The 115,343-nt window shown below is 36.6% G+C and carries 99 protein-coding genes, 1 tRNA gene and 3 pseudogenes; 41 read left to right on the top strand and 62 right to left on the bottom strand.

Features of this window, described 5'->3' with window-relative positions; genetic code table 11:
* Positions 1-21: 21 nt before the first annotated feature.
* The gene (locus IPM14_02105; GenBank protein ID MBK9096914.1) at positions 22-375 is read left to right on the top strand and encodes a hypothetical protein; all 354 of its coding nucleotides are present in this window, start codon (positions 22-24) and stop codon (positions 373-375) included.
* Positions 372-806 carry a hypothetical protein gene (locus IPM14_02100; GenBank protein ID MBK9096913.1) on the top strand — a complete coding sequence of 145 codons (435 nt, stop codon included), beginning with the start codon at positions 372-374 and terminating at the stop codon, positions 804-806. Before IPM14_02105 ends, IPM14_02100 begins: the two co-directional genes overlap by 4 nt.
* A 5-nt stretch (positions 807-811) precedes the next feature.
* On the opposite strand, the gene IPM14_02095 is transcribed toward IPM14_02100, so the two are convergent.
* The 3 genes from IPM14_02095 to IPM14_02085 all read right to left on the bottom strand — a co-directional run bounded on the left by IPM14_02095 (position 812) and on the right by IPM14_02085 (position 4,513).
* Positions 812-1,021 (bottom strand): helix-turn-helix domain-containing protein, encoded by a 210-nt coding sequence (locus IPM14_02095; protein MBK9096912.1) that lies wholly within the window; start codon positions 1,019-1,021, stop codon positions 812-814.
* 274 nt (positions 1,022-1,295) lie between these two features.
* The gene (locus IPM14_02090; protein ID MBK9096911.1) at positions 1,296-4,121 is read right to left on the bottom strand and encodes an insulinase family protein; all 2,826 of its coding nucleotides are present in this window, start codon (positions 4,119-4,121) and stop codon (positions 1,296-1,298) included.
* Positions 4,122-4,276: 155 nt separating this feature from the next.
* Positions 4,277-4,513, bottom strand: a complete 237-nt coding sequence (locus tag IPM14_02085; GenBank protein ID MBK9096910.1) for a hypothetical protein — start codon at positions 4,511-4,513, stop codon at positions 4,277-4,279.
* 203 nt (positions 4,514-4,716) lie between these two features.
* Between IPM14_02085 and IPM14_02080 the strand changes: the two genes are divergently transcribed.
* The 4 genes from IPM14_02080 (at position 4,717) to IPM14_02065 (ending at position 8,727) form a co-directional block, all read left to right on the top strand.
* Complete coding sequence (locus IPM14_02080) at positions 4,717-5,151, top strand: HEAT repeat domain-containing protein (GenBank protein ID MBK9096909.1); 435 nt, start codon at positions 4,717-4,719, stop codon at positions 5,149-5,151.
* Between the two features lie 566 nt (positions 5,152-5,717).
* Complete coding sequence (locus IPM14_02075; GenBank protein MBK9096908.1) at positions 5,718-7,019, top strand: site-specific DNA-methyltransferase; 1,302 nt, start codon at positions 5,718-5,720, stop codon at positions 7,017-7,019.
* A 374-nt stretch (positions 7,020-7,393) separates the two neighbouring features.
* On the top strand, positions 7,394-7,918 hold the full coding sequence (locus tag IPM14_02070; GenBank protein ID MBK9096907.1) for a hypothetical protein: 525 nt from the start codon (positions 7,394-7,396) through the stop codon (positions 7,916-7,918).
* Between the two features lie 8 nt (positions 7,919-7,926).
* Positions 7,927-8,727, top strand: a complete 801-nt coding sequence (locus IPM14_02065; GenBank protein MBK9096906.1) for a hypothetical protein — start codon at positions 7,927-7,929, stop codon at positions 8,725-8,727.
* A 310-nt stretch (positions 8,728-9,037) separates the two neighbouring features.
* Here the strand turns inward: IPM14_02065 and IPM14_02060 are convergent, their stop codons facing one another.
* From IPM14_02060 to IPM14_02025, 8 genes and pseudogenes are all read right to left on the bottom strand, one after another.
* The gene (locus IPM14_02060) at positions 9,038-9,289 is read right to left on the bottom strand and encodes a GIY-YIG nuclease family protein (protein ID MBK9096905.1); all 252 of its coding nucleotides are present in this window, start codon (positions 9,287-9,289) and stop codon (positions 9,038-9,040) included.
* Positions 9,290-9,484: 195 nt separating this feature from the next.
* The gene (locus tag IPM14_02055; protein ID MBK9096904.1) at positions 9,485-9,682 is read right to left on the bottom strand and encodes a hypothetical protein; all 198 of its coding nucleotides are present in this window, start codon (positions 9,680-9,682) and stop codon (positions 9,485-9,487) included.
* Positions 9,683-9,755: 73 nt separating this feature from the next.
* Positions 9,756-10,796 (bottom strand): macro domain-containing protein, encoded by a 1,041-nt coding sequence (locus tag IPM14_02050; GenBank protein MBK9096903.1) that lies wholly within the window; start codon positions 10,794-10,796, stop codon positions 9,756-9,758.
* Between the two features lies 1 nt (position 10,797).
* A complete protein-coding gene (locus IPM14_02045; GenBank protein MBK9096902.1) occupies positions 10,798-11,376 on the bottom strand; it encodes a DUF4433 domain-containing protein in 579 nt (192 codons plus the stop codon).
* Between the two features lie 63 nt (positions 11,377-11,439).
* The gene (locus IPM14_02040) at positions 11,440-12,954 is read right to left on the bottom strand and encodes a restriction endonuclease subunit S (GenBank protein MBK9096901.1); all 1,515 of its coding nucleotides are present in this window, start codon (positions 12,952-12,954) and stop codon (positions 11,440-11,442) included.
* Positions 12,955-12,956: 2 nt separating this feature from the next.
* A pseudogene (locus IPM14_02035) lies at positions 12,957-15,137 on the bottom strand (N-6 DNA methylase).
* Positions 15,138-15,157: 20 nt separating this feature from the next.
* Positions 15,158-16,897, bottom strand: coding sequence for a DUF262 domain-containing protein (locus tag IPM14_02030; GenBank protein MBK9096900.1), 1,740 nt, complete (start codon positions 16,895-16,897; stop codon positions 15,158-15,160).
* A gap of 258 nt (positions 16,898-17,155) precedes the next feature.
* Positions 17,156-17,491 carry a hypothetical protein gene (locus IPM14_02025; GenBank protein ID MBK9096899.1) on the bottom strand — a complete coding sequence of 112 codons (336 nt, stop codon included), beginning with the start codon at positions 17,489-17,491 and terminating at the stop codon, positions 17,156-17,158.
* 298 nt (positions 17,492-17,789) lie between these two features.
* Between IPM14_02025 and IPM14_02020 the strand changes: the two genes are divergently transcribed.
* From IPM14_02020 to IPM14_02010, 3 genes are all read left to right on the top strand, one after another.
* Positions 17,790-18,350, top strand: a complete 561-nt coding sequence (locus IPM14_02020; protein MBK9096898.1) for a sigma-70 family RNA polymerase sigma factor — start codon at positions 17,790-17,792, stop codon at positions 18,348-18,350.
* A gap of 56 nt (positions 18,351-18,406) precedes the next feature.
* Positions 18,407-18,553 (top strand): hypothetical protein, encoded by a 147-nt coding sequence (locus tag IPM14_02015; GenBank protein MBK9096897.1) that lies wholly within the window; start codon positions 18,407-18,409, stop codon positions 18,551-18,553.
* A gap of 277 nt (positions 18,554-18,830) precedes the next feature.
* Positions 18,831-19,235, top strand: a complete 405-nt coding sequence (locus IPM14_02010) for a hypothetical protein (protein MBK9096896.1) — start codon at positions 18,831-18,833, stop codon at positions 19,233-19,235.
* 41 nt (positions 19,236-19,276) lie between these two features.
* Here IPM14_02010 and IPM14_02005 read toward each other — a convergent pair whose 3' ends face one another.
* The 5 genes from IPM14_02005 to IPM14_01985 all read right to left on the bottom strand — a co-directional run bounded on the left by IPM14_02005 (position 19,277) and on the right by IPM14_01985 (position 23,582).
* A complete protein-coding gene (locus IPM14_02005) occupies positions 19,277-19,615 on the bottom strand; it encodes a hypothetical protein (GenBank protein ID MBK9096895.1) in 339 nt (112 codons plus the stop codon).
* A gap of 118 nt (positions 19,616-19,733) precedes the next feature.
* The gene (locus IPM14_02000) at positions 19,734-20,174 is read right to left on the bottom strand and encodes a hypothetical protein (GenBank protein MBK9096894.1); all 441 of its coding nucleotides are present in this window, start codon (positions 20,172-20,174) and stop codon (positions 19,734-19,736) included.
* 192 nt (positions 20,175-20,366) lie between these two features.
* Positions 20,367-21,467, bottom strand: a complete 1,101-nt coding sequence (locus IPM14_01995; GenBank protein ID MBK9096893.1) for a hypothetical protein — start codon at positions 21,465-21,467, stop codon at positions 20,367-20,369.
* A complete protein-coding gene (locus IPM14_01990; protein MBK9096892.1) occupies positions 21,464-23,332 on the bottom strand; it encodes a hypothetical protein in 1,869 nt (622 codons plus the stop codon). The genes IPM14_01995 and IPM14_01990 overlap by 4 nt, the downstream gene beginning before the upstream one ends.
* A complete protein-coding gene (locus IPM14_01985) occupies positions 23,301-23,582 on the bottom strand; it encodes a hypothetical protein (protein ID MBK9096891.1) in 282 nt (93 codons plus the stop codon). Before IPM14_01985 ends, IPM14_01990 begins: the two co-directional genes overlap by 32 nt.
* A gap of 432 nt (positions 23,583-24,014) precedes the next feature.
* Between IPM14_01985 and IPM14_01980 the strand changes: the two genes are divergently transcribed.
* On the top strand, positions 24,015-24,326 hold the full coding sequence (locus tag IPM14_01980; GenBank protein MBK9096890.1) for a DUF2703 domain-containing protein: 312 nt from the start codon (positions 24,015-24,017) through the stop codon (positions 24,324-24,326).
* Here IPM14_01980 and IPM14_01975 read toward each other — a convergent pair.
* From IPM14_01975 to IPM14_01910, 14 genes and pseudogenes are all read right to left on the bottom strand, one after another.
* The gene (locus IPM14_01975) at positions 24,321-25,334 is read right to left on the bottom strand and encodes a site-specific integrase (protein MBK9096889.1); all 1,014 of its coding nucleotides are present in this window, start codon (positions 25,332-25,334) and stop codon (positions 24,321-24,323) included. The two genes, IPM14_01980 and IPM14_01975, sit on opposite strands and share 6 nt — an antisense overlap.
* 165 nt (positions 25,335-25,499) lie before the next feature.
* A tRNA-Met gene (locus IPM14_01970) sits at positions 25,500-25,572 on the bottom strand.
* 241 nt (positions 25,573-25,813) lie between these two features.
* Positions 25,814-26,083 (bottom strand): hypothetical protein, encoded by a 270-nt coding sequence (locus IPM14_01965; protein ID MBK9096888.1) that lies wholly within the window; start codon positions 26,081-26,083, stop codon positions 25,814-25,816.
* A 19-nt stretch (positions 26,084-26,102) separates the two neighbouring features.
* Positions 26,103-26,666 carry a 2-oxoacid:acceptor oxidoreductase family protein gene (locus IPM14_01960; GenBank protein MBK9096887.1) on the bottom strand — a complete coding sequence of 188 codons (564 nt, stop codon included), beginning with the start codon at positions 26,664-26,666 and terminating at the stop codon, positions 26,103-26,105.
* Between the two features lie 34 nt (positions 26,667-26,700).
* On the bottom strand, positions 26,701-27,444 hold the full coding sequence (locus IPM14_01955; protein MBK9096886.1) for a 2-oxoglutarate oxidoreductase: 744 nt from the start codon (positions 27,442-27,444) through the stop codon (positions 26,701-26,703).
* Positions 27,445-27,520: 76 nt separating this feature from the next.
* Positions 27,521-28,618 (bottom strand): 3-methyl-2-oxobutanoate dehydrogenase subunit VorB, encoded by a 1,098-nt coding sequence (locus tag IPM14_01950; protein ID MBK9096885.1) that lies wholly within the window; start codon positions 28,616-28,618, stop codon positions 27,521-27,523.
* A 36-nt stretch (positions 28,619-28,654) separates the two neighbouring features.
* A complete protein-coding gene (locus IPM14_01945) occupies positions 28,655-28,897 on the bottom strand; it encodes a 4Fe-4S dicluster domain-containing protein (protein MBK9096884.1) in 243 nt (80 codons plus the stop codon).
* A gap of 340 nt (positions 28,898-29,237) precedes the next feature.
* A complete protein-coding gene (locus tag IPM14_01940; protein MBK9096883.1) occupies positions 29,238-30,194 on the bottom strand; it encodes a fatty acid desaturase in 957 nt (318 codons plus the stop codon).
* A gap of 184 nt (positions 30,195-30,378) precedes the next feature.
* Positions 30,379-32,301 (bottom strand): DEAD/DEAH box helicase, encoded by a 1,923-nt coding sequence (locus IPM14_01935; GenBank protein MBK9096882.1) that lies wholly within the window; start codon positions 32,299-32,301, stop codon positions 30,379-30,381.
* Positions 32,302-32,427: 126 nt separating this feature from the next.
* Positions 32,428-32,718: a type II toxin-antitoxin system Phd/YefM family antitoxin gene (locus IPM14_01930; GenBank protein ID MBK9096881.1), complete on the bottom strand. Its 291-nt coding sequence runs from the start codon at positions 32,716-32,718 to the stop codon at positions 32,428-32,430.
* Between the two features lie 73 nt (positions 32,719-32,791).
* On the bottom strand, positions 32,792-33,967 hold the full coding sequence (locus IPM14_01925) for a hypothetical protein (GenBank protein MBK9096880.1): 1,176 nt from the start codon (positions 33,965-33,967) through the stop codon (positions 32,792-32,794).
* Between the two features lie 121 nt (positions 33,968-34,088).
* On the bottom strand, positions 34,089-35,447 hold the full coding sequence (locus IPM14_01920; GenBank protein MBK9096879.1) for a NapC/NirT family cytochrome c: 1,359 nt from the start codon (positions 35,445-35,447) through the stop codon (positions 34,089-34,091).
* Positions 35,448-35,612: 165 nt separating this feature from the next.
* Entirely contained in the window at positions 35,613-36,215 is a 603-nt protein-coding gene (locus IPM14_01915; protein ID MBK9096878.1) for a DUF2202 domain-containing protein, read from the bottom strand.
* A gap of 79 nt (positions 36,216-36,294) precedes the next feature.
* Positions 36,295-36,849 (bottom strand): annotated as a pseudogene (locus IPM14_01910) (hypothetical protein).
* Between the two features lie 398 nt (positions 36,850-37,247).
* On the opposite strand from IPM14_01910, the gene IPM14_01905 reads away from it, so the two are divergent.
* Positions 37,248-39,272 (top strand): PAS domain-containing protein, encoded by a 2,025-nt coding sequence (locus IPM14_01905; protein MBK9096877.1) that lies wholly within the window; start codon positions 37,248-37,250, stop codon positions 39,270-39,272.
* Positions 39,269-40,633: a sigma-54-dependent Fis family transcriptional regulator gene (locus IPM14_01900; GenBank protein MBK9096876.1), complete on the top strand. Its 1,365-nt coding sequence runs from the start codon at positions 39,269-39,271 to the stop codon at positions 40,631-40,633. The genes IPM14_01905 and IPM14_01900 overlap by 4 nt, the downstream gene beginning before the upstream one ends.
* Positions 40,634-40,763: 130 nt before the next feature.
* On the opposite strand, the gene IPM14_01895 is transcribed toward IPM14_01900, so the two are convergent.
* Together IPM14_01895 and IPM14_01890 are read right to left on the bottom strand one after the other, a co-directional pair.
* On the bottom strand, positions 40,764-41,864 hold the full coding sequence (locus tag IPM14_01895) for a DUF560 domain-containing protein (protein ID MBK9096875.1): 1,101 nt from the start codon (positions 41,862-41,864) through the stop codon (positions 40,764-40,766).
* Positions 41,865-41,879: 15 nt separating this feature from the next.
* On the bottom strand, positions 41,880-42,251 hold the full coding sequence (locus tag IPM14_01890) for a hypothetical protein (GenBank protein MBK9096874.1): 372 nt from the start codon (positions 42,249-42,251) through the stop codon (positions 41,880-41,882).
* 205 nt (positions 42,252-42,456) lie between these two features.
* Here IPM14_01890 and IPM14_01885 point away from each other — a divergent pair, with 205 nt between their 5' ends.
* Positions 42,457-42,717, top strand: a complete 261-nt coding sequence (locus tag IPM14_01885; protein MBK9096873.1) for a hypothetical protein — start codon at positions 42,457-42,459, stop codon at positions 42,715-42,717.
* 27 nt (positions 42,718-42,744) lie between these two features.
* Here the strand turns inward: IPM14_01885 and IPM14_01880 are convergent, their stop codons facing one another.
* From IPM14_01880 to IPM14_01865, 4 genes and pseudogenes are all read right to left on the bottom strand, one after another.
* Entirely contained in the window at positions 42,745-44,181 is a 1,437-nt protein-coding gene (locus tag IPM14_01880) for a HAMP domain-containing histidine kinase (protein ID MBK9096872.1), read from the bottom strand.
* Positions 44,182-44,246: 65 nt separating this feature from the next.
* A complete protein-coding gene (locus tag IPM14_01875; protein ID MBK9096871.1) occupies positions 44,247-46,160 on the bottom strand; it encodes an iron hydrogenase small subunit in 1,914 nt (637 codons plus the stop codon).
* Positions 46,150-47,834 (bottom strand): annotated as a pseudogene (locus IPM14_01870) (NAD(P)H-dependent oxidoreductase subunit E). The gene IPM14_01875 and the pseudogene IPM14_01870 overlap by 11 nt, the downstream one beginning before the upstream one ends.
* Positions 47,835-47,838: 4 nt before the next feature.
* On the bottom strand, positions 47,839-48,219 hold the full coding sequence (locus IPM14_01865; protein ID MBK9096870.1) for a response regulator: 381 nt from the start codon (positions 48,217-48,219) through the stop codon (positions 47,839-47,841).
* Positions 48,220-48,528: 309 nt separating this feature from the next.
* On the opposite strand from IPM14_01865, the gene IPM14_01860 reads away from it, so the two are divergent.
* The gene (locus IPM14_01860; GenBank protein ID MBK9096869.1) at positions 48,529-49,656 is read left to right on the top strand and encodes a DUF1624 domain-containing protein; all 1,128 of its coding nucleotides are present in this window, start codon (positions 48,529-48,531) and stop codon (positions 49,654-49,656) included.
* Positions 49,657-49,719: 63 nt separating this feature from the next.
* Here IPM14_01860 and IPM14_01855 read toward each other — a convergent pair whose 3' ends face one another.
* From IPM14_01855 to IPM14_01835, 5 genes are all read right to left on the bottom strand, one after another.
* A complete protein-coding gene (locus IPM14_01855; GenBank protein MBK9096868.1) occupies positions 49,720-51,585 on the bottom strand; it encodes a right-handed parallel beta-helix repeat-containing protein in 1,866 nt (621 codons plus the stop codon).
* Positions 51,586-51,751: 166 nt separating this feature from the next.
* Complete coding sequence (locus IPM14_01850; GenBank protein ID MBK9096867.1) at positions 51,752-53,845, bottom strand: T9SS type A sorting domain-containing protein; 2,094 nt, start codon at positions 53,843-53,845, stop codon at positions 51,752-51,754.
* A 210-nt stretch (positions 53,846-54,055) separates the two neighbouring features.
* Positions 54,056-57,391: a T9SS type A sorting domain-containing protein gene (locus IPM14_01845; protein MBK9096866.1), complete on the bottom strand. Its 3,336-nt coding sequence runs from the start codon at positions 57,389-57,391 to the stop codon at positions 54,056-54,058.
* 478 nt (positions 57,392-57,869) lie between these two features.
* The gene (locus IPM14_01840; GenBank protein ID MBK9096865.1) at positions 57,870-60,866 is read right to left on the bottom strand and encodes a T9SS type A sorting domain-containing protein; all 2,997 of its coding nucleotides are present in this window, start codon (positions 60,864-60,866) and stop codon (positions 57,870-57,872) included.
* A gap of 340 nt (positions 60,867-61,206) precedes the next feature.
* Positions 61,207-63,009: a C69 family dipeptidase gene (locus tag IPM14_01835; GenBank protein MBK9096864.1), complete on the bottom strand. Its 1,803-nt coding sequence runs from the start codon at positions 63,007-63,009 to the stop codon at positions 61,207-61,209.
* A 200-nt stretch (positions 63,010-63,209) separates the two neighbouring features.
* On the opposite strand from IPM14_01835, the gene IPM14_01830 reads away from it, so the two are divergent.
* The 3 genes from IPM14_01830 to IPM14_01820 all read left to right on the top strand — a co-directional run bounded on the left by IPM14_01830 (position 63,210) and on the right by IPM14_01820 (position 66,820).
* Positions 63,210-63,641, top strand: coding sequence for a hypothetical protein (locus tag IPM14_01830; protein ID MBK9096863.1), 432 nt, complete (start codon positions 63,210-63,212; stop codon positions 63,639-63,641).
* A gap of 121 nt (positions 63,642-63,762) precedes the next feature.
* On the top strand, positions 63,763-65,484 hold the full coding sequence (ggt, locus tag IPM14_01825; GenBank protein MBK9096862.1) for a gamma-glutamyltransferase: 1,722 nt from the start codon (positions 63,763-63,765) through the stop codon (positions 65,482-65,484).
* Between the two features lie 178 nt (positions 65,485-65,662).
* Positions 65,663-66,820 (top strand): AraC family transcriptional regulator, encoded by a 1,158-nt coding sequence (locus tag IPM14_01820; GenBank protein MBK9096861.1) that lies wholly within the window; start codon positions 65,663-65,665, stop codon positions 66,818-66,820.
* A 135-nt stretch (positions 66,821-66,955) separates the two neighbouring features.
* Here IPM14_01820 and IPM14_01815 read toward each other — a convergent pair whose 3' ends face one another.
* A complete protein-coding gene (locus IPM14_01815; protein MBK9096860.1) occupies positions 66,956-67,531 on the bottom strand; it encodes a hypothetical protein in 576 nt (191 codons plus the stop codon).
* Between the two features lie 52 nt (positions 67,532-67,583).
* Here IPM14_01815 and IPM14_01810 point away from each other — a divergent pair, with 52 nt between their 5' ends.
* The 9 genes from IPM14_01810 (at position 67,584) to IPM14_01770 (ending at position 75,392) form a co-directional block, all read left to right on the top strand.
* Positions 67,584-67,730 (top strand): hypothetical protein, encoded by a 147-nt coding sequence (locus tag IPM14_01810; GenBank protein MBK9096859.1) that lies wholly within the window; start codon positions 67,584-67,586, stop codon positions 67,728-67,730.
* Between the two features lie 183 nt (positions 67,731-67,913).
* Positions 67,914-68,120, top strand: coding sequence for a hypothetical protein (locus IPM14_01805; protein MBK9096858.1), 207 nt, complete (start codon positions 67,914-67,916; stop codon positions 68,118-68,120).
* Between the two features lie 196 nt (positions 68,121-68,316).
* Entirely contained in the window at positions 68,317-69,243 is a 927-nt protein-coding gene (locus IPM14_01800) for an aspartyl protease family protein (GenBank protein ID MBK9096857.1), read from the top strand.
* 96 nt (positions 69,244-69,339) lie between these two features.
* Positions 69,340-70,839, top strand: a complete 1,500-nt coding sequence (locus IPM14_01795) for an SUMF1/EgtB/PvdO family nonheme iron enzyme (GenBank protein ID MBK9096856.1) — start codon at positions 69,340-69,342, stop codon at positions 70,837-70,839.
* 81 nt (positions 70,840-70,920) lie between these two features.
* The gene (locus tag IPM14_01790; GenBank protein ID MBK9096855.1) at positions 70,921-71,358 is read left to right on the top strand and encodes a T9SS type A sorting domain-containing protein; all 438 of its coding nucleotides are present in this window, start codon (positions 70,921-70,923) and stop codon (positions 71,356-71,358) included.
* Between the two features lie 1,014 nt (positions 71,359-72,372).
* A complete protein-coding gene (locus IPM14_01785; GenBank protein MBK9096854.1) occupies positions 72,373-72,948 on the top strand; it encodes a T9SS type A sorting domain-containing protein in 576 nt (191 codons plus the stop codon).
* A 162-nt stretch (positions 72,949-73,110) separates the two neighbouring features.
* Complete coding sequence (locus tag IPM14_01780; protein MBK9096853.1) at positions 73,111-73,293, top strand: hypothetical protein; 183 nt, start codon at positions 73,111-73,113, stop codon at positions 73,291-73,293.
* 55 nt (positions 73,294-73,348) lie between these two features.
* Positions 73,349-73,537 carry a glycine zipper family protein gene (locus IPM14_01775; protein MBK9096852.1) on the top strand — a complete coding sequence of 63 codons (189 nt, stop codon included), beginning with the start codon at positions 73,349-73,351 and terminating at the stop codon, positions 73,535-73,537.
* 220 nt (positions 73,538-73,757) lie between these two features.
* Positions 73,758-75,392 (top strand): T9SS type A sorting domain-containing protein, encoded by a 1,635-nt coding sequence (locus IPM14_01770; GenBank protein MBK9096851.1) that lies wholly within the window; start codon positions 73,758-73,760, stop codon positions 75,390-75,392.
* A gap of 55 nt (positions 75,393-75,447) precedes the next feature.
* On the opposite strand, the gene IPM14_01765 is transcribed toward IPM14_01770, so the two are convergent.
* On the bottom strand, positions 75,448-76,026 hold the full coding sequence (locus IPM14_01765) for a transposase (protein ID MBK9096850.1): 579 nt from the start codon (positions 76,024-76,026) through the stop codon (positions 75,448-75,450).
* A gap of 215 nt (positions 76,027-76,241) precedes the next feature.
* Positions 76,242-76,760 carry an ester cyclase gene (locus IPM14_01760; GenBank protein ID MBK9096849.1) on the bottom strand — a complete coding sequence of 173 codons (519 nt, stop codon included), beginning with the start codon at positions 76,758-76,760 and terminating at the stop codon, positions 76,242-76,244.
* A gap of 374 nt (positions 76,761-77,134) precedes the next feature.
* Between IPM14_01760 and IPM14_01755 the strand changes: the two genes are divergently transcribed.
* On the top strand, positions 77,135-77,866 hold the full coding sequence (locus IPM14_01755) for a DUF3667 domain-containing protein (GenBank protein MBK9096848.1): 732 nt from the start codon (positions 77,135-77,137) through the stop codon (positions 77,864-77,866).
* 310 nt (positions 77,867-78,176) lie between these two features.
* Positions 78,177-78,833, top strand: coding sequence for a hypothetical protein (locus IPM14_01750; protein ID MBK9096847.1), 657 nt, complete (start codon positions 78,177-78,179; stop codon positions 78,831-78,833).
* A 170-nt stretch (positions 78,834-79,003) separates the two neighbouring features.
* Here IPM14_01750 and IPM14_01745 read toward each other — a convergent pair whose 3' ends face one another.
* The 4 genes from IPM14_01745 to IPM14_01730 all read right to left on the bottom strand — a co-directional run bounded on the left by IPM14_01745 (position 79,004) and on the right by IPM14_01730 (position 83,041).
* On the bottom strand, positions 79,004-79,234 hold the full coding sequence (locus IPM14_01745) for a hypothetical protein (GenBank protein MBK9096846.1): 231 nt from the start codon (positions 79,232-79,234) through the stop codon (positions 79,004-79,006).
* Between the two features lie 16 nt (positions 79,235-79,250).
* The gene (locus IPM14_01740; GenBank protein ID MBK9096845.1) at positions 79,251-80,045 is read right to left on the bottom strand and encodes an isoprenylcysteine carboxylmethyltransferase family protein; all 795 of its coding nucleotides are present in this window, start codon (positions 80,043-80,045) and stop codon (positions 79,251-79,253) included.
* 42 nt (positions 80,046-80,087) lie between these two features.
* Complete coding sequence (locus tag IPM14_01735) at positions 80,088-80,354, bottom strand: DUF4242 domain-containing protein (GenBank protein MBK9096844.1); 267 nt, start codon at positions 80,352-80,354, stop codon at positions 80,088-80,090.
* A 101-nt stretch (positions 80,355-80,455) separates the two neighbouring features.
* Entirely contained in the window at positions 80,456-83,041 is a 2,586-nt protein-coding gene (locus IPM14_01730) for an AAA family ATPase (GenBank protein MBK9096843.1), read from the bottom strand.
* A 624-nt stretch (positions 83,042-83,665) separates the two neighbouring features.
* Between IPM14_01730 and IPM14_01725 the strand changes: the two genes are divergently transcribed.
* The 6 genes from IPM14_01725 (at position 83,666) to IPM14_01700 (ending at position 90,651) form a co-directional block, all read left to right on the top strand.
* Entirely contained in the window at positions 83,666-85,834 is a 2,169-nt protein-coding gene (locus tag IPM14_01725) for a DUF87 domain-containing protein (protein MBK9096842.1), read from the top strand.
* A complete protein-coding gene (locus IPM14_01720) occupies positions 85,834-87,195 on the top strand; it encodes a DNA double-strand break repair nuclease NurA (GenBank protein MBK9096841.1) in 1,362 nt (453 codons plus the stop codon). Before IPM14_01725 ends, IPM14_01720 begins: the two co-directional genes overlap by 1 nt.
* The gene (locus tag IPM14_01715; protein ID MBK9096840.1) at positions 87,196-88,293 is read left to right on the top strand and encodes a site-specific DNA-methyltransferase; all 1,098 of its coding nucleotides are present in this window, start codon (positions 87,196-87,198) and stop codon (positions 88,291-88,293) included.
* Between the two features lie 116 nt (positions 88,294-88,409).
* Positions 88,410-88,964: a hypothetical protein gene (locus tag IPM14_01710; protein ID MBK9096839.1), complete on the top strand. Its 555-nt coding sequence runs from the start codon at positions 88,410-88,412 to the stop codon at positions 88,962-88,964.
* Entirely contained in the window at positions 88,961-89,911 is a 951-nt protein-coding gene (locus IPM14_01705) for a DUF4868 domain-containing protein (protein ID MBK9096838.1), read from the top strand. Before IPM14_01710 ends, IPM14_01705 begins: the two co-directional genes overlap by 4 nt.
* A 5-nt stretch (positions 89,912-89,916) precedes the next feature.
* Positions 89,917-90,651: an HNH endonuclease gene (locus IPM14_01700; GenBank protein MBK9096837.1), complete on the top strand. Its 735-nt coding sequence runs from the start codon at positions 89,917-89,919 to the stop codon at positions 90,649-90,651.
* A gap of 21 nt (positions 90,652-90,672) precedes the next feature.
* Here the strand turns inward: IPM14_01700 and IPM14_01695 are convergent, their stop codons facing one another.
* Positions 90,673-91,362: a hypothetical protein gene (locus tag IPM14_01695; GenBank protein ID MBK9096836.1), complete on the bottom strand. Its 690-nt coding sequence runs from the start codon at positions 91,360-91,362 to the stop codon at positions 90,673-90,675.
* A 425-nt stretch (positions 91,363-91,787) separates the two neighbouring features.
* Positions 91,788-92,516, bottom strand: a complete 729-nt coding sequence (locus IPM14_01690; protein ID MBK9096835.1) for a hypothetical protein — start codon at positions 92,514-92,516, stop codon at positions 91,788-91,790.
* Positions 92,517-92,921: 405 nt separating this feature from the next.
* Between IPM14_01690 and IPM14_01685 the strand changes: the two genes are divergently transcribed.
* Both IPM14_01685 and IPM14_01680 read left to right on the top strand, forming a co-directional pair.
* A complete protein-coding gene (locus IPM14_01685) occupies positions 92,922-93,482 on the top strand; it encodes a hypothetical protein (protein ID MBK9096834.1) in 561 nt (186 codons plus the stop codon).
* Positions 93,483-93,496: 14 nt separating this feature from the next.
* Positions 93,497-93,889, top strand: coding sequence for an energy transducer TonB (locus tag IPM14_01680; protein ID MBK9096833.1), 393 nt, complete (start codon positions 93,497-93,499; stop codon positions 93,887-93,889).
* A gap of 166 nt (positions 93,890-94,055) precedes the next feature.
* Here the strand turns inward: IPM14_01680 and amrB are convergent, their stop codons facing one another.
* The 4 genes from amrB to IPM14_01660 form a co-directional block, all read right to left on the bottom strand.
* Positions 94,056-95,120, bottom strand: a complete 1,065-nt coding sequence (gene amrB / locus IPM14_01675) for an AmmeMemoRadiSam system protein B (protein MBK9096832.1) — start codon at positions 95,118-95,120, stop codon at positions 94,056-94,058.
* Between the two features lie 201 nt (positions 95,121-95,321).
* Positions 95,322-95,645 carry a cupin domain-containing protein gene (locus IPM14_01670; GenBank protein ID MBK9096831.1) on the bottom strand — a complete coding sequence of 108 codons (324 nt, stop codon included), beginning with the start codon at positions 95,643-95,645 and terminating at the stop codon, positions 95,322-95,324.
* A gap of 184 nt (positions 95,646-95,829) precedes the next feature.
* Positions 95,830-97,215, bottom strand: a complete 1,386-nt coding sequence (locus tag IPM14_01665; GenBank protein ID MBK9096830.1) for a tetratricopeptide repeat protein — start codon at positions 97,213-97,215, stop codon at positions 95,830-95,832.
* Positions 97,216-97,500: 285 nt separating this feature from the next.
* A complete protein-coding gene (locus IPM14_01660; GenBank protein ID MBK9096829.1) occupies positions 97,501-98,613 on the bottom strand; it encodes a hypothetical protein in 1,113 nt (370 codons plus the stop codon).
* Positions 98,614-98,877: 264 nt separating this feature from the next.
* Between IPM14_01660 and IPM14_01655 the strand changes: the two genes are divergently transcribed.
* The 3 genes from IPM14_01655 to IPM14_01645 all read left to right on the top strand — a co-directional run bounded on the left by IPM14_01655 (position 98,878) and on the right by IPM14_01645 (position 105,309).
* The gene (locus IPM14_01655) at positions 98,878-100,161 is read left to right on the top strand and encodes a T9SS type A sorting domain-containing protein (protein MBK9096828.1); all 1,284 of its coding nucleotides are present in this window, start codon (positions 98,878-98,880) and stop codon (positions 100,159-100,161) included.
* A 1,259-nt stretch (positions 100,162-101,420) separates the two neighbouring features.
* Positions 101,421-101,888, top strand: coding sequence for a T9SS type A sorting domain-containing protein (locus tag IPM14_01650; protein ID MBK9096827.1), 468 nt, complete (start codon positions 101,421-101,423; stop codon positions 101,886-101,888).
* A 145-nt stretch (positions 101,889-102,033) separates the two neighbouring features.
* Positions 102,034-105,309 carry a T9SS type A sorting domain-containing protein gene (locus IPM14_01645; GenBank protein MBK9096826.1) on the top strand — a complete coding sequence of 1,092 codons (3,276 nt, stop codon included), beginning with the start codon at positions 102,034-102,036 and terminating at the stop codon, positions 105,307-105,309.
* Here the strand turns inward: IPM14_01645 and IPM14_01640 are convergent.
* Positions 105,298-106,308: an aminopeptidase gene (locus IPM14_01640; GenBank protein ID MBK9096825.1), complete on the bottom strand. Its 1,011-nt coding sequence runs from the start codon at positions 106,306-106,308 to the stop codon at positions 105,298-105,300. The two genes, IPM14_01645 and IPM14_01640, sit on opposite strands and share 12 nt — an antisense overlap.
* Positions 106,309-106,586: 278 nt before the next feature.
* Between IPM14_01640 and IPM14_01635 the strand changes: the two genes are divergently transcribed.
* Positions 106,587-107,852, top strand: a complete 1,266-nt coding sequence (locus IPM14_01635; protein MBK9096824.1) for a DEAD/DEAH box helicase — start codon at positions 106,587-106,589, stop codon at positions 107,850-107,852.
* Positions 107,853-108,240: 388 nt separating this feature from the next.
* On the opposite strand, the gene IPM14_01630 is transcribed toward IPM14_01635, so the two are convergent.
* The 6 genes from IPM14_01630 to IPM14_01605 form a co-directional block, all read right to left on the bottom strand.
* Positions 108,241-108,903 carry a hypothetical protein gene (locus IPM14_01630; protein ID MBK9096823.1) on the bottom strand — a complete coding sequence of 221 codons (663 nt, stop codon included), beginning with the start codon at positions 108,901-108,903 and terminating at the stop codon, positions 108,241-108,243.
* A gap of 88 nt (positions 108,904-108,991) precedes the next feature.
* The gene (locus tag IPM14_01625) at positions 108,992-110,632 is read right to left on the bottom strand and encodes a B12-binding domain-containing radical SAM protein (GenBank protein ID MBK9096822.1); all 1,641 of its coding nucleotides are present in this window, start codon (positions 110,630-110,632) and stop codon (positions 108,992-108,994) included.
* A gap of 157 nt (positions 110,633-110,789) precedes the next feature.
* Positions 110,790-111,479 carry a response regulator transcription factor gene (locus tag IPM14_01620; protein ID MBK9096821.1) on the bottom strand — a complete coding sequence of 230 codons (690 nt, stop codon included), beginning with the start codon at positions 111,477-111,479 and terminating at the stop codon, positions 110,790-110,792.
* Between the two features lie 68 nt (positions 111,480-111,547).
* Positions 111,548-111,916: a hypothetical protein gene (locus IPM14_01615; protein MBK9096820.1), complete on the bottom strand. Its 369-nt coding sequence runs from the start codon at positions 111,914-111,916 to the stop codon at positions 111,548-111,550.
* A 103-nt stretch (positions 111,917-112,019) separates the two neighbouring features.
* A complete protein-coding gene (locus IPM14_01610; GenBank protein MBK9096819.1) occupies positions 112,020-112,712 on the bottom strand; it encodes a response regulator transcription factor in 693 nt (230 codons plus the stop codon).
* Between the two features lie 180 nt (positions 112,713-112,892).
* Positions 112,893-113,264, bottom strand: a complete 372-nt coding sequence (locus IPM14_01605) for a hypothetical protein (protein MBK9096818.1) — start codon at positions 113,262-113,264, stop codon at positions 112,893-112,895.
* Positions 113,265-113,512: 248 nt separating this feature from the next.
* Between IPM14_01605 and IPM14_01600 the strand changes: the two genes are divergently transcribed.
* Positions 113,513-114,430, top strand: a complete 918-nt coding sequence (locus IPM14_01600) for a fatty acid desaturase (GenBank protein ID MBK9096817.1) — start codon at positions 113,513-113,515, stop codon at positions 114,428-114,430.
* A gap of 45 nt (positions 114,431-114,475) precedes the next feature.
* On the opposite strand, the gene IPM14_01595 is transcribed toward IPM14_01600, so the two are convergent.
* Positions 114,476-115,336, bottom strand: a complete 861-nt coding sequence (locus IPM14_01595; GenBank protein ID MBK9096816.1) for a sigma-70 family RNA polymerase sigma factor — start codon at positions 115,334-115,336, stop codon at positions 114,476-114,478.
* Positions 115,337-115,343: the final 7 nt, after the last annotated feature.

The following is a 115,343-nucleotide window of genomic DNA, read 5'->3' as shown; positions in this document are numbered from 1 at the left end:
ATCAACTTTTACAAGAATCATATGAAAAAGAAAATAGAATTAAGCGGAAGCCTTAAAGAAATGGTTACTTATTGCACTGCAATCTACGAGCTCGACAGTGACGTCGATGCCGCAATGCTGAATGATGTAATCAATAACAGCCCGATCTTTGAAAACAAAGGATTTAATACGAGCGTACTGGGAACGGTGCAAAGAACAACCGTCAACAGAAATAGTAAAGTATTCATCAAAGGCAACAGGGTCACGCTGCAGATCAGGTATGAAATACTCCGCGTTGTTGATATTGAACCAACTCAGAAAGATGAAGACTGGATTCAAAGCGATATCAAACATCTGCTTAAACATTTTGAACTTTTACTCGCTCCGATTGAATGATGAAATCATTTATCATTTTAACAATAATCTCTGCGATAAATATTTTCTCTCAGTCAGAACGTTTAACAAAGGATCTGGAAAACGGTTACACCTGGATTAGAATGGAAGCACCCGCACAGTATTACAGCACTTCAAAGGACACCTATTTAAGTTCGATTCTTGAACGTATTCGTCTAACAGGAGAAAAGTATCCGGAGATCGCATCATTGGGCTGTAAGGAAGAGATTAAAAAACTATATGAAGATGGGAAATCCGGCGAGATATCAATGAGTGACATTGTTAGGAAAATAGATGACTATTATTCAGACGAAAATAAAATGACTGTGCCAATAATTTTCGCTTATTGTTATACAATTAAAAAATTATCCGGAGCGAGCAAAGCAGAGTTAGCTGAGTATGAAAAACAGGTGATGGAGTTTTGTAAAGAGTGAGCCGACTATAAATCAAGCTTTGTTTGAATAACTTTTTGTTTTTTCTTCGGTTCACGATGGCGTTTCAGAAAATCCCCAAAATCTTCTTTAGAGATAATATAAATTTTCCCGACCTGCTGAGCTTTAAGTTTTCCTGAACGAATGTGATATAACACTGCAGAGTGACTTACGTTCAACAGCTTTGATACTTCCTGAACACTAAAAAATTCTTTCATTGCGGCACTTTTATTGTTTCCTACAAAGCTTTTAAAGAATCTGAAATTAAATTAAGTAGCAAATCCTTCATATTCAATCATTTTTATCAATAAAAAAGGCTGTCTCATAAGGTTTTCTCGATATATTTCTTTACTCGAGAACCTTTTATTCTAATAGGTTTTCGAGCTTGCCTGCTGCAAGCAGGTTTTTTCTGTCCCAATCTATTGGGACAGAAAAATTATCGAGAAAACATTTCTTGTGAGACAGCCTTATTTCAGAAATATCTTTTAATAATTACAATAGATTTCCATCTCTATCCAACAAAATAGGTTCACCAAGTCCGAGAGTCTTTAACGGTTGAAGCTGGGTTTTTGCATCACCTACAATCAGATAAGTCATTGTGTTTGGCTCAATATATTTTTGAGCGAGTTCTTTTAGCTGATCCTGGTTGAACTTCCTGACATATTCTTCTCTCTGTTTAATATAGTCGAATGCAAGATTGTAAGTCGCGATACTGTTCAGCATTCCGCGCAGAGCACCAAGTGTTTCAAATGATCTTGCATTTGAACGGACAAGAGAATTTTTTGTGAACTCCAGATCTGATTCAGGAATACCGTCGCGGTATTTGTTCATTTCATCCACAAAGATTTGAACAGACTCAAGTGTTGAATTTGAACCGACACTTGCCGTTGCGACAAAGTAACCCGGATATAGCGAGCCGTTGAAAGAGGTTCTGGCTCCGTAAGTGTAACCTTTTTCTTCTCTTAATATCAGATTAACATTTCCTGTGAAACTTCCGCCAAGCTTGTAATTCATCACCGTCGCAGGATAATAATCCGGGTCGTTGTACTTCATAGAAAGGTTTCCAATTCTTATAACTGATTGCTTTGCATCCGGGAAATCAACAAAATAAATTTTTGCTTTTTCCTGCTTTTCTGGAAGAGGATATTCTTTCAACTCAACATCTTTCTTTTTCCACTTTAGCTCAAGTGATTGGAACGTTGAGACTGCTTTATCATTACTTATATCACCGACAATTGTAATTGCTGTAAGATTAGGTACAAAGAAATTTTTGTAAAATGCTTTTAAATCATCCATTGAAATAGCGCTGACAGACTCTTCTGTCCCGGAAATATTCTTCGCTAAAATATTTTGATTGCCGTATATCAGTTTGTTAAATACGTCCGAAGCTACTGCCGAAGGATCAGCTTTGCTGCGATTGATTCTTTCAATTGTTTCTCTCTTTATTCGTTCAAATTCAGTTTCATCCCATCGGGGTTCAAAAAGAATTTCTTCTATGAGGGAATAAACATCATAAAATTTTGTTGAGAGACAATTTGCATCAATTACAATAGATTCTTTTGTAGTGTACATATTAATGTTTGCGCCAAGCTCGTCGATTGCTTCCTCCAGCTCAATTGGAGTTTTATTCTTTGTTCCTTCCATCATTATGTCTGACATCAAATTGGCTACGCCTACTTTATTAATATCATCAAGCAGCAGTCCGCCTTTCATTGTTATTGAAAAGTTGATAAGCGGAAGTTCATTCTGTTCGATACCGTATATTTTCACTCCGTTTGATAGTTCGTCTTTCCATATTGCAGGGAGATTTAACAAGGGATCGGGACCGGCCGGAGGTTCAATTGTTCTGTCAAAAGATGATTCTATCTTGTCAACTTTAATTTCCTCCGAGCCTGCAGTCGAAGTGCTTATTACACTTTGTTCTTCAAGTTTTTCTTCTACTACAGGATATTGCTCAGAGTTTGATGCAATCAGATTAACGCTTCCTTTTGGTACAAAGCTCGTAGCAACGTACGGTTTTCCTTTGATGTACTTTTCGTAAGCATTCATTATATCTTCCTTCGTCACACCAAGCAGATTTTGAAGGTCGGTTGTAACGAAATCAGGTGAACCGGCAAAGGTATTGTAGCTTGCCAGCTGAAAAGATTTGCCAAGCACACTTGAAATCTGGTTATAGAATTGTGTTTCAATTTTTGCTTTCACACGACTAAGATCCTTTTCGGTGAATCCTTCTTTGTCAAATCTTTCAAATGCTTCCATCACGGTTTTTTCAACATCATCAAGACTTTTATCCGGGAAGGCTCTGATTGTAATTGTAAATTCTCCTGCAAGTTCCTGAGAATTCTGGTTAGCAATTACAGACGGAGCCAGTTTCTTTTCCTCAACTACAACTTTATAAAGTGGAGATTTTTTACTTTGAGCAAATAGTTCTCCGAAAAATTTAAGTGCATAATCATCTTTCGTGAATTGCTGCGGCGTTGGAAAGACAATGTTCAATTCAGGAGATTTGGCAAAATTGTCTTCGTGAAAAGCTTTTTTCGTGTTATCAATCTGAACCGGCATTGGATCGAGTGGTTTGACTTCTTCTCTTTCTTTGATCTCTCCAAAATATTTTTCAATTAAATTTTTTGTTTGTTCTTTATTAAAATCTCCGGCAATTACTAAAGTTGCATTATTTGGTCCATACCATTTTTTAAAGAACTCGTGTACATCCGCCAAGGTTGCGTTTCTCAAGTCCTCCATTTCACCGATTGTCTGCCAGTTATATGGATGATTTTCAGGATACAACAGCTTGTTAATTACATAACTTGTATGACCATAAGGCTCGTTATCAACTCTCTGCCGTTTTTCATTTTGAACAACAGATTGCTGATTCATAAATGCTTCCTGTGTAACTGTGCTTAGCAGAAATCCCATTCTGTCCGATTCCATCCAAAGCACCATTTCAAGTGAGTTGTTAGGGACAACCTGAAAATAAATTGTTCCGTCATTCCACGTGCCGCCGTTTAAAGTTCCTCCTGCGTTTTGAATTTTCTTGAAAAACTGATCCTGAGGAACGTGCTGGGATTCCTGGAACATAATATGTTCAAAGAGATGAGCGAATCCTGTTCTTCCCCTCACTTCCCTGTTTGAACCAACGTGATAAAGAACTGCTACAGCAACTATCGGATCAGATTTATCTTCGTGAAGAATAACCTGCAATCCATTTTCGAGTGTGTATTTTTCATTTTCTATTTTCAATTCAGACGACTGGGGGCCACAACTAATGAATAAAATAGAAATCAGAAAGGTTAAAAAAAGAATTAATTTGTATTTCATTTTTCCTCCGAAAAAACCATAAAAAATTTTTAAAATGCATATGAAAACATCAGATAAATCCGATAAAATTCAAGTAATTATTGATGAATGGTCGGTGAAAAATTCGGTATTAAATGGGGAAAATCTCTCAAAATAGACGAAAAGAAGCGTTTCGGCTAGATCAAATCTGAAAAGGAATTTTCCCGGATGTTATTTTGATGTTTGTCTTTTTTTCTTGCAATTAAAAATGCTGTCAGAAATAGTACTAATGCAATTAGAACTAGCGAGAGCCCGCTGTAAAAAGCATCAAAATTGCCAATTACAAATCTGATCAGCTGGATGATCAGAAATATTCCGATAACTTCTAGAATAAACCAAAATGAACCTGAAATTGTTTTTTTACTGATATTCATAAACAATGAAACATTTACAACTCAAACTTAATTAATAAATATAAATGTAAACTTGATTCCTTTGTTAAATAATCTTTAAATCTGCAAACGTGTGATTTGCACCGTTTATAACATCAATCCGCCACTCTACCTAAATGGTTAACCCGTCGGCAAACAATCAGTCTATATTTCATACAAGAAATTAATAATCTAAGGAGAACGAAATGAAATTTACAATTACTATACTACTTTTAGTATTTCTTACTTTCGAAGCAAATTTTGCTCACTCTCGACCAAAAACAATTACCCATGTAAAGCAAAACACTGTTGAGAGTTTATTAGAAGGACTAAATTCAGATAACATTGGTCTAAAAAGCAGCTGTGCTTATATGATCGGTGAATTGCAAATCACTAAAGCCGTAATACCACTAATGAAAATGCTTCGTACAAGTGAAAATGAGGATTTAAGAATTTCCGCCGCATTAGCATTGTATAAAATAGGAACACCCCTTGCAATAAATGCTGTAAAGCAGGCAATAACATTTGATGAAAGCGAAAGAGTAAGCAAACATTGTGCAAGTTTTTATAATGATTTTTCAAAAAACAGAATTACAGATGAAGAAATAAGTCTAGTTGCTGCAAAAACAGCACTTAAATAAAAATTATTCTTCATCTCTTCTCCACGGTCCGGGATTTTTATCCCGGCTTTTTATTTTAAATAAAAATTTTTTTTCATTTAATTTGATTAAGTGAATTTTTATATCCACTTTTGTAGTAGAAATTTTAATTACTAATTCTGCTAACCAAAAATTTTTACTCCTCGATTTTTTGCTTGATGAAGAAGAAAAGAAAAAGAAACCCGGTCACGATAGAATCTAACCAATTAAGTTTCGATTTTAGCACAAGCATTCCCATTGAAATACACACACCTAAATCTGATATATCTTCTCTTCGGAAAGAACTTGCATGGGAACGCCGCCCGATAATTGAAATCGTGAAAAGCTAAAAGACACTCTTAATATATTTTCATTCAATAAATTTTTCTTCTTATCACTTAATTATAACTCCCGCAATATTTGATTTGCTCTTGCATTAACACTTCGTCACCTTAGCAATTATTTGTGGTTCTAAACAGATCACATAGATTGATGAGAAAGCTGTGTTTTTAGATTAAAAACCAACAATTTCCCCATTCCCTCTGCTTCTCTTGAGCTAAACGTATCCGATGTTCTCTAATAATTCCAAGTTTAACTATGTTAAAAATAATTTTAGTACTATCTTATCATTAATGAATAATAATGATCTTCAAAAGTATCTGGAAGATTTTAAATCTGAACATTCTCTGCGTAGTCCAAATAAAACTAATGTGGATATTGTTGAAATAAACGGCGAGAGAGTAATAAGATTTACAAATGAATTCTGGACATCAAAACAAAGACAGAATAATTCTCTTCACGAAATTTCATACCGGGCTTGCTTTAAAGCTGAATTGCCGCGTTTCTTCATCTCATTATTAACGAGAGAAAAGGATTTTGTTTACGATCCGTTTGCAGGAAGAGGAACAACAATTGTTGAAGCGGCATTACTGAACAGAAATGTTATTGCTAACGATATCAATCCATTAAGCACAATACTTTCAAAACCACGATTATCAGTTCCATCATTCGGTGATGTCGAAAACAGATTAAAGAAAATAAGATTCAATAGCGGATTGAAAGCAGATTTTGATCTTTCGATGTTCTATCACGAAGACACTGAATCGGAAATCGTATCTCTTCGAAATTATTTAATTAAAAGAAGGGAAAACGGTGATGAAGATTTTATTGATGAATGGATCCGGATGGTTGCAACCAACCGGTTGACAGGTCACTCGAAAAACTTTTTCTCTGTATACACTCTCCCACCAAATCAGGCGGTAACGCCGGAAAGACAGAAAAGAATTAATAAGCAGAGAAATCAAATGCCTGTTTATAAAGATGTTAAATTTATAATACTTAAAAAGACCAGCGATTTAACTTCGCGCACAAATGAAAATCTTGTCAACCAGCTAAAACAAATCAGCAAAAAGGCAAAATTTTTTAATGAAGATGCGCGCCAAACTTCTGCAATTAAAAACAATTCGATTCACTTAACCATTACTTCGCCTCCATTTTTAGACATAGTAAATTATGCAGAAGATAATTGGCTGCGTTGCTGGTTCAATAATATTGATGCTTTACAAGTTGCGCAGAACATTACTGCCACAAAAAAACTGTACGATTGGGAAAATGTTATGCTTGATGTTTTCAAAGAACTTTACCGGATTACAAAACGTGGTGGTCACATTGCATTCGAAGTTGGCGAAGTAAGACGTGGCAAGATAAAGCTTGATGAACACATTGTCCCGCTTGGTATCAAAGCTGGATTCAAATGTCTTGGTATTGTTATCAATCAGCAGAAATTTACGAAGACTGCAAATATTTGGGGAATAAATAATAATGAAGTCGGAACTAATACGAACAGGATTGTGGTGTTCAGGAAGTTTTAAATAAAAGGGATTAACTTCCTTTGAATATCTTCTTAATAAAATGAATGGAAACGAATATTAATACTCCAAAAGTGATATACACTTAACAGTCTTGCACCAACTGACTATAATTTTGAAGATACTACTATAATTTACATAAATGAGACTGAAGAAAAAGGACAATCATTTGATATAGTAAGCAACTTAATGATTGATTTGGAATGTTCTTCTTTGCGAAAGTGATGTGTATAATGTTGTATTACACATAAGGAATCGAATCGTTGATATATGGTATTTGGGAATTTATGTTTTATAAATAATTAGTCTGTATTCTTTAAAAACATTATTTTTCTAAAAATAAAAAAATAATTAACCTCACATTGGGGAATTTTTATATGGCCAATTATAAATTATTTGATGTTTTCACTCCTGCACAGCCTGCTAGCCTTACTTACATAGAAAGAATTTCTGTCTCACAAAAGCTAACAAGAGCTTTAGAAACCCCTGGAAAACAAATAATTCTGTACGGTCATTCGGGTTCAGGCAAGACTACTCTACTGAAACAACAGCTCGAAGAATTAAAATCAAATAAAATAACTACTCGTTGCATGAAAGGAATGACACTTAATGAAATTATTGTTGATGCATTCGATCAACTTGACATATACTATGAAAACAGCTCTGAATCGACACGTGGAAATAAAATAGGTGGCGGTCTTTCTGCTAGCTACTTAGGTATTAAAGCAAGTTTGAGTGCAGGAAAAGATAGTGGAGTTAAAAGCCATAATAAAAGAGCTGTTGAATTGCCGATTACCCCACAAACATTAGCTAAATTTTTTGGAGAAGCTAAGAGTATATGGATAATAGAAGATTTTCATAAGATTGATCAAGATGAAAAGTTAAGCTATCCCAAATTATGAAAGTATTTATGGATATGGCTGACAAGTATAAATCCTTAAAAATTATCGCCATTGGTGCAGTAAATAAGGCTCGAGATGTTGTTCATTACGATCAAGAAATGAGAAATCGTGTTTCTGAAATAGAAGTGCCATTAATGCAAGTGAGCGAACTAGAAGAAATTATAAGAAAAGGATGTTCACTTCTTAACTTCGTCCTACCTGTGGATGTAATTGAAAAAATTGCAATTTATTCGAGCGGTTTGGCTTCGGTAACTCATCAATTAGCACTTCTAATATGTGAGGAAGAAGATATAAAGCACACTTTAAAATCAAAACGAATCTTAGATAAAAAAGTTTTGAAAAAAGCTATTGAAGACTATGTGGGTGAGAACTCTGACACTCTTAAATCAATTTATGATAATGCCACCAAAGTTGTTAAAGTTCGCAAGCATGAATCCCCAACTGAAATTTTAACAGCAATGTTGAAAAATAAAAAAGACAGTCAAACCGTTAGAGATATTGCTACAACTATGAAACAAAAGTTCAAAGGGTATAAGGAAACGAATTTAAGAAAATATCTAGAAGAATTAACAACTTCAGAACGAGGAGAGATTTTAAGATATGACGATGCTTCGGATACATTCTTTTTCTCAACACCCTTCATTAAAGCATATGCATACTGTATACTTTACAGTGAATCTGAGGACGCAATTGTTACAAAAACAAAATTACTAAAAGAACTAAAAGACACACTTAAGTCAGAACTTGAAGCTGCCAGAGAACAATTTATAAAGGATATAAGCGAGGATGATTTTTTGCTTACTAACTAAATTATAAATTACGTTTAAGTTTCTGAAATAATTTGACTCACTGATTAATTTTTACTACTTGAAATAAGGAATTATTAATATTTACGTTTTCTTAACTCTTTTTTTAAAAATCCCTTTAAAACAAAAAAGGTTGAAAACATTTCATTTTCAACCTTATCAAGTGGCGGGGGCTGATCCCGACTTTCGTCGGGATTTCGCTTCGCTCAACTTACTGACAAATCCTTTCCTGTTACTATTTAAAACAAAAATGCCAGTCTTTGACTGGCTTTTTGTTTTAGTAGCGGGGGCAGTCCGCCGCGGCGGATTGAACCTACAACCTTTCGTCGATCAGCTTTTTCAAAAATTCTCTGCCAACTCCCGTTTTTAACCACTTTTCCCTTTTAAGTGCTTCGGTCTTACTTTCAAACTCTTCTGTATAAACTAACTTCCAATTTGTTCCTCTCTTCGTCCAAAAGGATAGAGTCTTATCATTATGTTCAACTAATCTCCTCTCAAGATTATCTGTCATTCCCGTATAGATAAAACCTTCGCCGCTTTTTATAACATACACGAAATATTTCATAGGATTAAAATAAAAAATCCTCAACTAAGTGAGGATTTTTCTTTGTAGCGGGGGCAGGACTTGAACCTACAACCTTCGGGTTATGAGCTATTATTTTAACTATACCTGCCAATTACTTAACTCACACTTCTGACTTAATTTCTGAATGAATTTAATGTTTAATGGATATTTTATATTAAAATTCTTATACCCTCTCTAAGGATTCTTTAATTTATCATCTTCAACATTTTGCTTCCCTTTTTCTTTTTGCTCTTTCTCTTTTTTCTCATCTTTTTCAACTGCTTCATTTCCGAATCGTTCAAAATACATTCGCCTAAGTGTGGGTGCTAATATTCTCGCGGCTTCTTTCATTACTTCTTCTTTGGTCATTTCATCGGAATAAAGTGGACTCATGGTTATACTACCTTTCTTTAATATTAGATGAAGAAGTTTTTAGATAAGAAAATGAATAGAAGAGCAAAGATTATCAATTGTAATTGAAGTAGTTTAATAATCTGTCTTTGGCAACATCAATATGATACTTCTTAAATAACTTTTCTTTACGCTCAGTCCAGTCTTTAAGTTCCTTAAGAACGCTTTGCGAATCAATTTGCTTCTTCTTTTGATCAAATATATAATCTATTGTCCCTAATAATTCCAGCCCAAATGGAGTTTCAAAATCTCGAATTAAATCTAAAGTTCTTTCAACTCTACTTTTTTGATCTTCATCAAGAAACATATTATAATATTCGTTAATTTCTTTAATTTTGTTCTGATTCTGATATATAACTGTCGATGGTTTTGCATCATCCAATGATTTGTATGAGATATAATCATTGCTCAGTGCTTTCAGAACGGGGATAAGATTATATGCGAAGGGTCCGTAATATCCTTTTTCAAATCTGAGTCTTAATGGTTCTCCCATTCGTTGTAAGAAATAAGCAATCTTCTGAACAACTAATAAATTAATTCCATAACCCATTACTTGATATCTGCTTAAGATATAAAGTAACATTGCTCTTGAAGGTGTTAATTTTGACTCTTTCTTAACTGTTTGTTTGTATTGAGTAAATTGGTTAGAGGGTTCTAATACAATGATGTCAATGGAATTCTCGAATTCTGATAATTCACTTACAATCATTTTTTTTACAACTGCCCATTCGAGTTTACCATTGCCACTTCCAAGTGGAGGAATTGCAATTGAACTTACTTTATTTTCATTCAACCAGTTTTTTAAGGATTTCAGCCCAGCTTGTATCCATTCATATTTTGATGGATGTCGCCAGTGCTTTTTGGTGGGAAAATTTACAATATACCTGGGAAAAAATTGGCCGGTTTGTGTAACAAATATTTTACCGATATCAATTTCTTTATCTTCACAAGCTTTTTTATATAATTTATAATTTTCTGGGAATGCTTGTTTCATAGCTAGAGCTATCCCTTTACCCATAACACCAAACAAATTAACAGAGTTTACCAATACTTCTGCTTTTACATTTAAGATATTATTTGTTTCAAATGACAGCATATCAGTAATACCAATCGGGTCTTATTTCAAGTGGGATTTTTATTTTATTTTTTTCGAGTACGCTTGAAATATAATCATAAGCCTCCTGATTGTAAACAACTATCGCAATGATAGCACCAAATTTCAACTCTTTATGAACTAAACATTCCGCTGATTTTCTTCTTTTTCTGTCAGGATCTTCGGCAGTGTCTTTCCATTGTTGAAGTCTTACAGTTCTCCAATCAACCTGTTCAAGATATTTTTTATCCTTAAAGAATTGAGTAAACTCAGCAAATGAATGACCATCGGTAAAAACGTAATTGGCTCCTAATTCCTCCAATCTCTCAACTGAACTAACCAAATAAATTATATCCTTCTGAGGTTGTTGTTTAACATCATATCCGCGCCAGATACAATATAACATCGGAGATCTTACCCCAAAATAAAATGAAATATAATCTTTCATGGTTCCGAAAGGCTCTACTTTTATAGATTTGTCTCCTCTTTGTCTAATTAGATTTGTTTCACTAATTGATATGTATTTTGGATTAGCTGCAAAATTTGGAGCAAGTAGTTTATTTTCCTCAATTAGAATTTGCAAATTTTCTCTATGGATAATTCTGAAAATATATGTCGGTTTTGGAACCTTCATAGTTATTGATTATTAATCTTCCATAAAATCAAAATTTGTTTTGATAATATCATCACTCATAACTTGGTCTAATACTTTTTCTAATTGTTTATTTATTTTTCTTGCCATTTTATCTAGTTCTACTATACCAGCTTGATTATCAAACTCCTTATCGAGTTGTGTAAAAGTATTAATGGAGTTCTCTGATTTTGGAAACATTGCTTTAGGATTGCGAAAAAGGGCTACAATTTCTTCTCTTACGCTATCAGGGAAATTAGGAAATGGAATATTTAGAAATTGGTTCGATTTAATTTCTTTCATTTTAGATCCAACCGAAAGACAAGCACAATATTCGCGCATTATTTTAGAATTCAAAAATGCAGTCATTAAAATTAATTCCTCTTGGGAATAATTAAATACTTGGTAAATTCCTTGATTGTGATGTCCCAACCCGTATTCCTCGACATCATAAAAGACAGAGATACCTACATACTCCCCTCTTCCACCTCTTGAAGTTCTATTAATGATTAGCAGGCAATCTTGATTGATATTATTATTACCTTTTAAGTTAATTCTTTCTTCATCCGTTAGAAATCCAAAATCCGAACATGTCGTAGGTGTTACCCATCTATATTTTAATTCTTTATTTTTTCCTATAAAGCGAACATCCGGTGTATTACCACTTTTAATTTTAGAACTATCAATGCAGTAATATCCGTTTCGATAATTTTTAATCAGAAAATCAATTTCCTTAAATGATAATGAGTAAATTCCTGTATCAATTCTATTCATTTTTTTTACTTCACTATATTTAGGATAATTGTATTCGAAAATATTTCTCTTCTGATTTAATTTTAATTCATTAAATATAAGGTTAGAGATTGAATGATATTTAAGGCGTATAGTTTTTTCTTTGTTGATTAATGATTCTACAAGTGCGGCAATATATCTTACAACAACTTGAGAATTAACTAGTGGCAAGTAAATTTTTTTTCTTTCATCTGCAACAGTATTTTTTTGGACACCTCCTCTCCCTAACCATTGATAGCGAAATGCATGATGTTTTGTAAGTGCATAAAAATATAATAATAGATTTCTTTCATCTGGTTTTTTAGTAGTAATTGCACTTACTCTTTGATTTAAAAAGGCAGCAAAATCATTAGCATAAAAAGTTGAGATATTTTTTGCTGACTCTGCACCGCCCGTAAGTGACACAAGAACATATTCATTATTCAATAGAAACTTCGGTCTAGATATTCTTTCAATATCAGGTAAATATTCATACTGTATCTTATCTGTTATTACCCACCCACTATCATTAACATTTCCAATTTGAATTAATGGAATTTTCCTTTTTAAATCTTTATATCTAGTAACATAAGTAGAAGATGGAAATGCGAAACCATCAATACTCTTTAAGGAATTAAAAACATTTTCATATTTGTTTGACAGCTTATTTACAAATGATTCGATGACCAACCACTTATATGAAGATGGGGCTAGAAAAAAGTTGTCTTTACAAATATCTTTATATTTCACAACACCCATTTTTACTTCTGCTTTATAAATAATTCTTGTAATGTTTTTTCTTGACGTTTACACCACTCTTTAAATTCTTGAAGCGTTTCCGTAAACTCTTCATCCAGTAATGGATTGCCTTCTTTATCAATTTCAATTTCAAAGGTCTCAAAATTCATTTTATAGATATTTTCGAATTTTTTAACTCGCTTTACGGTTTTTATTTCGTAGCCTACCCGATTTATATCTTTAAAGAAGATTTCATAATCATTAGCTTTTAACTTTTCAAGTTCCTTTTTACTGGCTTTGTAGGCAATAATTAGAGTTGTGTTTACTCCTGTTTCTGCAAACACATTCGCCGGTAGATCAAATAAAGCAACAATCCTCATTTTATCCATAAGCCACTCTCTAGCAACCTACCAACGATCGATAGAAGCAATTGAATTTGATAATACTATACCAACTCTCCCATTGTCATTGAGAATTCGATATGCATTTTCAAGAAATACTACTCCTAGGTCAATCCATTTTGGTCCTTCAGCATTCTTCCCTTTACCTTTTGTTACATCCTTATCTTTATCAAATCCTCTTTGCTTAATTTTTTCCCACAACTCAAAGCATTCTATCACTTCAAAATCCTGCTGACTTTCGGGCCTGTATGCTCTGTCTTCACCAAAAGGTGGATTAGTCAATACAACATCAAATTTCATCATTTTTTTTCCGTCTGCCCTTTTGTCCCAGTTACCACCTTTGTTTAAATGTGGAATCAATTCAATCAGATTCCCCTGAATATCAAATTTAGTATTAATTGAGCCATAACCTGGTTTAGCTTCAAGTGTCGCATTCCCATCTCCATTTAATAGCATATTGAGAGTCGCTAACATTATCATTTGTGGATCTATTTCTAATCCATAAATATTTTTATCATCAAGTTTGCTTTGAGAATTTACATAGGCAACTGAAAGAAAATCTGCGATTCCAACTGTTGGATCAATTATAGTCTCGCCATTTCGTGGATTAATTATATTGACAAGAAAATCAATAATTGGAAGTGGAGTAACAAACTGTGCATTTTGCTGCTTTGAAAACTCAGCAGCAAAACGATGAAAAACTAATTGATAAAGATCCGTTTTACTAGAAAGGACAAAAGAATAATCTTGAAACTGATAAACCACTTCCACTAATACACGAACATGATTTTCATTCATTACATTCAGTGGGTTGTCTTGTAAAATTCTAGTGTATTTACTTTCTGACTCCTCGCGAAGTTTTAAAATTCTCTTGATAAACTCCTGGGCATTTTTATCATTAAGAGATTTATAATTTCTTTCTTCATTGGATATGTAAAAAGTAAGCAGTTTGTTTGGATATCTTTCGTTTCGTTTTTCATCAAATATTTTTAGTGCTAAAATCTGTATGAGAATTTCATATCCCTTTTGATTCACTAAACCATGTTTATCCATTCTTCGCAATACATTTGACATTACGTCATTTACCTGCTTTGAATAAATACCAGACACAATGTCCAAATCATAAATTGTTCTGTTAGAGCGGTCAATTGTTTTAGGACTTATCCAATTTTCTAATTCTTCAAAAGTAGGGATGTTGCGATAAGGATCAGGAAGATGTAATGAGAGATCCTTTGTCCCGCTACTTTCTCCCTTTAGATTATACTCATCACTCAGTCTTAAAAATTTGTTATTCTGTTTTCTAAATAGAAAAAGTCGCCCAGTGTCATATAAGACTCCAAGACAGAAATCTCTTTCACTTTCTTTTATTGCAGGTTTTAACTGTTGGTTGTAAACTGTTTCAATATCTTTTCCATCCTCCTTCTTAAACTCCATAACAACAATTAAATGTGATCGAAGCCAATCTAGATCTTTCTGGTCCTTCTTAGTTCTCCAACTTTGATAGTAATCAAACCATTCTTTATCATCAAAGATGGCTCCATCAAATTTTATAGGTGCTGAGTTTTTATTACCTTTAGGAAAGTATACTTCAGTGCCTATAAAATCTTTAATAAACATTCCAGAATTCACTAGTGCAGATAGGAATTGCCATTTATAGTATTCTTCATTTGGTTTACCATTAACTCCTTTTATAATTACCTTTTTGTTTAGTGAGATATCCACTGGTAAAAAACAATCAAAATCTTTGCTATTACCGAATTTTTTATCGAACTCGTCTTTATAGTTTGCAAATGAATTCACAATAATATTTTCCTTAATTTTATTTATTCATCAAGGTCATAGGATGAGGGTATCATCCCACAATAGTTTAGAAGTTCTTTCGACCACCTAATACATTTTTCTTGAGGCCAATTTTTATCCAAGTAAAGATTATTCAACAACTTTTCTCCACCCTTGTGAAACTTTCTTCCATCGCCGTGATATGGTGTAGTATTTATCAAATAACCCTGTCCTTTAGTCCAGAATCTTATGGGACACATTGAAGGTTTTAATTTTCCTTTTCTTATTAACCAGTTAGCAGTTTCAACAAGAACACCTAATGAATTTTTACAATGAATTCTGTCACCATCAATTGTAATTATTCGTTCAACGTGCCTTCTTGTTCGCCTAACTACTGTCCCGCCTGTGGGATGCACACCAGTTGGTATTTCCTGTCCACGCTCTCTCGCATTATTACAAAATCTATGAGTTAATCTCGCATTCTCTGGAATAGTTTGCCCACCTTTCCAATACTGTTGAATATGATCTACCGCAGCATCATCTAACGAACTAATTTTATTATTACATAAGGCACAATATGGATTAGCCTTAAATAATTTTTCTTTAAGTTTTAATGAAAATAAGCGAGGCTCCCTCTCAGAAATGTTTACAATCTCATCAAGTACCATATTCCATTTTGAAAACCTTGCAGTTATTGCTTGCTTTGAGCTTGTTGATAATTCAATCGAATCTACAAACCCCTGGTCGGAAGTCATTAAATTTATATATGCTTCTCTGATAGCATCCAGATTCTGATATACTTTATTTTTATCCCTTCTTGCAAATGAATCCATAAGAATATCATATAGCGATGCATTAAATTTCTTTGGTTCCCAATATCCGTTAATCGAACGAGAGTCTCCCGGATAAAATCTTTTGAAAGCGTGCTCACCCAGCATTGATTTTATAGTTGTTATTGCATTCTTAAAAACAATTCTCAACTCAGCGGCCTCTTTATCAGAGATGTTTCTATTCTTCTCCATCTCAGTGTTTAGAAACTTTTTAATAGGAGATTTGTAATTAAAGTAAGTGTTATGATAAAAAGAAGCAAAACGTAGGACTAGTTCAACATCCCTCATTCTTTTTTCTGGCTTTTTTATTCCCAACAATTCCTGAAATATTTTTTCCTGCGATAATTCCCAAAGCAGATCATTGTACTTCCCTCTATAAATACAGTTTCTTAATTCCTGATCATTTAATGACACGGATCCTGTGTTAAGTCTTTCAAAGACTTCAAACTTCAATTCTTGGTCGGATTCTTTTCTAAAGGTGATTGTTCTGATTTTGTAGTAGAGAATTTTTTCTTGTAATTCCTCGGGTAAATCTTTGAAGTATTTACCTGAAAGTTCAGTGAATACATTCAGTCCGGCTAATCGAAACTCTTTACCAAAAGGTAACTGCGGGTCAGGAAGTGTTCCATCGATAAATGAAAAAAATGAAGTTAATCTCTGTTGGCCATCAATAACATATTCTTTGCCGTCTTGTTCCTGGGATAAATAAATTATCGGAAGAGGAATATCCAGCAAAACAGATTCTATCAACCTGCTTGCTCTTCCAATATCCCAAACAAATCCTCTTTGGAAATCTGGCTGAACATCCAGTCTTCCTCTTTTCCATTTTTGATGGAGAGAGGTAACCTCCGGATCACCCTGATCAGTAAATACGTTACGTTTGTTGCTTTCAACTACTTCATCTAATTCCGCTGTGGTTTGTTCAATACTAAGTTCGTTATTGTTTTCTTCCATAATGTTACCTATGAAAAAGAATTAAGAGAGTAAATTCGTTTTTTTAATGAATTTTCTCACCAACTCATCTCTAAGAAAGGTCCGTAATCGAAATGTAACAATGCGTGTCTTAAATTTTATAAGTAAAAATAAAGAATTGTCTTATCTATGTGAAGGGTTTTTAATTGAAATATTATCGGCGAGCTTTAAAACACCGAAGCCGGAATTGCTTCCGGCTCAGTGTTAAAATGTTATACTCTTTTTAACTTGAGTTTCTTACTACTTGCTCTTCCTTCCAAATTTGGATTGAACAATTGCGAGATTTTTTTGATTGCTTTGCTCAATGGCGGCTTTGAGACCGTCCACCTTAACGAGCAACTCGTCACGTTGTCCAACCAAATTCAATTTACGAGCTGATAGCAATTCTTTTTTTGCACGCGTGAACTTCTCTTTAGGGATTGCAGCAACCTGCTTATCAATATTAGAGATTTTAGAGTCCAAGCGATCAACTTTGGAAAGTTCAACCTTAAGTTTATTAAGGAGGCTTTCGTTCCGCTGAGTGGAACTGCGTCTCGGTCCATTGCTGGAGGAGCGTTTCTTACTAAAAAAACCCATTGTTATATTCCTTATATATGGGGTTTTAGTAGGCACACACAATTTATAAGAACTTTTAACCAAATAAATTGGTATTGCTGGCTATTTTTTATCAATTTTTGTGCCTTTTTGAAACTTGAAATTGGGTTAAGTATTTACATCTCAAATAGTTAGCTATGTCGGAATTACCTGCCTTAATGACAAGCTAAGACAAAGTTACCTAGAGTTAAGACAATAATAACAAAACCTAATCGGGAATTAGCCTCACTTTTCGGTATAAGATTATTAGATAATCTTTAACTAACACAGGAGGAATTATTTGTCCTGGGAAGAGCTATATCCAATAGTAGCTGATCAGGCTTATTGGGCAGTGATGCGATATGATCCCAGACGTAAAGATAAAGTGCAGGAACTAGTTTGTCAGTCGTACGAGAAGTTTGTTCGCGATACTGCTGCGGAGAAAGAAATTAAGAAACAGGATTACAAGTGTTTCATCACTCAACGAGCAAAGGAAGTTGATCAAAGAAGTTTTTGTAAAAAGGGATTTGGCGGAACATCAACTCTTGATGCTCTATCATTCTACAGAAGGCGACCGGATGTTGATACAGAAATTGTTGAGTTCGATGATTGGATGACGAGTAAACCTAAAAGCAGGGAATCTGTAGAAGAACAATTTTCATTCAACGTGGATTTCAAAGACTGGCAGGAAACTTTAAGCACTCAGGAGCATACCATACTGACCCATCTGATTCAAGGATACAAAGCGAAAGACATTGCTGATATCCTTCACACCACATATCACGTCGTAAGAACCATCATCAACAAACTGAAACAAATGTTCCTGGAATATTTTCGTCTGGAAGAATTCGCTTATCCTTAATCGCAATAGCGGTTGAGGATTTTTAAGTTAAAAATTTTTAAGAAACGGAGGATAAAATGGAAAGTAAACAGATGATACGGATAGCAATGCGCCTGACAGAAGCAATTATTGAAATATTAAAAGAAGAACTAAATGGAAAGGAATTGAAACGCAATGAGAATCAACAGAAAAAAGGTAACAGAAATCGCAAAGCTGGCAAGTAGAATAGCCCTTGAACTAATAACAGTTGTAATCTTTCGAAGACTCAGAGGTAAATAAATCTGATATTATATAGAGAGCCCATTGGCTCTTTATAGCTTAAATATTTAAAGAACAAAAAAAATCAGAATGGGCTTTTATACCAGAAAAATAAAAAAAGTTTTACCTAGGTTTAAAATAATCTCGATTGGTCAATGTCATATTTGACAGGGGGTGCTTAAAGGTACCGGTAACCCGCAAGATTGAGTTTGAACTATTAGATAAGCAATATATTTTAATAAAATGAAAATTATAAATCTTAAATTTTTTTGGCTACCAGAAATAACTGGTCATCTAAAATATCGCAAAGGGGTTCCTGATAAAACAACCTTGAATGATATTAATGATTTGGGAAACAATAAACCTATTTATACATCATTTGGTAAGAAACTTCTTTACATAGACGAAGGCTTACTTAACTATTACTCGGATGAACAAAGTCAAGATCAATATCAACCTGAATTTGGATTCCTTGTGGAAGTTGAATTTGTAAAAACTGATATTAGTAAAAATTTTCCTCATCAATATAAATTTTCACCTAAAGCTAAATTCAATGGGTCCGACCTTGAATATTTACGTGATATTTCGTCAGCAAGAACATATGATTTTTTTAGAATGAAAACTCAAAAAGGTCTTTTAGTTAAATAGTAAACTCAAACTAGCTACGCAAAGTGTGTTTTAAATTACTATTAAAAATTTGGTGAATTAACACTATAATAGGAATAGTAAATGACATCCTCGCCAAATTGATTATTGATAAAATCTGAAAAGGTTTTGATCAGTTTCTTGATATACTTTCCATCTTTTTTAATTGTATACTTCACGTCAAATATCAAGATTGTTATTCTATCCTTTGTTGATGCAAGAGGCTCGTCAGACCTATAATATCCAATTACGTTGTCTATTACGGTGCAGCCTTTAAAAAATACACCAGCAATTTGAATTAAATCATTTAGAACTTCTTTCGAGACTCCACCCCTGATGAACGGTATAAATAACTCGATTCTTGTTCTCTTAATAGTTTTCATTTGTTCCCTTTCAATTAATCAAGAAATGAAAACTAAAATTATTAAAAATCTTATTTATTTAAACCTGAAGAAGTGGCAAAAACTCTTGAATTCAGAGCGTGTGTAATTATGATCGAATCTAATTCATTAAATAATTTTTACTTTCATATTCCAGGAGAGCATTAAACTCAATAGTAAGTTCGTCAAATGCTTTACTTATCTCTTTCTTTTCACGAATTGAATCTGTATCTGTTCTAGTTTCCAACTCAATATACCTTTTCGTGAGATCCATTACCTGAAACTTTATTTCCAGAAATTCAGGATATGCTTCTGCTGATATTACCGGTAATTCAGAAAGTTCATTAGCAAATTCACCAAGTGTAATATCTGTTCGGTCGAATAATTCATCTGGTATTTCAAATCCGTATACTAACTCTAGCTCAGAGAGAGTTAGTATCCAATCCATTTCAGTAAGATTACCGTTAAACAAAGCAGAGATAATCGTCTCTGGTGAATATTTATTTCTTACTTCTGATTTGTAGTCGAGTAGGGTAGCTATGGTATAGATATATTTTAACATAGTGCAATATTTCGATTTTCGTTTCAAGGGTAATCCCACGCCGCGTAAGCAGAGTGGGATTTACTTATTAAGATCTTTTAGATCTATTAGTATTTTTAAGTCCTTTAAATACAATGACTTACAGAATATTTTAGCATCCAAAAGAATACCATTTGACACCCTAAAGAACACTTTTTTACTAATTTTGACACCCTAAAGAGCACTTTTTATTTTTTGATTAAGATGTTTCATCGAGCTACTCACAGATATATATAGCATCTGATTCTCCAACTTCCGAGGAGTGAGATTGTTAAGTTCTTCGATTGTCGGGCTAGTCTTTTCAATGATGTCCACACTTTGTAGTTCATTCATAAAACTTGCCTTTCTGTTGGCAGTTCTGGAGTGCTTAATGTCCATTACCTCCATAAATCTTGATACTTTGAATGCAATAACCTTAAATCCATTTCCATTCAAGTGAGGATTTCCCTTTTCTGATACCAGAAAATTGCTAAGAAGATAGCTGGCTGAAGAATAATTTTTGGATGCCTGTAAAAGTAGAGTGGGGTAATGAATAAAACCTCTGGCAAATAGCTCTCTCCTTTCTTCTCTTGAATATTTCTTATCAACTATTAAGTGTTCCACACAACCAAAGAAAAGTGAGTTAATAGACAAGGTATATGATTTCGTATCCTCTCTAATATTGTAGATAAAATTGCCAATAGTTTTTGCTTCCTCTTCAACCTTAATTTTAGTCCTGTACTCAAAGATCTGGTATGTAAGCCAGGCAAGAGAAAACATCGCATCAGATATATCTTGGTAAATGTGTTTCTCTTGAGAAGAATATCCCAGATAATCCAGAATTTTTTGTTTAGTTATGTATACCCCTTGTAATCTTCTCTGCTTATAAGCTTCGCAAAGTATGACTAGGGCAAGTCTGTGCCCGAGTTTATAAAGTTTAATCTTTTCAAGAGCAGAGTGAATTTTTTCCTCAGTGTATTCATTTCTTAGCAATTCATCTTCGATTCTTGTTTCGGTTTCTTCCAGGTAATCAATATACATCTTTGAACAAAACGCTATTGCATAGTCTCCGTAATCTCTAACAACATAATTATTTGTTTTATACATCCCAATTTCTGAAAGCAATTCTCTTTCCCGTTCCAGTGGTAGTTCAGTGATTCCAAGTCTATTACACTCACAATCAATAAGCCCTGCCTTTTCAGGCAGAGCTTTATAATTTGTGAATATTCCTCTGTTCATAAATATTGGAAGCAATTCTCCCAGTGATGTTCGATCAATTATTGCAGATTCTTTCACTCAAGTTCACCCCCACTGTTTGGGGCTGTAATAAGAACCTTGTTCTTTGAAATTACATTTACATTTACTTCTTTCATCTTACCAGTAGATCTAAAGAAATCAAGATGCTGAATACCCTTGAAATCTGACAGCTTGTTTTTTGCGAATTCAAGTTCAAGAATCATATCAGTTTCGTTCATCTCTTTATGGTCTAACGGATATAAAAGCCAAATAACATTAGCATTGTAAGCATATCTACCTGTTTCCATCAGATCGTGCATAGTTGGTTTAGTCTTCTTGCTTTCTCCTTTTAACTTCTTACGAAGATCACCAGTTGCGATAAGTGGTATTCCATATTTATCCGTAATCAGTTTTATTTTATTAGCCTTCTCTATATTCTGGACTCTGATTCCTTCATTCTTACCTGCATCAACTTCCATATTATAAAGTCCATCGACAAACACAACTAAGTTTTCCCTATCCTGATAAGCCTCGATGAATTTCATCAGATGATCCATATGATAGACCTCTGATAGATCCTTAAGTATCAGCCTTTCATTCTTCACATATTTCAGAAATACATTTCTCTGCGCCTGAAGTGTCTGAAAATCTGTATGCTTTACATTAGGTTTACGAACGCTGTTGATATGAAAACCTGTAAGGATGCTCAGGCATCTGTAAGTTGTATATAATCTTGAATCATCGAGTGAGAAATATAGAACAGTAGCATCCGAGTTTGTATCCAGAACATCTAAAGCAAGATTAGTAAGAAGTGCTGTCTTACCGACATTCGATTCAGCACCAAGAAAATAAAAACCTGGCTGAATACCATCAATATTATTTGCTAATGTATTGAATTTAGTTAGCGGTAGACCAAGTAGCTTATTCGGATCTCTTTTATCATCAAATTCAAATTGTGAAATAAGTTCATCAGCAAAGTCTATTTCTTGAATGGGAATCTCATAACCCAAATCTGGATATTCATAACCGTGATCTTTTGCTATCTTAAATAAAGAAGCGAGAGTAATTTCGCCTTGTGAGTTTTCCAATAAATTATCATACTTATCAAGGATCTCTTCGAGTGAATCATCGTAGTAATCGTTTATGCTCAAATCAACAAAATATTTTTTCCCGTGTTCTCCAAGGAGAGTCAAGGCTAAACCACATATTATCCACTCTTTATAATTAAGCTTCTCGTATTTCAGAAAATCAATCGCTGTTGGTAGATAATACAAGTCTTTATCTTCAGAAGGATTGAGTTCTATATCAAATGACTCTGCGAGTATAGGTTCGGGAACCTGTTGAGTGTCAAGAGGTCTGGCATTAATGTTAACATAAATATCCGGATCATAGCTTAAGAATATAGCCCTGGCTGCATCAGAAGTCTGGCTGTCAGCTTCGAATCCATATCTGCTATTTAACATATTTAAGAAATGAGTATAGATGTGACTGAATTCTTTCCTGTCAGTTATCGGTTTATTAAGTTTATAAATTACTTTCCTGTTATTACTGGGTGATTTGAAAAACGCAAAAACATTTTCATCTGCTTTAAGTATTTCATCAAGTTCAATAGCTTTCCCATTCAAGTCATCAAAATCAATCGATATGAATTGAGTGCTGATAAGTTTATCTGATTTTCGATGATTACCCTCAAAAGTTCCGAGGACAAAATATGGTAGATTTTTTTCTTTTAATTTTCTTCTTTTATCTTTATCAGATTCGGATCTAATAGCATTAACTATTCTTTCAAGTTCAGAATCTTCCTTTATTCTGTTAAAGATATTTCTCAGGGTAGTTTGGGTAAGGTAAGGATTATGTGTGTTGTGTGAATATGATACCGTAATATTATCTAATTCATTTACTTGTGCATAATGTTGGTCTTTCATTGTTATTAAATGGTTTTGTATAAGTATTTGAGTGAATGACACTCTTAAGATTCTTGATTGCTGATCCGTATTGCATTGCATTTACGAAAGCATTCATACTGTAATATTCTTGAACTAAGTCTTGTAGTTTTTCAGAGTTGTCGAATTCGAAAGTTGTTATGCCGTTTGTTTTGTGGAAAGATTTCAACTGCATTCCCGCTGCTATAAGATAGCTGCTACAGTAAAAATCGCGGTTTGTATATGTATCCATTTTCCCTCCATCTTAATTTTTAGGATCATTGACCCCATACTTTATTATAGACTTTTTTCCCTATTACGGTCAAGTTTTTCATCGAAAAAAATAAAAATATTTTTAGTATGGGTATTTTTCGTCGAAAATATTGAGAGTTGGAAATTCGAGTCTGAGTTGATTTTTGATTGATCACCAATAACAAGTCGGAAGACCTGATAAATCCCTAAACTGCAAAAAAGAGGGGGTGTTTTTACTATTTAGGATAATCAGGTATGAGTTCTTTAAGAAATATCTAGTTGAAAGCGAGTGAGAGACCAGACTAATCCAGTCTCTCCACCGCATTCCGTATGTCATCACACCTTAAGTGTTCATAAATCTGCATCGTTCTTGCATCAGCTTTGAAAAATATTATCTTATAATATCAAATAATTATATTCTATACTTATTAAAATGATCACTTCAAAAAAACTATCAGTCCACATTCAGTATTTTAACGGCTGTCCTCATTCATCTGAAATGATACAAAGAGTAAAAATTGCAATTGCTGATATAGAAGATAAAGTCGACTATAAAGAAATTCTCATTGAGACTAATGAATTAGCAGAAAAGTTAAAATTCAGAGGCTCTCCTACACTTCTTATAAATGGTGAAGATTTCGAAATGCAGGAAGAACCCTCTTCAATTTCTTTGAGCTGTCGATACTATCCGAAAGGATTACCAACAATAGAAGATATCAGAAAGCGAATAGAGAAATTACTATAAGAGATCTACAGCTCTTCGTAGGTCATCACTTCTTAAATGTGCATAGATCTGTGTGGTTTTAATATCCGCGTGTCCCAAGAGTTTGCTAACTTCATAAATTGAAACTCCTTTTTGCACAAGCCAAGATGCGAAAGTATGTCTCAGACAATGAAAAGTAAGTTTAGTATTTAATTCAGCCGCTTCAACATATTTTCGAAATTTGTCTTGCAAATTATCCTGTAAAATTCTCTCTCCTTTTAATGTAAAGATCAATTCGCTTTTAGCATTATCAACTCTTCTAGATACAATCTCAAACGCTTTATTATTCATTGGCATATTGCGAATCTTCCTGGACTTTGTTGTGTGATAATGATTATCCAGAATTATCAAACGATCTTGCTTATTAAACTGTCGTTTGTGCAGATTCAGAATTTCCATTTGGCGCAAGCCAGTGTTCACAGCAAACTCAACCAGATCCTTCCAGTCCTGATTATCAATTACTTTTAGCAGTGAATCAAATTCTTCTCGAGTAAAAAACAATGGTAGTCTTTCTGGTGGTTTAATTCTTTTAATGTTCTTCGCTGGATTACTTTCAAGAAAACCATATGCAACTGCTTTGCTGAACATTGCTTTAATATTTATTAAATGTCTTCTTCCTGTATGCAAAGATCTCTTTCTAATTTTCATTTGAATAAACTCTTCAATACTTCGCTGTGTAAATTCAGTAAGCAAAATATTGCCAAAGTATTCTTCCATTTCATTGAATGTGCTTTTGTAATCTAGTGTGGTCTTCCAAGAGTGATAGCTTTCGGAGTGTTTGAGAAATTTCCATCGGAATTGTTTGAGCGTCAAATCATTAGCAACAATATTTTTCTTGTTGCTGATCATCTTATCAAAGTTTGATAATGCTTTTAATGCTTCTGATTTTACTTTGGTCTTTGTGGTTATGCTTTTTCTTTTACCATTGAGATCAATGTAATAGATATAGTAGTAACCATTTTTATGTTTTGAGATGAACAACTTTTGCATTGAAACTCCTTTCAAAAGTCATTCATTCAGAGCGTGGTCAGTGGTGAGAAAATTTCTGACTAAATTTCTGATAGATTAGTCAGAAATCTGTTAATTTCTGACTAAGTAACTGGCTGGCTTTAAAACAAAAAAGGTTGAAAACATTTCATTTTCAACCTTATCTAGTAGCGGGGGCAGGACTTGAACCTACAACCTTCGGGTTATGAGCCCGACGAGCTACCAATTGCTCCACCCCGCGATATAATATTTTTAATTTTTACTTCGGGTTATGAGTCCGCCTTCATTTCATTTCGGCGGGATAAACCCGACTCGCTTTCCAATTGTTCCACTTTATCTCGGCATTAAAACTTGCTTTAATGACGGGCCCGCGATATAATTTCTAATAAGAACTAGCTTTTTCTATTTCAATTTTGGGTGGCAAATATAACCATTAATACCTGCGATGTCAATCGAACTTGCTTGCAGCAGGCAAGTATCATTTATCCATCAATATTATTAAAACTCGATGTAATACCATCAATTGCCTGCGAACGGACGTGAATTTCATTCAGCTTCTGAATAAGTCGAAGAATAACTTTGCGCTTTTCTTCAATAAGTTCATCCATAAAAGTTTTTACTTCCGGCATATTACATTCGGCAAGCACACTTTCATAGTACTTTACGATGGCTGTTTCCTTACGCAGAGCTTCGTTAAGGCTCGCACAGGTGTTTTTACATGCATGCTGACAGTTTATTCCGGGGTCTGACATTGTTATTCCTCAGGTTTTTTTATGCTGTTACTTTTTCATTTAGGTGAACCAGCTCTTTCCCTCTTTTAAGAGCCTGTTCGTTTACAGGAATCAGATGATGCCTGTGTTCCGGCAATGCCTTTTTAAGAGCACTGACGATTGTTTCTATTTTTACGATCGGTCTTTTTTCAAGAAACGCACCGACCATGATCATATTAGCCACCTGTTTTGCTTTTAGCTTATCTGCTTCTTCAATTGCAGAAATACCTACAACATCAATATCTTCTCTCGTTGGGGGATGAATAATCGTAGACTGTTCATATAGCAGTAATCCACCCGGTTTTACTGCTTTCTCAAACTTATCGAGTGACGGCTGGTTAAGTACAATCGCTGAATCAAATTTTGTTATGATGGGAGAACTGATTCGTGCATCAGAAACAATAACGATACAATTGGCTGTTCCACCCCGCATTTCTGGTCCGTAAGATGGCATCCAGCTTACTTCTTTTCCTTCAATCATTCCAGAGTAAGCAATTATGCTTCCCATAGAAAGCACTCCCTGTCCTCCGAAACCAGCACAGATTATTTCATGTTCTTGTCGCATTTTCAATTCCTTATTCTTTCTTCAAGAAATTCTATTAAACTTTTTCCGGAACTTTTAAATCACCAAGCGGATAAGCGGGGAACATTGTCTCCTCAAGATACTTGATTGATTCAACCGGTGTCATCCTCCAGCCGGAAGGACAGTTTGAAACTACTTCAACAAAACAGGTCCCTTTTCCTTCTTTCTGATACTGGAAGGATTTCTCAAATGCCTTCTTCAACTTTCTAACAGCATTTGGATTATGAACTGCCTGTCTTGTGACATAATACGCTCCCGGCAAATGAATAAGCAGGTCTGCAATTTTTATTGGATGACCAACCATTTTAACATCACGACCATATGGTGACGTTGTAGTTACTTGCCCAAGTAAAGAAGTTGGAGCCATTTGTCCGCCGGTCATTCCATAAATACCGTTGTTGATGAACACCATTAAAATGTTCTCTCCTCTGTTAACGGTATGAATTGTTTCTGCTGTACCGATTGCAGCTAAATCACCGTCTCCCTGGTATGAAAAAACATACCGATCAGGTAAGACTCTTTTTATTCCTGTAGCAACTGCACTTGCTCTTCCATGTGCAGCTTCCTGCATATCAACGTTCATATAATGATAAGCAAAAACTGAACAGCCAACAGGTGCAACGCCGATTGTTTTATCCTGTATTCCAAGTTCTTCAACGACTTCCATCAAAACTCTGTGGACAACACTGTGTCCGCATCCCGGGCAATAATGAAACGGAGTATCTGTTAAAGTATCCGGTCTGCAATAGACCATTTCCATTCCTTCGGCATCCGGTGGAAAATCTAAAGTTGATGGTCTTTCAATTGACATATCTTAATCTCCTATAAAACTCTTTTTAATCCTGAAGGACATTTTGTTTTTCGATGATAGATTCGATTTCATGAAGCACGTCATCAGGCGAAGGAATCATACCGCCCATTCTTCCTGTGAAATAAACGGGAACTTTTCCTTCAACAGCCAGCTTAACATCTTCAACCATTTGACCCGCATTCATTTCAACTGACATCATAAAGTCAACCTGGTCAGCTAATTCATTCAATCTCTTGTACGGATATGGATAGAGTGTAATTGGTCTGAGCAATCCAATCTTAATTCCTTTTTCTCTTCCAAGATCAACTGTCTTCTGGCAGATGCGTGAAGACAAGCCAAAAGCAACTAAAATAATTTCGGCGTCATTCGTTTTAATTTCTTCAAACCTTACTTCATCTCTCTCAATTTTTCTGTACTTTTCCTGAAGCTGGTGATTTACTGATTCCATCTCTTCCGGTTTAATGAAGAGAGAAGTTATAATATTATGATCTCTGTCTTTTGTTTTTCCTGTTGTGGCCCAGGGAGTTTTAATTTTTGGTAATGAACCTTCCTCGGGCTGAATAACTTTTTCCATCATCTGACCAAGTGCACCATCAGTTAAAATCATTGCCGGATTTCGGTACTTTTCTGCAAGACGAAATCCTTCAAAAACAAAATCAGCCATTTCCTGAACTGATGCGGGAGCTAAAACAATTAAATGATAATCGCCGTGTCCGCCACCTTTTACAGCCTGGAAATAATCTCCCTGCGATGGCTGAATAGTTCCCAGACCAGGGCCGCCGCGAACAACATTCACAACCAAGCAAGGAAGTTGTGCGGAAGCAATGTACGAAAGACCTTCCTGCATCAAACTTATTCCAGGACCCGATGACGAAGTCATAACTCTTGCACCAGCACCTGCAGCTCCGTAAATCATATTGATCGAAGCAATTTCACTTTCGGCTTGCAGAACTAATCCTGAACGCTTTGGTATTTCTCTTTCAAGATATTCTAAAACCTCCGACTGCGGAGTAATCGGATAACCGAAGTAAGCATCTATCTTAGCACGAATAGCAGCTTCGGCAAGCGCTTCGTTGCCTTTCATCAATTTAGCTTCGCCGTTTTTATTTTTTTTCTCTTCCATCATAAAACCTTTAAATATTTTTCTTTAAAGATGAACTTATTCTTTAGCTGCAACTTTCTTTGCCGGCTTGGGCTGTCTGTAAACTGTAATTGCAGCTTCCGGACATACAAGGGCGCAGTTAACGCATCCGGTACACTTCTCTTCGATCAGTTCCACAAACCGGTATCCTTTTTCGTTGAAGTGCTGAGAAAGACGAAGTCCATCTTGCGGACAGGATATAATGCAAAGCTCACAGCCTTTGCAAATAACACCATCAATTTTTACCGTTCCTTTAATCATTTTAAAACTCTTTGATGAGATTGGGTTTATTATTATATAGAGTTTTGACAACATATATGCCATCGGAACCCCTTATCTTAAAATGATTTTGAGCTAAAAAAGCTGATTTTATTGTCAGATTTAAGAAGATATTAGAATGGCGGATTCCTATTTTCGAGAAGCAAAAATAGATATGTTAAGCAACTATTAAGAACCTGAAATTTGTTGCCGAATGTAGAAACATCAAGCTGTCATTCTGGCGAATCCTTTTAAGGATGAGTCCAGAATCTGGCCTCGTCTGATTCCAGACAACCTGCCTGCCGGACAGGCAGGGCTGGAATGACGAAAAAATTTCAATCTGTTATTCAGTATTAACCTGCAATCCCCCTCTGTTAGCTCTGACCATTCGTGAATAGAGAGAAAGTTTTGGATCGAACAAAAATCTAAGCCATAGTTTAAACCAGGACTTATGATAAACAAGATTATCATAAAACTCCGGAGCTGCTTTTTTTAATTGCGGAAGATTGTTCCAGGGTACTGATGGAAAATCATGATGCTCGTTGTGATAGCCGACATTGAGTGAAGGAATATTCAGCGGACCATAATAGCTGTAAGTTTCCTGCGGTGGTGCAACAAGAAAATGTTCCTGTATCCATCTCGCACCAAGAGGATGAAGTCCGATCGAAAAGATGAGAGAAAAAACAAGATAAAGAAATGCAGTCCATCCGAAGTAAATTATTACTAAAGCATCAATAGCGAAGACAACGATCCAGTTTATAATAACCCACCAATTCATAAATTCAATTTCCTTAAGACGCATTGTTCTGAATGCCTGGAAGAAAGGGAAGAAAAGTTCCCACAAAGCTTTTCCTAAAAATGTATTGCCGATAAGTTTCGCTTCCCACTTGCTCGCAAGATCTGCATCGAGATAATAATCTCCCTGAAATGAATGATGTTTCAGATGATATGATTTGAATGAAACATAACTGGGAACAACTTTTGGTAAATCTGCAATAATTCCGAAAATTGTGTTGAGCGTTCTGTTTTTGAAAATAAGATTATGTGATGCTTCGTGAATGAGAACGAAAAGATTATGATCGGCAAAAGCTCCAATGAAAAATGCTGCGATGATTGTCAGCCACCAAGGTTGATCAGCAAGCAAGTATGCAATGCCAAATTGTAAAGCCACAACAAAAACTGTAATCACCGCACTGACTGGATTTCTTCCAATCAGGCTTCTTACTTCTGGATGTGCTTTTAGAATTTGCTTCGTTCGCTCTTTGTGCGGTTCAGGCTGATCTGAATATTGAAAATCCATTTTTATTCCTCGTTGATTCTTCTAACTTTACAAACGTAACCAAATATGATGAATGAACAAATAACAGGTAGCAAATAATAATAGAGACCAAATTGGTGAGAGCTGCGAACAACTGGGCAAAGTAAGGGTATAGTTTTATAAAAAAACTAGAAGGTTGGGTTGCTTATTATACGACAATTAAAAACTATGTGGATAATTCATCATCAACGATGAGGTTAACAAAATTATTCCAATTACCAAATACCATTTCATACAACTCCGAATTTAGTATTTGATACCTGTCAACTTCTTTTTTTGTTGCAAAACGACCTAATCTCATAGACAATTTATGATATTCATACAGCAATATTTGGGCAATGTTATGACGATTGGCACGTGAAGGTTCAAACACTTGCTTTGCAAAAATATCAATTACCCGACCTTCAAATTCAACTTGGCAACCTGAAGGAACGTTTAAAATATCCTTGGAAGATCTCATTTTCCTTAAATCAGAATATGTGGGTTCTTCATATGGCAATAAACCTATATAATCTACAATTCTATAGGCATTTGTGAAATTACCAATGAAGTCGAGAACAATAACTTTATCTTTACCAGGAAATTTTCTTAGCCCCCGACCTAGTTGTTGAAAAAATATTCTCTTTGATTCTGTTGGCCGTAGAAACAATAAACATTCTATAAATGGGATATCTATTCCTTCATTCATCACATCAACAACACATAATATTTTCAAATCACCATACCTCAAAGCTTCTATTAGTCTGTCTCGTTTATCAAGAGGAGTTGTACCCACATATATTTCCGCAGGAATTTCCGCTTGATTAAATGATAATGCAATACGTCTTGCATGATTGACACTGCAACAAAATGCTAATGTGGGAAATCCTTCAGCATACTCTTTCCACTTGGATAGGATTGAATTATCACGGGATTCTATTATCAATGTCTTGTCTAAATCCTTTATACTGTAACCATAGTTGAATTGTCTAACATTCGTATAGTCAACATTATCGAACAAACCATAGTAATGAAACGGTGATAGAATTCCACTGTCAATTCCAGTTCTTAGTTCGTATTCAACAATTATATTACCATTGCATAAATCTATTACATCTTGTCGATCTCCTCTAAATGGAGTTGCTGTTAATCCTAATAAAAAGTTTGGTGAAATGTTATCAATTAAATTGCGATAACTTCTTGCTGCCGCGTGATGAAATTCATCTATAATTACATAATCATAATCATTCGATTTTATTCTAGGAATATTTCTAGAAATAGTTTGGATAGTTTCAAGATGAACTTTTACTGAAGTAGTATCTGATATTCTGCTGACATTATATGAGACATTATTACTACCAAATACATGAGAAAATTCTTTATAAGCATTTTGAAGGATTTCATGTGTATGAGCTACATATAATATATTCTTTGCCTTACAATTTTTAGAATCGATGGCTGCTACTCTTGTTTTACCAGTGCCTGTTGGCAATACAATAACACCAGATGACTGTTTGAGTGTGCGTGCCTCTTGAAGTCTCGTCAATGAATCGGTTTGAAGAAAATTTAACTCACTACCTTTAACCCTATAACCACATAAACATCTACCATCCTTAATATGCCTAGCATCTCTTGGACATAAGTAACCTGCTAAAACGGCTAATCGAGCGAAATCAATAACATCAATAAATGAATATTTAATATTTAAATCGAGAGCTGTTTGGATGAACTCATCTTTTGCATTATCAAGAATACTTCCAACATAACCAAGGATAGCAAATTTGATATCAGCTAATTTTCTCAATCTAAAAACCTGATGAGAAATTGTTGATGCTTTTATTGTCTTAAAAGAGCTCCCTTTTAATATTATCCCCGCTAATCCATATTTACCTTTAAATGAAAGTTGAGTAGTAAGAATGTCTACTATTTCAGTAGGACCATGTGGTGTTAAGTTAGGTTCAATGATCAATGATAAAATGATTTTTTCCAGCTTATCTTCTTCTTGGAAAGTTTTCACCACTGATATAAGTTCGTTAGTAACTTGATCACGACCAATTAACCTTAGCCCAATAAATTGATCGAATTCGTCAATATTAATTAGTGTACTCATTTTTAATTTAGCTGTATCACAGTATTGTACCTATGGCAAAGTCAAATACCGCACTTGGATTATCCCTAAAAATATATTCGTCAATTTCCATCAGACTTAGCATAGCTTCCTTTGTCCAAACGAGTTTCACTTTGTCCTGGAAGACCGAGACTTTTTTAACTCAGCTCTAAGTTGTGAGGTTGAAATTACTTCCCCTTTATCGGAATCTATCAATCCTCGTGAAACTGATTCCAAAAAAAGTTTTGTTTGTCTTAATTCATCGAACTCAGAAGGAGAGATTAGCACGCCTGCAGGTTTTCCATTCTGGGTTATTATCAACGAATTATTTTTCTCACGAATTTCCTTAAGGTACCTCGCAAGATCAGATTTGAACTGACCGACTGGTATTATATCACTTGATACGGATATATTTTTCATTTTATTAAGTCCTGAATTTGTCTTTATTCAGGACTTAATTTAGACTATTATCCTGACTTACGCAAGTTATCGTCTAAAACGCCGTTACAAATCCCAATCCGATTGTGCCATATTTTGCTGTGAAGTTCTGAGAATACTCTGCAACCAATCTTATGTTTCTTCTCAGCAGATAACCGAAATGAATTCCAAGCTGTTTCAGGTTCAAATCGGTTTGGTCCGATTCAATCCAGTTAAATAATGCAACACTGTACCAATCGCTGTCATCACCTTCGGGTCTTAAGATAAGTTCGGCGAAAGCCCCCTGTGTTTTTATTTTTTCTTTTTCATCAATAGAGAAATAAGGATTGTCATCATTCCTGATTATATATTGAAGATTTAATTCCAGCGGCTCAAAACTAAACGTTGCATCGCCGCCAAGCATGGAGAGTTCATTCTGAGATTTTATTGCCTCTGAAACTTCCTGTTCTTCTTTGCCCCAATAACCCATCGCTCCGATTCTTAAATGTTCTCCTGCATCCTGTGATATTCTTCCGAAAAAGTTTTTGTATTTATCACTATCAAAAGTTCCGTTGAAAAATTCTTCTCCGATTCCGCTGCCGTTCACAACTTCAAGAACGAGATCTGTCCCGGATTCAAATCCATAGCCAAGCATTACTCCTCTGTCGTAAGTAAGATCAACTATTGAATTGCCCGGTCGCACCTTGTAGATGTAATAGTCATCTCTTGTTAATCTTAATTCTCTTTTAAACAACGGATCGCAAACCTGAAATTGACCGATTGTAAAATCCAGCTCGCTACCAAACATATTATTAAACATAAACCATGCATCTTCAATTTTTCCAACTTCGCCGGTTTCCAGAATGTAATACACATAATAAGAAATATCATTTGTTATAGCTCCGCCGGTCAGAATCTTGAAAAGCAGTGGTGCATAAAAATCAGATTGCTCTGACTTATCTTTATTATAAGTTACATATCCTTCGAGTCTTGCTGCTATCGGGAAGTCTCTGATGAGTGATAGTTCCGGATCACCAGTATCAACATAATAACGCGGAGCTTCCTGATCTGTCAACTGAAAGCCATTACCTGCGAAATCATTACCGTATGGTTTGAGCGCCGGAAAAGGTGAGTGACAGGTTTTACATGTCATGTTGTATTTTCTCGCAAAAGCCGGGATGGCTAAAATATCATTTGCTAGAAATGCAATTATGATAAAAGATAAAACCGTGAGTGTAAATGTATTTTTCATTTTAGTCCTCTATTTTAATTTTGTCATTGCGAGGATCCGCCAAATGCGGAGACGAAGCAATCTATTTAATTATCAGATTGCTTCATCCCGACAAGTCGGGATTCGCAATGACAGTTTGTAATTATGGTAATATTGTTACATAAGTTGAGTGCTCGTTTACTTTTATAATTTCTTCTTCATCATCCGGAACATTCAGAAAATCCGCGACAGGTTTAACTAACTTTTGATAGTTAAGTACTGCGGTGACTTTCATTTCGCCCGGGGCTACTTTATTAGGAAGATTGAACGTAAAATGTTCCAGCTTAGTTTCGCGAGGACCAAGTCTGTAATCAACTCCAAGCGAAGCAGTATTCCATTGCTGTATTGTCATTCTTCCCTGCGGATCGAAATAAGCCATTCTAAAAATTCTGTCACCGAGTGGAATTCCATCACGCTGAACCCCTAAAAAGTTCGGATCATTCTTTGCAATCCCCATATCCTGGTAAGCTAAAACTTCCGCACCGATTGTATATTCTTCACCTTCAAAACCTTTTTTATTAACAGGCAAGTGATAAACATTTCCTTTTGCATCAACAGCTTCAACGTGCATCCAGACGATTCTATCTTCAACAGATCCTGTTGGAAATTTGTGTCCAGTTTTCTGGTTGAAGAGTGCAACAGTAAACTTAACGGTTTCACCAGGTTCAGCTTCTTTTATATCAGGATGGATTCTTAATTCAATCGTTCCTTTTACTTTTCCGGGATCGTGAGCTCCGTGAAATAGATGCTGCCATGCATCGGGATATTTATTACCCATCGATGCAGTGTAACCTTCTGCTTGTGTCATATGACAGTTTTGACACTGTACTCCTTCTTTTGAATAAGGGCCATCCTTCCATTCAAGATGAGTTGATTTCACCCAGATCCCATACGGAGACATTTCATTGTGACAGGTACCGCAAAACTCTGCCGTTTTTAGAAATTCAGATTGGATGATTTTATGTTCCGGAGAATTCCCGGTACCACGGGGACCGTATTTTGTTTTCCCATCGCCCGGATCTGAAATAAAATTAAAATTATGGGGCGTGTCTCCCTTGAACCCGGAAACTGTATGACAAACATCGCACGATACAGATTCGTTTGCACGAGATTTCATTTCGGGTTTCGGCGGAGGAACATCTCCGGCAAGAAATGCAATTGGTGCATGACAGCCGTTGCAGCCCGCTTTTACGCCGGCAACTTTTTCATCTTTTTCTGCATGCGGAACTGCAAGCTCAAAATATTCAATCTCATCCCAGTGATGAGTATACGCCTGAGACATCATTGCCTGCTGCCATTGACGATAGAAGTCAACGTGGCAGGAGGTTCCGCAGAATTGCGGTGTCTTATATTCGTCGTACGTTCTTGTGCCCAACGCTTCATCGCCGGCTTTTATTTGAGATAAAACTTGAGAAGATGAGAAAAGAAAAACAGAAATGATTAATGTTAAGATTTGTTTCATATGTACCTCCGATTTATGGAGAATTGTTTTAGGTTCGAGCGCAAATTAGTTTATCTTTACTAACAAAACGTACTAACAAGAGTTGATATTTAATAACACATTTATAAATAATTGACCGGAAGCAAGGATTTTATCCTCTTCCGGTCATAAAGTTTTTAACAATTATCAAAATTCCGTTGATACATTCAGACATCTTAGAAAAGCAGCAAGATGTTTCTCTGAAGCAGCTTTTAGATTCTGATATACTCTGATTATGTCGGGGTTATCAACAAATGTCAATTGAAAAGTCAGGTCTGCAATGTCCAATTCCTCAATTGCTTTTCCAACGAGTAAAGCTTCCTGCAATGATTGGCTTCCCTGCTGGATATATTGATCATACAAAAGTTGAAATTGCGGATCAGGAAAAACACCGACTGAATCAGTTGTTAACGGATCTTGGACTGAATATTTATCAAGCAGATTTTTAACAGCATCCATATGTTTCTGCTCACTCAACTGAATATTTAGAAAAACTTTGTGGTTCCATAACTCACCCACTACTATATACACATCCCTCGCAAGTTTCTCTTCGATTCTCATATGTATTAGTCCGTCTCTTTCCTCCTGTGACAATTCATAACTAGAACCCCCACCGTTCCCATTACCTCCACCATACTTTGCAAGCAAAGTTAAACTATCTGCTGATACCGGGGATTCGCTTTGACAGGATGTGAAAAGAAATGAAGTGAACAACAATGCTGCAAAAAGAATGATTTTGCTTTTTTTCATATGACACCTTTTATGTTTTGTGATTATTAATTAGAAAGGACGACATTCACGGCCGTCCTTTTATAATGATTAAGTTAGTTTATTTTCTTCCGCCTCTTTTAGTTCCTGTTCCGCTACCAGTACCAGTCCCGGAACCCGAGCCGTAGCCTGTTCCATCTTTTGGTCCTACGCCACTGTTACCGGTACCATCCTTTGGACCCCACATCTTACCATTGCCATTGTTTCCCTTTCCATTCTGATTCTTTTGACCGCTACCATCTTTTGGTTTTACATAATCAGGATCCTGGCCGTTCGGAATTCCATCTCCATCTGAATCAACAGCGTTATCATTTAAGCCATCACCATCAAGGTCAACAAAACCATTATTTCCATCCGTTCCTTTTCTGTTTTGTGCGCCTGTATAATCCTCGTCTCTACCATTTGGAATCCCATCACCATCAGCATCTGGAGCATTGTCATTAAATCCGTCACCATTTTGATCAACAAATCCGCTGCCGTGCTGTTGGTTCTGTTCTTTAGTTTGGTTCTTTATCTGATTTTTGTTCTGCTCTTTAGTCTGAGTCTGGTTTTGGTTTTTTAATTGGGTTTCACCCTGCGACTTTATCTGTTCCTGATTTTTAATTTGATTCTTTTCCTGTTCCTGGGTTTGCGTTTTTATTTTATTCTGTTCTTTGTTTTGAACAGGCTCTCCCTGAGCTAAAACAGATGTCGCGAAAAAAACAACGCTGAAAATCAGCGTAGCAACTAGCGAAAGTTTTTTTGCGGTTTTCATTGTATACTCCTTTTTTTGTTTGATGTTTTTTTGAATTACATTTTGTATAAGTTATTCAATGGCTGTGCCATCAAATTATTGCTTGATTTTATTCTTTAAATAAACTTTTTATTTATAGCAAAGATGTTCTTCGACTTTAAGGACGAAATGCTTCGACTATGTGGACGAAAGAGATTTGATTTAAATGATTTTATTATTACTTGTCCGCCTATGCCTCTATTAAGAATTCAATCTTGCATTAAATCTGATTAGTTTTGAATATGAATTTTCTCAGAAACCTGCAGCCCAAAATAATAATCTTCGTTGCGCTGATTGTTGGTGCGCTAATGGTTGCTTCGGCTTTCATAGAGCTGCGACAAAGTAAAAGTGAAATTCTTCATTTACTTACTGAACAGTCATCGTCATTAATAGAAACAGTTAATCAGAGCAGCATCAATGCTCTAAACTCAAGCGAAGAGATTGAAAATTTAATAGCTGAAAGATTATTTAATAACGCCCGCCTTATCAGAAAACTCGATAGCCTCAATCTCCTGACCCAGCAAAAACTTATTGAAATAGGAAAAGAAAATTCCCTCTTCAGAATAAATATTTTCGACAAAGAAGGAACGAGAGTTCTGTCTAACCGTATTCCGGAAAAAGATCATCTTCATGGTGAAGAAAATATAAATAGGTATGATGAGCTGGAACCTATTCTAAAGGATAGTGTAGATGAATTTGTAATCGGGTTGAAAGATGCAGAGTACGTTCAGGAACAAAGGTTCGCGGTTGCGGTAGCCCGGGTAAATAATAAAGGAGCAATTGTATTAAATCTGAATGCACAAGATTTCCTGGATTTTAGAAAAAGAATCGGACTCGGGAAAATCATCAGAGATATTTCCGATAACCCCGGAATAGAATACATTGTTTTGCAGGACTCAATTGGTATTCTCGCCGCCGGTTCTTCTGTCGATACAATGAATGCTGTTGAATCGGACCCTTTTTTAATTAATGCAATAAATTCCAACAACACTTACACACGAGTACGCAATTATAAAAACCAGGAAGTGTTTGAAGCAGTAAAAAGATTAATATATGAAAATGAAGTGATTGGAATTTTCAGAATCGGTTTATCGCTTGATGAAGTAAGGGCCGTTGAGGATAGAATGATACGCCGGTTAATTATCATTTCTCTTGTGCTTGCTGCAATCGGTGTTATTATCCTTAGTATAATTTTTACAACCCAGAACCTTCGGACAGTCTCAAATGAATTTAAAAAATTCAAAACGTTTACATCAACAGTCCTTGAAAATATGGGCGAATGTGTTGTCGTGGTAGACGAACAAATGAAGATTACTATTTTTAATAAAGCTTCAGAAAATCTATTTAAAACCAAAGCAGATGAAATTATTAATAAAGACTTATCCGATTTATCCGGCGAAATTTTTCTGTCATTGTCAGACTACTGCCAAAACATCAATGAAAATTGTACTGATGTTTCAATCGATACTAAAATCGGCGATGAGAAAAAATATCTCAATTTGAATTTTACCAGAAACAGAGACGAAGAAGGAAAAACCAATTATATAATTGTTATTAACGATTTAACTGAATCACGAAGGCTCGAAGAAGAAGCGAAGCGCAGAGAAAAATTGTCTGCAATGGGTGAATTGGCTTCCGGAGTTGCACATGAAATCAGGAACCCTATAAATGCAATCGGAATGATAGCTCAGCGATTGGATAAAGAATTCAGCGTTGAAAAAGAATCTGAAGAATATCATAAAATTACAAATCTTCTCAGAAGTGAAGTCACCAGAATAAATAAAATTATCACTCAATTTCTCAGCTACGCTAAACCATTTTCTCTTCAGCTAAAAAAAATCAATTCTAAAATTTTCTTCGATGATATTTACCGGTTGTACGCTGACCAGGCAAAATCAAGAGGAGCGAAGCTCATTAAACATTCCGACCTCTCTTTTGAAATGACTGTTGATCCTGAATTATTAAAACAATCTCTGATAAACTTGTTACAAAATGCCATCGACGCGGTTTACAATAATGGAATTGTCGAAATTAATTATTTTAAAAAGGAAAATGATCTAATAATTGAAGTTTCGGATAATGGTAAGGGAATTCCGGAAAATATTAAAACTAAAATTTTTGATCTTTATTTTACTACAAAACCCGAAGGAACGGGTTTGGGGCTAAGCATTGTTCAAAAGATTATAGCTGAACACGGTGGGACAATTGAAGTTTCCAGCGAAGTGAACAAATACACAAAATTTAAAATAACCATACCACAAAAATGAAAGACTACAACATTTTAGTGATTGACGATGAAGCCGCTCAAAGAGATGTGCTTGCCGGATATTTAAAAAAGAAAGGATACAAAATCTTTTCGGCATCATCCGGAAGAGAAGGGATTGATTTCGTTAAAAATAATCCTGTGGATATTATTCTTTCTGACTTTAAGATGCCGGATTTAAACGGAATCGAAGTTCTTGAACAAGTGAAAAAAATTAATCCCGAAATAAGTTTTGTGATTGTAACAGCATACGGAACCGTTGAGAATGCAGTAAAAGCAATGCGGCTTGGTGCAGTTGATTATATTTCAAAACCGGTTGATCTCGATGAACTCGATTTGATGATTGAAAGGATCGTCGATCTCAAAAATCTTAAATCTGAAAATCAGTTGTTAAAGACTCAGCTTCAGGATAAATATAAAATCTCTTCTATCGTTTCTCAATCTCGTAAAATGGAAGGGGTTATAAATGTTGCAGCGCGTGTTGCAGACAGCAAAGCAACTGTTTTAATAACCGGAGAAAATGGAACAGGTAAAGAGGTGCTCGCAAAAGCTATTCATTATATGAGTTCGAGAAAGGAAAAACAATTTGTTGCAGTAAATGTACCAGCACTTACGGAAACTTTACTCGAAAGTGAATTGTTCGGACATGAAAAAGGTGCATTCACGGGCGCAGACAAAACGAAGAAGGGAAGATTTGAAATTGCTGATGGCGGCACTCTTTTTTTAGATGAGGTTGGAGATATACCGCAATCGATTCAAGTAAAACTTCTGAGGGTTCTGCAGGAACATCAATTTGAAAGAGTCGGAGGTACAGAAAAAATTGAAGTTGATGTTAGAATTATCGCAGCGACAAACAAAAACCTCGGGCAAAAAATTAAGGATGGGACTTTCAGAGAGGATCTATTTTACAGACTGAATGTCGTCTCTATAACAATTCCGCCTCTAAGAGAAAGGAAAGAAGACATACTCCCGATGATAGAAAGTTTTCTTGACAAGTATTGCAAGGAAAATAAGAAAGATAAGCTTGAGATTTCGAAGGAGGCGGTTGATGTTCTGATGAAATACAATTACCCGGGAAACGTTCGTGAGCTGGAGAATATTATTGAACGAGCGGTTGTGCTTTCAAGAGGGAAAGTAATTACGATGACTGATCTTCCAATGAACATAAGAGGATTTGAAGAAGAAAAATTACTCGGTAACTTGGATGAAGGAACTCTAACAGACCGGGTTGAAGCTCTCGAGAAACGACTGATCTACGATGCATTGCAGCAAAGCGGCGGCAATCAAACCAAAGCCGGAAAATTGCTAGGGCTCACAGAACGTAATCTGCGTTACAAACTGAAGAAGTATAACATTAAGCATTAACTCTCTATTAGTGTCGCACTGAGCTCGTCGAAGTGTGACCCTCAGTCTTCGACCTCCTCAGATGACAGTGAAAATAAAAGCGGCCACGCGAGGGCTGTACGTGACCGCTATAGTTAATCAGGAGGGTATGCTAAAAATCAAACCCCAGGGTTATTGCATAAATCTGGTTTGTGTAATCGTAATAATAGTCGTTGGAAATGTTTTTGATAAAGTTATAATTCAAAGCCAGGTAAAGTCCGCTAATAAACTCGCTCAAACCAAACTCTAGTGAAACGCCTGCAGATAATTGATCGTCTTTCCTTAGCTCATCGAGTTCATTGCCTTCTGCATCTGCGGCTGGAAGATCGGTGTAATTTCTTATCTCATACCTGCCTGAAATTTTTCCAATTATATTTGGAAGAAACAAATAACTGAAATTTAATCCGGTTTCAATTCCATCGTTCGAGTAAATATCGTTGAATAGCTCCTCTTCATAATAAATGTATTCATTCGAAGTGAAATAACGGTTGCCGCCGCTGAGGTTTTTTCTGAAGAAAGCATATGCATTTAATCCGAGATCATCAGTTATGCCCTGCCCTATCTGTAAAAATAATTTAGCCTGAAGTATTTTATCAGCTAGCCCCTGGTTTTGCATTTTCTCAATATAAATTTTGTTATCAATCTCAGCCCCGGTGGTTAGTGAAGTTCTGCTTTCGAAGCTATTAACAGATCTTATAAAAGCTTTTATCTGATAATTGGAAAAAAGAGAGAAGTTTTCGTAATCAATTCTATTTCCGATCACTCCGAGCTGAAGCTTGTCGCTTTCGCTAATCGAGTGCAAATAATTAGCATATGCTGAGACCTGGTTGAAATCATAAATGTAATAATCTTCTTTGTTTGTTCTTATTGTGTAGTTGAGACCAACGTTAAGCGGATTATCATACTCTGAAAAGAGATAGGTATCAACCAAACCAAATTTGTGAATAACGGTGGATTTGTCTGGGTTTTCATAGTAACGATTGGCGAATCCAATGTAATATAATTCAAAAATGTTTTGCTCGGTTTCAAAATCGTAACCTATTTCCCCGGAAAGAGCATTTATAAAATCTGATTCTTTTAAATAATTATTGAATATGTTATCATCGTAGTAACCTTCAACATCAGCCATCAAATAAAACTGTGCTTGTGAACTGAAATTGAATACTGTAATCAAGAGAACAAGTAAATACAGAAAATTAATTTTTAGTTTCATAAAATAATTCAGGATTTACTTCCCGCCGCCGTTACCGCCGGGACCATTTCCACCTTGTCCTCCGCTTCCCTGGCCTGATCTAGTTCGTTTACGAATTTTATTTAAGCTCATTCCGCCTGCACGGGTATCGGCTATTCCATCTCCATCCTTATCTATGAATACATCCTTCCCTCTTTTTTTACCATCTTTATTTTGAAGCGGATCCCCTGTCTGAAGTTTGTTTCTGTCTCTTATCTGGCTTTCATCGCCTTGGTTTTGCTGCTGGTTCTTTTCCTGTGTCTGTAATTGTTCTTTCTCTCTGTTCTGATTCCGGGTAGAGTCCTGCAGTTGTGCTGCAAAAGCGGTACTAAAAAAACTTACGACAACCAATGTTAATAATGTTTTCATTTTATTTTCCTCCGATGAAAGGTGACAAAGCCTGTGCCGTGAATCTGTTTTGAAAATCTTCTTTTTTACGAAAATACTTTGATTATTACGACCAAATTGTTGAATGCTGCGACCAAATGGGCGATCCAATCAGCCTGAATGTCCGATATTTTTTAATTGATTAACTTTGCATTGTTAATACAATAATATTTACCGGGGAAAAATTATGAAGACCGTTCTTTTAATACTCATCGGCAAAAGAAAAGACGCCGCTGTCAAAGTTCAGCAAATACTAACTGCCTGGGGCTGTAACATAAAAACACGTCTTGGTATTCATGATGGTGTTCTGGAAAATTGTTCCGACACGGGATTGCTGATCTTAGAGCTGGTTGGTAAGCCTGAAGACAATAAAGAAATTGCACGCAAAGTCGCTTTAATACCGGGAGTATCGTCACGGCTGGTTGAACTTGCTATTCCATCTGATTAAAATTTTTAATTAAACAGACATTATTTGTCAGGCTTTTGCTTTGAACTCTTGCAGAGATTCGTCTTCTTCTTTTCTCTGGAAGGGTAACTCTATCGTAAAGCAGCTGCCTGAATGATCTCTTGTTGCCATTCTTGAAGGACTGACAGCCTTGATAGTTCCGCCGTGTCTTTCAACAATTCTTTTAACTACTGAGAGACCCAGACCTGATCCTTCCGAAACAATCTTCTTTACATTATTAGCGCGATAAAATTCTTTAAATATTTTTGGAAGCTCCTCCGCCGGGATACCTACGCCGTCATCACAGACCTCAATAACAAGACTTTTCTTTTCACTTGTAATCGTTACCTCTACATTACCACCGTCAACGCCATACTTAATTGAATTGCCGATAAGATTTGAGATAGCAATATCGAGTAAAAATTTATCTCCCTTTATATTTTCTTTTTGCTCTCTTTTATCAAACAGATGTAACTTGATGAGATGTGCATCCGCTGAGGCTTTTCTCCTTTTCATTACTCCTGAAATTATTTCATGGATATCCAGATCCTCTTCATCGTACTCGTCATAAAGTGTTAGCTTTGAAACGTTCAGCACATCATTTATCATCTGGATGCCTTCATCTGTTCTGTTTTTAGCTCTTACCAGTTTCTCTTCTATCGTTTCGTCAATTGGACCGAGAAATTTCTGGAGGATGATATCGATATACGAAGCAACTGCTACAATTGGTGTTTTGATTTCGTGAACGATGCCCATTATGTATTTCTGTTTTTCCTTTTCAGCGGCATTAATCTTTTTCATTGAGTCAACAAGATCCTTTTCGCGCTTATAAAGCTGACGTGCCATTCCGTTAGCAAGGTAAACACTCGTAAAAGTCATAAACGCAAAAGTGAAAAGAAATGCGCCAACGTAATAAGGATTATTATAAAGCGGAAAATTTAAAAGACCATCAATAGAATGATGAGCAATCGCCTGGTAATGTTCAAGAGCAGTTAGTGCCGTAAATGCTAAAATAAAAACCGCCGCCATAACATATACCAATGTTCCGGGTAATATCAGGCTTCCGATAATCACAAGAAATACAAACTGCATATACAGCGGTGATTCTATTCCGCCGGTAAAATAAACCAGCATCAGCAAGGCAATCAAATCAAGAGCCATTTGAAAAAGAGAAACGTACAGCGGATTGAATTGTGTCACATCAAATCTTACATATTTTCTCGCACGATGTAAAATAAAATTATAAAAGAGTATTGAAGCAATAATGATTACTCCGGCAATAAGCTGTGTTTCGGAATAATTTATTTTAAAAATGAACGTTGTGAGAAATAAAAATACAGTGAGCAAAAACACAATACCGTATCGCAATTTAATGAACCAGAGATTTCTTCTGCGGATAGCTTCCCAGAATTCTTTCTGGTCCCGCGCCCACTCGGGTACCATGCTCATCATCAGTTTATTAAACAATCATACTCCGAATTAATTTGCCGGCAACATCGAATATTGCCGCCGGCATAAATTATAACATTCTTTTATGCAATATACTTACCACGTTTAACATAGTGAGTATGAAGAAGCTTGTGCGAAAGGTGTCCGCAAGGTCCGTCTGTTAAAAACTCATTATATATTTCAACAACGTGACGATTCTCGTGCGACTTCCTAACCGGCAATGAACTATCCTCATCGTAAATTGCTTTTGCTCTCAGCTTGCGAATTTCCGGTGTTGTAGGAATCGGCTGACCACCTCCTCCGATACATCCACCTGGACAAGCCATAAACTCAATGAAATGACATTCACTGAATTTGCCGCCAGCTTTAATGTCATCCATTACCTTTTTTGCATTGGCCGTACCGTGGACAACTGCAATCTTCAAGGTTGCGCCTTTCAGCCAGTTCCAGTCAGGCACAAGATGAGCGATGAGTTTTGGAACAGGTCCGACTTCTTTTATAGGAAGCTCAGCATATTTTATTCCTTCGAATCCTCTAACCGGAGTGATGTCTGCATTTGCGAACACATCTTCAACTTTTTTTCCGGTTACGAATTCAATAACTGTTCTTAATGCGGCTTCCATCACACCGCCGGTTGCGCCGAAAATTAATCCGGCACCCGAAGCTTCGCCGAACGGATCATCGAAATGCGATCTTGGCATTTCGGGCAGATAGATTCCGGCTTCCTTTATCATCTGGGCAAGTTCTCTTGTGGTTAATCCGTAATCAACGTCTTTAAATCCTGAATCAACCATTTCCGGTCTGTTACATTCGAACTTTTTAGCTGAGCAAGGCATCAACGCAACCGAAACTATATCCTTTGGATCGACACCTTTCTTCTTCGCATAGTAAGTTTTGATAAGTGCGCCAAACATCTGCTGAGGTGATTTTGCAGAGCTTAGATTATCAACATATTCCGGATAAAAATGTTCAAGATATTTTACCCAGCCGGGCGAGCAGGAAGTAAACTGAGGAAGTGCAACCTTCTCTTTTTTAACGAGAGCTTTAAATAGTCTTTGAACAAGTTCAGTTCCTTCTTCAAAAATTGTTAAGTCGGCTGTGAAGTTTGTATCGAACACAACATCAAAACCGATTCTTCTTAAAGCTGTATTCATTTCTCCGGTTAATGATGTTCCGGCTTCCATTCCGAATTCTTCACAAATTGCTGCTCTTGGTGAAGGAGCTGTTTGAATTACTACATGCTTTTTCGGATCATCAATTGCAGCCCATATTTCATCCCGCGGATCGTTTGCACGGAGCGCACCGGTAGGACAACGGTTTATACACTGACCGCAGTTTATACAAATAACTTCGGCTAATGGTTTATCCCAGAATGTTCCGATATGAGTATTATGTCCTCTGTCTATTGCTTCAAGCACACCAACTTCCTGAAGATCAATACAGGTTCTTACACATCGCTTACAAAGAACACACTTGTCCATATCTCTGACAACAGAATATGAAGAATTATCAACCTCATATCTTGGTGTTTTAACATGACCAAAGTTATAATGGTCAATACCATACTCTTTTGCAAGCGACTGTAATTCACAGTTGTTATTTCTGAAACAGGAATAACATTCACCATAATGCTCGCTAAGAAGCAAATCGAGAATGTGTTTTCTTGCTCTTCTAACTGCATTACTTGTGGTTTTTATTTTTATCGGCGCTGTAATCGGGAACGCACACGATGCCTGCAATGTTCTCATTCCTTCAACCTCAACAACACAAATGCGGCATACACCGGCAACACACAAATCTTCATGATGACAAAGAGTTGGAATGTGAATCTGGTTTTGTCTGCATGCTTCAAGAATTGTTGTACCCAGAGGAACGGAAAATTTCTTTTCATTTATCTCTATCGATACTGATCCGCCAATGTATTCGGGATTTTCGGGTTTCTCAATTATCAACGGTTTCTGACTTACCGGGGCTCTTAACGTTTTCTTATTTTCCATTTCTTCCTCCGTTACCAGCATTGAATATTTCATCTTTAAAGTTTTCGAGTATAGATATAAACGGATTTGGACTCGACTGACCTAATCCGCACTTTGAAGCAATCTGCATTGTTCTGCCAAGATCTTTCAATTTATTTATATGCGCGAAAGTGTATTCGCCTTTCTCTATCATTTCTACCCCTTCGAGCAGCTTAACGTTTCCCATTCTGCAGGGAGTGCACTGTCCGCAGGATTCATCAACAAAAAATTCCATAAAGTTTTTCAAGACATGTAGCATATTTCTGCTTTCATTGAATACCATCACAGATCCGCCGGTTGCAACGTCTTCATAAGCAACTGTCCGGTCAAACTGAGATTTCGGTACGCAATGACCTGAAGCGCCGCCAATCTGAACAGCTTTTGTATTCTTTGCGCCAACAATCTCAAGCAGCTCTGAAATTTTTATTCCCCACGGCAGTTCATATACTCCCGGCTTTTCACAATCACCCGAAACAGAAAATAATTTTGAACCTGATGATTTGTCTGTTCCGAATTTTGCAAACCAGCTTCCGCCTTTCATAACTATGTGACTTACTGCTGCAAGTGTCTCAACGTTATTAACTGAAGTTGGTCTTCCAAGATAACCTGTGTTGATTGGATATGGTGGTCTGTTGCGTGGTTCTCCGCGATGGCCTTCGAGCGATTCAATCAGCGCTGTTTCTTCACCGCACACATAAGCGCCTGAACCAAGAAATACTTCGATATCAAAACTGAAATCTTTTTTGCCTAAAATATTTTTTCCGAGAAGATTGTCTTTTCTCATAACCTCGAGATAATCTTCAAGCGGTTTTAAAAGATACTCATATTCGCCGCGCAGATAAACAATTCCTTTTTGTGCGCCAATGGTGTAACCGCCAACAACCATTCCATCAAATACTAATTCAGGATATTCCATTAAGAGAACTCTGTCCTTGAATGTTCCTGGCTCTCCTTCGTCAGCATTGCATACAAGAAACTTTTCGTTCGACTTTGCCGCTGCAGTCAACATCCATTTTGTTGAAGTTGGAAATCCTGCACCGCCTCTTCCTTTCAACTTTGAATCTTTTAGTTCGAATAAAATATCTTCGCGGGTCATTGATAATGCTTTTTTAATTGCATCTCCTCTTTTGTATTCAGAGAAGATTACGGGACCTGTTCTTTTCTTTATTGTTGTTTCCATAATCATTTCACCTTTCCCAAAAGTTCAACTGCTTTTTCAGGAGTAAGCTGAAGAAAAACCTGATCATTGATTGCCATCGCGGGGCCCATGTCACACAAACCGAGACAGTTTGCGTACTCAACAGTAAATTTGTTGTCTTTGGTTGTCTCGCCAATTTTAATTCCAAGCTCACGTTCGATCGCTTTTACTAATCCACTCTTCCCTTTCATATCGCAGGAAATTGTCTGGCAAATGCGTACGAGGTTTCTTCCCTTTGGATTTGAATTAAGAAATGCAAAGAAGGAAATAACACTGTAAACTTCTACAGGATGAATATTTAAAAGTCTCGCGACTTCCTGCTGTGCAAATTCAGATATGTGTCTATGCTTTTTCTGAATCTCGTGAAGTATCATCAGCAATGCTGAGCGGTCATTCCCGTATTTATTTACATAGCTCTCTATTTCTTCGGAGAGAGCATTTTTTTCAACTACTAACATCTGCTCACTCCTTAAAATGTAATTGTAAAAGTTTTTCTACTTTGTCAATCAAGGTGTCGGGAGAAATCGGTTTCTCGATAAACTCATCTACGGGAACCATTTCGCCTGCTGCAAATTCAAGTCCCAATGCTTTTGATACAGATGTGTACATAATTATCGGTATCTCGAATTTTTCTTTTCTGAATTTCTGCGCAAGGAAAAAACCATCGTCCGGTTCATTCATCATAACATCAAGAATGATGAGGTCTGGTTTTTTTTCTTTAACGATTTTATATCCGTCATCCGGATTATCTGCTGTGATCACTTCATATCCTTTTGCCGAAAGCACAAGACTGCTTGCATCGAGAATATCATGATCATCATCAATTACTGCTATTAGTGCCATAATATTGCCCCATTGTTAATAATTGTGTTCGATATAAGCTACTGCAGATACGCATATTAAATGCCATATTCAGCTAATTTTCAATATTGCTTTAAGTGATTTAAAGTGATTTTATTACTTTAATTTATGTTTGATTTGCTGGTGTTTTCTTAATTGTTGGAAGGTTTATTTCTCAAAAGAGAAAAGTTTTTTGCAAAAATTATTTTGTATTTACAAAGTGTTAACGATTGTGAAATTACATGAACTTGCTAAGTTAGAATAAGTTGATTAATAATATTTTGTCTTAATTTTTTGATAAAAAATTTCCGTATGAAAGAAAAAGTCCGTTACACATTTATTGATTTGCTGCGCGGCTGGGCAATAATACTTATGATTGAGCCACACGTGTTCAATACTTTCCTGCTTCCCGAATTAAAGCTGACAGGATGGTTCAGTGTTGTAACTTTTATAAACGGACTAATCGCACCTGCATTTCTTTTTGTATCCGGTTTTGTATTCGAAATTTCTTCGGGCAGCAAACTGGATGATATGCGCAAGTTCAAGCTTCCGTTCTGGAAAAAGCTGTGGAGAATAATCTCAATTATACTTATCGGTTATGCACTCCATCTTCCGTACAAATCACTTTCAAAAATTATTAATAAAGCAACACCGGAACAGCTTCAGCAATTTTATGCGGTTGATGTGCTTCAGTGTATCGGTGTTGGATTACTGGTTTTATTTGTTTTGAGATTAATTGTCCGTTCAGATAAAATTTATCATTATACTTTGATTGTGCTAACAATTATTGTAACGGCGGTGTCGCCGATTTTCTGGAAGACAGAATTTACGCACTATCTTCATCCAGTGTTTGCAAATTACTTCAACAGGCTGAATGGTTCTCTCTTTCCTGTTTTTCCGTGGTTAAATTTTATTCTTGTTGGAGCAATCTTCTCAAAATATTTTTTGAATTCTGCTGCAAACAACAAAGAGTCAAAATTTATTAAGGCAACAACTATCACCGGAATAATTATGCTGCTTTCCGGTCACTTGTTTTATTCCGGTTTGTTCCCCGGATCTCTGACGTCAATTCTTCCCAACCCGGTCTTTTTCATTGAAAGACTTGGCTACGTTTTGTTCTCTGCAGCACTTTGCTGGTACTATGCTAACTGGAAACAAACCAAACAATCATTTGTAATCGATGCAAGCCGTGAATCGCTTTTAATTTATTGGCTTCACCTGCTGGTAATTTACAGTTCTACATTCGGAAAAAGTCTGGCAAATTCTCTCGGTCCGAACCTAAATGCAATTGAATGCACAGGAATAACTTTGCTGTTGATGGTATTAATGGTAATCGTTGCAAAACTTTGGGGCTGGACAAAATTGAAGTTTCCGAAATATGCTACCAAAATTGCGTGGGGAGTTGTTGGCGTGTTGTTTGTTATTTTTTTATTGAGTTAAAGATGTAGCACAGATTATTCCGAGGGAATGGCTACGCCAATAATCTGTGCTACTATAAAAAACTTACTTTAACAATAGCATTTTCTTAACTGCAACGTGTTCACTTGCCAGCAATTGATACAGATATACTCCACTTGCAAGATTTAACGCATCTCCGCCGGAGGCGGATCCGCCTTTGGCGGAAAAGTTTACTTCGTGATATCCTGATTCCATTTCTTTATCAACTAAAGTTTCAACCAACTGACCGAGTGAGTTGTAAACATTTATTTTTACCCTGCTGTCAACCGGCAAAGCGAACTTTATTGTTGTTGTTGGATTGAACGGGTTGGGATAATTCTGATACAAAGCAAAATCTTTTGGTCCGGCCACATCAATTTCTACTTCATTACTGTAAGAAAAACTTCCATCGAAATCTATTTGTTTTAATCTGTAAACATATTTTCCCGGATTTATGATTTTATCTTTGTAGTAATATTCTGTCAACTCGGTTGTTGTTCCTCTTCCTTCAACAAAAGAAATCATTTCCCAACCTCTCCCGGCTTCGCCACCCTCTCCTTGGTAAGGAGAGAGACGGGGTGAGATTCTTTCAACCTCAAATCCACTATTATTTGTTTCCGTTGCTGTACGCCAATTTAAAACAACTTCGTCATTTATGTATTCTGCGGTGAATGAAGTGAGTTCAACAGGAATTGAACTTGAAAACGGAATAAAGATTACTAATCCTAATGTGCTGTCATCTTTAAAATGATATATATGATTTTCTATAGATAATGAATCATAAACTTCCCAATCATTATTCTGTGCGTATACTGTTTCTAGAGTATTATTGTATAGATCGTACACATCTGTCCCCTGAATATTTCCAGAAATTATATTTCTTCCGTCGTCGGTTGTGTCTGTGTTTTCGATGTTGCCAAGATTTACCTGCGGACCCGGCTGTCCCGCAATACCAATCTGTATTGTAATTCCCCACCAGTTTCCGGAAATTTTGTTCCGTGTAATTATCGGTGCGACAACAGCAGTGCCATAAGCATTTATTCCGCTTCCGGAAGTCATTACGTCAGGGTTGATGTTGTTATCATAAATTAAATTGTTGTGGATATAACTCGTGATTGGATTTGAACCTTGCAATGCAATTCCAAAACTGTTGTCGTAAATTTCATTGTGAGCAATTTCAGACGATGATGATGAACCGGAAATCAAAGTTGAGATACTTATTCCGCCGGTTCTGTTGAACATTCCTCCCTGAATTATATTGTAGCGAATGGTCGGTGAGTTGTTGCCCTGTGTTCCAATGGAAATTTGATTTTTGGGACTGGTGTTCTGTGAATTGTTATTTATCAGCTCGTTGTATTCTATCAATGGAGAGCAGCCAGTCGTCATAGTTATTCCGTACTCATAACTTCTTTCAATCCGGTTATTAGTTATAACAGGATGAGAATCGCTGGATAAGTTTGCCCCTCTTCTGCATTTCCAGAGATAAGAATGACTTAAAGTCGGGCTTGCACCAAGACATCTGAGGCCGTAGTAAGCGTATTCAATTCTTGTATAGCTGATAATGCATGCAGAATCAACAGAAGATTCCCTGAAATAAAATCCGTTAAACGAACCACCAAGCGAATCATGAACTGAAGCAGAAAATCGTATCGTGTCCGCTGGTGTGCCAACAGCCAGAAATTTTCCAAAAATTTCAAAACCGGATGCAGATCCCGAAAATGTAACTGCCGAGCCAGGAAGTATATAAATTCTGTCCTGTGCAGATACGGTTACTTTATTATTGATTGCATAGTTAGGGAATGTTCCAGTTACAGTTCCACCGGAATTTGTTACAAGATCATCGAGATTCCAGTTTACACCTGTATTCGGCGTGATGTATTGCGCAAAAAGCTGTGATGATAATAAAATGAATAGTATAATTAATTTTTTCATTTCTGATTCCTCTCGTTTATTAAAATCAAATTGCGCTCAAAATTAATCATAATGGAGATAAGATGTTAAATGATATTCTGTGTGGATTAAAAATGTGTGTTATAATAAAAAATCCCACTCAATGTTCGTTGAGTGGGATGAAAAGTTAGATTTGAAATATTGGACTTTATTTCAACAATAACATCTTCTTTACTGATATATATTCTCCGGCTTGCAGTTGATACAAATAAACTCCGCTTGCCAACCTTGATGCATCAAAGCTTACTTCATGATAACCTGATTGCATTTCTTTGTCTACTAAGGTTTCAACTAACTGTCCGAGAGAGTTGTAAACATTTACCTTCACAGTACTCTCAACCGGCAATGCAAACTTAATTGTTGTTGTCGGGTTGAATGGGTTGGGATAATTCTGATACAGATTAAAATTTTTGGGAGAATTTAACTGAGATTCTAAATCTGGAATAACACTTGTAATCGTACCATACTTACCTATTCCAATTGCAGGTTGAAGTACAAGTTCCGTTATATTATTGGATAAATCAGTGAAAATAAATTTAAGATCAATTGAAGCAGAATCGTAATTTGTATATGGGGCTAAATCAGATTCATATAAATATCCGATTCGTTCATCATAAAGAATATAGTTTAGCGGGATTTTTTGCCAATCATTGGTACCACTTAGCCTAAATAATACCTGTGTTGAATCAACAATGAAACCATTAATTTCAATATCATTCGCAGAAAATGAAAGTTTGCCCAAACTATTTTTTTCAAATCGACGAGAAGGAACGCCCTGTTCATCAATTATGTTCAATGATGAAATAAATGGTGGGGTTTTATCATTGCTTCTTAGGTCAAAATATTGGTTTGATAGTAATTCAGCTGCTTCTCCTGAAATTTTAAAATTGTTATTTGTCGTTTTTAAAATGTATTTATTTGGATTTAGAAAGAGTGGGGGAAAATTCTCAACTATACCTTCTGCAATCAGACTATTCTGGAAATCAAAAAGTTGAAAATAAGAATTATGCAAATCGTCATACCTAGTCTCATTAGTTAAACCGAAATAGCTACTCCCAAAGAAGATTGAATTTTCGGTATTGAATAAAAATGCATCGGTATAAGAGGCTATGTATCCAAGACTAATTTCACTTTTATCCGGATATTTAATGATGTTCGGAGGTGTATTATTTAATCCTGCAATCCAGTATGTAAATGTATAGCCGCTTTCAGTTTGGATTGGATTAGTGGCAAAGATAAAGTTTCTCTGGAGATCCATAGAGAAAAGACCAGTACAAAAACCAGTATGATTGCTATTGAATGGTGTTGAAAATAACTTTCCTTTCCAATCGTTGCCTGCGATTTTTACAGCTCCACCAAAACCAAACAAAGTGTCTCCGCCAAATCTCATGCTATCGAAATGCCCCATATAAATAGAATCTTCCTTACTTGAGCAAAAAACATCAATATCATGTTCAATAAAATCTTCTGGATTGTTTATTAATGTTACCGAATTATTTAATCCCTTTATTAGTTGATGGTTAATTACGTAATTTTTCTTTGTATCTAAAAAATCTGTCCAGGATAGTCCGCATGAAAAATGTACTTCTTCCGAAAAATCTGAACAATATATATTAAAAAAAGTAAATCCCCAGAAAACAAATAGAAAACCAGTTCTTGAAAAATAAATTTCAGTCGGATTGAGATAATATTGCTGGATTACAGGGAGAACATTACCATTTTCATCCAAATTCTCTAATACCACTGCATTTTGAGCCTCGTTGTAATTTATTTCAAGTGTGTCTGTTTGTGTAATTAAAATGTCTTCTTTCATCACAAATATAGTTTGGCTTTGAATTTCGCTATAACTAAAAAACTGGTAGGTTGCTAAAGGTACCGTAAACTCAGCTAATGTTCTGTCCTGGTTCCAAATAACGTCGCTATCACTAATCCAAAAGTTTTCATTAAATAAAACAAAGGCAAAACAATAGTTATCAAATCTTATAAAAAATGTAGCGGAATCTTCTCTTGAATTTTGGCTATCAAATGTGTCGTTCAGGTTGATAGCAGCAAGGTAACCTGGTTTACCTTCTAATTGTTTTATTAAAACTTTTTCCTTAGAAAATAAATTTTGAATAGAACGAGTATTTTCTTTTAACACATTTTTGCTATCATTTTTATGTGTGTAAAAATAATGTGTTGTTTGTGAAAAGGTCAATGAAGAAAAACTGACGAGCAGAAGAAAAAATTTTATCCCTTTCATTTTTTTACCTCTATTATTGATTGATGAAGAAAGGTAAAATTATTTGATGTGCGAACTCCTCTTTTTGTTTAAGAGAAACGTCAGAAAAAATATTTTATCTGTCAAGTCTTATTTTACAGACCAACATTTACAAATTAAAAGGACAAGTCAACGACCTGCCCACAATAATATTACAGTAGCACAGATTATTAATCTGTGCTACCAGATAATTTATTTAATTAGAAGCATTTTCTTTACTGAAACGTATTCTCCTGCCTTTAGCTGATATAAATAAACTCCGCTTGCTAACCTTGATGCGTCGAAGTTAATTTCGTGATAGCCTGACTGCATTTCTTTATCAACTAATGTTTCAACCAACTGACCGAGTGAGTTGTAAACATTTATTTTTACTTTGCTGTCAACAGGTAATGCAAATTTAATTATAGTTGTCGGGTTGAATGGATTCGGATAGTTCTGATACAAAGCAAAATCTTTCGGGCCAGTTACATCAATTTCAACTTCATTGCTGTATGAAACTGTTCCATCAAAATCAATTTGCTTTAACCTGTAAACATATTTTCCCGGAGCTATAATTTTATCTTTGTAACTATATTCTGTTAATTCAGTTGTTGTTCCTCTTCCTTCAACAAAAGAAATCTTTGTCCAATCCATTTGACCTTTGACGTTTGACATTTGACTTCGTTCTACTTCAAATCCACTATTATTCGTTTCAGTCACCGTCTGCCATTTCAATACAACTTCTCCATCAACATTTTCTGCTGTAAAAGAAGAAAGCTCAACGGGAACTATGCTTGTAATCTTCATTGCAATCGGAACGATTATTTCCGGATTAAACGGATCGTTACTTGTGATCACCATATCCATTGAGTAATCACCGCTGTCGAGTCCTTCAGTAATAAAGTTAAGGAGAACAGCTATTGAGTTACCATTGTAAACTGTTCCCTGCATATTTTCTGTAATCAGCCATTCCGGTTCTGCTGAAAACTGGACAGCAAGATTATTTTGTACATAATTTGCATTGTAAGCTACCTGAAGTCCATCGGTTCCAGTTTGGTTTTCAATTCCAACAGTTGCTGAATTAAGTGTTGCGTTCATATTATTATAATAGAACATAATCTTACCATTTGAATGCAGAACAACCTGGAATGTAAGAGAACCTGTTGCTGAATACTTCTGCCAGTTTGTGAACTGGATGACGAATTTATTACCATCCTGCTTATAATGAACGGTTCCCTGAGTTCGTCCATCCAGATCATCCCAGAATGGTGAGATATATTCATTTGGAATCGCACTGTTAGGTATGCTCGCGTTAGTAATAATATTCGTGCTTAATGTGCTGAACATTATTATACCATTTGAGCTGACATAGACTTGCGTTTTTGTATTTCCATAATATTTGAAATCAAATCCCAGCGGGAAAGGACCGGCATACCCTTCATCTTTAGCATCATATGTTCCGGTTGGAACCCAATTAGTAACAAGCGTTCCTGTTGTTGAAATATCATTCCAAACATAATCCGGTCCATTGGGTTCGTTACTGTCTATCCATTCATATCCGAAAAGATCCGGACCGCCGGAACCACGCGAACTTGTTCCGTTATTCAAATCAGGATTCTCTTTTGTTGCGTTCACTGAATTTGATTCATTCAGTTGAATAACTCTTGTGATTATCTGTCCGGGGAAAGTATTATTGGTTAACTCAATCTCGTAATCAAGTGTCGAATTACTGGTTGTTGTGTTAAATATCATCACCGAATCTGTGTGAGATGTATTCGGCATAATAGGACAATACATCGAGTCGGGAGTAACTACAATTTGCGGAGCTCCCCACGTTGTCATCACCGGAACATTTGACATAACGGATTTATTTCCCCAAAGATCAAACGCTTTTATCGCAAAATAGTATTGAGTGCTAAAGTTAAGGTTGCGAAGAACATAACTCTTTGGTGTTCCTGAAGTATCCGGTCCGCCAGCAACCATAACCTGCGGTGCATTTTCAAAATCGTTATTAGTTACAATCGGTGTTGTTGAATAACGCAAATCATAACTGACTATTCCAAGAAATGAAGAATCCAATGGTGCTGTCCAGTTTAAAGTAACAGAATTCGAAGTCGGATCATGTGCTACGAGATCTGTTATTTGTGCAGGTGCAACTGTATCAGGAGTTACGCCCATTGTAAGAAGCATCGTGCAGTCACCAAAAATATTATACTGTTCCATCAGCTTTAGACCTTCGCCGGTGCTTCCGCCCCAAAGATCCATTGCGTGCATTAATCCGTTAAAGCTAACTCCGCCGACTGTTTGTTTCTGTCTTGTTGTCAAAAGCATCATCCCGTGATTCTGCATATCACAAGGAGGAACCCAGCTTGCATTTGTTGAAGAACCATATACTGCAATTGCGCCTCTCGGTGTTGTCATACTTCCTGTTCTTATCCATGCTTCTTCCATACATTCGCTCATAGTAAAATCACCATTCAAACAAGCAACATCGATAATAAAAGGATTTTTATATCCGTTAGAAAGTTGATGAATAGCTGAATTACCAAATCCTGTTGTACTCCACGATGTTCCTGAACCGTGCCCGATATAATTAAGAATACTTCTTCCATCGTTAAGTGCATTTGTGACCTGCGATGATGTTGCGCCCGGATCGTAAATCTGATCAACCTGTGTGAAATACATATTATTAATTAACATATCTCGAAGAAGGTTTGCGCGCTGCCAGTCCGGCGGGCTACCTTCATTGCTTGCAACACCGGTTCCTTTTAGATACCATGCAGCATCGGGACCTGTGTCAGGATATTTTTCATATCTGATCAGCTTCCATAAAACATAATCAAGGTTTGCTGCTGATGTCGGAGATATTCTTGAAATGAATGCATCCGGATAAGCATCACTTCCTGCAAGTTTAACATAACAGGGATCAGAAGGTGCGCCTTCGTATTGTCCGTTTATTGTTGGGATCTGGTTTGCTTCTCCAACGAGGATTATAAAAGTTAATCCTTCGGGTGAGTTATAAAGATTTTGAATATAATTTTTAATCGCTGCTGAACCAGTTCCGGTTTGTGTTGGATATTCTGCCAGTAAAGTTGTAATACCTCTTTCAACTTTCCAGTTGTAAAAAGGAGTCACGTTGCCTGCAAATGCAGTCGGATAAATTATCAGGAGTCTTCCTGTTTCTTCAAGAGGAGTGTAATCAAATTCGCCGAGACCATAATTAATAAATAGCGATTTATAAATATCGTTGAAATCTCTATCGACAGCATCAAGAGGGTTATTCCTGATGAATGGATTTACAGCCTGCAAACTGTAATTATTAAAAACTTCTACAACAATTCGTTTACATATTTTTAGTTTTCTTTCTGCCGGATTGTACTGCATCGGGTTGAACTGAATTGTCTGCCCACGCAAATCCCGAACAATGTAAGGAACATCAAGCTGAATATTCTCTGCAGGATACCAGTTGTTTGTTGTATAAAATTCGCTGAACTCAAACGGTACTGAATCAGGATCGATATTCCTTGTGAAATGTCCTTTCGAAGGCATATGATAGGGAGAGTTTCTATCGTTTCATATTCAGAATCAATAATTGTATAGTTCGTTACCGCAAGATCGGGAATGACAATGCTTCTCCTGTCAGCCGGAAGCTGAGGTAATCCTCTTTCCATCAAAACAATGCTGCCGGGAATCTGATATTGAGAACATTCTGCCCCGTTAACATCAACGATGCGTTCATCATACTGAGTAAGAATGTATTCAACTCTTGTGCTCTGAGAAGTGACACTCAGGATATTAGTTTTTATTCCGCCATCGTTCAACCACTGAGCAAATACGTTCGGTGGAACAACAAGAACAAAGATTAAAGATAAAAGTAAAAAATAATTTTTTGCTTTTTCTCTGCTGAAATATTTCATTTATCTCACCTGGTTTTAATTACTAAAAATTGAACTGCCTTTTTTTACACTACCCATTAGCTGTAACTTGATTCCTAAAGTCCCTCCTTTGGAGGGATTTAGGGAGGCCACTATTTTATTAATATCATCTTCTTAATTGATAAAAAGTTGTTTGATTCCAGTCGATACATATAAACTCCACTCGATAGTTTCGATGCGTCGAAGTTTACTTCGTATCTGCCAGCTTTCTGTTCGGTGTTTACAAGTGTTGTTACTTCCTCACCAAGAAGATTGTAAACTGCCAGCTTAACGAATCCATCTTCAGATAGAGAATACTTTATTGTTGTTGACGGATTGAACGGATTCGGATAGTTCTGTTCGAGAGAATATACCAGAGGTATTTCAACTTCAACATTTACTTCTTCCGAATAAGTAACTGTTCCATCAAAATCAATCTGTTTCAGTCTGTAGGTGTAATTTCCCGCATCAAGTTTTGAATCAACAAATGAATATGATTTCGGTTCAGTTGTTGTTCCGAACCCTGCAACGTATCCGGCATTCTGCCATTCTTTGTCATTTGCAACAGAGCGAAGAATTTCAAATCCCTGATTATTCGTTTCGGTTGCAGTTATCCACTTCAAATGAACTTCATCATTCTCCGATGTTGCAGTAAACGAAGTAAGTTCAACAGGCACGATGTAGCCGAGAGTCAGGTTATCCCAGTAAATGTTATCGTTGTTGAATGAGTTGCCGACAAATTTAATCTCTATCTGTGTGTTCTGTGAACCGGACGCAGGAGTTGTGAATGTTCCTGAGATTACACTTGGTCCAACATTTCCTGTTGCATCAACCTGGCTGTAAAGAGGTGTGGTTGTAGTTCCGCCGTCATAAGTAACAGAAACTGTAACTGTTCCGCTTGGATTTGCGTACCAGTCAAAGTAATAATTGAACGAATATGTTATTTCTTTATTTCCTGGTAATGAGATAACGACAGATCTAATTTTTGTTTCACCGTTGAATGAAGGTGTCCAGCTCATTCTTAGTTCTGGTGGCGATCCTCCTGCACTTGCAGAACTGTTCGCTGACCAGTTAGTTGTACCCAGCGGACCTACAATTGTCCAGTTATTCATATTTGGAAATGGTTCAACCCACTGAAACAAATTCGGATCCTGCATTGTAGTGAATGTCCAGACTTGTCCGGGAACTGTGCAAGTATCGTTCTTACCTTTTACCTGCCAGCCATAAGTTGTACTGTAATCAAGCGGTTCAAATGATGCCAATGATAAAGATGTAATCGGCACCCCGTTATAAACCTGAACAAGATTTCCGGTTTCTCCAAACCAAACTTCAATCTGAGTTGCGCCTGCACCGTTTGTCCAGGTTGCAGTGTTACCGGCAATTGGAATATTAGTAGCTCCGTTTACAGGATTTGGATTAGCCGGTGGATCGATCGGACACGGCGGTCCCATTTCCACAACAGGCATTGATGGATCTCCCATCAGGTTGTACATCTCAACATAACGTAATGTTGTTGTTCCGGTTCCAATTATACCGCCGTAATGATTTACAAGATATATCTTCGCCATATCAAACATTGGTGTAACCCTGGTCAGTCCATCTTCAAACATTGCTTTGATCAATCGTCTTTCAAGAATATCATCTTCATCCCAGTATGAGTTAACAGACGAACCATAAAAAGTTGAGCCGCCATTTGTTGTCCGCAGCCAGGTTTCACCAAAACATTCAGTCAGGTGATATGAACCGGTTACGCACGCAAAAGAATAAACGTACGGATACCATGAGTTTGTTAATGCTCTAACCTGCGGCTGAGTTAAAACAGGTCCATCAGCCCAGGAAGTTTCTGAGCCGTGACCAGAGTAGATAGCAAATATCTGATTATCATTTAAAGCATTTATTAGCTGCTGTGTTGTTGCACCGTAGGTATGAGTGTATAATTTCAGATTTGTATAAAAAGCAGGCTCAAAGTATGTGCTGATAACATAATTGTGTGTTCCTTCGGTTATCTGATAGTTATCCGATGAAGCCATGTAAATATTTTTCTTCAATAACGATCCAATCTGATTTTCCATGAAAACGGATTTATTAATTGCATTCTGAAGCTCCGTTGTGGTTGCAATCGAAAATCTTCCCAGAAAAGCATCTGCGAAATAATCACCACCTTCTAACTGTGCATAATTGACATCTGTTTTGGGAGAGCCTTCACCTGTACCTGTCCATGCGGGAATCTGAGCAACATCACCAACTAATAAAATATATTCTGGCTTAGTTGACGGGTCGTTGTATCTTGCCTGAATAAAGTTCTTTATTGCGGTTGTTGTCGTTCCAGTGATGGTTGTGTTGAACATATCAACCTGAAAACCTTTGCTGACTTTGTGAGTAACAAATTGCTGCATTCCGGCTTCGAATGCAGGATCGGTTATGATCAAATACTTCGAAGCTAACTTTGGCGAACTCCACTCATAGTTCAAAAATACTCTGCTTAAGTACTGATTGAAGACCGGGGATTTATCTGTTACCGGAGAAACCGGATTATTAATTAATATATCAACCGATCCTGTATTGGTTACGTAAAGTATATCCTCGCCTGGATTATATCTAAATGGGAAGATTGTAATCGTAACTCCTTTAACACCCGCGATAATGAAGGGCTCGGAGATTTGAACAAAGGGCTGCTCCAGATTACCCGTTGAGTTATAATAATTAAGATCAATCGTGAACGGTCTTTCATCCAGTGATTTCGATTTTTCCCACGGCATCTGGAACGGATAAATTTTATTTTTTAATGTGCTTTCGGACGAGGTAATATTTTTTAATTCAAATCCCGGCTGATTTTCATTCTGTGCGATGAAAAGATTAAAAGAAATTATCGGCAATGCAGGAAGTCCGACATTCGCAATAACTCCGTACTCCGGGATTGTGAGCTGAAGATATTCTTTCCCTTCTGCAGTAATTTGCTCGAACTGATACCCCGGTAATGTAAAATCTATATGATAGCCTTGCTGTGTTTTTGTAAGGCTAACTCCATCAGGAACAGAAGCCAGAACTATGCTGGAAACTGAGAAGATAAAAATGATGAAAAATACTGGTGTGCTGTATAAGTGTTTCATTGGAACCCCATTGAGAAATGTTTAATAAATAGCAGACACTGATTAACGGACAAATAGGTTAAAAATTTTATTTAACAAACTTAAAGTGAATTAATTTCACATCCCTATCTATCGGGCAACTGTTGCTAAGTGTTAACAGAGTTGCACGCTTTAAAAATATTTTTTCAAAGTTGATGCCGACAGGAAAAATCAGATTTTAACCCATATCTCTTATTATGCAAGGTGATTATGTTGATTCAGAGAATGAAATTCTCAAAATGGGGATATTGAAGGAAGCAGGAAAAAAATTTTTTGCTCGGGATGATTTTTTCTATCACCCCGAACAAATCCAGATCAATTACTAAAAAGTGCTGTTGTGAATCTGGTCTATTGCACCAAGTATAGATTCAATTTTTTCTATCTTTTGTTTTGGATATACCTCATTCGGCTTTATCTCCAGTGCTTTCTGATAAAATGATTTTGCCTCGCTATATTTCTTTTCAACAACAAGCTGATCTGCTTTACTTATATTCTGAGTGTAAGTGAGTTCTGGATCAGTAATGATTTCCTTCATTTTAAACTTATCACCCGATTCTTCAATGATACGTTTTTTAAAGTGATCGGGATAGCCGATGTTTTTTGGCTGAAAGAATTCTGTTTTGGAAATGCCGTCAATATTTTTCTGAAGAAGCTCCTCGCCAAGCTGTTTCCATCGCTCGTATGTTTTTTCTCCGGAAGCAACAGAGTAATTGGTGAGATATTCAATCGCCTCTCCTCTCGAATTCTTCAGCAGAGAAAGAGCGGTTTCATCAACAGTTTTTTGCTGTGCGAGATAATAACCTTCAAGCTCGCCCTGAACTTTCTTTACATCGTCAATAACAACAGAAAATCTGGGATAAGAAAAGTTGGAGACAAAATTAAATACCCAGAACGCTGCGTCCCACGTAAACTTTGAAAGAGAACCAACTCCCTCCGAAAAATTATACGGTATTCTTGTTATTGATGAATACATAGGGGTGTACACAGTAAAGTATGTATCGTCAACACCAAACCATAAAACTCCTCCGACTTCATTTGGCAGATGAGATCTCGCCTGCGATATAAAAGAAAATCCTGTCTGTGGTGTTGAGATGGGTCTTTCATGGAAATATTCTTCTTCTGCATACTTCCACGTTAGCGGACGCCACCTGTAAGGCATTTCGTAGGGTCCGGCAGCAACACCAACTGTCATGTCAAGCTCTGTTCCTTGGTAATGGTCACGCATTAAATACATAACATCGTGAACTGATAATTTTTTTTCTGGCTTTATATAAAGCGGCATTCTTTCAAGAGATTCTCCTTTTATATATGAAGCATATTTATCCATATCAGCATTACATCTTCTGAACAAAGACCACACACGTGCATCGCAGAATCTTATTGCTCCGAAATCTAGCGGAGCGTAAGCATCTGAAAAATTAAACTCCGAATCTTCACCATTGAAGTAGCCTTTCTCTCTTGCAAAAGAAATTACATCAGGTGAATAAATACAGTTCTCCGGATCGTTCAAAGGAAAAGTTGTAATACGGGACTGGTTTGCGTGTCCCGATACATATCCATCCGGAATTTTAACCGCTACCCAAACTGTCCCTGTGTTGCCTTCGCCTTTGCCAATCATTTCAAGTATCCATGCTTCGTTTGCATCACCAATTGAAAAAGATTCGCCTGAACTGTGATAGCCATATTCGTTGACTAGATCAGTCATTATTTTGATTGCTTCGCGAGCGGATTTTGATCTTTGAAGAGCGATATACATCAAACTGCCGTAGTCAATTAATCCTTTCGGATCAACAAGCTCTTCTCTTCCGCCGAAACTTGTTTCACCAATTACTACCTGGTGCTCATTCATATTGCCGACAACATTGTATGTGACTTCTGCCTGCGGAATTCTTCCAAGATATTTGCCGGAATCCCATTCATAAATTTCCAGCCAGGCTCCGTTATTATAAACTGCGGCAGGAAAATGATAAAGCTCTCCGTAGAATCCATATGAGTCGGCAGTGTACGAAATCATAACTGAACCATCAGCACTTGCACCTTTGGTTACAATAAAGTTTGTGCAGGCAAAATTGCTCTGATAGTTAGCTGCAAATATTATTATTGTGAAAATTAGTTTGTTTATCATAGCTCAACCTGTTAATATTTTTAGAAATGTTGGTGTGAAGATAGCAAAAACCGATTCATCAGGGTAGGAAAATCAAACAGAATTCACTGCGGATTTTTAATAATGCCAAATATTTGCTGGTTGTTAATTATTCTTGTATTATTTCGGTGTCCATTTAATTAACTACATTCAATAACACATTACTTCTATCAGGAGGCATAATGTCTAAGCTATCTTTGGCGGCTTTTCTTTTCACTATTCTATTCTTTTTTACTACATCTTCTTTTGCACAGGATGGAAATGATTTCCATGTTGTTCACGTGCAGACTTTCAAAATGCACGGCGTGATGGGTGATGATGCTGAAGCTTTCAGCGAAACTTTAAAGCGACAGGCTGGTGTCATTAATTCAGATTCACGCGTACTTCGTTCCTACGTGCTAAGACATTACTGGGGTGCAGACAGCCGTGATCTCGTACTAATAGCAGAGTTTGAATCGGAGGAAAATCTCTTCTCATTCTTTAATGATCTTGATTCAATTTTCGAAAAAGCTTTTTCAAAAGAACAACTGGATGCAGATAATGCACTGTGGAATAAATACGTCGGACAGCATTCTGACGAAATTTACAGAGTTGTATCAGATACAAGAAAATAGTCCTGCTATAAATTAATTGCCCAAGTGCTGCGAATTAATTTCCGCAGCACTTTTTAATTTTAAAATGATTTTGTCCGTAACTAAGTTTGAATTATTATAAAGAATAGCTCTGATAATTAACCTGACAAATGTGAAAAAACTATTTATTGTTCTTCTCCCGTTAATTTATTTGTTCCTGCTAACAGCTTGTTCCGAAAAACCACAACCGATATCTGCTGAAAATGGAATGGTGGTTACAACAAGTTCGTATGCTTCAAAAGTCGGTGTTGAAATTCTGAAGAAAGGCGGTAATGCAATTGATGCGGCTGTTGCTATTGGATTTGCACTTGCTGTTACATATCCTTCAGCCGGAAATCTTGGCGGCGGCGGTTTTATGGTTATTCATCTTGCTGATGGAAACAATATAACTATCGACTATCGTGAAAAAGCTCCGCTCTCTGCTCACAGAGAGATGTACTTAAATGAAAGCGGAGAATTTGTTTCTGAACTTAGTATGTACGGTGCGACATCAGCTGGTGTTCCGGGAAGCGTCGCGGGATTAATTTATGTATTAGAGATATATGGAACGATGACGTTAGCAGACGTAATCCAGCCTGCAATTGAACTTGCAAAGAATGGATTCCGACTTGAAAAAAGAGACTCTATTTATTTCAGCAATACAATACCATTGTTCTCACAGTATCCATCATCAATGAAAATATTTACAAAAGATGGAGTGCCATACTCAACGGGAGAATTATTTATCCAACTTGATCTTGCTAAAACACTTGAACAGATAAAAGAAAAAGGCAGAGAAGGATTTTACAAAGGCAAAGTGGCTGAACTTCTTGTTAATCAGGTAAGATCGCTCGGCGGATATATTACTCTTGAAGATCTTGAAAAATATCAGCCAATTGAAAGAGAACCGATACTTGGAAATTACCGCGGATATGAAATTGTTTCAATGCCACCGCCAAGCTCCGGTGGAATTGCGCTTGTGCAGATGCTAAACATTTTAGAAAATTATAATTTATCGGAAGAAAATTGGGGAAGCGCTCATTACATTCATCACATCGTTGAAGCTATGAAGTATGCCTATGCTGATCGGACCAACCATCTCGGAGATGCAGACTTTTATCCCGTTCCAACTGACCAGCTTGTTTCAAAAGAATATGCAAAAACAATTTTTGATAGAATCGAAAAAGAAAAAAACAAAGCTGTCCCTTCTTCAGAAATAAAAAGTCTGGATGCTGAACAGGTTTACGAAAGTACAGAAACAACCCACTACTCAGTTTATGACTCGTATGGAAATGCGGTGAGCACAACCACAACCATTAATTCTTCTTTCGGCTCGGGGATTGTTGTTGAAGGTGCCGGCTTTCTGCTTAATAATGAAATGGATGATTTCAGCGGAAAGCCCGGTGTAATGAATCAGTTCGGATTACTTGGAACAGAAGCAAACTCTATTCAACCAGAAAAGAGAATGCTCAGCTCGATGACACCAACGATTATTCTCAAAAATGATGAGCCTTACATTGTCATCGGTTCGCCGGGAGGCTCGCAGATTATAACAACTGTTCTGCAAGTAGTTTTAAACTGCATTGATTTCAGTATGAACATCCGCGAAGCAATCGAAGCACCGAGAATACATCATCAATGGATGCCCGATTCAATATTCTATGAGAAAGACACTTTAAGTCCCGATGTACGAAAAAAACTGACGGATATGGGCTATCACTTCTGGGATGATAGTTACGAAACAAGATTAATCGGAATCGCCGAGGGAATAATGATTGATCATGAAAACGAAATCATATACGGTGCTTCTGATCCTCGCGGTGGCGGACTTGCTGCAGGTTACTAGATGCTGGATACAGGATTCCAGATACCGGATTTTGACTTAGTAAATCTAAAATCGTTAATCATCAATCAGATTAAGATTGAATATTCAATTTCGAATCTCGAAATTATTACCAACCATTTCAAATCCACTCGCTTGAGTAAGAGAAATCACATAGCTAAGTTTGTCTGAGTAATTCAAAATGCTTCAACTAAAACAAATAATTACTTACATCTTTATTATTGGTGCTGCGCAAGCTGTGCAGCTTTCTATTGTACTGTTTCGTAAAAAAGAGAACCGGCTCGCAAACAAAGTTCTTTCAATTACAATGTTCCTGTTTGCAATAGACCTGGTTGCGGGTGCATTGTTTATCACGGGCGATATTTTAAAGGCACCACAGCTGATGGCTGTGAACAGCACTTTCCCTTATCTCTACGGGCCAAACATTTTTATTTATGTTTTATTACTAACAAAGAATGAGAAAGTTTTTAAGCCGGTTTATTTACTCAACTATATTCCATTTGTTCTTGTACATATTTACGGCTTGATCTTTTTTTATTTCAAGTCCCAATCATTCTATGAAAATCTTCTTATGCCCGGCGCTGAAGTTCCCTGGCATTTTGCTTTGGCTGGACAATTAATTCCTGTTTCGGGTGTCATTTATACTTATCTCACTGTAAGAGAAGCAATCAAATACAACAGCAGAATTAAAGAATCTTTTTCGAACATTGATAAAATTAATCTGCGCTGGCTTATGTATTTTGTGATCGGCTCAGCAGCAATCTGGTTCATTGTTCTTTTAACTTATGCGACAGACATTGTTTATGGAGAGGATATTAAAGCTAATGTTTTGATTTACATCGGTATGTCTGTGTTTGTGTTCCTTATTGGTTACAGGAGTCTCCGCCAGCCCGAAGTTGTTTTGATAGAAACAGATGCAAAGGCATCAAGTGAAGTCACAGAAAAAAGTACATCTTATAAAAAATCAGGATTAACAAACGAATTTGCTTTGGAGGCTATTGAAAAACTTCAGAATATAATGCAAACCGAAAAGCCCTATCTAAAAAATGATTTGAATCTTTCCGAGCTTGCTTCGATGCTAAAAATTTCGACTCATAATCTCTCGGAAATCATTAATACAAAACTCAACAAAAATTTTTATGACTTTGTAAATGGTTATCGTGTTGAAGAAGTGAAAGGGTTAATTGAGAAAGATGTGGAGAATAAATTCAGCATACTTGCTCTCGGTTTTGAAGCCGGCTTTAGTTCAAAAACAGCTTTCTACTCTGCATTTAAAAAAGCAACGGGGATCACCCCCGCACAATACAGAAGCAATGCCCGTAAAGAAAAGGTTGCATGAGATTTTTTCTTCTTTATCCTTAGCTAGTGTAGAGACGGGTCGGTGACCCGTCTCATATTCTTTTGAAATGTCCCACAAGGACGTCTCTATATCTTTAATGATCACATTAACGTGAGAATGATTCTCTACAATTACTTAAAACCCAAACTTAAAATCAAGACTCGACGACCATCCACTGAAACTTGCATCCGATAAGTCGGCGTATTTAACACCTGCAGCAATACGGTATCCACCGGACAAACCAAGCCCGAACCAATCTATGATACGATAATTAATCGAAGCACCCGGTTCCATCATAAAGAAATAATCGTGACCGCCAAGATTTTCATAATCAGTTCGTCCCGCACCGATCATCATCATTCCTGTTAAAAAAAACCTGTCCGATAAATCATATTTGTACATTACTTCTGCACCGCCATAACCAAAGTGAAGTTCATCTTGGCCTTCCTGATTGATGTATGAACCGCCTAATTTGTCTGGAATTAATCCATGGCCGACTAACCCGATGCTTACACTATTATTAATATTATATCCGGCTCTCATTCCGCCGAAAAGCCCCCAGCCGCCATTTAAGGTAGCTGTTTTAGCAATCAGATCAGCGTAAAAATGGTTAAAGCTATTATTTCCTTGCGGTGTGAAGGAAATATCCTGTGCTGATAATTGAACAGAGATAAATGTGACAAATACCGCAAATACAAAATTTCTAAACATTGTGTGTCTCCTTTTTTTAATTAAAAATTACAAGGCAAAAGTATCTTGTATTATGGGCCAAATCGTTCTTATCGATGGGGTAGAACCGCAGAAAGGTTCGTTCAATCGGGAAGAGTTGAGATTTGTGATTGCGAGCATACTGCTACTTACAGAAAAGCAATCTCAGATTCTGGATGCTGCCCGGCTCAGCATTGTCTGAAAGACGAAGCCAGGGATACCGGATACCCGATTCCAAATTTTTAATTGCCAAACACTAATTGTTGTTCAGAATCCTGCCTGCCATATAATATTTCTACCGTGCAAAATATTAAAGAAGTGCTTGCGCTAAATCACATTATATTTTTATATGAATTAAAAAAACATAAATCTCAGGAGGAGTGAAATGGAAGCGAAAGATTACGTGGGCTTAACCCTTTATGCAGTTTGTACAGTTGCTGCTTTTATTGTCGGGATCGCGACCAATAATAAAATTGTAATTATCGCCGGCTACATTTTCATCGTTATGACTCAGATAGCCTATCTTATCGCATACACAAAAACAATTAAAAAAGAAGTAGATGGCATCAAAGAATTGCTGACCAGAAAATGACCATTTTTATTAAAGATGACAAGAAGAAACTGGCGGTCTTCTTCGCTTTTATTTCTAATAACCGATTTGTCTTTATTACAAATCGAGGTGGGTGCCGAAGGATTAATGAGCGAAATATATTTCTATCAATTAAAAACTAAGAACTATCTGGAAACCAAAAAATGCTTTTAATAAAATAATTTGAGGTGGAAATAAATTGAAAACACTATCTCTTAAAAAAGCGGTCTGTTACTTTATAATAATTTTACTTTTCCTTTCTTGTGCAGATATCTTATCACAAACAATTCCGATAAAGCTTGAACGAAATAAAACAATACTTCCGGTAACCATTGAGGGCATCGGTCCGTTAAATATACTATTTGACTCTGGAATGTCGTTCGACGGTCTGATGATTTATAATCCTGATCTTAGGGATTCAATTAAATTGAGGAAGATGATAGAAGTCAAAATGCCCGGTGCTGGCGGTGGCGAACCATCAACAGCATTAATGGATGATTCCGCAAGTTTTTTCGTTGGTGATCTTGAATTCAAAAATCAAAAAGTTATCGTTCTGCAAAATGATATTTACAAAGGATTCCCAACTGATGGCATAATTGGTTATTCAATATTAGGTCACTATGCAACAGAGCTTGATTTTGATAAAAACATAATGATTCTTCATGATTCAAAAAAAATAAACCCGGATAACAGCTGGGAAAGAATCCCTCTGTATTTCAAAAACAATACTATCCCATGGATAGATATTTCAATATCTGTAAAAGGTGAAGACCCAATTAAACTTTCGACCTATATTGACTGTGCAGCTGGCGATGCAATTTTATTGCTCAAAAGACAGGAAATGAAATTCACTCTGCCGGATAATTTAGAACCTGTTCATCTGGGTCGCGGTTTAAGCGGTGACATTTATGGTGAAAAAGGAAGTATATCAAAATTAATTATCGGTTCATATGAATTGGATGAAGTCACTGCAATGGTAGCTCCGGCTGAAATTCGCTCAAAGCAAAAAGGTGCTGATGCAATTATTGGCAACGATGCATTAAGAAGATTTAACCTGATTTTTAATTACGAAAATAAGACGCTCTATGTTAAGCCGAATAAATATTTCAAGGAAAAGTTCAAATAGAGAAGATTCTCAAATTATTAATTAATTCATTATGCAAAATCAGCATAGAATAAATTGATAAATAAAAAACAAATTGAAAGGGGCACAAATATTAATATGAATATAAAATACAATATTAAAGTGTTATGTCTGTTCTGCACGTTTTTGTTTTCCGGCTTGACTTCATTTGCCAACAATATAACTGTGACCAACGTTAGCCTTGTCGATCAGAATACATCAGAACATTATATCATGGTAAAGTTTGATATCAGCTGGGAAAACTCATGGAGAACATCGGCATCGCCAAATAATTGGGATGCTGCATGGGTTTTTATAAAATACCGGATAGTAACTGGTGCCTGGAAACAAACTTGGCTCAATAATGTTGGGCACGTCAATCCAGGGGGATGTACGATATCTACTGGCTTGCTCAAACCTGATTCAGCATTTAACCAAAATACTAACCCGGGACTTGGAGCATTTATCTATCGTAATGCAGACGGCGCAGGTTTATTTTCAGCTACAGATTTGCAACTGCGCTGGAATTACGGCGCAAACGGATTAACTGAAAATGATATTGTTGATATTAGAGTGCATGCCATTGAGATGGTTTATGTACCTGAGGGAAATTTTTATATCGGCAGCGGCGGTAATGAAACCAGTGCGTTTTACAAATACCCTGTTACAAATGATCCATACTTAATAACCAGCGAAGCTGAAATAATTATAGGAACTGCAAACGATAACCTCTACTATTCAAATTCAACTTACGGGGGTGACAGACTTGGACCTATTCCGGCAGATTTTCCAAAAGGTTATCGTGCATTCTATTGTATGAAGTATGAAATAAGCCAACAAGGATATGTAGATTTTTTAAATAGTCTTACGTCGCCTCAGGCTTCCCAACATTTTCAAAATTTTGGTTCATCAAACAGGTATGGTATTTCGGTATCAAGTGGAGTTTACAGCACCACGAATCCTTTTGTTGCTTGCAGCTACATAAATTGGTCTGATCTGGTCGCATATCTTGATTGGAGTGGATTACGCCCGCTCACAGAATTGGAATTTGAGAAATCCTGCCGGGGAACTTTGACGCCTGTACCCAACGAATATGCATGGGGTACAACAGGAATAACAACTAATCCATACACTCTAATTAATAGCGGCGCATACAACGAAAATATCTCGACTAACTATAGCACAACACAAGGAAATGCTGCGTATAGTTTAACTACACCTACTAGTGGAAACATCAATGGGCCGCTGCGCACAGGTATTTTTGCTGGCAACGCAAGTAACCTTGATCGGGTAACGGCGGGTTCAACTATTTACGGTATCATGGAAATGAGCGGCAATTTGCTTGAACATTTTGTAACTGTGGGTAATCCTACAGGCAGATTGTTTACGGGTGAACATGGAAATGGTGAACTCAGCACTTCGGGATACGCAGATGTAGTTAACTGGCCGCCTGCTTCTTCACTTGGTGCTGGTTTCCGGGGAGGATATTGGTTCTATTATGCATGGTATTTACGAGTTTCCGAAAGAAGTGGTGCCGCAGGAACTGATGCTTATCGTTACAACTCGGATGGCGGTCGCGGCGGACGTACAGCTCCATAACAGTGATTTGTATAAGGTGTGCTCATCTTAAACAATAAAAAGATTAATAAAATTTTATTAACTGATGAAAAGAGAAGTGAAATGAGATCAACTAAAATTTATTTGGTATTATTACTCATAGTTCCATGTTTAGTCCAGGCTCAATATCTGGGTGGGAATGGCAGAGGTGATGCATCGATTACTTTAACCAATGTCCCGCTTCCAGTAGACGAAAACCCGTATTACTCACCAGCTAAATTTGAGCTTACGCAGAATTATCCGAACCCGTTTAATCCAAATACGGTAATCGGTTATCAGTTATCTGTGATCAGTAATGTAACACTGAAAGTTTCTGATATTTTGGGAAATGAAATCGCAACATTAGTTGACGAAATAAAACCAGCTGGAACTTATGAAGCTACTTTTGATGCTTCGGGATTGCCAAGCGGAGTATATCTCTACAGACTTCAAGCAAGAAATTCTTCGACAAGTTCGGGGCAAAGTTTTGTTGAAACCAGGAAGATGCTGCTGATGAAATAGCATCCAATAATAATAATTTAACGGAGGTTTGTAATGATATACAGAATACTTTTCTATTTTACATTTGGATTTTATTGTTTCCGTATCTCCATTTTTGCTCAGTATCAAAATGTTATGGTCGGAAACGCAATACAACAATATGAGCCAAATGAGCCTTCAATTGTTATTAATCCATATAATACAAATCATATACTGGTTGGGTCAAATACTGATAATTATTACTACTCAATTGATGGTGGGATGAGCTGGCAACATGGTATTCTTGCTTCGACATACGGTGTCAATGGTGATCCCTGTGTTTTAGCTGATCAGAATGGTTATTACTATTTCCACCTCGTACCATATGGAAGTCGGATAGTGTGTCAAAAAACTTCATCATTACCCGGTACCTGGTCAAATGGCTCATACACTGGTTTAAATGGAACTAAAGAAAATGATAAAGAATGGGCTGCAGTAAACCAGGAGAATGGAAGCATTTACGTTACATGGGCTCAGTTTGATGATCACGGAAGTATAAATCCGGAAGATAGTTCAGAAATTCAATTATCTCGTTCAACAGATGGAGGCATAAACTGGGATACTCCGGTTGTTATAAGTGATAGAAAAGGAAATGCACAGGCAGGAAATTATAGTGATCATTCTCCAATGCCAGCAATCGGACCAAACAATGAGGTATATGTTACCTGGTGGAGTCCATACGGTCTTATGTTTGACAAATCCACTGATGGCGGAGTTACATGGCCGGAAGATGATGTCAACGTTTCGGGATTTCATATTGACTGGCTGGTATTCAACGTCCCGGGCGTTCAAATTGCCCCCGGTTTTCCAATAATTAATTGTGATCTTAGTTCTGGTGAAGATAATGGAAATATTTATATATGCTGGACAGATTCGCGAAGCGGTTACCAGGATACTGATGTGTGGTTAGTCAAGTCCACTGATAGTGGTACAAGCTGGTCTGATCCAATACGGGTTAACAACGATCCCCCGGGAAAACACCAGTTTTTTGCATGGATGACAATTGATCAGACAAATGGCAATTTATATTTTTTATTTTATGATCGCCGCAACTATACAAATCTTCAAACAGATGTTTACATGGCGTTATCAAGTGATGGAGGCGATTCGTTCATAAATTTTAAAGTAAGCGAAACCCCATTCACACCATCTCAATATAATTTTTTAGGTCATTATAACGGCGTTAGTGCACATAATAATATTGTGCGCCCTGTCTGGACCAGGATTGATAACAACCTTAACAGTTTGTGGACAGCACTTGTGGATAGTGTAACTTCAGTAGAAGAATATCCCGAGCAAATCGAAGTATTGAACTATAAACTTTTTCAGAATTATCCGAACCCGTTTAATCCAAATACGGTAATCGGTTATCAGTTATCTGTGATCAGTAATGTAACGCTGAAAGTTTACGATGTTCTGGGAAACGAAATTGCAACACTTGTCAACGAAGAAAAGCTTGCAGGAACTTACGAGGTCAATTTTGATGCGGCAGGACTACCAAGCGGGTTGTATCTCTATAAGCTGTCAGCGGGTGATATGTTTCAAATAAAGAAAATGGTTCTGCTAAAATAATAATCGTCTTTGAGCTTTATTGTTACACGTGATTAAAGTAGAATAAATATCACCGCTTCTTTGTTTAATTGAAAAATAAAAATCACAACAGATTTTTTATTTTTATGATTGATGTGTCTTTAATAACATATCGAACCTGTCCTAAAAATAAGGAGATCAAAAATGAAATACAGAATTCATCGCTTCCAGATCAATATGAAAGAAGATCAGGCAAAGCTCGAACTATTTCTAAATAAACTGGAAGGCGAGGTTGTATCAATTATTCCGAACGTTGCACCCGCATTATTGATTTTAGGCGGGAGTGCCAAGATTGATTTTCTGCTCATAGTTGAAAAGATAAAATAAACCCTGAATGCTTTGATTTGAATTAAAATAAATAATTAATCCTTTGAAAAATTTTATGAAACAAAAAATGAACAAGCTGGCTTTTGGTGTTTCTTTCGGTTTCACCGGTGGAGCAATAGCTGGAATTATTATCGGACTGCTTACAAAAGATATTGCCGTGTGGTTAGCCGTTGGTGTCGGATGCGGTATTGCCATCGGCGCCGGAATCGGCGGAATGCTGGAACAGCGATCTAATTTAAAGTAGAATTACATTGGTCTTCTTTTTTGTCTCAACACTTACCTTAAGTCTTGAAATCAACTAGTGCCGGACCCGATATGAACGACCCTGCCTGCGTTAATCAAATTTTGCTTTTAATTGATGATATATTTCAACTAAAGTTTTCAGGTTGCTCTCTTACTTATCAATGGGGTTGAAGTCTTTCCATTTATTGCTTATGTTTTAAATAAACTAAAGGAAGGCTGCAATGAAAAGATTATTACCGCTTATAATAATTTTATCGTTTACTTTTATCCGGGCTCAATCTTTCGAATGGGTTGATATTAAGCCGCTTAATTATCAGCTTAATCCAACCTATTTACATACTGCGGTTGCAATTGATAATTCAGGGAATCCCGTTTGTGCAAGACTTGTAAACTATCATCAGGTCTATGGCTCCACTATTTACGGCGATACAAAATTAGAGAAACGAAATTCTTCCGGTATATTAATCTGGGAGAGAACAATCTATGGTAAAACAGATATTTCTGAAATAAATATTGATGCAGATAACAATGTGGTCTGTATAGGCACTTTCAGAGATTCAGTAGTACTTGGTAATACAACTCTTTATCAAACCGAAATTAACCAGAACAGTTTTGTATTTAAAACAGATGTCTCTGGTAACTTTCTCTGGGTACTGGACGCAACGTCATTTGCACCACAACACAGCATTCTTACTGCGATGGAATTAAAGTCTTTAAATAATATTTTGATCGGGGCCACAAATTACAACGTCAATGCAAACATTTATGAATTCAATCCGGACGGAAATCTGATTTCTACAATCCTGCAGACTAATGTTGGAACAGTAAGCGATATCAGTGTTGATAATTCGGAAAATGTCTGGGTTACTGGTTTTGCTTTCAGCGGCCTGACTTCATTTAATGGTTTGGATACGATAGCCCCTTTTGCCTACAACGAATACGTTGTTAAATACAACTCTGCCGGAACTGCTCAGTGGGTAAACTTCATAGAGGATATCACGGTCCAGGATTTCAATATTGAAACGGATGCTTTTGGCAATGGGTACTTAAGCGGAAATATTTTTATTGAAACAAACTTCGGTAATCTTGTTGCACACGGTCCGCAGTGGGTTTACGATTTCTTCGTAACTAAAATCAGCCCCGATGGAAATTTTATCTGGCTGAATGAAATTCCGCAAGGGAATACACTTGGCGATGCAACTACCGGCAATTCAAATTTTCTTTTCTGTAATTCAAACGGGGACACATACCTGACTGGTTTCTTCAGAGGTACAATTAATTTTGGCAATGGAGTAATACTTAGCCCGGTTGTAGCAAACAATGATCTCTATGTTCTTAGCTACAATGCTGACGGCATTATTCAGTGGGCGAAAGCTGCGGGCAGTAATAATTACGATAACGGAAGCAGCATTACAGGCGATGCCGATGGAAATATTTATGTCGTCGGATTTGTTGGTGAAAACTCAGTCTTCGATACAATTACCTTCACCGGCAACTACCTGAATATTTTTCTTGCGAAGCTAAATTCAGGAAGTGTTGTTTCTGTTCAAGAAAACTCTAACGAAAACACCCCCGGCAGTTTTACACTTTACCAGAATTTTCCGAACCCGTTTAATCCGGTTACTAAAATAATATTCGCTATTCCATCAGTAGAGACGTCCCGGCGGGACGTCTTTACAACATTGAAAGTTTATGATGTTTTGGGAAATGAAATCGCAACACTTGTCAACGAAGAAAAGCTTGCAGGAACTTACGAAGTCAACTTTGATGCTAATGGACTACCAAGCGGTTTGTATTTCTACACTTTATCTGCATCCGGGTTCAGCGAAACAAAAAAGATGTTGGTGATTAAGTGACGTACTCAATTAATCAGAAATCCCGCCTTTGCGGGAATTTTATTGAAATAAATTATTATTCGATTGAGGAGTTATAATATTCATCAAGTTCCCACTTGAGCGGATTGTTTTTAATGTATTCTCTTATTCTTCTTAAATCATTTTCATTCCGGATAATGTAATCATAAAAACGCGGCTGCCATTGGAAATTTTCATAGCCGGATTTTCTGATTCGTTTTGTACAAATTGATTTGAATTGACCAATTACCGATCCTAAAGAATCCGGTTTAAGATTTGTAGAGACGGGTCGGTGACCCGTCTCGGGCTTCTTTGAGACGTCCCACCGGGACGTCTCTACAGTATTGTCGATTTTTTCCGGACCATTGATAATTATATTGCCGTGAAAATGGTTTGGCATTATCACATAATAATCCAAATCAACATTTCCTCTAATCTCTTTTGTTTTATTCCATTCTTCGTCTACAATTTTCCCCACATCGTTCAATATCATTTTACCGTCCTTAACATCTCCAAACCAACACTTCATTTTCTTTGTGCAGATGGTTACATAATACCACCACGGAGTTGAGTAATCCCAATCCTTTAATCGAGAAGAGTCAATCCTAAATTTATTTTTAAATAAAATCATTGCCATTTATTTATTTCGTAGAGACGGGTCGGTGACCCGTCTCTTGCTACTTTTAGGTTTGCTAACACGTAATGTTTTCTCGATAATTTTTCTGATTCCATCAGAAAACACTCGAAAACCGGGAAGGGTAAAGGTTCTCGAGTAATGCAATGTATCGAGAGAACCCTGGGAGACGTCCCGACGGGACGTCTCTACAACATTAAATGTGATTGAAAACTTTTCTACTTCTTATCCATTCCTTCGTGCATCATTTTATCCTGCGGCATCATTTTCATAATATCTGAGTTGGAAGTAAATCCCCAGTGCTCAACAGCTTTATCACCTTTGAAGCGGATAACATCTACTGAGTTCATTGTCATTTTGTGACCAGCCGGCATTCCCATTGCGGGTTCAGAAGTGGTGCCCGTGAAAGTCAGGTGAGCAAAAAGCATATCACCCGAAACGGCTATGCTGTGAACTTTCGCCTTCATATCGGGGAAAATTTTATGATACGCAGCAAAGTCCTCTTTGATGCGCTCAAGACCAGTTTTGGTTGACATCACAGGACTTGGATCGTGTTCGGTAAAGTCCGAGGCAATATATTTATCCAGCACATCGGTCTTTCCCGTGGTTAGCGCATTCAATACTTCGTTATAGATCATCTTGTATTTTGCGTCCATTGACACATTGTCCATATCCTGTGTATAAACAAATGCGGTAATTGAAAGGAATAACAGTAGAGTAAAAAGATATTTGTACATAACAAGCCTCCAAAAGTTTGTTGATGATTTTAATTGACGGACATTTAACTCAATCCGTATAGGTTGAAAATAAAATTTATTTGCTTTAAATCAACTATAGTTATTCGGCTACTTATTGGTAAACAATTCCCGGACACTGAAAGCAGAGCAAAGCAATCTAGATTCTAGATGCTGGATTAAGAGTAAGATTATGAGTAAGAGTAAGAATTAATACCGGCTTTTTACTAACGACATACAACCCGCCAGCTACTGATCTCTCCTGTTGCTATGAGCTAATCCAAAATAATTATGGATAAGTTGAATGGGGTTGCTAACTTTGGCAAACACAATTTCCGGTAAAAATATTTATACGACCGGGGAGCAATTAAACAAATATGATAACCTGTAAAAACTGTAATAATCAATTCGAGGGAAACTTCTGCAACAACTGCGGACAAAGCGCAGATACACAACGACTGGATTTTAAATTCCTGCTGAAAAATCTGCGTAAAAATTTTCTTCATTATTTTCATAAAGGAATTTTCTATACTTCCCGTCAGCTGTTTACAAGACCCGGACAATCTATCCGCGAATACATTGAAGGTAAACGAGTAAATCATTTTGAGCCCATAGCTCTGTTATTAGCATTTGCCGCATTTTATGGTGTGCTGTATCATACATTCGGTATCAATCTGTTTTCAGGAATTTCTGATAGTGCTGTGGATGGAAAGCTCGATCTTAGAAGCGTGGGCAACTGGATCGCTGATCATTTTGCCATAGTTAATCTTCTATTCGTTCCGGTTTATTCGATAGGTTCGTATTTATCGTTCCGGAAACAGGGTTATAATTTTTATGAGCACATTTACCTAAATACTTTTCTTGCCAGCCAGAGACTGCTGATAAGGATTGCAACATTCCCGCTGCTTGTTATTTTAGATGGAACTGAAAACATTTTCCTTTTCAGAGATATGCTTATCCTTGCAGATATAATATTAATGGTCTGGAGCTACACACAATTCTTTAATAAAGTTAAAAGAATAAAAGCAGTTCTTCTCAGTGTACTATGCTATGCAATATTCTTTGTGATTTTGATTGGAATAATAACGGTAGTCATTGTTCTGTTATAACCGCGTTTAATTATTCCGGATAGGAACTGGATTGCAAACTCTGATATTGGAGACTGGATGTCAGATTCCGGATACCAGACACCAGATTGTGACTTCATCATTCGAAAACTGAATATCGAAAATCGATTAACGAATTTTGAATATCGAAATTCTGCCTAAAAAAATAATCCCGCCTCTGTTTGGGGTTTAGTAAACTAAAAGCAACGAATAAGATTTTAACAATGATAGGCTGTTTATAGGCCGTTTGTAGGCTGTTTGTAGGCCGTTAGACAGTATTTATTTATATTATTCAGAACAAATTATAAAGAGCATGGCAAGATTAGAGAAAAAAGTATTGGGGGAATTAAGCGGCAGGATTGGAGATATTGTCGGTAGAACAAGATACGGTAAGTATTATATTTCAGCCCGCCCTGCCAAATACAGAATGAGTAAAGCTCCTCACGAAGTTGATAAAAGGAACCGCTTTAAGGTAAACGGACTTTTTGCAAAAGCAATTAAGGAGAGGGATGTCCTATACAGGATATGGGATCTGAAGAAAGCACCTGCATCCAGCGCCTACAATAAAATCTGCAAGGTGAACTTTAAACTTTGCGGCACCGAGCGTCCTACCGATAAGAACTTAATAACACCGGACGGATTTCCGCTGCCCGTGGAAAGCATAACCTTCCTCCCGGGTAAAATTGAAGCCGAGCTGATGCCGTTTGATATACTGCCAAATGAAAAGAGAGTTGTCTTTATTTTGCTGGCTAGCTTTTACGAACCGAAGAAACAAGAGCTCCCCTACTTTAGCCTTAAGCATATTACAAGCTACGACCTGGATGAACTAAAGCTTACCTTTAATCTTAACTCCACTGATAAGCAGATTGCAGATCTGTATAACAAGAGTACGGTCTTCCTTGCCGCTGTTACCGAAGATGCAAATGGTAATATACTGCGCTGGTCTGAATCGGTTGGCAGAGAGTTATAAGATAACCATAAGCAGAATCTGATGGCAGATACCTCGACGTAGTCCGAAGGACGAATACGGGGATACTAAATGCCGGATGCCGGATAACAGATGCCGGGTCGGAAATGTTATCACAAACTCGGCGTTATTTAGATATCCGCCCCGGATAGGGCGGATATCATTTCTACAACTTACCAGAAACTTATTATTCCTTTTGCTGCCAGGTAAGGAATGATAAGATAAATTAATGTATCTCTTACAGCATAATAAGAAATAATTATCAGCAGGAACTTCCATCCTCTTCTTTTGAACAGCTCTTTTAAACCATGATCTTTTACAATTATTATACTATCGATTATATAGTATTTATAAAATCTTACCAGAATAAATTTATCCGCTACATTTGAAATCTCTTTCATCATAAAACAAGCTCTCCGGTTAATAATTCTTTTCTATCACACCAACTTGTTTTTTAGGCGGCAGTGGAATTATCTGAGATACTTCCTGCTGGTATCTTTTATATTCTTCACCATGGAATCTTACCATATCGCGTTCTTCGAGCTGGATTGCAACAAGAATATATCCTGTAGTTGCTAATGCAAAAAGAAGATGCCCGGCTGTCATATGAGGAGTTGCCCAGAAAGCAATTATGAATCCAAGCATAAGCGGATGTCTTACAACTTTATAGAACAGAGGCTTTACAAACTGAGGCGGTTTTGGTTCACTGTTTTTCATATTCAAATAAACCTGCTGAAGTCCGAAAAGGTTGAAATGATTTATGAGAAATGTTCCGATCAGAACAATAAACCAGCCTGCAAAATAAAGTGTGTTCATAAACAGTACGAATAATTCATTTTCCACATTCCATATTGTGCCCGTCATTGGTCTCCAGTAATAAAAAAGAAGTATAAGCACTAAACTGGAGATCAAAACAAACGTACTTCTCTCAATTGATTTAGGAACTATTTTTGTCCACCACTTTTTAAAACCCTGCCTTGCCATAACACTATGCTGAGCGGCAAAAAGTGAAAGCAGTAAAATATTTATCAGCCAAGCATTGTCTGTCCCGCCCTGGGTTCCGGAATCAATTGATTTGGGAACCAATAAGTTTCCGACAAATCCTATTGCATAAAGAAAAGTTCCCAGAAAAATAAAATAGCTCACCGCCCCATAAACCAATGCAAGAAATTTGCCCAGACCGCTTCTGTTTTGATTTTGCATTATATCCTCCATTTATTTTTGATTAGATATTGTTTAAGAAAAACATCTGCCTGATTATTTACAGATATAAGGATCGAGCACATTCACTTCGATAATCCTATCAACCGGGATATTATTTCTTCCAGCTGCTTTGCGTACCGCTTCAGGTGTTAGTGCTTCATATATGCAGTAAGACTTCTTCCTGTCATCACTCACAAAAGAATACAGCCAGGTAACATTGCATTCGAAATTATTGTTGATAAAGCTCGCCCGATCTTTTTCACCATTTGCAGGGAGCTTCAGATTCCCAATAAAAGTTCTTTCAATTAAATAACGCGGCATACTGTCACCTTATTTTTCCGTTGTTAATTTCTGATGTAAATATGGGATGAAGAGAGAAGAAAGAAATGAGTAGAATTACCTAATTTATTTTGTGAGCCTGCTTATATTTTAATATGGTTCTGATGTACCAGTGCGGCTGCTTCAGTGCGGGTATGAATATTTAATTTGGAGAATATTGTGGAGATATGATTTTCAACTGTTCTTGCAGAAATGTATAATTTATTTCCGATCTCTGAATTACTTAATCCGTTTGCTACCAGCTCAAGTATTTCTACCTGACGGCCTGTAAGTCCCGACGGATTTTCTTTTGTCGATTTCCTCGGACCTTTTGGAATATTTTTAATCCCCGATTTCCTCATCTTCTGTTTTATAAGCTGAGATGCTGCCGAAGCACCAAGCTTTTCAAATATCTCAACTGCTTTTTTCATTGTCTTTTCGTTTCCATCTGATAGCGCAAGTGCCTGTTCATACGGACATTTTAAATTTTCCCATAGTTCAGATGCTTCAGCCCATTTCCCTTCGATCTGCAATAAGTACGGTTCTGCAATTGGTTCCGGTATCTTCTGAAGTTTTCCTCCCTTCCATAACCAGAAGGCTATCTCACCAATTGCCCATGGATTATTGCTGACTTTTACCAGATCATATGCTGTAATTAATTCCTCAACATTGGTCTGAAGTTCGTTCTTTAACCAGAAGGCTTCAGCACGTGCGGCTTTAACTTTGACAATTTTCATCAGCTCGCCTGTATCGTAAACCATTTCATCCGCTTCATCAAGAAGCTGAAATGCGCCGGGGTCATTTCTTCTTGCTCTTATTAATCCGATTACCGTTACAGGTAATAGTTTGTCCATAACCGGTGCATTTTTATTCTCATAAACTTCGTAGGATACTTCAAATGCTTCATCCCAGTTGCCCATGTGTAATTTTATTTGTGCTACTTCCCCGGCAACGCATAAGCTTGCAAGTTTAATATCCTTTTCATTTGCATAGTCAACGGCATCTGAGAAAAACTTGTCAGCTTTAGAAAGATGCCTCTTGTACATATAGGCTGTCCCAAGATTTACATAAGCCCTGCAGACATGTTCATGCAAATCATTCTGAAGAGAAAGCTCAAGACTTTTCCTGAGATATTTTTCTCCGGGATCATCAGACGCAAACATTTTTGACGCGCCTATATTATTAAGTGCGTGTGCTTCAATCTCAACATCATTAATACTTTTAGCGATCTCTACTGCTTTTTCTCCCCACTTAACTGCTTCGCTTGTTTTTTCCCTTAGCATATATATTTGGGAGAAATTGCTATATGACATCGCAAGCTGCTTGCCTGGAGGAAATTTCTCAAGAGTCTCAATGGCTTTTAATATATATTCTTCTCCTTTCTTATCTTTACCATAGTACCATAATAATCTTGATAATCTTCTGAAATTCTCTCCTTCACGTATAGGATCATGATGATCTTTAAGAATTTCTATTGCCGATTTGCATGACTGAATACCTTCTTCAATTCTTGCTGTAAGGTAACATTCATGAGCATAGCCTTCCAGTATATCAAGCCGTTCGTTAGAAGAAAGATGCTCTGAAAACTGAAGCGCAGTCATATAATGTTTTAATGCCTGCTCATGAGCACCAAGCCTTGCGGCTTGTTTTGCAGCAAGCGGTGCATACTTAAGAATAACATCCGTGTTAGCCGTCTTTGCTGCATGATGCATTATCCGGGCAAGAAATGGAGCGATGTTTTTTTGACCAAGCAGGATGTTCAATACAGCAGTATTTTTTTCAAATCTTTTTGATTCTGATAATGATTCTTCAACTGCAATTTGCAGCAGCTCATGCCTGAATGACACAGAATCATTTTCAACTTTAAGGATCCCGGAATCAACTGCTTCATCAATCACATTATAATTTTTTATAAGAAGATTGATCAGCCACTTATCAACCGAACCCGGTATGACTGAAAAAGTTTCAACAGCAGAACGCGCCTCTGGAGATAAACGGCTCAACCGGAATATCATAAGATCTTTAACTGTTGCAGGAATGTTTTCCTCGTCGTTCATTAATAATTCTGTTATAAGGAAAGGATTGCCGCTGGTCCTTTTAAATATTGAGCCTCCATCCCTGCCGAAACTTTTTGCAAGATCATTTACTGCATTAATTGAAAGAGGAGGGAGCTCGAAACGTTTTAAATATTTAGTCGGGATGTTGCTTAAAGACAATCTTAACGGGTGTGTGGGACCGATCTCATCATTCCGGTAAGTTATTATCAAAAGACTTTTGTACTTATTAATTCTTTTTGCTAAAAATATTATAAAATCAAATGTTGATTCATCAGCCCAGTGCACATCTTCTATTACAATAATGTTTGGTTCTTCCTTGTGTATCTCATTAAGGAATTCATTAAAAATGGACGGGCGCGGTGCTTCCTGTTCAAGCTTATCAATAATTTTGCTTTTCATCTTGCCGGCAATATCGTATAAGGGTGCAAGAGGACGCGGAGTGAACAAAGCATCGCAGGCTCCCCAATAAATTTTTGCTTTATCTGCCTGAAGCTGTGTAAATGTTTCCACGAGTGACGTTTTTCCTATACCCGCATCACCGCAAATCACTGCTGCCTGTCCTTTACCGGAAACAGCATTCCGGAATTGACTGGTTAATCCAGACAGATATTCCTCTCGTTCTAATAGTGTCATTAGTTTATTCTTAGTCCAGGTTTTCTCTAAATATAGCGACTACATTAATATTTGACAAAGAATAAAAGTTGCGAATTGCAACAGGATGCTGATGTCATTGCGCCCCGACTTCACCGGGAGAAGCAATCTTTGATACTGGATGACCGTGTCATTGCGAGGAGTAGAACGACGAAGCAATCTTTAATCCCGAACTATAACTTCATCATTTGTACGTTTCGTCATACCGGCCTCGATTTTCTTCGGGGTAAACTCCGATCCGGAATCTGACGTCGAATAGAATATCCAATCCGCCTATTCGGCGGACAGGCATCGAACAAGGAATATTGAATTTCGAAGTTCTACTCGTCTTTCATCTCTCGTCTCGCTTCTTACTTCTTTAGTTTTCCATCTACCATCCGTCTTCGCTAAAGCTTCGCCGGACAGGTCAAACAATTTCCGTCTTAATTCTCGCGTCTCAATTCTTGCTTTTCATCTTGTCATCCTGAGCCTGCCTGCCCCGAGTAAGCTTAACCTGAGCTTGCCGAAGGATCGAAGGGTCGAAGGATTACAAATTAATTATTGATGAAATGAAAAGGAGTGGTTAAGTTTGTATACTAATAAACATAATTGAGAGGAATGAAATTAATGGCTACAGATCTCAAATCGTCTATCCAAGAAGAACAAGCCAAGATAAAATTTGTAGATACTAAAAAGATTTTTTCTGAGCTAATACAATCCAACCAATATGTAGGAGAATTATTCTCGATAAATTACGAAACTGCAAGAGTTCAAATTCATGATAATGAAAGGAGGAATGTTGGTGGAATTCCCAGTTTATGTTTTTTAATTGCTACACGAGTTAATCCTTCGATCGAAAATGATTTTAAGGAAGAAGACACATCGGTTATTCTTCTAAGGGTAATGGATGCTGCTCAATTACCTAATAGTGCTGAAGCAGAAAGGATACGAGTTGAAGCTGCACAAAGAATCAGTGGAGAGATAGAAAAACATTGGGATTCAGATGGGGCGATGGATACTAAAACTAGAGTATATTTAGGTTATGCTGCTGTTCAATGTCGAATTATAGGTATTTTTTTTCTTGAAGATGATGAAACGAATCCAGAGGCTCCTTTACAAATTAAGTTTGGAAGTGATATTTCTAACTATTATCCAAACCGAGGACTAAAAGTTTATAAGCCGAATGCGAAATCTCTCGAGAGAATAGTAAGCTATGTTGATCCTAAAAATATTCAAGACCATTGGGAAAAATATAATAATCGTTCAACTGTAGAATTAGGTCATATACGATATGCTTCTACGAATCGAAAATATCAAGCTATTGGTAATGTGCCTGTTTCAATGTACCCTGCAGATTTATTATCACAAAAAACTGCATTGTTTGGAATGACCAGAACTGGAAAGTCAAACACTACAAAAATAATTGCCAAGGCAATTTATAAGTTGCGATACCCAATAAATAAAGAGGAAAAAGCTCTTCGTATTGGGCAACTTGTGTTTGATCCAAATGGTGAATATGCAAATGAAAATGTTCAGGATAACAGCAATGCTCTTAAGAATATTTGGCAAATAAGATGTCAAACTGAGGATGAGGAAGAAAGAAAAAAGTACAAAGACAATGAAGTCGTTACATATGGTATTTCGAATCATCCAAATGACTTAGACAGAAAACTAATGCTCCTGAATTTTTATTTAGGTGAAAATCTTCAAATCGGAAAAGAAATTATTGACAATTCATTTAAACGAGATGAAGCGAAGTTTATTGAAAATTTCAAACAAGTAATATTTGATAAACCAGAAGAGACTGACAGAAGCGCAATTACAAGATATAATCGTAAAGTGCTAGCATATAGGGCATTACTTGCTAAGGCACAGTTTAGCATTCCCAATAATCTTCAAGTTTCAACTCGAGGGTTATTTGCTAATGAACTTTTCGAGGGGAGGCCGCGTGCGCGTGATGTTCAAGAGAGATTTAATGGAATGTTAAATGCAACTAGTGATCCGAATAATGCTTCTAGGTACCAATCTGCTTCAAGGATTTTCCAATCCGCATCTCCCTCTTTGACAAGTTTAGCAAATGCATTTGAAATTCTATATGACTTTATGAAAACTGCTGAATACCAAGCATTTGACAGGTGGTATATTGGGCAAAGCTCGTCAGGAGATAATTGGGCAGATCAAGATTTATTGAAAATTTTAGAAATGTTATACAGACCAAATGGTGCGAAACAAATTGGTAAAGTAAGTGATAATCATTCTCCCTCAACAACCTCCGACTACGCAGAAGACATTTATAATGACCTCATAAATGGGAAATTAGTAATTATAGATCAATCAATTGGTGACCCAATCCTCAATAAGTCTACAGCTGATAGAGTTATGGGTTTAGTATTTCAAAAAAATCTCGAGAGATTTAGAAACGGAGAAGTGCCTCCAGAAATAATTGTATATATTGAAGAGGCACACAATATCCTTCCTGCAGGCTCAGATTTAGATTTAAAGGATACTTGGGTTCGAACAGCAAAAGAGGGTGCTAAACTAAGAATTGGATTAGTATACGCAACACAAGAAGTTAGTAGTATTCAAAGAAACATTCTTAAAAATACTGCAAATTGGTTTATAGGACATTTGAACAATACTGACGAAACTAAAGAATTGTGTAAATACTACGATTTTATAGATTTTGAACCATCCATCAGAAGAGCACAGGACAAAGGATTTTTGAGAGTTAAAACATTAAGTAATCCATTTGTTATTCCGGTACAGATAAAATTATTTGATGTAACGGAGGAATAATGCCTTTTGAAAATGAATTTGCTGGTTATGAACCACTAAGAAGAATATTAGAAAGTCCCAAAGTAAAAGCATTACAAAATAGACTAAGGGTTAGAAAGAAAGATGCAAGAGAAAAAGATATAAAAGAAAAGATTATTGAAAAAGAAAAAGTGAGGCCAAGTGATTTTCAACCAGATATGGTTTTAGCAATTGATGGCAGTTATCAAGAAGTAAAAGTTGAAAATGGGTTTCCTGGCGCAACCATTGGGTACATAACTGTTGCTTCAGTTTTACTCTTCTTAGATAAAATTAGAGTTCATTCTAAAGAAGAATTTATTGATCCTAAAAAATTTCGTGAAACAGAAAAAGCCGCAACCATAGATACTGTTTTTCCAGGATGTAATGTTATTATTGATGATGAGGGTTCAGCAAAGGCTTCGATGCGAAAAACCTTGTTTGAGGAGTTAAATAATTATTCTGTGTTTGATGGTTCAGAAACGCTTCTAAATACATATGAACAATTATTGAAGATAAAGATAGAAAAGGATAGCGGAGGAAGACCGGCCAAATGTCCAAATGAAGATTGCGATGCTGACTACACTTATAATTTTGGAGAATACACTTGTCCGGTTTGCAAAGGTAAATTGTATTCAACAGATGCATTAAGACTTCATGAACTTATGAGCAGCGTAAGTTCTAATGGAGAAATGTTTGGGCAAATTATGTCTGCATTAGAGAGAGTTATATTAATACATGTTTTAAGATCTTTTGAAAAACTTAATTGGATTGGGACTCTTAAAAGAGTAGCCTTTTTTTTAGACGGACCGTTGGCTGCATTTAGTACTGCATCTTGGTTAGCTAAGTCTATTATTCATGAACTAAAGCGAATAAATGAAGTAGCTAATAAAATAAACAGACAAGATTTAATAATTATTGGTATAGAGAAAACAGGAACCTTTTTTAATCATTTTGAAGAAATAGATATTTCAAATACTGGGGAGAAGGATATATTCCCACACCAAACTGCTTTACTATTATTTGAGGATTACATTCGAAAGAATATAATTTTTTCAGAAAGTAATAAAACCTATGGTCAGGATACATATTTTGGCAGGAAGTTTTTTTATAAAACTTCAAACGGATATAGAATAGTTCCTAGCCTTGCATTTTATAATTCTCATCAACAAAATATACGTACTGCAACCCCGGATCAATTTCCTCGACTTGCCGACGTTATGAGTATTCTTGATCAATTAGTATCAAGTAGGTTTCCTCATTCAGTAATCCCATTGATATCTGCTCACGCCGAAGCATCAATACCACTAAATCTGGGTAAAAAAATCTTTGAAGACATTGCCAGAGAAATCAGAAATAAAAATTAAATGCAGAATTATATTAAAATATTAAACGGTCGTAGCTCTGCTGAGTCAAGGTGGCTTAGGTTTGGTCCTTACTATGCAATGTTTCCGATGAAGTTCGCATTTAAAGTCATTAATAATTACAGTAATGAGGGCGATTTTATACTTGATCCTTTTTCCGGTCGTGGTACAAGTATTATTGCTGCAAGTTTACTCAATAGAAAAAGTGTGGGAATTGAAATTAATCCTCTTGGTTGGATTTATACTAAGGTTAAACTTAACCCTTCAAGCAAAAACAGAGTAATAAATAGATTAGATTCAATTTATAAATTATCTCATAAAAACCGATCTGAAATAAAAGGATATCCAAAGTTTTATAAAATGTGTTTTTGTGGCGAGGTATTAACATTTTTAATTACTGCTAGAAATGAATTAAATTGGAAATTTTCGCCAGTTGATAGAACTTTAATGAGTTTTCTTCTTGTTTATCTTCACGGGAAAATCGGAGAAGGTCTTTCTAATCAAATGATGATGACGAAATCAATGGGTGACAACTATTCTATTAAATGGTGGAGAGAACACAAATTAAACAATCCACCCAAAATAAATCCTTATGAATTTATTAAATCAAGAGTTGAGTGGAGATATGAAAAAGGCAGGCTAAATTTAAATCATAATGAAGTTCATTTGGGTGATTCATCGAAAATTCTTAAAAGTATAGATAAAAAGTTTAACCTATTATTTACTTCTCCACCCTACTGGTCATTAACTGATTATCATGTTGATCAGTGGTTAAGATTGTGGCTTCTTGGCTATGATTTAAAGCCAAAAACAAATAAGAATAAATACAAGGGACGATTTGTTTCAAAAGCAAACTATAGAAAGCTTTTAGATGATGTGTTTTTTCAAACGTCCAAATTGATGAAAAAAAATAGCGTTATATATGTACGAACAGATTCTCGTAGTTTTACTCTAAGTACAACAAAAGAAATTTTAACAAAATATTTTCCCAGACATCAGATAAACATTAAAAGAAAACCTTTTCGCAAGAAAACTCAAACAGAGCTATTTGGAAACAAAACGAAAAAATCCGGTGAAATAGACATCATTTTAACTCCTTAAATATTCATGAATTCCTTCTTTCCAAAAACCACATTTAAAGTTGATGATATAATTTCTTATGTAGAATTAATCGAAGAAAGAACTATTGATGTACAAAAAGGGAAAGTGTTTTAGTTGTGCGTAAAACGATACAAATATTGCTTTTTATAATTTCCTATGTGCCACTCTATTTAATTTTATTTTTTCAAAATCTTGATGATAGTTTTATAAATCAAGATGGCAATTTTGTTGGATGGACTGCTGTCCTTCAACAAAACAAAATCTCATTCACATTATTATTACTAATAATAATTTCAATTAGTTTATATTTCGTCCTTTACCGTATAGTATTAAAAAGCTCAAGTATCCCAATTATTGTGGTTCAAATTCAAGACAATCATGATGAGCACCTTTCATATTTAGCAACATATATACTTCCTTTTGTAGGCCTAAACTTTGATAGTTGGCAAAATATTGTTTCAACCATATCACTATTTTATGTTCTTGGTCATATCTATATAAAAACAAACCTAATCTTAACAAATCCTACTTTAACGTTTTTGGGGTTTTCCATTTCAAAAATTTCAGACGAGAAGAATAATTCCAAAATAGTAATACATAAAAGTGAATTGAAAATAGATCAAGAACAACTTTTTATCCACCTAACAAAAAACATATACATTTTAAAATGACAAAAGAAAACCTTTTAAAGAGCTTGGAATCTTTCGAACAAAATGAAATTCCGAGTGTTGAAATTTTTATTTTGGATCAACCGCTTAAGTACGAATCGGGAATGATATTCTGCAATGTTTATGGGGGTCGCATGCATAAGGATATGCCAAGACAAATTCTTGAGACATTTTATCCTAAAATAAAAAGAGTTCTTATTAACAAAGATTATATCCTCCAGAACTACAACCCATCCCTTTTACCAGATCGGGATGTGATATGGCAATACCCCAGTAGTGAGGTTCCATTCTATAATTTTATAATTGATCAAATAGATGAAAACGAAGATAATTATTATGATGATGAAACATTATCCTATGAGAATATTTGGGCGATATGGATAAAAATACGAATTCGAAAAAAAAACATTTACATTTTAAAGAAAATTACTCCCTCTAAAGTAATAACCTCGGGTGGTAGTTTAGCTTGGGTTTTTAGTGGTAATGCATTTCGAAGATTAGAGGATGATGTTCTTACGCTGGATGGTACTTTTGATGTATTAAGCTGTGAAAACACTTTGATCTTTGAGAATAAACAAAAATTTGAAACCGTTTTACTATATGACATAATCTTACAAGAATCGGCAAGTGAAACACTTGAAGAGATAAAAAAAATCAACCTAGTTGAGAATTTTGAGGAATTAAAGGATATGCTGGGCGACGATAAACATTCAATACGAAAACTTAATAAGCTCAAACAAAAAAAGTACTTTAGTGAGAAAACCTTTAATGATTATTACAAAATAATAAAAGATTATAATGTCGGTGTGAAAGTAAATATTAAGAATAAAAAATTTATTGTTTTAAATAAAGCTCAAGCAAAGTTATTAGTTAAAGTTTTAAATGATGATTATTTAAAATCCGAGTTGACTGATATAAAGTATGCAGCCAATAGCAAGGAAACTTTATAATTTTTATGAAATCCTTCTTCCCAAAACCAACATTTAAAGTTGATGATATAATTTCTTATGCAGAATTAGTTGCTGCAGAAAATGCAAACGTGCAAAAGGGAATGAACTTTCAGATCAAGCCGGAGTATTCGATCTTTCTAATGTCTGTGCGTAAAAACGCACCTTACGCAGACGAGTGGGACAAAGCAACAAACACTCTCATATATGAAGGTCACGATGCACCAAGCAACTTAGCTAAAGAACCAAAAGAGGTAGATCAACCTTTAACAACACCCAAAGGAACATTAACGGAGAATGGAAAATTTTTTACTGCGGCTCAATCCTACAAAATGAGATTAATAGAAGAGCCACACAAAATAAAAGTCTATGAAAAAATAAAAGACGGTATTTGGTGTTACAAAGGTTTCTTCAATCTTGTAGACGCAAAAATTGTAAACACAGGCGTAAGAAATGTTTTTAAGTTTTACCTCTCCCCTGTTCAATTCATCACAAAGAGAAAAGAAATTTCACTTCCGCATTCAAGATTAATTCCCACAACAGTCAAGCTGGAAGTTTGGGCAAGAGACAAAGGACAGTGTGTTCTCTGCGGCTCAAGAGAAAATTTACACTTTGATCACGATCTTCCCTACTCAAAAGGTGGGACGAGTTTAACTGCTGAAAACGTACGCATACTTTGTATGAAACATAATTTGAAGAAGTCGGACAAGATTCTAAGCTTTCCGCCAATATTCCTTTCCTAGAATTGCGCCTGGTTATAATTCTTATTTTGGATAGTTATACGTTCCAAGCCAGGAATATGCTTTTTTTAATTTGCCTTTATTCAAAATTTCTTTAACAAATTCCAGATTGTTTAAATCCGTACCACCCCAAAAACCTCCCGTTTCATAACAAATTAATTCTTCGGATTTAATCTTTTCAAGATATTCGTTCGCCTTCTTCACCCATCCTTCAAAAGTTACCAGCTCTTTGTGATCATACTGCATATGTCTGTGTTCACCACCAAAGCCAACTACAAAATCTTCATAGTCTCCCCAGGCTGTCGAGACCCACATGGTAGGATTTCCCGGATAAGGAGACGGCCACTCAATCGTGAATCTTTCTTCCCATTCTTTCTCATTCTCAGCAAGAGCTAACCAATCAGGAAATTGCTTATAGATTTCGAACAAAATATCTTTTGAGTGCTGATCCAGTTTATCGAAATTTAGCTTTGAACCTGATCTGAAAATCTCTTTCTCAAGAGGAATAAGGTTTCTCTCGGGGAAAAGTTCTGATGCAGAAAATACTTCTTCATCTGCTTGTATTCTGCAATCGTAGTCTTTTGCATAATTCAGGAAAAATAGTTTTGCTGCTTCTCTTACACTTTCAGCAACGATATACTCAATATCTGGCTTTCCATTATAAACATCACCAACAAAGTGGACTATGTATCTGCGCTTTTCTTTCTCTAACAAAGTATGATATCCTTTAATAAGTGAATGACTGGAAGCGATAATATAAAAAATAGAATATTAAAATGTCATTAGTATGTAAAATCAAATCGTACGCGGCAAAATTTCAAATAGCAGGACAAAACGCTTTCTTTCCCGCCGATATTTCCCTCATAGATTTCTGCTTCCGCAGGAATGACAACTTGCAAATAAGATATCAAGCTTCCCGCCAATTTTCTTTTCGTAGATTCCGGATTCCCGCAAGACGGGACAGGCGGAGTTCGGAATGACAAGACAATGAGTATTTTTCTTTCTTAGATATAAACCATTGAAATGGTTTTTACAGATATGGATTTCGTTAGCCCACGACTTAAGTCGTGGGTTAATAAGATTAGAATGAATTTATTAACCGTTTCTCCGAAGGAGTCCTTTGGACAACGGTTTTTGATTTATTTGGCTGGATTATTTTTACGTTTATAGATTTGATACCTTGCATAGAAATTGTCCAGCTCAGATTGATTTTTACTATCTCCTCCGTAACCCAGTTCATTATTTCCAAAATAATCACAGGCGGCTCTTATACTCCATCTCTGGCCTGCTCTTTCTCTTCTTTCCAGTTCTTTATCAATTTTCTGAAAGACTTTTAATTCGTTTAACGCTTGATTTTCTTCATCCGTAACCTTTCCCCCGCGCTGACTCCTTTTTCTCAAATCCTCTAATTTCCGCAGCATAAATTTTGCATCAGTATTCTTGCTTAACGAAGTAAGTGTATGCTGATAATCAAACACCAGGAATAAATCATACATAGCGGAATAAAAAAACTCGTTCAGTTCCAGACTAATATCTTTACCTTTCAATCCTTTCTCCGGGCCCAATGATTTTAGATGAACGAATAAATCGTAAAATAGTTTTTGTTTGATGTTTTGCAGTACCAGGTCGGCAAAATCATTTTTTACATCATCGGTTTTTTTCGTTGTCCTCGGTACGGCCATATTGTTCCATAATTTGCCGAACTCAATCTGGAAAGCCTCGGCTGCTTTACTCCAATTAATTTTTTGCGCTATAGCAATGAATGCTTTTTGATCTGTCTGATCGAGAAAAGCGATAAACTGGTCTCTTAAATTTTCGGCCAGTGCTTTATTCATTTCTAAAAGTATTTGTCTTGCTACATCACTCATAATTCTACCGGTAATAATATTACTATTCCTGGTAATGTTACAAGCAATTTTTCAAGATTATTATTAACCGCCTCCGAAAATATTTCGAATGGGAATTAAAAACGGCATTTCTCTAACTGCTAAAAATGTTACGAAGTTTTTTTCTCGCCGGCACTCCCGTCTTAGATTCTTCTCCGCCAGTGGCGGATCAGAATGACGGACCGGGAGATTCCGGATTCCGTCTTCTCCGGCAACTGCCGGATTCGCCGGACAAGTAAGATTTTAAGTTTCCCGCCAGTGTTCCTTTCATAGACTCCAAGTCTTCGCCAGTTATAATCGTGTGGGTTCAATCTTTTTTACTTTTCTATGACAACTTTTTTGTTTTGTTTTCATATTTTCACATTAAAATAATAGCAAGGTGATTGAATGAAACAGTTCCTGTTACAAAGTATCTTAAACATTTCTTTATGTATTTTTATATATCCACAAGCCACGACTGAAAAATTGCCAGAAAATATTGCATCAGAGTATATGGCTGCGGTGGAATCCGGAGATTGGAATTATATTGCTTCATTAATGCACCCAGAGGCTAAGGCTTCAATTCGCGGTTTCATGGAGGTTATTCCTGACGCAGAGGAATCTCAAAAAGCATTTAAAATGATTTGGAGTGTAAACAACAAAGAACAGGCAGAAGCATTATCAGACGAGGAGATTTTTGCAAGATTTATGAGGTTCGCTGATCAAGCCAAAGGATTAAGTGAAAGTATGGAGAACACTGAAACTGAAATTTTAGGAAAAATATTTGAGGGAGAGGACACCTGCCACGTACTCTGCAGGATTGAAACAACGGTGAAAGGTGTACCGTTTCGTACTATCGAGGTGATATCTATGACAAAGTTATCATCTGGCTGGGGTATATTATTAAAAGGTGATTTAGCTGTTATGATCGCAGCTTTAAAAGAGAAATTTTCATATAAGGAAAATTAAATTAAGAGGAAAGTATGAATAAAATATTCTTGTGTTTTATAGTCTTGAATTGCCCAATAACAATCTTTTGCCAGCCGGAAATTCCTACGCGTGCAACAGATGATACAACCTACTTTATAGCAGTCGAAGTAATGCCAGAACCAATCGGCGGCATTACGGAAATATCGTCCAGGCTTTATTATACTAAAGAAGCACAGAAGAATAATATCGAGGGGAAGGTATATGTGCTTGCATATGTAAATGAAGAAGGCGCTGTCGACAGCACAAAGATTTTGCAGGGACTTGGTTACGGATTAGATGAAATTGCTGGTGATGCTGTACTTCAGACTAAATTTACAAAAGCAAAACAAGATGGTGTTCCTGTCAAAGTTGAGGTTGCAATACCTATAATCTTTAAACTGGACTGATATACAAAAATTATTCGGCGAGCAGGCCTTCAGAAGTCATATCCGTCTTCTCCAGCAACTGCCGGATTCGCTGGGGTAAACAATCCGGGATAGCTCAGGCATGATCTGGGCGGGCGAACGTTAGCAGATAAATTTTTCTTTTGCGGCTTTGTTAATTATGATTCAATCATTGTATATAAAACCCGGCAGAGAAAAATCCTACCCAATGCTTTAGTGAGAAAGGAGCGGTTATTCCCATCTTTGTTCCTTTAACGGGAAGCACACCTTCGGTCCAGGTATCTGAATACTTAAACAATTCACCCAGCAGTATTTTGCCGGATTTGTTTACAACCTTGTTAACTGTAAGCAAACCAAACACAACTGAATATTTTCCGCACCAGAGAGGACAGTCTTTACTGTAACCAGCTTCTGGCCAGAGTTCATTTGAAAGAGTTTTTAATTTTTCTTTAGCCACAACTCCATTAATATTCTGTCCGATAATTCTTTGATCATTAGCGGTGGCAACGTTGTGAGCCATTTCATTCATTCCATAGGGATGATTGTCAAAATCCTCACCGTAATGGTTAGCGTCGTTTGATATCAGGAAGAAAATATCTTCGTTCAATTTTAAATTATTCTCTTTTACATAATCCAAAATTACTTCTGCAACCTGTGCACTTAATGAATCCATTTTGTCAAATGACATTGCCGTTATCATTATCGGGGTTATTTTCACATCAATATTGTAATGCTGAAGGAATGGAATCAGTCCCTCTATTGAATGTTCTAAACTGTGCGCTTTATTACTTACCATATAATTTTGTGAATCCAGCTTCTGAATTAATTTATCCCTTAATGAAGAGATTGCCACATCCTTATACGGCCCCTTCCATTTGTCAAAATCATCAAAAATAATAATGTTCTTCGGGTCACCAATTTCTTTTCGTACTGTACCATGAGTAACACCAAAGATCACAACCTCTTTAGCTTTAATAAGTTTATAAAGCGGATAATAAATTTTCCCCGCGTAAAGGTAATCGTCGTGCGGGGAGATTCCAGCTATCAGATTTTTGGACTCAATCTTTTCGTCCGGACAATTTTTATCTAACCATTTAATGAACAAGTTGAATTGATCGCCTTGCCAGCAATAACCTACATCATCACGGACCGGGCGGATTTCCTGCGGATAGATTGAACCTATGCTCAACAAAATGAGCACGGGTAGAGAAGAAAGTTTTATAAGTTCTTTCATTGCTTTAAAGATTTGTTAGTGGCTGTTCTAAAATAATAAAATGAATGTTTCTACACTTACATACCGGGAGAGTCAATGAAAATAAATAATATTAAAAATAGCTCGTGAAGGCGAGAGGTTACTTTGCGGAGTTTATCCCGAGAGTAACGATGGACTCGCAATGACAAAACCAGGAAGACAGTTTTATCGAAACGTTTAATATTAAGGTAAATAATCTTCTCTCACAGGAGAGAAAACTTCGATGACAACCGAGTCTTCGTGTACAATTACACCATGCTCAACATTGCCGGGGATATTCCAGCTGTCTCCTGCCTCAGCTTCGTAGTCTTTACCATCAAGTGTAAAAGTCATTCTTCCGGAAACCAGGTAACCTGTTTGTTCGTGCGGATGTTTGTGAATAGGGATTGAATAACCTTTTTGAAGATGGAACTCGCTGAGCAAAGTTTTGGCTCCGTATGTAAGTGCCTTGTATGTAACACCGTCAAGCGGCTGTCTGTAATTGCTTAAATTTTTTTTGTAGAACATACCTGTCTCCGATTAATTAACAAATTAAAATACGGACAAATGAAATCAGAAATCCGGACAGAAACAGCATTTTATTTACACCGGTATTTTTATAATAAAGGGAATAAGATTCTTTCGGTCGTTTCACTCCCTCAGGATGACAAGTTGGGTTTTGCTTAAGCTCAGATCAAGCGTAAGAAAATCTTCAGTTATCATTTTTCATTTTTGCAATCATTTGCTTTGCATTATCATTCCCGGGATCAAGCTGAAGAGATTTTTCATAGTTCTTTACAGCAAGTTCGCTATTGCCGCTGTTCATATATGCTTCTCCGAGACTATCCCACACATTCGAAGATCCAGGAAATTTTTCTGCATTAAAGGAGAAAATGGCAACTGCGATATCGTATTTTTTTTCACCAAGATACTGATAACCCAGAAAATTAAAATCTATTTCGCCGGCAAGGTTATTCTTTAACAATATATCCAGCGCATTGTAAACCTGTTCCTTGGCCGCGATATTATCGGTCTTATAAAGCTCTTCTGCTTTCTCAAGCCCGTTCCTGAATTCGATGAAATTATTCTCTGCGTCTGAAAGAATTCTCTGCTTATAATTTTCCGCTTCCGGTTTAGCCAGCTCTAACGCCTTATCCAACGCATCATCTGCGGGTACTTCAATATCCGGTTTTACGCCAACACCCTCCCAATTAGTTTTTGTAATTGGATTGATTGCTCTCCCCGTAGGAATAAAAACAGCAAGCCCGTTTCCTGCAGGAAACATTCCACCGGGATTAGCTCCTCCGCCCGTAACTTCGCCGATGATAGTTCCGCGTTTCTGTGTCTGGACATTATATGCAAACTCCTCTCCTCCGGAAAAAGTTTTATTGCTTGTAAGAACATAGACGGGAATATCGGACATTCTTTTGCCTTCAATTTTTTCATTCGTCCAGAATTCTTCCGTTCTATCCTGATCCCTCCAGTATAAATCGTTCAGGTGAGTCGGCTTATCGAAGAAATAGCTGAGAATAAATTTTATCATCTCCGGGCTTCCGCCATTATTTTTTCTTAAATCGAAAATCACCGCACTGGAATTTGAAATGAATTTCATTGAAGTAACAGCAACACCAAACGCTTCGGGTGCTTGGGAAAATCCTCTTAAATCTATGTAGCCAATACCGCCATCAAGCATTTCAACTTTTTTGAAACCAAAATTATTTTCCCGATTAAACATTTTGAACTTAAACTGCTGAAAAAGCTGATCTCCGGATTCATCCATTACCATCATCCCGCCTTCGGGTCTTACTCTCATATGCTTATCCTTACTTACGCTTTGCAGTTCTTTAGTCAGCATTTCCGAAAATTCTTTTTTATCTGAGATATTATCAAAGATGCCTTCTTCCAACCGGGCTTTAAGATGATCGCCACAATTTTTTCCCACATCCGGGAACACATAATGATCAATTAATAGTTGTGAAATATTATTAACAGCTTCTGTCTTTTGTTCGTCGGTGATTTCCTGTGCTTGCAGAATGATTGAAGAAGAAAAAAGTATAAAAAGAATAGCGGACGCTAATGGTTTTGTGAAGTAATTCATTGATGCTCCTTTTTTTATATAAAATTTATTGATGGGAAGGAAGATTGACAAAGTAATTTGTATGAAAGGTTTTATGATATGATGATGAATGGTATTCTACTTTTTATTTAGCTATTCGGGAAGGATAGATAGGTAGGTACGATCTAACTTCTCTTGATAAACCGGGATTAGCCAAACAAGTAAATTTGGGATGGTAATATCACTTTCTTCGACGTATCTTTATTGTTGAGAAATCATTCGCCCTGCTGCACGGTGAAGAGCAGCAGGGTGCAAGAAAAACAATAGTTAGCAGGGTATGTTGAAATAATGAAGTATCTCGCAGTAGTCAAATCCGAGGGATACCATAAGGTCTATGATTTCCTGGATTCCCAGGCTTAAATGATTTCTTAATACGCTTAATATTTCATCAATGCTGTAGCCCGTGTTATATAGAGCAGTAACTATCTGTTGTACAGTAAAGTTGTAAATATTCTTAAGCACATCGGCAGATTTTTCAGCATTAGCATTCAGAGTTTTCAAAAGAGCAATTGTTTCTTCGGCAGAATAATTAAAATGTTCTTTTAAAAGAGCGGCAACTTCTTCAAAGGTGTAATTTAGATTAATCAGCTCTGCGGCGATCTGGCTTACCTGGAAGTTCAGTTCTTCAAGCAGTGCTGACGCCTGAAAAACAGTAAGGTTGTATAGTTCTTTGAGCACGTCCAATGCTTCATTAACAGGATAACCGTTTTCAACAAGGAACTGCATTACTTCGGCTGCTGTCCGGTTATAAATTGATTTTAGCACTCCAGCGATTTCGGCAGCGGTGAGTTCTGCATTAAGCATAATTTCTTTAATATCTTCCTCGGTCAAAGAAAAATGATTTTTCAAGAGTCTTATGATTTCCGTAACATCTGCGCCGGGACCTTTTAGAATCTCAAGTATTTCCGCAGGCAGCTTGTCATAAAGATCTTTGAGAATTACTAATCTGCTTTCGAGCCCTTCTACCTTTTGTATAAAATATTTAAGATCGGCGGTTTTTAATTTTAGTTCTGCTGTGTACTCTGCAAGAATTAATTCTTCGACCTCAGAAACGGTTTTGTTGTTAAGTATTTCTATTAATATTGGCTCAGCCAGTCTTGGATTGTAATCGTAAGCAAGATGAATTGCTTCGGTCACATCACCAGCTGAGTAACCGGCGCTGTATAACGATTTCAGCAAAATATTGTCTTCAAAAGAAAATTCTCTTTTGATTGTTTTAGCGGCTTCAACAACATCCACCCCCTGCTTATAAAGTTCTACCGATTTGCTGTTAAGTTTTTCATTCTCCGGTATATTTGGATTGGTTGGTGCTTCGTCCTCACTGCATCCGGAAAGCAAGAAAATTAAAAACAATGCGGTTAACAAGCTAACATATTTCATTTTTGTACTCCTTTTATTTGTGAAACTTGTTCAAAATCTATGCAACGGCGGGAGTGATTATGTCATAAAGTTATCAGAATAATGTAAAAGGATTGTAATTTTTTGGAAGGGAAGACTTATTGATGTCAGCACAATTATTTGTTCGCAAAAAGAGTGAGTCCTGTTTAAAGTTTATATCAATAAAAATCAAAACGTTTTTAATTCTTATTGAAAATTTTTAGCTTAATTGCCGGTTGTCAATTATTAATTAAAACTATAAATATTATGAAAAAGCATTTAACAGTTTCATTAACCTTATTAGCTCTTTGCTTAATCAGTCCGCCGTCGCTTCCGCAAAACTGCGAATATAGCTGGTCGGCACAAACTTCGGGAACAACAAGAATTTTATATACCTGCAAAGCCGTTAATGAACTTGTATGCTGGACAGCAGGCGCAAATGCTACGGTGCTGCGCACCACAAATGGCGGAGTAAACTGGCTTAATGCTAACCCCAATCCCGGAATAATTGCTGGTGATATTCGTAATATGGAAGCGATCGATGAAACTACCGCACTGGTTACTACAGAAAGTCAGACAAGCACTGCTGTTTACAAAACAACAGACGGTGGCGATTCGTGGTTTCAGGTTTATTCAAACAACGAGGGATTCATAAAAGGAATCAGAATGATTGATTCGTTGAACGGCATTGCAGTGGGCAGTCCTATTTCCAACATCTGGAATGTTTTGTTAACAACTGATGGCGGGAACACCTGGCAGCCTTCCCAAAACCAACCACCGGCTAACAATATTCACCAGGCAGTTCACAATTCTTTCCAGGTCTCTATGCCGAATATTTACTGGGGAACGAGTTTTACATCCATCTTCCGTTCTACCGACGGAGGATTAACATACAGCGAGCATGAAACAACTGGTGCAGGTATTTATATTTTCGCACTATTTATTAATTCCAGCGGTATCGGTCTGGCAGCAGCAACTGCAATGAGCAGATCAACGGATGGAGGAGTAACCTTCCAATCTCACTCCGTACCCGGCGCTGGAAACATAAATGGAATAGAAAGTGCCGGTAATAATTTTTGGTATATCCGTGGAGAAAAAATATTTCACAGCACCGATGATGGAATAAGCTGGACAGATGAATATACTGCTACGTTAACTTTAACTCATATGGATTTCCCGGATAATTTAACTGGATGTCAGATGGGCTGGGCTGTTGGATATGGAGGGACTATTCATAAAATGACAAGCAGCGGAGTTACATCCGTGGATAGTCAAGATAAACTACCGGAGATATACGAACTCGCGCAAAACTATCCTAATCCATTTAACCCGTGCACCGTAATCAGTTATCAGATGCCGGTAAACGGTAAGGTCACATTAAAGGTTTATGATGTTCTTGGCAATGAAATCGTTGTGCTCGTTGATGAATACAAACCCGCAGGTAGTTATGAGGTTAATTTTGACGGGACAAAACTTTCGAGCGGTGTTTACATATACAAGTTCGAAACTGATTTGTTTATTCAAACTAAAAAGATGATACTGGCAAAATAAAAACTATTTTACTTGCTTGACTTTTATCTTCACTGGAATAAATTAAAGCTATAAAAGATAAATTTTGATTTAAAGATTATTTCTATGGGGGCATTAAGATGAAAAAGATAGCCAGTCTGATATTATTTTTAATCCTTGCATCAACTCACAATCTGTTTTGCCAGATAAACATTGGCGACACTCTCCTGTTCTGGTCAACTGCATATATTGACTGGCAGCCCAGCCCGCCAATTGAACAAAGAATGATAAATGCCGTATGCAAATCTATTGGGAATGAATGTTATGTGTTCATTGATATTGAAGTATATAATCCGCCGACTGAACAGCAGATAAATTCACTCGTAAATAATTTTGATACGGATTTTGTTCCGAACCTTACCTCTCTTTATGGACCGGTGCCCGATGAGTTCGATAACGATCCAAGAATTTATATTCTTATTATTCCGAACGAAGGCTGGACTGGATATTTTGATCCAGCTCATCAGATGGCAGACTCATTCGTCTGGCAGACCTGGACAAAGCACAGCAATCAAAAGGAAATGATATACATTACACCTGATGCTTTTCCCTACTCTGCCGATTTAGTTCTTGCACACGAATTCGGGCATATGCTGCATTGGGGAAGAGATCATTCGCCGGAGCCTCCCGGAAATCCTGTTAAGTATTGGGAAGATGCATGGATTGATGAGGGATTTGCTACATTCGCTCCGGTTTACTTACTGGAAGATATTAATCAGCAAGATGTTTATGATAACCAGGCTTTTTTTTCATACAATCCTGATTTAAGCCTTATATATTTTACCGGCGGAGCCAGTTACAACCAGGTAAAGCTGTGGATGATTTTTATGTGGGAACATTTTGGAAACGAAAATTTTATAAGCACACTGATAAATGATCAGGCAAATGGTATTGAGGGTGTTGTTAACACTCTTAACTCTCTGAATTATGAGGAAACTTTTGACGAGACTTTTGAGCAATGGATAATTGCAAATTATCTTGATAATAAAAATTACCTCGGAGGTAAATACGGTTACTTTCACTATAATTTCCCGGCTTGCTTAATTTCGGCAGCTCACAGTCAGTTCCCAACAGGAATTAAGACCGGCTCAATAAGTTCATATGCTGCTGACTATATTCAGTTTTCTTCAAGCACGCCTCGCGATATTTCTATTCATTTTAACGGAGCTGATACCTCCAAATTCAGGCTAGCATTTCTAAAACTTGGAACATCAAATTCACAAATTTACTCGGTTGAATCAATGCTGCCGGATTCCATTAGCTCTGCCAGTTTTTACTTTGATTCGCTTGGTGCGATCATTAAAAAGATTATCATGGTTGTAATGAATATTGATGTATCGATGGGTGAAAATCAATTTGCGTCATATACATACAGCGCAGAAAGCACTCTTGAAGTTGAGCCTGGAAAGGACCATTTATTCGATTACGTTTTATACCAGAATTATCCTAACCCATTTAACCCAAATACGGTAATCAGTTATCAGTTACCGATAAACGGTAAGGTCACATTAAAGGTTTATGATGTTCTTGGCAATGAAATCGCTGTACTCGTTGATGAATACAAACCCGCAGGAAATTATGAAGTTGAGTTCAACACGAGCAGTCATTCCGGCTTGTCCGGAATCAGGGAATTACCAAGCGGGATATATTTTTATAAACTGCAGGCGGGTAGCTTTGTTGAATCAAAGAAGATGGTGCTATTGAAATAATGTTTTAACCTTGAGTTATAATACTTTGGCTAAGTGACCGAACGGGTCATATAGAAGGTTATAAAAAATATTATTAAGTTTTCGGCATCATAAACAGATTGAATGAAACAATATGAACCCGCTGATCTTATTTCGGATTTCAGTTTTGTCAGCAATTTTACTAATTGGATTGTTTAATTGTAAACTGACTGCACAAATAAAATCTTCAGATTTTCTTGTAAATAGTAATACAAACTTATATTCTTCCGATCAGCCCTTTGCGTCTTACTGGTTCCCGCTGGAAATTCTAAGCTGGACTCCCGCAACAGATCCTGATGCACCTTACAATCGTTCGGGGGTTTCATTGAAAAATAAGTATGTTGATAGCATCACTGTCGTAAATTCTAACGCAAGAGTAAACGAAGCAAAGGTAAATCCGTTATCAGCATTTGCACCAACGAGCGATAATCCTTCTCAGGGTTCTTTAAATGTCAACTATTATTCTTTCAGTTACTGGCAGTATGTTGACCTGTTGGTTTTCTGGGGTGGATCTGCTGGTGAAGGAATTATACTCGCACCAAACCCGACACTTATAGATGCCGCGCATAGAAACGGAGTGAAAATTTTAGGAAACGTTTTCTTTCCGCCAACAGTTTACGGCGGACAATTCCAGTGGGTGAATGATTTTCTTCAGAAGGATGGGAACACATTTCCGGTTGCAGATAAATTAATTGAAGCTGCTGAGTATTATGGATTCGATGGATGGTTCATCAATCAGGAAACAGCTGGGGGAAATTCACAGACAGCTGCAAATATGAGAGACTTCATGATCTACTTCCAGGAATATTCCAATCTTGAAATTGAATGGTACGACGCAATGACTGAAAGCGGTGTTGTATCATGGCAGAACCAGCTTAACTCGCAGAACGATTGGTATTTTCAGTGGGGTGATACACTAGTTTCTGAAACGATGTTTTTAAACTTCTGGTGGAATTCTACAGGGTTGAATAATTCCAGAACTCTGGCTCAAAGTTTAGGAAGAAGTGAATATGAGTTATTCGCAGGAATAGATGTTGAAGCCAACGGTTACAATTCAAGCATCAACTGGTCTGCACCGTTCCCCGTCGGACTTCCGCATGTAACATCGCTCGGAATTTATCGACCCGATTGGTGTTATAATTCATCAGCAAGTCTTGCAGATTATTACAACCGCTCAAGCATTTTCTGGGTGGGATGGAATCACGATCCGAGCAACACTACTACTGCCAATAGCTGGAAAGGAATTGCCAACTACATTCCGGCTTTCACACCAATAACTGAAATTCCTTTCGCAACAAATTTCTGCACCGGACAGGGATATGATTTTTACATCAACGGAGAGAAGTTATCGTATCCTGAATTATCAACAACAGGATGGAATAATCTTTCGCTGCAGGATGTACTGCCAACGTGGCGATGGATTGTGCAGAGCAGCGGAACAAAACTCACTCCATCATTTGATTTTACAGATGCTTATTACGGAGGCAACTGTTTGAATATTTCAGGAGAACTAACCAGTGACAATCTTATAAAACTTTATAAAGCAAACTGTCTTATCTCTTCAGATTCAAAAATTGATATCGCATTCAAAACAGGAAGTGTCGGATCAACCAATATGCAAGTCGGTTTAGCTTTTGAAGGTGACCCATCAACCTTTACTTACTTTGATGTCGGAAATACAGCCTCGGCGGATTGGAATTTAAAAACGATAGACATTGGTTCTTACAGCGGACAAAAAATTTCTGTGATTGCACTCTTTTTCGCCGGCGGATTCGGAAGTAATTATGAAATGAAAGTTGGTAAGTTAAGTATCTATAATGGCTCAATAGATATTCCGAATCCGCCAGCAAATCTTTTTGTTGAAAATAAAGTTGATGAGCAGGAATTTGTAACTCTAAGATTGAGATGGAATCATTCAACAAGTGAAGTTTACTATTATAATATTTTTAGAAGAAACCAGGATAACTCAATTACTTATCTCGGAGGAACAGCAAACAACGCTTATTTCGTTCCTTATGTAAAATACGAACCGGGAGATAGTGTGGTTACGATTTTAGTTCAGACAGTAGGTGACGAGTTTGGTGAATCTTCCTTTGCAGAAACCACGTTTGAATGGTTTTCTCCCCCAGGAATTGCCACTAATCCTTCACCGGAAAATGGTGACACAATACTGGTCCGTAATCCTACTCTTGGATGGACACCGGGAAATGGCGCATCTTCATTTGATATTTATCTCGGAACAACAAACCCGCCATCATTTCTCGAAAGCACAAGTTCAAATTCTTTTCAAACAGCGATACTAAATTCAAACACAATTTATTACTGGCGAATCGATTGTAAAAATCAATACTATACAACTGAAGGAGATGTCTGGACTTTTACAACCGGATTTTCTATTGCAGATACAAACGGTTACGCACTTCAGTTTGATGGAACTGATGACCGCCTTGATTGCGGCAATGGAAGTTCGTTACAGATAACCGGAAATAAAATTACACTTGAAGCCTGGATTAACATAAATGAGTTTAAAAGTCAGCCGTTTGCCGGAAGTGTAATTGTAAAAGATCAGGGATCAAATAGTTCCGGTTATATGATTCGCTGCGGAGGAAACGGAGTAATCAATTTTAACATTGGCAACGGCAGCTGGCATGAAATTAATACTCCAGCAAATTCTGTTCAGTTGAACAGCTGGCATCATGTTTCGGCAACTTACAATGGAATCGCGATGAAAATTTATGTTGATGGAGAACTGTCGGCGCAATTGAATAGCATATTTACAATCGGTAATGCTAATAACAGCAATCTGCTTATTGGTGAATCTCCGGGTTTTCCAGGAAGAGTCTTCAACGGAAAAATAGATGAGGTGCGTGTTTGGAATGTTGCGCGTTCTCAGTCTCAGATTCAAAATACAATGAATACGATTTTAACTCCAGAGTATTACTCAACACCCGATAGCGGACTTGCTGGTTACTGGAGATTAGATGAGGGCATCGGACAAACTGCAGAGGATTTATCATTTTATTCAAATACTGCAACACTCGGCACGACACCAAATCCTGATGCAAATGATCCGTCATGGGCTCAAGCAAATATTTTGATAGTAAATGTCGAGGATGAAAGTAAAAATAAATTTGTTCCGGCTGAAGTTAGTTTGTCACAGAATTATCCGAATCCATTTAACCCAAGTACTGTAATCAGTTATCGGTTACCTGTGAACGGTACTGTTACGCTTAAAGTTTATGATATTCTGGGAAATGAAATAGCAATATTAGTGAATGAATTTAAGCCCGCAGGAGCTTATGAAATTAGTTTTGATGCATCGGAACTTTCGAGCGGAATATATTTCTATCAGCTGAAAGCCGGAGAATTTGTTCAATCAAGGAAGATGATACTATTGAAGTGATCGATTGAAAAACAACTCTCCGTTTTTCATCACAAGCTTTCTTGATCCATCGGCAAAAACAGCTTCGATTGTTGGTCTGTGAAATAAATAATCCCTGTGAACTTTTGAATTATTATTTCCTCCACCCTGAAAGTCAGCATTATTACCAAAAGCAATATGAGCTGTGCGAATTGCCTTTTCATCTTCAAGCATATTCCCTGTTATACGCGCACCAGGATTGACCCCGATCCCCAGCTCACCAATTACCATTGCATCCTCATCAACTGATTGAAGTGAGGTAATTCTTTTTATCAGTTTATCGTCTTCGCTTTCAAATTTTATTATCCTTCCTTTGCTCAAGTAAACTTTTAAAGGGTGCTCCAGCACACCAATATCTCCTATGCTTGCATCGAAAATGATTAGCCCGTCAGCACCTGTTTCAAGTGGTGCACAATACACTTCGCCGCAAGGTAAGTTGCAATCCCCACCCGGTTCTACACCTATATCTTCAATAAAAATTCTGCCCTCAATTCCCAGCATTAGATCAGTTCCTTTTTTCGTTGTTATGTGTAGACGTGCGGCTCCATTGAGTATATTAATAATTTTCCCGGCAGTTAATTTCATCTCCCCGAAATCAACATTAACAGAATTCAGCATCATCTCTTCGTTAATGCCGGGCATATGTCCGAGCTTAGCCAGCTTATTTTCTTTTACTTTGAATATCCATTTAATACGGAAAGCTATTTCTTCGGGGAATGCTTTTATTATGTTCAACACAATTGTTTTACCGGGCAGCATTTTTTCAAGTGCCAAAGGAATTTCCGTCAGGGGCCGTTCATTATTTTTTATTTCGTAGTCATTTACAGCACATCCCTTTTTTACCAATACATCTCTAAAAGCATCAGCTACCGTTGAAGTATAGCTGTCAGTAAGAATTAGAACTTTGTCATCGGTAGAAATTTTGAACAGATGTTCAAGTGCCCCGGATGCGGCAGATATCATCTCGTTCATTTTATTCATAATCGTTCCCCTAAAAAATTATCTCTTAATCTTGTAAAAATATACAAAGAATATCCCTGTTTTGGTTCACCCGAGCAACTATCAATGTACAATACATTAGTTTGCAGTCTGAGTTATTTAGCGTAACTTTGGCCGGTTGATTTCTAAAATATGCCTTCATTCTTACATATCTGATAGCACTTTTTTACAAATCTAATTTATTAACCCGCTGTAAAGACATTTCTGTTCTGATTAGACCGTGAAATAGTTTTCTTACGGCAAATTAAACAGAAAGTTTTATGTCATTCGAAAAATTGAATCTCATTAAGCCGTTATTAACGGCACTCACTACTGAAGGTTACACAATACCGACACCAATACAAGTACAGGCGATTCCTGTAATACTGGAAAGAAAGGATCTCATCGGCTGTGCGCAAACCGGAACCGGCAAAACCGCAGCATTCGCCATCCCCATACTTCAGTTACTAAGTGCGGAAAAACCTTCACATCACAAAAGAAGAATAATTAAGTCTTTGATACTTACTCCGACAAGAGAGTTGGCCGTTCAGATTGGCGAGAGCTTTGATGCTTATGGAAGACATGCCGGCTTAAAGAAGGCTGTTGTGTTCGGTGGAGTTTCTCAAAGAGCACAAACAATGAAGCTTAGAGAAGGAGTCGATATTCTGATTGCTACACCGGGAAGGCTTCTAGATCTCATCAACCAAGGGCATATTAGACTGGACAATATTAAAATATTTGTGCTCGATGAAGCTGACCGTATGCTCGATATGGGTTTTATAAATGATGTTAAGAAGATAATTGAAAAGTTGCCCGAGAAAAGACAGTCCCTGTTATTCTCAGCAACAATGCCGACGGAAATTATAAAGCTCGCAAATACAATTTTAACTCATCCGGTAATGATTGAGGTTTCACCGGAATCAAAAACGGTTGAATCTGTTAAGCAGGGAGTTTACTTTGTTCAAAAGACTGAGAAAAAGAAACTGCTTCTATATATTCTTAAAAACGAAAGCATCCCATCAGCAATTGTATTTACAAGAACAAAGCGTGGTGCGGACATAATTACTAAATTATTAAATGATGCCGGTATTCACACCGATTCTATTCACGGGAACAAATCGCAGCAGGCAAGACAGCGTGCACTTACTAACTTCAAATCGAATAAAACAAAAGTGCTTGTTGCAACAGACATAGCAGCACGCGGAATTGATATCGATAGATTGTCGCACGTATTTAATTATGATATTCCTGAATTTGCCGAGGCTTATGTTCACCGTATCGGGCGTACAGCAAGAGCGGGTTTGGGAGGAACTGCACTTTCATTCTGTGATCCAGAAGAAATTTCATATTTAAGCGCAATCAACAAACTCATCAAACAGCCTATTTCAGTTATAGATGACCATCCTTATAAATTGGTTGATATTAAAGCTGGTGAGAATCCGGCTGATCAAAATAAATTTGTAAGAAGGAAAGGATCTTTCGGATTTGGAAGGGGCGGTAGAAACCGTTCCGGAAGAAGCTTCCGAAAGTTTAAAGCAAAAAGTTGAACTCATTTGATGTCACGACAACAGTCGTGACATCTTTAACCCTATTTAACTAAACTTTGCCTGTTTTTTTCTTCCTGCTTTGCTCTTTTAGCTGCTTTCTTTTCTGCTTTTGATCGTTGCGGTTTTTTCTTTGCATCTTTTTTCTGGATCAGTTCTTTACTCATTGCTTTTTCTCCTATTATTAGATTCTGTTTTTTTAACAACCTAAAACTACCTAATAATTTCCAAATTTACTTTTAACTCAGTTTAAAAAAGTACGGATGGTGCGGGTTGGAATATGTACTAAGGAAAGTGTCAAAGAATGAAAAAGGAACCATAGCTTTTGGGTAGGTTTACTTTACACTTATTAAAGATGAGATTAGTTAGCAGAATTAAATTCTGTTTCCATTTATTCCATTCTAATTTCTTTCAATTCAAATTCAATTGTTCCATATCCAAGAATATCCCTTACAAATCCCATTATTCCTCCGCCTTCAATAATTACTTTTGCTTTGATTAGTCCGATACCTTCTACATACCATTCAGTTACTCTATTTTTGAGATTGGAGGAACCTTCAACAAGAGATTCTATTCTCACGGCTTCGAATATTCCTGCATCAGTAGAAAGGAACTCATTTCCTATAACCTTACCAGTAACCATTACTTTATTCGTTTCGCCATCTGAATATTCATCTCCTTCCCATTGCCACTCCTTGCCTGAAAATAAAGGCAGCGGAAATCGTAACAAGGGTTTTCCATAAGTGGATTTTGCTTCTTTATTAATGAATAAAAATATTTTTACGAACTGGTATGTTTCTATTACATAAATACCATCCGTTTTTATTATTAAAGCTTGCCTGTACTTGAAGTCATCAGCTTCGCTGGAACTAATGGTAAATTCACCTTCCTGAAAATATTTTGTTACGGTCTCACCAAATGAGGAATTATAAACCAATGTTATTTTGTCATTGGAAGGAAAGTATGAGGCTGCTTTCTTTTCTGTTAATGAGGGATTACTATCGGCAGCAAATATCAAAAGAAATGGTATGATAAATATAACAACGATTTTCATGTTCCTTGTGTTTTCACTTAAACAAACCGCATCATAATAAATAGAAAAAGAACGACACTAATAACGCTATAGAACCAATATGATAATTTCATTCGGAATAGTTTACAACTTTCGCTTCGTTCATATTTAGCCTGTTCTGATTGTAAACCTCTTCTCCGTATTTGTCTATATAACCAATCTGTTGATTTGTAAGTTCGATCACAAAATCCGAGTGTTTGTAAAAGTGTATAAACATTGCAGAGAGACTTATACCCCATTCAATTGCTTTTGGATTTTTGATAAGAACAGTAAAAAACATTTTCCAGAATGACCTCCCAGTTATTCTATTAAATCCAACTTTTCTAAGAATCCTTGAAAAAGATCTCAGGTTTTTCAAGATCTTTTTAAAATTATATTTATGTTTATTAGTTACTTTTAGATTAAGACAGGTGCGGATTATTCTTTCATAATAATTTTCAGGATTATATATATAACTTAAAACATCAACGAAATCCCTTAAAATATTTATTCTCGGTCTCAGAGTTATAAAATTCAAACCACTTGAAGCCTGGTCAATTTGAGTTGTCGTATCAGTAAAAATAGAAGATTCTTCAAACAATCTTCCTTCCAATGCCAATCTTTTAGTCAATTTTGTGTTGGGCAAAGCATACATTAGACCAAGCATTGCTACGCATATTCCTGTATCCTGTATAAACTCATTCATCCTTTTTGCTGTTTGACCGTTTTCATTATCAAAGCCGATAATAAATCCTGCATTGACTACCATTCCATATGAACTGATTTTCTTTGTTGCTTCAACAATTGATCTATTCATATTTGTTTTCTTGTTTGCTTTTTCTAATACTTCATCTTCGGGAGTTTCAAGTCCGGTAAATACAAGCCGAAAATCAACGTCACTCATCAATTGCAGAAGTTCGTCATCATCTGCTAGATTGATAGAAGCTTCAGTTCCAAAGTAGAAGGGATATTTATTTTTTTTAGACCAAACTTTTATAGCCCGCAAGGTTTCTTTTACCTGCTTTTTGTTCCCGATAAAATTATCATCAACGATATCTATATGTCCTCTGTAATTCAGGTCATACAAAGCTTGAAGTTCTTTGACCATCTGTTCGGGTGTTTTAGAGCGCGGCTTTCTGCCATACAATTCTATTATGTCACAAAATTCACAATTAAAGGGACAACCTCGTGTAAATTGAATATTTAGATGTATGTAGTTGTTAAACTTTATCAGATCAAATCTTGGAACAACAGCATTGGTCATATCAGCAAAATCTTCTGATACATATTCACCGCTTTTACATCCTTTCCCCAGATCATCCAAAAACATTGGTATTGTAATCTCACCTTCTCCTAATACAAGGTAATCAGCAGATTGATACAGGTGCGGCTGAGATGTTGGATCGGGTCCACCAACTACGACAGGTTTATTTTTTTGGTGAGATAAATTAATGATATCCAGTATACCAATTTGCTGCGGTAACATTCCACCTGTAAAAACAATATCGGCCCATTCAAAATGTTCATCCAGAAGAGGTTCGACATTAGTATCAATTAATTTTATTTCCCATTCGTCGGGCAGAAGTGCAGCGACTGTCATTAGGCCAAGTGGTGCTGCCTGATATTTCGCACCGACTATCTTACTTACTTCAACAAAGTTCCAAAAACTATATGGTGAAAATTTCGGATGTATTAAAAGACACCTGGTACTTTTTTGCAATAACTTTATCATAGGTATAACTATATTTTTATATAAAAATAATTACGCTGTTCAGATTCCGTTCGTCCTTATTCGCTGCTATAAAAAGATATTAAAACAATTGACACAAAAAATGAATCTAAAGAATAGAAAAGGGATTAATCCTTTTGAAGGATATGAATCTGGAAAATTAATTGTTTATTGTTGAAATACTTTTTGCAATTGTCTTCAGAGTCTCACCTGTGTAAGAATAGTTTGCAATTTCCAGGCGTGTGTGTAAAGCAAGCTTTTCCATAATATTGTGGATATGACTTTTTACAGTATACGTCGACACATGAATTTTTTGTGCTATTTCTTTGTTAGTCAAACCCCCACCAAGTAATACTATGACCTCACGTTCTCTCGCAGTCATACGGACTGCTTTCTTAAGTTTAGTTTTACCTTCCCTAACTGCATGATCAACTATCTGGGAAAAAAGCGAGTCAACCAGCGGCGGGGGAAGAACGGTTGATCCTTCTGCTACTGTTCGTATTGTAATTAGAAAGTCATTGAGCGATGCATCTTTCAGGATGAAACCATTTGCCCCGGCTTTTACGAACTGCAGGATATCTGCTTGAACAGGGGCGAGATCCATAATAATGATTTTAGCATCTGGAAAATCTTTTTTAACAATTTCCACGACGTGCAGACTGTTCTGGCTCCTCAAGCCCAGATCAAGAAGAATTACATTTGGCTTCAGCTCTTTTATTTTGACAAGGGTGTGCTTCCCATCTCCCGAAGCAGCAATTATAACAATATCTTTGTGTGCTTTAAGAATTGAATTTATTCCATCCCGCAGTAATTTGTTATCTTCAATAAGTAGTAATCTAATCTTTTTCATGATTGATTTCTCAAGTATTAATCTTTAGTAAATTGAGATTGATTATCTGTTCATATTATATCTTTTCACTATTGCTTTGGTTTAGAAACAGGCTGGGTTCCAGTTGTTTTCCCGACTTTAATACTATCCTTTGAAAAACTACGGGGTTCTACTGAGAAGTTATCACTGACTGCTCTTTCGGGGTAAGTATCAACAATAATTTTATGCAGCTCGGTACTGTTTGAAATTGACTGAGCAAGTTTTTTCATCTCTCCAACATTGCCCTTTGTCTTCTCGACGATCATATCCATAATTTGAATACGCAATTCTGAATCTGAAGATATCTTAACCATCCAGTCATCAGCCTGCTCAATCATTGATGCTTTTCGGTTGTCCACCTGAACTTGAGCAGATAATGGAAATGAAAGAAGTAGCGCGAATAGAATTAGATTTTTCATTTGTTTTTCCTTTTTAAGTGCACTATAGATTACAACAATTTATGCACTGTAATCAATAGCCCGAAAGGATGAAAAAAGGATTACTTCTTTTGGTTGGGAAAAGCTATTCTTCGAATAGAGAGATGGCTTTTGTTGCAGAGTCTATCTTTTTTGAATCATGCAGATACTTTGCAATCTGAACTCGCGTGCTCAGCGCAAGTTTTTCAAGAATATTATGAACATGACTTTTTACCGTGTACGTGGAAAGATGAAGCTCCTGGGCAATCTCTTTATTCGTATAACCTTCCGAAATCAATTCTATTACTTGTTTCTCGCGCTTTGTCATTCTAACAGACTCTATAATCTCGGAAGGTTTTGATCCATTTATTGCATTTTCAACTATCTGCGAAAAAAGTGACCCTGTTAAATTGGGCGGCAAAACCTGATTGCCTTTTATAACAGACCGGATTGTCTTAAGAAATTCATTAACTGTGGCATCTTTTAATATAAATCCGGAAACACCGGCTTGTACAAATTCAAGAACATCGGCTTGCAGGGGGATAAGATCCATAACAATAATTTTGGAAGAGAAAGAATTCTTCTTGATTAATTTTACTAAATTCAAACTGCTTCGGCTCCGGAGTCCAAGATCAAGTAGTAAAACATCGGGCTTATATTTTCCCATAATTGCCAAAATGTTTTCGCCGTTTCCAACAGTCTCAACAACTTGCATATCTGGCTGTTTTTTAAGCATAACTGCAAGCCCCTCACGTAGCAGACGATTATCTTCTATAAGCAGTATTCTTATTTTTTTCATTTAAATAAGACTTGCCTCTGTGTGCTGATAACAATTGTCAAACTATAAATCATCAAAATTATAAATAGTAAAAAATGCTTTTCAATTATTGGGTTAAATATATAAAAAACATGTTTTTTTCATCAAATTCTTTGATGTTAAGCGTGTGTCTCAGTAGTCTGATACTTTACATTTATTGTTTTACTTCTTCACGTAAAACTCGCCGCGCGTATATGCCCGGTGAATTATTGACATTTTCTTCCCCGATTTTTTATAGCCGTTAGCAGTCATCAAAGAGGCAATCATAGCACCGATTAATTGTTTAACTCTAGCTGTGAACTGAAATCCCTTTTTCTTTCTGGCTTCATTATAGCATAGTTCAGCAACGCTTGTAACTGCCGGCATTCTGTATTCTGTTAGAACCATTGCCTGTATAAATGTTTCTGGCTTCATCACAATATCGAAAAGAAATTTTCCTTCTCCTGTCGCAAGTCCGGCGAACTGGGGGTAAGCTGCTGAAAATTCTTTAAGCTCGGGGATGAATATTTCCTTTGTATAAGTTTTTTTCTTCATATCTGTACCTGCTGTTTTGTCAATTCCTTTATTAACAGGTGCAATATATGTAAGTGATGTATAAGTATCACATCCATATTTTTTGATCTTAGCGAATTGTAAAATAAGTGTAAAACCTCTTCCGGATGTATTAATAATCTTTTATCTGAAGCTCAACATCTCTATTATGGCCTGACAATTCAGACTAATTGCATTTATCTGATCTGCTGTGATGATTTGTTCATTTATAAAGTAGAGGGTTGATCGAAATGAATCTAAGGCTCAAAGAAAAGGCTGATATTAAAAGCCTTATTTATATTTTAATTACAACAACTTTGTTTATTGTACAGTGGGTGTGGATTGGGGTTAATCCGTTTCTATACACCTGGTTTTTATTTATGTCAGTTTCGGTTGCAGTTATGACTCACAACCATAACCATCTTCCAATGTGGCGATCAAAAATAATGAACGTGCTTACAGATTGGTGGCTGACCGTTTTTTATGGTTTCCCGATTTTTGCATGGATCCCGACTCACAATAAAAATCACCATCGTTATAACAACCGCGAAGGCGATGACTCCATTACGTACAGGGTTAGTGAAAAAAATAATTTTCTAACTCTTATTTCATATCCAACTATCAGCGGGTATTACCAGCAAAGGGCGATAATGGCTTATCTAAAGGAGATGAAAGCTAACAACAGAGAAAAATTCTGGATAAGTATTTCACAATATTTTGTTCTTGGTATATGGATCGCGGCCACACTTTTAATCGATTGGGAGAAAGCATTACTCTTTGTAATAATTCCTCAGCAAGTATCTCTTTTCAGCGTTCTGATATTTAATTATGTGCAGCACGTTCACGCTGATGAAGAATCCGAGTGGAATCATTCCAGAAATTTTACAGGCTTCTTAAATTTTCTATTATTCAATAACGGATACCACACTATCCACCATCACAAAGCAGGACTTCACTGGTACAAATCTCCTGCTGCACACAAAGAAATTGAAAAAAACATAAACCCTCTTCTTCTTGAAAGAAGCTTTTGGTGGTATATTTTTAGAAGTTATTTTTTATCAGTCTTCATTCCCAAACACCGCACAAATTCAATGAGACTGGAAAGAATTAGGCAAACCGAATTGGCATTTGTCAAGGCTGAGGCTAAAGTTTCCAGCATTGTTGGATGAAAAGGAATTTATTATGATTAGAGGCAGTTAGAGAGTAATGAATTCTTAACCAAGATATTCTTTGAGCTTGTGGCTTCTTTTGGAGGACCTGAGTTTTCTGAGGGCTTTCTCTTTGATTTGTCTTATTCGTTCCCTTGTCAGATTGAATCTCTCTCCAATTTCTTCCAATGTTGCTTTCTGGTTGCTTCCAATTCCGAATGAAAGCCGTATTACTTCTGCTTCCCGTGTGTCAAGCATTGATAACATATTTTCAACTTCTTTTTTAAGAGAGTCGTGCATCAATTCTGCGTCCGGCATCGGAAGCTCTTCGTTATATAAAACATCCATCAGTGTGGATTTGTTCTCATCGCCGCTGCTTAGGGGGGCATCAACTGAAACCTGTCTGCTTGCAATCTGAAGAATGTACGCAACTTCATCAGCGGAGATTTCAAGAATTTTAGCCAGTTCTTCCGTAGTTGGCTTTCTCTCAAGTTCCTGTTCAAGATCTCTGTAAACTTTGCTGAGCCTGCTTAAATTTCCAACACGGTTAAGCGGAAGCCGAACCACCCTTGACTGATCAGCTATGGCGGACATTATTCCCTGTCTTACCCACCAGACTGCATAAGAAATAAACTTAAATCCTCTTGTCTCATCAAAACGCTGGGCGGCTTTCACAAGACCAATGTTGCCTTCATTAATCAAATCACCAAGAGAGAGACCTTGGTTCTGGTACATTTTTGCAACTGAAACTACAAAACGAAGATTAGCTCTCACTAATCTGTCTTTAGCTTCCATATCACCATTGCGTATTTTGATGGCTAGTTCAACTTCTTCTTCAGATGAAATGAGTTCATATTTCCCTATTTCCTGAAAATACTGGTCTAATGATTTGTTTTCTCGGTTTGTTAATTGACGCGTTAATTTCAATACGATT

The organism is bacterium (assembly GCA_016716565.1).
GTDB lineage: Bacteria > Bacteroidota > Ignavibacteria > Ignavibacteriales > Ignavibacteriaceae > IGN2.
The sequence above is the reverse complement of the archived record's forward strand: the minus strand, read 5'-3'. Positions and strand labels throughout refer to the sequence as shown.

Excerpts from the sequence above, each read along its gene's own strand:
- IPM14_02015 (MBK9096897.1), top strand. The coding sequence starts at position 18,407 with ATGGAAAGTAAACAGATGATACGGATAGCAATGCGCCTGACAGAAGCA.
- IPM14_01730 (MBK9096843.1), bottom strand. The coding sequence starts at position 83,041 with ATGACACTATTAGAACGAGAGGAATATCTGTCTGGATTAACCAGTCAA.
- IPM14_01610 (MBK9096819.1), bottom strand. The coding sequence starts at position 112,712 with ATGAAAAAAATAAGAATACTGCTTATAGAAGATAATCGTCTGCTACGT.
- IPM14_02100 (MBK9096913.1), top strand. The coding sequence starts at position 372 with ATGATGAAATCATTTATCATTTTAACAATAATCTCTGCGATAAATATT.
- IPM14_01740 (MBK9096845.1), bottom strand. The coding sequence starts at position 80,045 with ATGGAGGATATAATGCAAAATCAAAACAGAAGCGGTCTGGGCAAATTT.
- IPM14_02030 (MBK9096900.1), bottom strand. The coding sequence starts at position 16,897 with ATGGAAGAAAACAATAACGAACTTAGTATTGAACAAACCACAGCGGAA.
- IPM14_01875 (MBK9096871.1), bottom strand. The coding sequence starts at position 46,160 with ATGGAAAATAAGAAAACGTTAAGAGCCCCGGTAAGTCAGAAACCGTTG.
- IPM14_01855 (MBK9096868.1), bottom strand. The coding sequence starts at position 51,585 with ATGAAAAAATTAATTATACTATTCATTTTATTATCATCACAGCTTTTT.
- IPM14_02025 (MBK9096899.1), bottom strand. The coding sequence starts at position 17,491 with ATGGGTTTTTTTAGTAAGAAACGCTCCTCCAGCAATGGACCGAGACGC.
- IPM14_01820 (MBK9096861.1), top strand. The coding sequence starts at position 65,663 with ATGCTTCAACTAAAACAAATAATTACTTACATCTTTATTATTGGTGCT.
- IPM14_01780 (MBK9096853.1), top strand. The coding sequence starts at position 73,111 with ATGAAATACAGAATTCATCGCTTCCAGATCAATATGAAAGAAGATCAG.
- IPM14_01700 (MBK9096837.1), top strand. The coding sequence starts at position 89,917 with ATGAAATCCTTCTTCCCAAAACCAACATTTAAAGTTGATGATATAATT.
- IPM14_01935 (MBK9096882.1), bottom strand. The coding sequence starts at position 32,301 with ATGAGTACACTAATTAATATTGACGAATTCGATCAATTTATTGGGCTA.
- IPM14_02010 (MBK9096896.1), top strand. The coding sequence starts at position 18,831 with ATGAAAATTATAAATCTTAAATTTTTTTGGCTACCAGAAATAACTGGT.
- IPM14_01650 (MBK9096827.1), top strand. The coding sequence starts at position 101,421 with ATGCTGCCGGATTCCATTAGCTCTGCCAGTTTTTACTTTGATTCGCTT.
- IPM14_01815 (MBK9096860.1), bottom strand. The coding sequence starts at position 67,531 with ATGTTTAGAAATTTTGTATTTGCGGTATTTGTCACATTTATCTCTGTT.
- IPM14_01940 (MBK9096883.1), bottom strand. The coding sequence starts at position 30,194 with ATGGATTTTCAATATTCAGATCAGCCTGAACCGCACAAAGAGCGAACG.
- IPM14_02050 (MBK9096903.1), bottom strand. The coding sequence starts at position 10,796 with ATGCTGTCATTTGAAACAAATAATATCTTAAATGTAAAAGCAGAAGTA.
- IPM14_01600 (MBK9096817.1), top strand. The coding sequence starts at position 113,513 with ATGAATCTAAGGCTCAAAGAAAAGGCTGATATTAAAAGCCTTATTTAT.
- IPM14_02075 (MBK9096908.1), top strand. The coding sequence starts at position 5,718 with ATGTTCTCTAATAATTCCAAGTTTAACTATGTTAAAAATAATTTTAGT.
- IPM14_01660 (MBK9096829.1), bottom strand. The coding sequence starts at position 98,613 with ATGAAATATGTTAGCTTGTTAACCGCATTGTTTTTAATTTTCTTGCTT.
- IPM14_01735 (MBK9096844.1), bottom strand. The coding sequence starts at position 80,354 with ATGCCGCGTTATTTAATTGAAAGAACTTTTATTGGGAATCTGAAGCTC.
- IPM14_01720 (MBK9096841.1), top strand. The coding sequence starts at position 85,834 with ATGCCTTTTGAAAATGAATTTGCTGGTTATGAACCACTAAGAAGAATA.
- IPM14_01965 (MBK9096888.1), bottom strand. The coding sequence starts at position 26,083 with ATGTCAGACCCCGGAATAAACTGTCAGCATGCATGTAAAAACACCTGT.
- IPM14_01920 (MBK9096879.1), bottom strand. The coding sequence starts at position 35,447 with ATGAAACAAATCTTAACATTAATCATTTCTGTTTTTCTTTTCTCATCT.
- amrB (MBK9096832.1), bottom strand. The coding sequence starts at position 95,120 with ATGAAAGAACTTATAAAACTTTCTTCTCTACCCGTGCTCATTTTGTTG.
- IPM14_01810 (MBK9096859.1), top strand. The coding sequence starts at position 67,584 with ATGGGCCAAATCGTTCTTATCGATGGGGTAGAACCGCAGAAAGGTTCG.
- IPM14_02090 (MBK9096911.1), bottom strand. The coding sequence starts at position 4,121 with ATGAAATACAAATTAATTCTTTTTTTAACCTTTCTGATTTCTATTTTA.
- IPM14_01655 (MBK9096828.1), top strand. The coding sequence starts at position 98,878 with ATGAAAAAGCATTTAACAGTTTCATTAACCTTATTAGCTCTTTGCTTA.
- IPM14_01635 (MBK9096824.1), top strand. The coding sequence starts at position 106,587 with ATGTCATTCGAAAAATTGAATCTCATTAAGCCGTTATTAACGGCACTC.
- IPM14_01930 (MBK9096881.1), bottom strand. The coding sequence starts at position 32,718 with ATGAAAAATATATCCGTATCAAGTGATATAATACCAGTCGGTCAGTTC.
- IPM14_02005 (MBK9096895.1), bottom strand. The coding sequence starts at position 19,615 with ATGAAAACTATTAAGAGAACAAGAATCGAGTTATTTATACCGTTCATC.
- IPM14_01665 (MBK9096830.1), bottom strand. The coding sequence starts at position 97,215 with ATGAATTACTTCACAAAACCATTAGCGTCCGCTATTCTTTTTATACTT.
- IPM14_01625 (MBK9096822.1), bottom strand. The coding sequence starts at position 110,632 with ATGATAAAGTTATTGCAAAAAAGTACCAGGTGTCTTTTAATACATCCG.
- IPM14_01960 (MBK9096887.1), bottom strand. The coding sequence starts at position 26,666 with ATGCGACAAGAACATGAAATAATCTGTGCTGGTTTCGGAGGACAGGGA.
- IPM14_01945 (MBK9096884.1), bottom strand. The coding sequence starts at position 28,897 with ATGATTAAAGGAACGGTAAAAATTGATGGTGTTATTTGCAAAGGCTGT.
- IPM14_01640 (MBK9096825.1), bottom strand. The coding sequence starts at position 106,308 with ATGAATAAAATGAACGAGATGATATCTGCCGCATCCGGGGCACTTGAA.
- IPM14_01975 (MBK9096889.1), bottom strand. The coding sequence starts at position 25,334 with ATGCAAAAGTTGTTCATCTCAAAACATAAAAATGGTTACTACTATATC.
- IPM14_01760 (MBK9096849.1), bottom strand. The coding sequence starts at position 76,760 with ATGTACAAATATCTTTTTACTCTACTGTTATTCCTTTCAATTACCGCA.
- IPM14_02085 (MBK9096910.1), bottom strand. The coding sequence starts at position 4,513 with ATGAATATCAGTAAAAAAACAATTTCAGGTTCATTTTGGTTTATTCTA.
- IPM14_01690 (MBK9096835.1), bottom strand. The coding sequence starts at position 92,516 with ATGAGTGATGTAGCAAGACAAATACTTTTAGAAATGAATAAAGCACTG.
- IPM14_01905 (MBK9096877.1), top strand. The coding sequence starts at position 37,248 with ATGAATTTTCTCAGAAACCTGCAGCCCAAAATAATAATCTTCGTTGCG.
- IPM14_01750 (MBK9096847.1), top strand. The coding sequence starts at position 78,177 with ATGGCAAGATTAGAGAAAAAAGTATTGGGGGAATTAAGCGGCAGGATT.
- IPM14_01775 (MBK9096852.1), top strand. The coding sequence starts at position 73,349 with ATGAAACAAAAAATGAACAAGCTGGCTTTTGGTGTTTCTTTCGGTTTC.
- IPM14_01725 (MBK9096842.1), top strand. The coding sequence starts at position 83,666 with ATGGCTACAGATCTCAAATCGTCTATCCAAGAAGAACAAGCCAAGATA.
- IPM14_01705 (MBK9096838.1), top strand. The coding sequence starts at position 88,961 with ATGACAAAAGAAAACCTTTTAAAGAGCTTGGAATCTTTCGAACAAAAT.
- IPM14_02065 (MBK9096906.1), top strand. The coding sequence starts at position 7,927 with ATGGATATGGCTGACAAGTATAAATCCTTAAAAATTATCGCCATTGGT.
- IPM14_01840 (MBK9096865.1), bottom strand. The coding sequence starts at position 60,866 with ATGAAACACTTATACAGCACACCAGTATTTTTCATCATTTTTATCTTC.
- IPM14_01830 (MBK9096863.1), top strand. The coding sequence starts at position 63,210 with ATGTCTAAGCTATCTTTGGCGGCTTTTCTTTTCACTATTCTATTCTTT.
- IPM14_02095 (MBK9096912.1), bottom strand. The coding sequence starts at position 1,021 with ATGAAAGAATTTTTTAGTGTTCAGGAAGTATCAAAGCTGTTGAACGTA.
- IPM14_01685 (MBK9096834.1), top strand. The coding sequence starts at position 92,922 with ATGAAACAGTTCCTGTTACAAAGTATCTTAAACATTTCTTTATGTATT.
- IPM14_01885 (MBK9096873.1), top strand. The coding sequence starts at position 42,457 with ATGAAGACCGTTCTTTTAATACTCATCGGCAAAAGAAAAGACGCCGCT.
- IPM14_01900 (MBK9096876.1), top strand. The coding sequence starts at position 39,269 with ATGAAAGACTACAACATTTTAGTGATTGACGATGAAGCCGCTCAAAGA.
- IPM14_01955 (MBK9096886.1), bottom strand. The coding sequence starts at position 27,444 with ATGGAAATGGTCTATTGCAGACCGGATACTTTAACAGATACTCCGTTT.
- IPM14_02080 (MBK9096909.1), top strand. The coding sequence starts at position 4,717 with ATGAAATTTACAATTACTATACTACTTTTAGTATTTCTTACTTTCGAA.
- IPM14_01895 (MBK9096875.1), bottom strand. The coding sequence starts at position 41,864 with ATGAAACTAAAAATTAATTTTCTGTATTTACTTGTTCTCTTGATTACA.
- IPM14_01915 (MBK9096878.1), bottom strand. The coding sequence starts at position 36,215 with ATGAAAAAAAGCAAAATCATTCTTTTTGCAGCATTGTTGTTCACTTCA.
- IPM14_01770 (MBK9096851.1), top strand. The coding sequence starts at position 73,758 with ATGAAAAGATTATTACCGCTTATAATAATTTTATCGTTTACTTTTATC.
- IPM14_01630 (MBK9096823.1), bottom strand. The coding sequence starts at position 108,903 with ATGAAAATCGTTGTTATATTTATCATACCATTTCTTTTGATATTTGCT.
- IPM14_01980 (MBK9096890.1), top strand. The coding sequence starts at position 24,015 with ATGATCACTTCAAAAAAACTATCAGTCCACATTCAGTATTTTAACGGC.
- IPM14_01605 (MBK9096818.1), bottom strand. The coding sequence starts at position 113,264 with ATGAAGAAAAAAACTTATACAAAGGAAATATTCATCCCCGAGCTTAAA.
- IPM14_01670 (MBK9096831.1), bottom strand. The coding sequence starts at position 95,645 with ATGTTCTACAAAAAAAATTTAAGCAATTACAGACAGCCGCTTGACGGT.
- IPM14_02060 (MBK9096905.1), bottom strand. The coding sequence starts at position 9,289 with ATGAAATATTTCGTGTATGTTATAAAAAGCGGCGAAGGTTTTATCTAT.
- IPM14_01715 (MBK9096840.1), top strand. The coding sequence starts at position 87,196 with ATGCAGAATTATATTAAAATATTAAACGGTCGTAGCTCTGCTGAGTCA.
- IPM14_01860 (MBK9096869.1), top strand. The coding sequence starts at position 48,529 with ATGAAAGAAAAAGTCCGTTACACATTTATTGATTTGCTGCGCGGCTGG.
- IPM14_02070 (MBK9096907.1), top strand. The coding sequence starts at position 7,394 with ATGGCCAATTATAAATTATTTGATGTTTTCACTCCTGCACAGCCTGCT.
- IPM14_02105 (MBK9096914.1), top strand. The coding sequence starts at position 22 with ATGAAAAAGAAAATAGAATTAAGCGGAAGCCTTAAAGAAATGGTTACT.
- IPM14_02000 (MBK9096894.1), bottom strand. The coding sequence starts at position 20,174 with ATGTTAAAATATATCTATACCATAGCTACCCTACTCGACTACAAATCA.
- IPM14_01950 (MBK9096885.1), bottom strand. The coding sequence starts at position 28,618 with ATGGAAGAGAAAAAAAATAAAAACGGCGAAGCTAAATTGATGAAAGGC.
- IPM14_01745 (MBK9096846.1), bottom strand. The coding sequence starts at position 79,234 with ATGATGAAAGAGATTTCAAATGTAGCGGATAAATTTATTCTGGTAAGA.
- IPM14_01620 (MBK9096821.1), bottom strand. The coding sequence starts at position 111,479 with ATGAAAAAGATTAGATTACTACTTATTGAAGATAACAAATTACTGCGG.
- IPM14_01785 (MBK9096854.1), top strand. The coding sequence starts at position 72,373 with ATGACAATTGATCAGACAAATGGCAATTTATATTTTTTATTTTATGAT.
- IPM14_01795 (MBK9096856.1), top strand. The coding sequence starts at position 69,340 with ATGAATATAAAATACAATATTAAAGTGTTATGTCTGTTCTGCACGTTT.
- IPM14_01845 (MBK9096866.1), bottom strand. The coding sequence starts at position 57,391 with ATGCCTTCGAAAGGACATTTCACAAGGAATATCGATCCTGATTCAGTA.
- IPM14_01865 (MBK9096870.1), bottom strand. The coding sequence starts at position 48,219 with ATGGCACTAATAGCAGTAATTGATGATGATCATGATATTCTCGATGCA.
- IPM14_01790 (MBK9096855.1), top strand. The coding sequence starts at position 70,921 with ATGAGATCAACTAAAATTTATTTGGTATTATTACTCATAGTTCCATGT.
- IPM14_02055 (MBK9096904.1), bottom strand. The coding sequence starts at position 9,682 with ATGAGTCCACTTTATTCCGATGAAATGACCAAAGAAGAAGTAATGAAA.
- IPM14_02040 (MBK9096901.1), bottom strand. The coding sequence starts at position 12,954 with ATGGGTGTTGTGAAATATAAAGATATTTGTAAAGACAACTTTTTTCTA.
- IPM14_01990 (MBK9096892.1), bottom strand. The coding sequence starts at position 23,332 with ATGAAAGACCAACATTATGCACAAGTAAATGAATTAGATAATATTACG.
- IPM14_01755 (MBK9096848.1), top strand. The coding sequence starts at position 77,135 with ATGATAACCTGTAAAAACTGTAATAATCAATTCGAGGGAAACTTCTGC.
- IPM14_01615 (MBK9096820.1), bottom strand. The coding sequence starts at position 111,916 with ATGAAAAATCTAATTCTATTCGCGCTACTTCTTTCATTTCCATTATCT.
- IPM14_01925 (MBK9096880.1), bottom strand. The coding sequence starts at position 33,967 with ATGAAAAATACATTTACACTCACGGTTTTATCTTTTATCATAATTGCA.
- IPM14_01985 (MBK9096891.1), bottom strand. The coding sequence starts at position 23,582 with ATGGATACATATACAAACCGCGATTTTTACTGTAGCAGCTATCTTATA.
- IPM14_01680 (MBK9096833.1), top strand. The coding sequence starts at position 93,497 with ATGAATAAAATATTCTTGTGTTTTATAGTCTTGAATTGCCCAATAACA.
- IPM14_01850 (MBK9096867.1), bottom strand. The coding sequence starts at position 53,845 with ATGAAAGGGATAAAATTTTTTCTTCTGCTCGTCAGTTTTTCTTCATTG.
- IPM14_01835 (MBK9096864.1), bottom strand. The coding sequence starts at position 63,009 with ATGATAAACAAACTAATTTTCACAATAATAATATTTGCAGCTAACTAT.
- IPM14_01805 (MBK9096858.1), top strand. The coding sequence starts at position 67,914 with ATGGAAGCGAAAGATTACGTGGGCTTAACCCTTTATGCAGTTTGTACA.
- IPM14_01890 (MBK9096874.1), bottom strand. The coding sequence starts at position 42,251 with ATGAAAACATTATTAACATTGGTTGTCGTAAGTTTTTTTAGTACCGCT.
- IPM14_01765 (MBK9096850.1), bottom strand. The coding sequence starts at position 76,026 with ATGGCAATGATTTTATTTAAAAATAAATTTAGGATTGACTCTTCTCGA.